The 115343-nt window shown below is 61.1% G+C and carries 101 protein-coding genes, 1 tRNA gene and 6 pseudogenes (2 of these 108 cut by a window edge); 53 read left to right on the top strand and 55 right to left on the bottom strand.

Translation table 11 applies throughout. The features are described 5' to 3' along the window. From M727_RS0102010 to M727_RS0102000, 3 genes are all read right to left on the bottom strand, one after another. Positions 1 to 819, bottom strand: partial view of a mandelate racemase/muconate lactonizing enzyme family protein gene (locus M727_RS0102010; RefSeq protein ID WP_027151246.1) — the 5' portion only. Its footprint begins 543 nt before the window's first position; 819 of the gene's 1362 nt are visible here — the first part of the coding sequence; the start codon lies at positions 817 to 819; the stop codon falls past the left edge of the window. A 66-nt stretch (positions 820 to 885) separates the two neighbouring features. Then, complete coding sequence (locus M727_RS0102005; protein ID WP_027151245.1) at positions 886 to 2052, bottom strand: mandelate racemase/muconate lactonizing enzyme family protein; 1167 nt, start codon at positions 2050 to 2052, stop codon at positions 886 to 888. Between the two features lie 57 nt (positions 2053 to 2109). After that, complete coding sequence (locus tag M727_RS0102000; RefSeq protein ID WP_027151244.1) at positions 2110 to 2817, bottom strand: GntR family transcriptional regulator; 708 nt, start codon at positions 2815 to 2817, stop codon at positions 2110 to 2112. A 212-nt stretch (positions 2818 to 3029) separates the two neighbouring features. On the opposite strand from M727_RS0102000, the gene M727_RS0101995 reads away from it, so the two are divergent. The 6 genes from M727_RS0101995 (at position 3030) to M727_RS0101970 (ending at position 9532) form a co-directional block, all read left to right on the top strand. Next, complete coding sequence (locus M727_RS0101995) at positions 3030 to 4505, top strand: sugar ABC transporter substrate-binding protein (protein WP_027151243.1); 1476 nt, start codon at positions 3030 to 3032, stop codon at positions 4503 to 4505. Positions 4506 to 4590: 85 nt separating this feature from the next. Then, positions 4591 to 5550 (top strand): sugar ABC transporter permease, encoded by a 960-nt coding sequence (locus tag M727_RS0101990; protein WP_027151242.1) that lies wholly within the window; start codon positions 4591 to 4593, stop codon positions 5548 to 5550. Beyond that, the gene (locus tag M727_RS0101985; protein ID WP_023797625.1) at positions 5547 to 6437 is read left to right on the top strand and encodes a carbohydrate ABC transporter permease; all 891 of its coding nucleotides are present in this window, start codon (positions 5547 to 5549) and stop codon (positions 6435 to 6437) included. The genes M727_RS0101990 and M727_RS0101985 overlap by 4 nt, the downstream gene beginning before the upstream one ends. Before the next feature lie 10 nt (positions 6438 to 6447). Then, positions 6448 to 7545: an ABC transporter ATP-binding protein gene (locus M727_RS0101980; protein WP_027151241.1), complete on the top strand. Its 1098-nt coding sequence runs from the start codon at positions 6448 to 6450 to the stop codon at positions 7543 to 7545. A 50-nt stretch (positions 7546 to 7595) separates the two neighbouring features. Continuing rightward, on the top strand, positions 7596 to 8759 hold the full coding sequence (locus M727_RS0101975) for a mandelate racemase/muconate lactonizing enzyme family protein (protein WP_027151240.1): 1164 nt from the start codon (positions 7596 to 7598) through the stop codon (positions 8757 to 8759). Positions 8760 to 8782: 23 nt separating this feature from the next. Further along, the gene (locus M727_RS0101970; RefSeq protein WP_027151239.1) at positions 8783 to 9532 is read left to right on the top strand and encodes a ribonuclease activity regulator RraA; all 750 of its coding nucleotides are present in this window, start codon (positions 8783 to 8785) and stop codon (positions 9530 to 9532) included. Positions 9533 to 9589: 57 nt separating this feature from the next. Here the strand turns inward: M727_RS0101970 and fdhF are convergent, their stop codons facing one another. From fdhF to glp, 4 genes are all read right to left on the bottom strand, one after another. Then, on the bottom strand, positions 9590 to 12379 hold the full coding sequence (gene fdhF, locus M727_RS0101965) for a formate dehydrogenase subunit alpha (RefSeq protein WP_027151238.1): 2790 nt from the start codon (positions 12377 to 12379) through the stop codon (positions 9590 to 9592). A gap of 1 nt (position 12380) precedes the next feature. Continuing rightward, positions 12381 to 14054 (bottom strand): NADH-ubiquinone oxidoreductase-F iron-sulfur binding region domain-containing protein, encoded by a 1674-nt coding sequence (locus M727_RS0101960; RefSeq protein WP_051505481.1) that lies wholly within the window; start codon positions 14052 to 14054, stop codon positions 12381 to 12383. Positions 14055 to 14263: 209 nt separating this feature from the next. Next, the gene (locus M727_RS0101955; RefSeq protein ID WP_348627128.1) at positions 14264 to 14461 is read right to left on the bottom strand and encodes a sulfurtransferase TusA family protein; all 198 of its coding nucleotides are present in this window, start codon (positions 14459 to 14461) and stop codon (positions 14264 to 14266) included. Positions 14462 to 14632: 171 nt separating this feature from the next. After that, complete coding sequence (gene glp / locus M727_RS0101950) at positions 14633 to 15889, bottom strand: gephyrin-like molybdotransferase Glp (RefSeq protein WP_027151235.1); 1257 nt, start codon at positions 15887 to 15889, stop codon at positions 14633 to 14635. Between the two features lie 180 nt (positions 15890 to 16069). On the opposite strand from glp, the gene fdhD reads away from it, so the two are divergent. Continuing rightward, the gene (fdhD, locus tag M727_RS0101945; protein ID WP_027151234.1) at positions 16070 to 16960 is read left to right on the top strand and encodes a formate dehydrogenase accessory sulfurtransferase FdhD; all 891 of its coding nucleotides are present in this window, start codon (positions 16070 to 16072) and stop codon (positions 16958 to 16960) included. Then, complete coding sequence (mobA, locus tag M727_RS0101940) at positions 16950 to 17597, top strand: molybdenum cofactor guanylyltransferase MobA (RefSeq protein WP_236390524.1); 648 nt, start codon at positions 16950 to 16952, stop codon at positions 17595 to 17597. Before fdhD ends, mobA begins: the two co-directional genes overlap by 11 nt. 10 nt (positions 17598 to 17607) lie before the next feature. On the opposite strand, the gene M727_RS0101935 is transcribed toward mobA, so the two are convergent. From M727_RS0101935 to M727_RS0101915, 5 genes are read right to left on the bottom strand one after another with little or no spacing between them, the layout of a single operon-like run. Continuing rightward, positions 17608 to 19554: a molybdopterin biosynthesis protein gene (locus M727_RS0101935; protein WP_027151232.1), complete on the bottom strand. Its 1947-nt coding sequence runs from the start codon at positions 19552 to 19554 to the stop codon at positions 17608 to 17610. Positions 19555 to 19561: 7 nt separating this feature from the next. After that, complete coding sequence (locus M727_RS0101930) at positions 19562 to 20683, bottom strand: molybdopterin-binding protein (protein ID WP_348627127.1); 1122 nt, start codon at positions 20681 to 20683, stop codon at positions 19562 to 19564. Between the two features lie 50 nt (positions 20684 to 20733). Next, the gene (locus M727_RS0101925) at positions 20734 to 21546 is read right to left on the bottom strand and encodes a substrate-binding domain-containing protein (RefSeq protein WP_245268417.1); all 813 of its coding nucleotides are present in this window, start codon (positions 21544 to 21546) and stop codon (positions 20734 to 20736) included. A 47-nt stretch (positions 21547 to 21593) separates the two neighbouring features. Continuing rightward, entirely contained in the window at positions 21594 to 22316 is a 723-nt protein-coding gene (locus tag M727_RS0101920; RefSeq protein WP_027151229.1) for an ATP-binding cassette domain-containing protein, read from the bottom strand. Positions 22317 to 22318: 2 nt separating this feature from the next. Next, the gene (locus tag M727_RS0101915) at positions 22319 to 23011 is read right to left on the bottom strand and encodes an ABC transporter permease (protein ID WP_027151228.1); all 693 of its coding nucleotides are present in this window, start codon (positions 23009 to 23011) and stop codon (positions 22319 to 22321) included. A 105-nt stretch (positions 23012 to 23116) separates the two neighbouring features. Between M727_RS0101915 and M727_RS0101910 the strand changes: the two genes are divergently transcribed. After that, on the top strand, positions 23117 to 23992 hold the full coding sequence (locus M727_RS0101910) for a helix-turn-helix transcriptional regulator (protein ID WP_027151227.1): 876 nt from the start codon (positions 23117 to 23119) through the stop codon (positions 23990 to 23992). A 42-nt stretch (positions 23993 to 24034) separates the two neighbouring features. Here M727_RS0101910 and M727_RS0101905 read toward each other — a convergent pair whose 3' ends face one another. Beyond that, entirely contained in the window at positions 24035 to 24241 is a 207-nt protein-coding gene (locus tag M727_RS0101905) for a DUF6494 family protein (RefSeq protein ID WP_027151226.1), read from the bottom strand. A 108-nt stretch (positions 24242 to 24349) separates the two neighbouring features. Here M727_RS0101905 and M727_RS0101900 point away from each other — a divergent pair, with 108 nt between their 5' ends. Continuing rightward, on the top strand, positions 24350 to 25630 hold the full coding sequence (locus M727_RS0101900) for a hypothetical protein (RefSeq protein WP_027151225.1): 1281 nt from the start codon (positions 24350 to 24352) through the stop codon (positions 25628 to 25630). Positions 25631 to 25756: 126 nt separating this feature from the next. Here the strand turns inward: M727_RS0101900 and M727_RS35650 are convergent, their stop codons facing one another. Together M727_RS35650 and M727_RS0101890 are read right to left on the bottom strand one after the other, a co-directional pair. Beyond that, entirely contained in the window at positions 25757 to 26992 is a 1236-nt protein-coding gene (locus tag M727_RS35650) for a diguanylate cyclase (RefSeq protein ID WP_036261059.1), read from the bottom strand. Between the two features lie 339 nt (positions 26993 to 27331). Then, on the bottom strand, positions 27332 to 29368 hold the full coding sequence (locus tag M727_RS0101890; protein WP_027151224.1) for a 4Fe-4S binding protein: 2037 nt from the start codon (positions 29366 to 29368) through the stop codon (positions 27332 to 27334). Positions 29369 to 29469: 101 nt separating this feature from the next. Here M727_RS0101890 and M727_RS0101885 point away from each other — a divergent pair, with 101 nt between their 5' ends. The 10 genes from M727_RS0101885 (at position 29470) to M727_RS0101840 (ending at position 38614) form a co-directional block, all read left to right on the top strand. Continuing rightward, complete coding sequence (locus M727_RS0101885) at positions 29470 to 30207, top strand: biotin/lipoate--protein ligase family protein (protein ID WP_156941461.1); 738 nt, start codon at positions 29470 to 29472, stop codon at positions 30205 to 30207. Next, the gene (locus M727_RS0101880; RefSeq protein WP_027151222.1) at positions 30198 to 30740 is read left to right on the top strand and encodes a DUF6505 family protein; all 543 of its coding nucleotides are present in this window, start codon (positions 30198 to 30200) and stop codon (positions 30738 to 30740) included. The genes M727_RS0101885 and M727_RS0101880 overlap by 10 nt, the downstream gene beginning before the upstream one ends. Continuing rightward, a complete protein-coding gene (locus M727_RS0101875; protein ID WP_027151221.1) occupies positions 30737 to 31753 on the top strand; it encodes a DUF6352 family protein in 1017 nt (338 codons plus the stop codon). The genes M727_RS0101880 and M727_RS0101875 overlap by 4 nt, the downstream gene beginning before the upstream one ends. 26 nt (positions 31754 to 31779) lie before the next feature. Next, on the top strand, positions 31780 to 32292 hold the full coding sequence (locus M727_RS0101870) for a DUF3305 domain-containing protein (RefSeq protein ID WP_027151220.1): 513 nt from the start codon (positions 31780 to 31782) through the stop codon (positions 32290 to 32292). Then, positions 32289 to 32984: a DUF3306 domain-containing protein gene (locus M727_RS39080; RefSeq protein ID WP_051505480.1), complete on the top strand. Its 696-nt coding sequence runs from the start codon at positions 32289 to 32291 to the stop codon at positions 32982 to 32984. The genes M727_RS0101870 and M727_RS39080 overlap by 4 nt, the downstream gene beginning before the upstream one ends. A 196-nt stretch (positions 32985 to 33180) precedes the next feature. Further along, positions 33181 to 33759: a molecular chaperone TorD family protein gene (locus M727_RS0101860; RefSeq protein ID WP_348627126.1), complete on the top strand. Its 579-nt coding sequence runs from the start codon at positions 33181 to 33183 to the stop codon at positions 33757 to 33759. A 33-nt stretch (positions 33760 to 33792) separates the two neighbouring features. Next, complete coding sequence (locus tag M727_RS0101855) at positions 33793 to 34011, top strand: formate dehydrogenase (protein ID WP_023797596.1); 219 nt, start codon at positions 33793 to 33795, stop codon at positions 34009 to 34011. A gap of 7 nt (positions 34012 to 34018) precedes the next feature. After that, positions 34019 to 36931, top strand: coding sequence for a formate dehydrogenase subunit alpha (locus M727_RS0101850; RefSeq protein WP_027151218.1), 2913 nt, complete (start codon positions 34019 to 34021; stop codon positions 36929 to 36931). Between the two features lie 15 nt (positions 36932 to 36946). Beyond that, entirely contained in the window at positions 36947 to 37543 is a 597-nt protein-coding gene (gene fdh3B / locus M727_RS0101845; RefSeq protein WP_027151217.1) for a formate dehydrogenase FDH3 subunit beta, read from the top strand. Between the two features lie 54 nt (positions 37544 to 37597). Further along, positions 37598 to 38614: a formate dehydrogenase subunit gamma gene (locus M727_RS0101840; protein ID WP_027151216.1), complete on the top strand. Its 1017-nt coding sequence runs from the start codon at positions 37598 to 37600 to the stop codon at positions 38612 to 38614. A gap of 124 nt (positions 38615 to 38738) precedes the next feature. Here M727_RS0101840 and M727_RS0101835 read toward each other — a convergent pair whose 3' ends face one another. The 3 genes from M727_RS0101835 to M727_RS0101815 form a co-directional block, all read right to left on the bottom strand. Further along, complete coding sequence (locus M727_RS0101835) at positions 38739 to 38960, bottom strand: hypothetical protein (protein ID WP_027151215.1); 222 nt, start codon at positions 38958 to 38960, stop codon at positions 38739 to 38741. 40 nt (positions 38961 to 39000) lie between these two features. Continuing rightward, positions 39001 to 39501, bottom strand: coding sequence for a hypothetical protein (locus M727_RS35640; RefSeq protein ID WP_245268329.1), 501 nt, complete (start codon positions 39499 to 39501; stop codon positions 39001 to 39003). A 1045-nt stretch (positions 39502 to 40546) separates the two neighbouring features. Next, on the bottom strand, positions 40547 to 42073 hold the full coding sequence (locus M727_RS0101815; protein WP_198032581.1) for an oligosaccharide flippase family protein: 1527 nt from the start codon (positions 42071 to 42073) through the stop codon (positions 40547 to 40549). Positions 42074 to 42394: 321 nt separating this feature from the next. Here M727_RS0101815 and M727_RS0101810 point away from each other — a divergent pair, with 321 nt between their 5' ends. Genes M727_RS0101810 through M727_RS0101800 form a run of 3 tightly spaced genes read left to right on the top strand, consistent with a single transcriptional unit; the run spans position 42395 to position 45722 of the window. Continuing rightward, entirely contained in the window at positions 42395 to 43441 is a 1047-nt protein-coding gene (locus M727_RS0101810) for a Gfo/Idh/MocA family oxidoreductase (protein ID WP_027151212.1), read from the top strand. Continuing rightward, entirely contained in the window at positions 43438 to 45492 is a 2055-nt protein-coding gene (locus M727_RS39570) for an NAD-dependent epimerase/dehydratase family protein (protein ID WP_084646590.1), read from the top strand. The genes M727_RS0101810 and M727_RS39570 overlap by 4 nt, the downstream gene beginning before the upstream one ends. After that, positions 45465 to 45722: a hypothetical protein gene (locus M727_RS0101800; protein WP_027151211.1), complete on the top strand. Its 258-nt coding sequence runs from the start codon at positions 45465 to 45467 to the stop codon at positions 45720 to 45722. Before M727_RS39570 ends, M727_RS0101800 begins: the two co-directional genes overlap by 28 nt. 88 nt (positions 45723 to 45810) lie before the next feature. Here M727_RS0101800 and M727_RS42220 read toward each other — a convergent pair whose 3' ends face one another. Together M727_RS42220 and M727_RS39075 are read right to left on the bottom strand one after the other, a co-directional pair. Next, positions 45811 to 46467: a putative sugar O-methyltransferase gene (locus M727_RS42220; protein ID WP_198032580.1), complete on the bottom strand. Its 657-nt coding sequence runs from the start codon at positions 46465 to 46467 to the stop codon at positions 45811 to 45813. A 702-nt stretch (positions 46468 to 47169) separates the two neighbouring features. Further along, entirely contained in the window at positions 47170 to 47697 is a 528-nt protein-coding gene (locus M727_RS39075) for a hypothetical protein (protein ID WP_156941460.1), read from the bottom strand. Positions 47698 to 48065: 368 nt separating this feature from the next. Here M727_RS39075 and M727_RS43735 point away from each other — a divergent pair, with 368 nt between their 5' ends. Next, a complete protein-coding gene (locus tag M727_RS43735; RefSeq protein ID WP_051505477.1) occupies positions 48066 to 49352 on the top strand; it encodes a calcium-binding protein in 1287 nt (428 codons plus the stop codon). 52 nt (positions 49353 to 49404) lie between these two features. Here M727_RS43735 and M727_RS41300 read toward each other — a convergent pair whose 3' ends face one another. Next, a complete protein-coding gene (locus M727_RS41300; RefSeq protein WP_156941459.1) occupies positions 49405 to 49926 on the bottom strand; it encodes a hypothetical protein in 522 nt (173 codons plus the stop codon). A gap of 238 nt (positions 49927 to 50164) precedes the next feature. Here M727_RS41300 and M727_RS39555 point away from each other — a divergent pair. Further along, positions 50165 to 50414, top strand: a pseudogene (locus tag M727_RS39555) (IS5/IS1182 family transposase); the annotation flags it as partial. A gap of 5 nt (positions 50415 to 50419) precedes the next feature. Here the strand turns inward: M727_RS39555 and M727_RS39065 are convergent. The 3 genes from M727_RS39065 to M727_RS39060 form a co-directional block, all read right to left on the bottom strand. Next, positions 50420 to 51343, bottom strand: a complete 924-nt coding sequence (locus tag M727_RS39065) for a glycosyltransferase family A protein (RefSeq protein ID WP_198032579.1) — start codon at positions 51341 to 51343, stop codon at positions 50420 to 50422. A 333-nt stretch (positions 51344 to 51676) separates the two neighbouring features. Next, positions 51677 to 52702: a DUF354 domain-containing protein gene (locus tag M727_RS0101765; protein WP_027151208.1), complete on the bottom strand. Its 1026-nt coding sequence runs from the start codon at positions 52700 to 52702 to the stop codon at positions 51677 to 51679. A 98-nt stretch (positions 52703 to 52800) separates the two neighbouring features. After that, a complete protein-coding gene (locus M727_RS39060) occupies positions 52801 to 53814 on the bottom strand; it encodes a glycosyltransferase (protein WP_198032578.1) in 1014 nt (337 codons plus the stop codon). 374 nt (positions 53815 to 54188) lie between these two features. Here M727_RS39060 and M727_RS39550 point away from each other — a divergent pair. The 4 genes and pseudogenes from M727_RS39550 to M727_RS35600 form a co-directional block, all read left to right on the top strand. Next, positions 54189 to 54484 (top strand): annotated as a pseudogene (locus M727_RS39550) (transposase); the annotation flags it as partial. A gap of 24 nt (positions 54485 to 54508) precedes the next feature. Beyond that, positions 54509 to 56323 carry an HAD-IIIC family phosphatase gene (locus M727_RS42865; RefSeq protein ID WP_348627140.1) on the top strand — a complete coding sequence of 605 codons (1815 nt, stop codon included), beginning with the start codon at positions 54509 to 54511 and terminating at the stop codon, positions 56321 to 56323. After that, positions 56320 to 57081 carry a polysaccharide deacetylase family protein gene (locus tag M727_RS0101745; RefSeq protein ID WP_027151205.1) on the top strand — a complete coding sequence of 254 codons (762 nt, stop codon included), beginning with the start codon at positions 56320 to 56322 and terminating at the stop codon, positions 57079 to 57081. Before M727_RS42865 ends, M727_RS0101745 begins: the two co-directional genes overlap by 4 nt. Before the next feature lie 272 nt (positions 57082 to 57353). Continuing rightward, positions 57354 to 57995 carry a TylF/MycF/NovP-related O-methyltransferase gene (locus M727_RS35600; RefSeq protein ID WP_198032577.1) on the top strand — a complete coding sequence of 214 codons (642 nt, stop codon included), beginning with the start codon at positions 57354 to 57356 and terminating at the stop codon, positions 57993 to 57995. 18 nt (positions 57996 to 58013) lie between these two features. Here the strand turns inward: M727_RS35600 and M727_RS35595 are convergent, their stop codons facing one another. From M727_RS35595 to M727_RS39050, 6 genes are all read right to left on the bottom strand, one after another. After that, positions 58014 to 58370, bottom strand: coding sequence for a transposase (locus tag M727_RS35595; RefSeq protein ID WP_245268328.1), 357 nt, complete (start codon positions 58368 to 58370; stop codon positions 58014 to 58016). 634 nt (positions 58371 to 59004) lie between these two features. Beyond that, positions 59005 to 59448, bottom strand: a complete 444-nt coding sequence (locus tag M727_RS0101730) for a hypothetical protein (protein WP_027151204.1) — start codon at positions 59446 to 59448, stop codon at positions 59005 to 59007. Beyond that, complete coding sequence (locus tag M727_RS39545; RefSeq protein WP_084646585.1) at positions 59445 to 60860, bottom strand: GMC oxidoreductase; 1416 nt, start codon at positions 60858 to 60860, stop codon at positions 59445 to 59447. The genes M727_RS0101730 and M727_RS39545 overlap by 4 nt, the downstream gene beginning before the upstream one ends. Positions 60861 to 60966: 106 nt before the next feature. Then, positions 60967 to 62379: an O-antigen ligase family protein gene (locus M727_RS35590; RefSeq protein WP_051505471.1), complete on the bottom strand. Its 1413-nt coding sequence runs from the start codon at positions 62377 to 62379 to the stop codon at positions 60967 to 60969. Further along, positions 62379 to 64151 (bottom strand): Wzz/FepE/Etk N-terminal domain-containing protein, encoded by a 1773-nt coding sequence (locus tag M727_RS0101715; RefSeq protein WP_027151202.1) that lies wholly within the window; start codon positions 64149 to 64151, stop codon positions 62379 to 62381. The genes M727_RS35590 and M727_RS0101715 overlap by 1 nt, the downstream gene beginning before the upstream one ends. A gap of 3 nt (positions 64152 to 64154) precedes the next feature. Next, positions 64155 to 65456, bottom strand: a complete 1302-nt coding sequence (locus M727_RS39050; RefSeq protein ID WP_027151201.1) for a polysaccharide biosynthesis/export family protein — start codon at positions 65454 to 65456, stop codon at positions 64155 to 64157. Positions 65457 to 66068: 612 nt separating this feature from the next. On the opposite strand from M727_RS39050, the gene M727_RS35580 reads away from it, so the two are divergent. From M727_RS35580 to M727_RS43730, 4 genes are all read left to right on the top strand, one after another. After that, entirely contained in the window at positions 66069 to 67166 is a 1098-nt protein-coding gene (locus M727_RS35580) for a Gfo/Idh/MocA family oxidoreductase (RefSeq protein ID WP_084646584.1), read from the top strand. Continuing rightward, positions 67163 to 67819 carry a sugar transferase gene (locus M727_RS0101700; protein WP_027151200.1) on the top strand — a complete coding sequence of 219 codons (657 nt, stop codon included), beginning with the start codon at positions 67163 to 67165 and terminating at the stop codon, positions 67817 to 67819. The genes M727_RS35580 and M727_RS0101700 overlap by 4 nt, the downstream gene beginning before the upstream one ends. Positions 67820 to 67902: 83 nt before the next feature. Beyond that, the gene (locus M727_RS35575) at positions 67903 to 69117 is read left to right on the top strand and encodes a DegT/DnrJ/EryC1/StrS family aminotransferase (RefSeq protein ID WP_023797568.1); all 1215 of its coding nucleotides are present in this window, start codon (positions 67903 to 67905) and stop codon (positions 69115 to 69117) included. Beyond that, positions 69080 to 69811, top strand: coding sequence for an acyltransferase (locus M727_RS43730; protein ID WP_027151199.1), 732 nt, complete (start codon positions 69080 to 69082; stop codon positions 69809 to 69811). The genes M727_RS35575 and M727_RS43730 overlap by 38 nt, the downstream gene beginning before the upstream one ends. Positions 69812 to 69919: 108 nt before the next feature. On the opposite strand, the gene M727_RS0101685 is transcribed toward M727_RS43730, so the two are convergent. Beyond that, a complete protein-coding gene (locus M727_RS0101685) occupies positions 69920 to 71095 on the bottom strand; it encodes a glycosyltransferase family 2 protein (RefSeq protein ID WP_156941457.1) in 1176 nt (391 codons plus the stop codon). A gap of 155 nt (positions 71096 to 71250) precedes the next feature. On the opposite strand from M727_RS0101685, the gene wecB reads away from it, so the two are divergent. Continuing rightward, complete coding sequence (wecB, locus tag M727_RS0101680) at positions 71251 to 72390, top strand: UDP-N-acetylglucosamine 2-epimerase (non-hydrolyzing) (RefSeq protein WP_027151197.1); 1140 nt, start codon at positions 71251 to 71253, stop codon at positions 72388 to 72390. A 52-nt stretch (positions 72391 to 72442) separates the two neighbouring features. Here wecB and M727_RS35570 read toward each other — a convergent pair whose 3' ends face one another. Continuing rightward, entirely contained in the window at positions 72443 to 72778 is a 336-nt protein-coding gene (locus tag M727_RS35570; RefSeq protein WP_051505469.1) for a hypothetical protein, read from the bottom strand. 133 nt (positions 72779 to 72911) lie between these two features. After that, positions 72912 to 73013 (bottom strand): annotated as a pseudogene (locus M727_RS41295) (IS21-like element ISFK1 family helper ATPase IstB); the annotation flags it as partial. Positions 73014 to 73020: 7 nt separating this feature from the next. Here M727_RS41295 and M727_RS39540 point away from each other — a divergent pair. After that, positions 73021 to 73288, top strand: a pseudogene (locus tag M727_RS39540) (transposase); the annotation flags it as partial. Between the two features lie 162 nt (positions 73289 to 73450). Here M727_RS39540 and M727_RS0101665 read toward each other — a convergent pair. Beyond that, positions 73451 to 74353, bottom strand: coding sequence for an FkbM family methyltransferase (locus tag M727_RS0101665; protein ID WP_084646582.1), 903 nt, complete (start codon positions 74351 to 74353; stop codon positions 73451 to 73453). Positions 74354 to 74433: 80 nt separating this feature from the next. On the opposite strand from M727_RS0101665, the pseudogene M727_RS35560 reads away from it, so the two are divergent. Continuing rightward, positions 74434 to 74718: pseudogene (locus M727_RS35560) on the top strand (transposase); the annotation flags it as partial. Here M727_RS35560 and M727_RS35555 read toward each other — a convergent pair. Further along, a pseudogene (locus tag M727_RS35555) lies at positions 74713 to 75353 on the bottom strand (transposase); the annotation flags it as partial. The pseudogenes M727_RS35560 and M727_RS35555 sit on opposite strands and share 6 nt — an antisense overlap. A gap of 401 nt (positions 75354 to 75754) precedes the next feature. Between M727_RS35555 and M727_RS0101650 the strand changes: the two are divergent. The 3 genes from M727_RS0101650 to M727_RS0101635 all read left to right on the top strand — a co-directional run bounded on the left by M727_RS0101650 (position 75755) and on the right by M727_RS0101635 (position 81621). Further along, entirely contained in the window at positions 75755 to 76432 is a 678-nt protein-coding gene (locus tag M727_RS0101650) for a class I SAM-dependent methyltransferase (RefSeq protein ID WP_198032576.1), read from the top strand. A 798-nt stretch (positions 76433 to 77230) separates the two neighbouring features. Continuing rightward, positions 77231 to 78442, top strand: a complete 1212-nt coding sequence (locus M727_RS0101640; RefSeq protein ID WP_245268326.1) for an efflux RND transporter periplasmic adaptor subunit — start codon at positions 77231 to 77233, stop codon at positions 78440 to 78442. Continuing rightward, entirely contained in the window at positions 78439 to 81621 is a 3183-nt protein-coding gene (locus M727_RS0101635) for a multidrug efflux RND transporter permease subunit (RefSeq protein ID WP_027151190.1), read from the top strand. Before M727_RS0101640 ends, M727_RS0101635 begins: the two co-directional genes overlap by 4 nt. A 914-nt stretch (positions 81622 to 82535) precedes the next feature. Here the strand turns inward: M727_RS0101635 and M727_RS0101630 are convergent. From M727_RS0101630 to M727_RS0101615, 4 genes are all read right to left on the bottom strand, one after another. Then, a complete protein-coding gene (locus M727_RS0101630; RefSeq protein ID WP_198032575.1) occupies positions 82536 to 83525 on the bottom strand; it encodes an FAD binding domain-containing protein in 990 nt (329 codons plus the stop codon). Between the two features lie 22 nt (positions 83526 to 83547). Then, complete coding sequence (locus M727_RS0101625; RefSeq protein ID WP_027151188.1) at positions 83548 to 85956, bottom strand: xanthine dehydrogenase family protein molybdopterin-binding subunit; 2409 nt, start codon at positions 85954 to 85956, stop codon at positions 83548 to 83550. Continuing rightward, positions 85956 to 86468, bottom strand: coding sequence for a (2Fe-2S)-binding protein (locus M727_RS35550; protein WP_023797555.1), 513 nt, complete (start codon positions 86466 to 86468; stop codon positions 85956 to 85958). Before M727_RS35550 ends, M727_RS0101625 begins: the two co-directional genes overlap by 1 nt. A gap of 503 nt (positions 86469 to 86971) precedes the next feature. Then, positions 86972 to 87047: transfer RNA gene (locus tag M727_RS0101615), tRNA-Ile, on the bottom strand. A gap of 237 nt (positions 87048 to 87284) precedes the next feature. Between M727_RS0101615 and M727_RS0101610 the strand changes: the two genes are divergently transcribed. Further along, positions 87285 to 87995 carry an SIMPL domain-containing protein gene (locus M727_RS0101610; protein ID WP_027151186.1) on the top strand — a complete coding sequence of 237 codons (711 nt, stop codon included), beginning with the start codon at positions 87285 to 87287 and terminating at the stop codon, positions 87993 to 87995. Positions 87996 to 88219: 224 nt separating this feature from the next. Here M727_RS0101610 and M727_RS0101605 read toward each other — a convergent pair whose 3' ends face one another. Both M727_RS0101605 and M727_RS0101600 read right to left on the bottom strand, forming a co-directional pair. Continuing rightward, complete coding sequence (locus M727_RS0101605; protein ID WP_027151185.1) at positions 88220 to 88585, bottom strand: hypothetical protein; 366 nt, start codon at positions 88583 to 88585, stop codon at positions 88220 to 88222. A gap of 253 nt (positions 88586 to 88838) precedes the next feature. Further along, complete coding sequence (locus M727_RS0101600) at positions 88839 to 89285, bottom strand: YcgN family cysteine cluster protein (RefSeq protein ID WP_027151184.1); 447 nt, start codon at positions 89283 to 89285, stop codon at positions 88839 to 88841. 211 nt (positions 89286 to 89496) lie between these two features. Between M727_RS0101600 and M727_RS0101595 the strand changes: the two genes are divergently transcribed. Next, entirely contained in the window at positions 89497 to 91572 is a 2076-nt protein-coding gene (locus M727_RS0101595) for an OmpA family protein (RefSeq protein ID WP_027151183.1), read from the top strand. 289 nt (positions 91573 to 91861) lie between these two features. Here the strand turns inward: M727_RS0101595 and M727_RS0101590 are convergent, their stop codons facing one another. After that, positions 91862 to 92728, bottom strand: coding sequence for an NAD(P)-dependent oxidoreductase (locus M727_RS0101590; RefSeq protein ID WP_027151182.1), 867 nt, complete (start codon positions 92726 to 92728; stop codon positions 91862 to 91864). Between the two features lie 204 nt (positions 92729 to 92932). Here M727_RS0101590 and M727_RS42850 point away from each other — a divergent pair, with 204 nt between their 5' ends. Next, entirely contained in the window at positions 92933 to 93061 is a 129-nt protein-coding gene (locus M727_RS42850; protein WP_245268325.1) for a type II toxin-antitoxin system VapB family antitoxin, read from the top strand. 193 nt (positions 93062 to 93254) lie between these two features. Here the strand turns inward: M727_RS42850 and M727_RS0101580 are convergent, their stop codons facing one another. Further along, complete coding sequence (locus M727_RS0101580; RefSeq protein WP_027151181.1) at positions 93255 to 93905, bottom strand: helix-turn-helix transcriptional regulator; 651 nt, start codon at positions 93903 to 93905, stop codon at positions 93255 to 93257. Between the two features lie 8 nt (positions 93906 to 93913). Continuing rightward, positions 93914 to 94786 carry a S1C family serine protease gene (locus tag M727_RS0101575; RefSeq protein ID WP_027151180.1) on the bottom strand — a complete coding sequence of 291 codons (873 nt, stop codon included), beginning with the start codon at positions 94784 to 94786 and terminating at the stop codon, positions 93914 to 93916. Between the two features lie 271 nt (positions 94787 to 95057). Here M727_RS0101575 and M727_RS0101570 point away from each other — a divergent pair, with 271 nt between their 5' ends. Beyond that, a complete protein-coding gene (locus M727_RS0101570; protein WP_027151179.1) occupies positions 95058 to 96005 on the top strand; it encodes a trypsin-like peptidase domain-containing protein in 948 nt (315 codons plus the stop codon). Positions 96006 to 96008: 3 nt separating this feature from the next. Here the strand turns inward: M727_RS0101570 and M727_RS0101565 are convergent, their stop codons facing one another. Together M727_RS0101565 and M727_RS0101560 are read right to left on the bottom strand one after the other, a co-directional pair. Next, positions 96009 to 96920, bottom strand: a complete 912-nt coding sequence (locus tag M727_RS0101565; protein WP_198032574.1) for an arginase family protein — start codon at positions 96918 to 96920, stop codon at positions 96009 to 96011. Positions 96921 to 97030: 110 nt separating this feature from the next. Next, positions 97031 to 97453 (bottom strand): VOC family protein, encoded by a 423-nt coding sequence (locus M727_RS0101560; protein WP_027151177.1) that lies wholly within the window; start codon positions 97451 to 97453, stop codon positions 97031 to 97033. Positions 97454 to 97520: 67 nt separating this feature from the next. Here M727_RS0101560 and M727_RS0101555 point away from each other — a divergent pair, with 67 nt between their 5' ends. Then, entirely contained in the window at positions 97521 to 98138 is a 618-nt protein-coding gene (locus M727_RS0101555) for a TetR/AcrR family transcriptional regulator (RefSeq protein ID WP_027151176.1), read from the top strand. Here the strand turns inward: M727_RS0101555 and M727_RS0101550 are convergent. Then, complete coding sequence (locus tag M727_RS0101550) at positions 98080 to 99027, bottom strand: LysR family transcriptional regulator (protein ID WP_027151175.1); 948 nt, start codon at positions 99025 to 99027, stop codon at positions 98080 to 98082. The two genes, M727_RS0101555 and M727_RS0101550, sit on opposite strands and share 59 nt — an antisense overlap. A gap of 109 nt (positions 99028 to 99136) precedes the next feature. Here M727_RS0101550 and M727_RS0101545 point away from each other — a divergent pair, with 109 nt between their 5' ends. Then, complete coding sequence (locus tag M727_RS0101545) at positions 99137 to 99778, top strand: FMN-dependent NADH-azoreductase (RefSeq protein ID WP_027151174.1); 642 nt, start codon at positions 99137 to 99139, stop codon at positions 99776 to 99778. 93 nt (positions 99779 to 99871) lie between these two features. On the opposite strand, the gene M727_RS0101540 is transcribed toward M727_RS0101545, so the two are convergent. The 4 genes from M727_RS0101540 to M727_RS0101525 all read right to left on the bottom strand — a co-directional run bounded on the left by M727_RS0101540 (position 99872) and on the right by M727_RS0101525 (position 101925). Then, positions 99872 to 100165, bottom strand: coding sequence for an HlyU family transcriptional regulator (locus M727_RS0101540; RefSeq protein WP_027151173.1), 294 nt, complete (start codon positions 100163 to 100165; stop codon positions 99872 to 99874). Positions 100166 to 100271: 106 nt separating this feature from the next. Then, positions 100272 to 100943, bottom strand: coding sequence for a PadR family transcriptional regulator (locus M727_RS0101535; protein ID WP_027151172.1), 672 nt, complete (start codon positions 100941 to 100943; stop codon positions 100272 to 100274). 137 nt (positions 100944 to 101080) lie between these two features. After that, positions 101081 to 101461 (bottom strand): DCC1-like thiol-disulfide oxidoreductase family protein, encoded by a 381-nt coding sequence (locus tag M727_RS0101530; RefSeq protein WP_198032573.1) that lies wholly within the window; start codon positions 101459 to 101461, stop codon positions 101081 to 101083. 170 nt (positions 101462 to 101631) lie between these two features. Next, a complete protein-coding gene (locus M727_RS0101525; protein ID WP_027151170.1) occupies positions 101632 to 101925 on the bottom strand; it encodes a GYD domain-containing protein in 294 nt (97 codons plus the stop codon). Positions 101926 to 102392: 467 nt separating this feature from the next. Between M727_RS0101525 and M727_RS0101520 the strand changes: the two genes are divergently transcribed. The 6 genes from M727_RS0101520 (at position 102393) to M727_RS0101490 (ending at position 107055) form a co-directional block, all read left to right on the top strand. Then, positions 102393 to 103145 (top strand): DUF4336 domain-containing protein, encoded by a 753-nt coding sequence (locus M727_RS0101520; protein ID WP_027151169.1) that lies wholly within the window; start codon positions 102393 to 102395, stop codon positions 103143 to 103145. Positions 103146 to 103752: 607 nt separating this feature from the next. Further along, positions 103753 to 105252: a multicopper oxidase family protein gene (locus M727_RS0101510; RefSeq protein ID WP_027151167.1), complete on the top strand. Its 1500-nt coding sequence runs from the start codon at positions 103753 to 103755 to the stop codon at positions 105250 to 105252. A 29-nt stretch (positions 105253 to 105281) separates the two neighbouring features. After that, the gene (locus M727_RS0101505) at positions 105282 to 105722 is read left to right on the top strand and encodes a DUF411 domain-containing protein (RefSeq protein WP_027151166.1); all 441 of its coding nucleotides are present in this window, start codon (positions 105282 to 105284) and stop codon (positions 105720 to 105722) included. Positions 105723 to 105731: 9 nt separating this feature from the next. Further along, a complete protein-coding gene (locus tag M727_RS43725) occupies positions 105732 to 105857 on the top strand; it encodes a hypothetical protein (RefSeq protein WP_268929523.1) in 126 nt (41 codons plus the stop codon). After that, positions 105854 to 106366: a cytochrome c gene (locus M727_RS35540; RefSeq protein ID WP_051505468.1), complete on the top strand. Its 513-nt coding sequence runs from the start codon at positions 105854 to 105856 to the stop codon at positions 106364 to 106366. Before M727_RS43725 ends, M727_RS35540 begins: the two co-directional genes overlap by 4 nt. A gap of 32 nt (positions 106367 to 106398) precedes the next feature. Then, positions 106399 to 107055 (top strand): SCO family protein, encoded by a 657-nt coding sequence (locus tag M727_RS0101490; RefSeq protein ID WP_245268324.1) that lies wholly within the window; start codon positions 106399 to 106401, stop codon positions 107053 to 107055. 288 nt (positions 107056 to 107343) lie between these two features. On the opposite strand, the gene rpoD is transcribed toward M727_RS0101490, so the two are convergent. The 4 genes from rpoD to M727_RS0101465 form a co-directional block, all read right to left on the bottom strand. Beyond that, positions 107344 to 109365 (bottom strand): RNA polymerase sigma factor RpoD, encoded by a 2022-nt coding sequence (gene rpoD / locus M727_RS0101480; RefSeq protein WP_027151164.1) that lies wholly within the window; start codon positions 109363 to 109365, stop codon positions 107344 to 107346. A gap of 386 nt (positions 109366 to 109751) precedes the next feature. Next, positions 109752 to 111728: a DNA primase gene (gene dnaG / locus M727_RS0101475; RefSeq protein ID WP_027151163.1), complete on the bottom strand. Its 1977-nt coding sequence runs from the start codon at positions 111726 to 111728 to the stop codon at positions 109752 to 109754. 154 nt (positions 111729 to 111882) lie between these two features. Then, positions 111883 to 112248, bottom strand: coding sequence for an RcnB family protein (locus tag M727_RS0101470; RefSeq protein WP_027151162.1), 366 nt, complete (start codon positions 112246 to 112248; stop codon positions 111883 to 111885). A gap of 120 nt (positions 112249 to 112368) precedes the next feature. Further along, positions 112369 to 112590 carry a hypothetical protein gene (locus M727_RS0101465; protein WP_156941456.1) on the bottom strand — a complete coding sequence of 74 codons (222 nt, stop codon included), beginning with the start codon at positions 112588 to 112590 and terminating at the stop codon, positions 112369 to 112371. 44 nt (positions 112591 to 112634) lie between these two features. Between M727_RS0101465 and M727_RS0101460 the strand changes: the two genes are divergently transcribed. Then, complete coding sequence (locus tag M727_RS0101460) at positions 112635 to 114299, top strand: Na/Pi cotransporter family protein (protein WP_027151160.1); 1665 nt, start codon at positions 112635 to 112637, stop codon at positions 114297 to 114299. A gap of 154 nt (positions 114300 to 114453) precedes the next feature. Then, positions 114454 to 115343 carry the 5' portion of an MFS transporter gene (locus tag M727_RS0101455; RefSeq protein WP_027151159.1) on the top strand. The gene runs 292 nt beyond the window's last position, so the window shows 890 of its 1182 coding nt (coding positions 1–890); it begins with the start codon at positions 114454 to 114456; its stop codon lies off the right edge, out of view.

Here is a 115343-nt window from a genome sequence, read left to right as displayed (position 1 = left end):
ATATTTTTCAATCCGCCTGGCGAGGCGAATACCGTTCTGCAGCGAGATGTGGCCGACGTGGTCGATGGCGAGCGGAATATCCATTCCGATAACCTCGCGGACCTCGGCAATGTACTGCTCAAGCAAGTCGAGGCCCTTGTCGGAAAAATGGAGGCCGGTAAACGGGTGGGGGACGTTGTGCAAATCGTAGGCGGCGTTGCGGGCGCGCCGCTCTTCAAGGGACTTGACCTGGCCGCGGCCGGGCTGGACGCGATACCCATCAAGCGAGCCGGCAGGAGACACGACCGCACCGGGGACATCGGCGATCTGCAACAATCCCAGATCCATCTTGAGGAACGTGAAGCCGAGCGCCATGCGCTGCTTGAGGCGCTTGCCGGTCTCGGTGCCGCTCGGCACGGTGGCGTCGGTATCGCAATAGAGGCGCACCTTCTCGCGAAACCGGCCGCCGAGCATCTGGTAGATGGGCACGCCATAGGCCTTGCCGGCGAGATCCCACAACGCGATTTCGACCGCCGAGACGCCACCGCCTTGCCGGCCGTGCCCGCCGAACTGCTTGATCCGGCGAAACAGGCGATCGATGTTGCAGGGGTTCTCGCCAAGCAGCCGGCTCTTCAGCATCAGCGCGTAGGTGGCGCTGGCGCCGTCGCGCACCTCGCCAAGCCCGACGATGCCCTGGTTGGTGTAAATCTTGAGCAGGGTCGAGGTGAACGGCGCGCCGACGATTTCAGCTACCCGCATGTCGGTGATGCGAAGCTCGGACGGCTTGGAGTTCGCGTTCACCCGATTGAGCGCCTCGTCGGCGCCACCCGTCTTTGCCATGACTTATCCTCGTTCTGGTGGGTGGGGCTGGTCGTCGCCCGCATGCCGGGCCGGCATGGAGCGTCGCTAGCCCAGCTCAATCTCATGGGCCTGCAGGTAGTCACGGTCCATCTCAATACCGAGACCAGGCCTAGACGTCAGCTTGAGGCTGCCGTTCGAGACGTCGAGCGGTCTGTCGATGAGGTGATCGTATTTGCCCAGGTTCCACTCCGACGTTTCGAGCCTGTAGAAGTTAGGAACGGTCATCATCACCTGCGCTCCCGCAACCACGTTGATCGGTCCCGCGGCGTCATGCGGCGAGACCGGGATGTAGTAGGCTTCGCATAGGGCAGAAATCTTCTTGAATTCGGTAATGCCGCCGGTCCAGGTGACGTCCGGCATGATGTAGTCAGCGAGCTTGTTCTCGAGTACCGGCACGAAATCCCACTTCGTGTGGCCGCGCTCGCCCCACGCGATGGCGGCACTGACCTTCTCACGCACCTGCTTGAGGGCGTTCAGGCTCTCGGGCGGGCAAGGCTCCTCGAACCAGTCGATCTGGCCGGCTTCCTCGAGGCTCCGACAGAGGCGAATGGCGGTGGGAACGTCGAAGCGGCCATGCGCGTCTATGAGAATGTCGACGTCAGGCCCCGCCGTTTCGCGGATCAGCGCCGTGAGTTCGGCGGCTTCGCGCTCGTCCTTGCGGGTCATGCTGCCATCAAGGTAGCCGTCCCGCTGTTCGCGGGACAGGCCATCGGCGCTGCGGCCCTGGTGGGGGAAAGGATCAAACTTGAGCGCAGTGTGTCCGGACTCGACGATGTCCAGAATTTCGCGGACCACAGCCTCCTTGCTGGTGAATTTGGCCTGGTTGGGATGGGTGTAGAGCGCGATTTCGTCGCGTACCGGTCCGCCCAACAGCTCGCAAATCGGCTTGCCGAGGACTTTGCCGCGGATATCCCAGAGGGCAATATCGATGGCGCTCACGCATTCGACAGCGGCGCCGCGGCTGCCCATATAGGTGAAGCTGCGAAAGATCTTGTGCCACAGATGCTCGATGCGTGCTGGATCCTCGCCTGTCACGGCGACGCCGATCTGCCGCAGGATCGTGCAGAGAGCGCGGTTGGCGAGCCTTGTCGTGGTGGTGATCTCTCCCCAGCCACTCACCCCCTCGTCGGTCGTCACTTCGACGAACAGGAACTCTCCCCAATAAGAAGCATCGGACTTGATCAGCCACGGCCGAATGCTCGTGATTTTCATCTCAATTCCTTATCTGAAATAGTCACGCTAACGGTGTTCGAGACCGGACCTTCGTTCCTATCCGGCCCGAGCGGCGTTGCGCGCACGCATCTGTTCGAGGATATGCCGGCCGGAACCCTCGACATGGCGGGAAACGAGTTCGGCCGCCTTGTCGGCTTCTCCCGCTTTTACGTGCGCGATGAGTTCGCGGTGCTCGCGAATGATCGCGGCACGCCGCGCCAGCGTGAAATTGAAACGCCGGCTCACGGCTCGCAGCACTTCGCGATGCTTCCACCAAAGTTCGGCAGCATGGCGGTTATAGTGCCGCTGGTACATCACGGTGTGGAAGGCGGTATCCAGTTCACTGTGCCTGAATGTGTCGGCAAAGTTGTTCTCTTCAATCAGCCCTTGGAGACGTTCGAGTTCGGCGATGTCCTCGCCGGTCGCCATATTCACAAACCATCGCGTCAGGGCCGGCTCGATCAGAACACCGATTTCATAGATATCCCGGACAAAATCCTGATCTATGGGTCGGACGCGCGCCCCGCGGTTGGGCAGAAAGGTGACAAAGCCCTCCCCGCGCAAGAGCTGCAGGGCCTCGCGCACGGGGTTTGTCGAGGTGCCGTGACGCCGGGCGAGATCGGTGACCACGAGCCGTTCGTTGGCGGCGAGCCGTCCCTCGATGATGTCCTCCCTGATCAGTTCATAAAGCGAGGCGCCCTCGCTGGAGGCCATGGGGTCAGTCTCCACCGGTGGCATGGCTTTAAAGTCATCTATTTCGGCCAAGGCCGGCTCCCCTGATCAACACATACCCTGCCCGATATCACACACGGATTTCACAAACAATGTACGATCCAGCGCGTTGACAGGCAATCCACGATCTGAAAACGTACAAAATGATCGAAGGGATACATAGAACAGAAAGGCGTCCCGCGGTCGAACGAGCTAGACCGCCTTGCCTCGGCGCAGGGCGGCATGGAGAACCAGGGAGGATACCTATGACGAGGATTACGCTCGGCAGTGCGGTCCTGCGCGGCACTGTCGCCACTGCTTTGATGGCATCGCTGATGTCGACATCGGCGCTGGGAGCGCCCGTCGACCTCAGCAAGTGGTCGCCGGAATATGTGCGCTCCATTGCGGGCACAGAGGATTTTGACACCGCGGCCGATTGCGCCAAGGTCACCCCGCTCGACTACAAGGGGCGACTGACTTTCTGGTATCAGGGCGTGTTCGAGGGCGACCCCGACCTTTTGCGCCAGTACTACAAGGATTTCTTCGAGACGTTCCGCAAGACCTATCCGAACATCCAGCTCGAGGAACAAGCCCTCACCTACAACGACCTTCTGGACAAGTTCCGCACGGCGCTCCTCGGCAATGCCGCGCCGATGGCGGTCCGCCTGCAAATCCTGGGTGGTACCGAGTTCGCCTCAAAAGGCTACCTGGAGCCGCTCAAACCCGAGGATGTCGGGTATTCGACCGAGGACTTCTGGCCCGGCGCCATGAAGGCCGTGACCTGGGAGGGAGTGACCTACGGCATTCCAACCAACAACGAGACGATGGCGTTCATCTGGAACGCCGACATCTTCAAGCGTGCGGGGCTCGATCCGGACAAGGCTCCGGCAACCTGGGACGACGTCGTCAAATATTCCAAGCAGATCCACGACAAGCTCGGAATTGCCGGTTACGGCCTCGTGGCTCGCAAGAATGCCGGCAATACGCCGTACCGCTTCATGCCGCAGCTGTGGGCTCATGGCGGCGGCGTCTTCGACGAAGCCACTGCGAACCCGACCTATGAGGATGTCCAGCTCGATAGCCCGCAGAGCAAGGCCGCCCTGCAAGCCTCGTACGACATGTATGTTCGCGACAAGTCGGTTCCGGTTTCGGCGCTCACCAACCAGCAGGCCGATAACCAGCCCCTGTTCCTCGCCGGCCAGCTCGGCATGATGATCTCGCATCCGTCCGACTACGACGTCATGCTCGACCTGCAGAAGAAGGCGACGGGCGCCGACAAGGATAAGGCGCAGACCGTCATCGACAACATGCGCTACGGCCTGATTCCCACTGGACCCGACGGCAAGCGCGCAGTCGTGTTCGGCGGCTCGAACATTCACATCCTGAAGCCCGAATATGTCGAGGGCGGCAAGGTCGACGAGCCGGCCGCAAAGGCTATCATCTGCATGTGGACGAGCCCTGAATGGTCGCTGAAGATGGCCTATGCCGGCTCGAACCCGGGCAACCTCAACGGCTTCAAGACCAAATGGATGAAGGAACGTCTGGACAACATCAAGTTCCTCGACGTGACGACCTCGATGCTGCCATACGGCATCCCGTTCCCAGCGCTGCCGCAGGCTCCGGAGATCATGAACATCATCGTCCCGGACATGCTGCAAAATGCCCTGACCGGAGCGATGACCGTCGACGAGGCAGCGGACGACGCGGCCAGGAAGGTAAGAGACCTGATGGGCGGACTCTAGTCCAGGCCTGACCGGCTGCGCCGTAGTGCAGCCGGTTCGTTCAGAAGAAACCCGGTTCGTTCAGAAGAAATAAGGGCGCGCCAAAGTGACGATCGTGACCGGCAAGGCCGAGGCTCGCCGAAGATTGCAATCCGGCAGGTCCGGCGTGTTACGCCAGATATGGGAGCATCGCGCCGACTACGCGTACGTGCTCCCTGCGATCGCCGTGATGCTCGTCGTCATCGCCTATCCGATCTACTACACGATCGAGCTGTCGTTCTTCAAGACGCCGCCTGGCCTGCAGCTTCGCGACAAGACCTTCATCGGCTTCGACAACTACACGACCATCCTCACCAGCGAGGTGTTCTGGAGAGTCACCTGGAACACTCTGATCTGGACGCTGGGCTCCACCTTGATTGCCTTTGTCCTGGGGTTTGCCACCGCGCTGGCGCTCCACCGCGAGTTTGTCGGCCGCGGTGTGCTGCGGGCAATCCTGATCATTCCCTGGGTTATCAGCGCGGTCGCCGCCTCCTATATCTGGAAGTGGATCTATCATTCGGACTTCGGGATCATCGGTGCGGTGCTGGTCGGCCTCGGATTGGCCGACCGACCGCCGAATTTCATCGACAGCGTCAACACGGTGCTGCCTTCCCTGATCGTCGTCAATATCTGGCGCGAGTTTCCGTTTGCCATGATCATGATGATGGCCGGCCTGCAGACCGTGCCTGAGCAGTTGCTGCGCGCCGCCCAGGTCGACGGCGCCAGCGCCTGGCAGCGCTTCTGGCACGTCACCTTCCCGCACTTGCGCAACGTCTCGACGGTGACGATCCTGCTGCTCGCGGTGGCCAACTTCAATTCCTTCATCATCCCCTGGATCATGACCGGCGGCGGGCCGTCCAACGCATCGCATATCTGGATCACCCACATTTATGAGCTCGCCTTCGGCCGGCAGCGCTGGGGCGTGGCATCTGCCTATTCGGTGCTCCTGTTCCTCACCCTGATGACGCTCGGCTACTTCTACGTCCGTGCGCTAAGCGGCAACGAGCGGCAAGAGGGGAGCGCATGAGCACGACTGCCGAAACCGCCCCACGAGCCCTGAGCCGTCGCCGGATGCGCGTCGACGGATGGCGGTGGACCGGGCGCATCTTCCTCGCGTTCATGCTGCTTTACACCGCGGTGCCGATGATCTGGATGCTGATCACCTCGATCAAGTCCGGGTTCGCGGCGTTGCAATTCCCGCCGCAATGGTGGCCGGACGAACCTACCCTCGCCAGCTACGAGAAGCTGCTCGATCCCCAGAACAGCGTCGGCCAGGACTTCCTCCGCTTCTTCTGGAACAGCCTTTTCGTGTCGACCGTCACGACAATCCTCTCGGTGATCGTCGCCGTCCCTGCGGCCTACGCGTTTTCGCGCTTCAGTTTCCCCGGCCGGAACTTCCTGTTCTTTGCCGTGCTGCTGCGCAACATGTTCCCGGCGGTGATCTTTCTCGTACCGCTGTTCATCCTGATGCGCCTGCTCGGGTTGATGAACACGCATGGCTCGCTGATTCTCACCTATCTCACCTTCGGCCTGCCGCTGGCGATCTGGTTGCTCAAGGGCTTTTACGACAACATTCCGGTGCAGCTCGAGCAGGCGGCGCGCATCGATGGGGCAACGCGGTTCCAGGCCTTCATCTTGATTGTGATGCCGCTCTCGACGCCGGGGATCATCGCCACCGCGATCTATTCGTTCATCGGCGCGTGGAACGAGTACATCTACGCCTACACCTTCCTCACCAAGAACGACCAGTTGACACTGCCCGTCGGCATCCAGCGCTTCTTCTCGGAAAATACGACGGACTTTCCGGGCCTGATGGCGGCCAGTTTCATGATGAGCGTGCCCGTCGTCGTGCTGTTCCTCGTCCTGCAACGATACTTCGTACGCGCCCTTACAGAAGGCGCGGTCAAGCACTAGGGAGTTGCCGATGGCCCACGTGGTCCTCAAAGATCTCGTCAAGTCCTATGGCAGCTTCAAAGCTGTCAACGACGTGTCGCTGACGGTCAATGACGGCGAGTTCGTTGCGCTCGTCGGCCCTTCAGGCTGCGGCAAGACAACCACGCTCAATCTCGTCGCGGGGCTGATCCCGATGACATCGGGCGACATCGTCATCGGCGACCGGGTGGTCAACGACCTCGACCCCAAGGACCGGGACATCGCCATGGTGTTCCAGAACTACGCGCTCTATCCGCAGAAATCGGTTTACAAGAACCTGGCGTTCCCGCTGCAGATGCGCAAACTGCCCAGGGACGAGATCGACAAGAAGGTCAAGGAAGCAGCGCGAGTGCTCGACATGACGCACCTGCTCGAGCGCAAGCCGCGCGAACTTTCGGGCGGGCAGCAGCAGCGGGTGGCCCTCGGCCGTGCGCTTGTCCGCGACCCCGCCGTGTTCCTGATGGACGAGCCGCTCTCTAACCTCGACGCCAAACTGCGCGTGCAGATGCGGTCTGAGATCAAGCGCTTCCACCAGGACCTCAAGGCGACGATCATCTATGTGACGCACGACCAGCTCGAAGCCGTGACCATGGCCGACAAGATGGCGGTGATGAACGGCGGCTACCTGCAGCAATACGATTCACCGGCGCAGGTCTTTGCCCATCCCGTCAACATGTTCGTCGCCAGCTTCATAGGCAGCCCGGCGATGAGCCTTATTCCGCTGCAGGCATCGACGGCAAACGGCAACGCTGTGTTGACCAGCGCGGAGGGCTGGAGCTTTGAGCTCTCGCCGCGCAACGCCCGGAAGGTCGCAAGGGCAACGACCAGGAAAGTCGTGCTCGGCGCACGTCACTCGACGATCAAGCTGCGCAACAGCGCGGTCCCCGGTGCCATTCCAGCCAAGGCCTACACGGTGGAGCCGACCGGAGACGTCACCTTCGTGCAGGCGTTCCTGTCCGGCGCCATCGTCAACGTCAGTGTGCCGCCGAACATTGCCGTCGCGCCCGATGAACAGATCTGGCTCGAGTTCGACCAGGAACGGATGCATCTGTTCGACGGCGAAACCGAAATGGCCCTCAAGGCCAACTGAGACAGGGCGCCAACTGAAACAGGGCGGATGCGTTTGGAACGTGGGCGTGGATGACTACGAAGCTTAAGATCACCGCGATCAAGCCCTATCCAGTGTGGGTAGGAACGCGCAACCAGATGCTCGTCAAGGTCGAGACCGACCAGGGCATCTTCGGCTGGGGCGAGAGCGGCTTGAGCGGTCGCGAAAAGGCGGTGGCCGGCGCGGTCGAGCACTATCGCGAGTTTCTCATCGGCCGCGACCCGATGCAGATCGGCCGGATCTGGCAGGAGGTTTATCGCAGCCAATACTTCGAAGGCGGACGTGTTCTGCAGGCGGCGATTTCCGCCATCGACATCGCCCTTCACGACATCAAGGGCAAGGCGCTGGGAGTGCCGGTCTACGAGTTGCTGGGCGGCAAGCAGCGCTACCGCATCCCCACCTTCGCCTCGACCGGAGACGAGGCCGAGGGTGACGCTGCCATCGAACGCGCCCGCGAGCTACGCGCACAGGGGTGGCAGGCGATCCGCTTCTTCCCCGCCGGGCAAAACAGCAGGGACATCTTCGAGCCGCGCGAGTCGATCGGCACTACCGCGAGCATCCTTAACCGGGCGCGCGAGGCGCTGGGCGACGACGTCGTCCTCGGCATCGACTATCATCATCGGCTGTCGGTGGCCGAGGCGGCGAGCTTCTGCAACAAGCTCGGCCGCGGCGTGCTTGATTTCCTCGAGGAGCCGATACGGGACGAGACACCGGAGGCCTACGAATCCCTGCGTACGATGACCGACATCCCCTTTGCCATCGGCGAGGAGTTTTCCAGCAAGTGGCAGTTCCTGCCCTACATCGAGCGCGGCATTCATCAGTTCAACCGGCTCGATGTTTGCAATGTCGGCGGGCTTACCGAGGCAATGAAAGTCGCTGGCTGGAGCGAGGCGCACTATGTGGACCTGATGCCGCACAATCCCCTTGGTCCGGTGTGCACGGCCGCGACCGTGCATCTCGCCGCCGCGGTACCCAACTTCGCGTGGCTCGAGACCAGGGAACCCGAAACAAAGCTGGGCTTCGACAATTCCGACTTCTTCCCCGTGCGACCACGGCTCGACGGGACCGACTATCCGGTCGGCGATTTGCCGGGGCTCGGCGTCGAGGTCAACGAGGAGGCGATCCAGGCGGCGAGCTTTCGTTTTTGGGAAGCGCCTCACCTTAAGCGCCGCGACGGTTCTGTTACGAACTGGTAGTTGCCTTTCAACCGGAGTCCACCATGACACATGCTCCCGACATCACGCGGCCGCCAAAAGACCTGATCGACGCGCTGAGGGGGATCGGCGCCGCGACGGTTGCCGGCACGCTTGGCCACATGGGTTTTCGCAATCCGCACATGGTCGGACCGGTGGCGCAGAACCACGGCAAGTCGATCGTCGGGCCGGCGCTGACGCTGCAGTTCTTGCCACAGCGGCCGGACCTGTTCACCGAGGGAGAATATGCCGATCCGGAGACGCAGCTGCATCGGCACGTGCTTTATCACGCACAGGCGGGCGATGTCGTCGTGGTCGACGCGCGCGGCGACATGAGCTCGGGCGTCTTCGGCGATATGATGTCGACCTATTTCAAAGGCAGGGGCGGCGCGGGCATCGTCATCGATGGATGCATGCGCGACCGGCCTAATGTTGAAAAGCTCGATCTGCCTCTATGGCTGCGCGGCTGGACGCCGAATTATCATGTGCAGACCAGCATCTATCCCAATGCCGTCAACGTTCCGATTGCCTGCGGCGGTGTCACGGTGATCCCCGGCGACATCATCGTCGCCGACGACGACGGGGTGGTGGTGCTTCCCGTCGCAATGGCCGCAAAGGTGATCGAAGAATCACAGAAGCATCACGATTGGGAGGAATTCTCGCGAGTGAAGCTGATGGAGGGCGGGCCGTTGCAACGCTACTATCCGCTGCATGACGATGCCCGCGGGGAGTACGAGGAGTGGCGCAAGACAAACCGCTCGGAAAACCCCGGTTAGCGCATGGATTACCCCGTGCGGCAGCGGGCAACCGTTCGCAGATGGCGCGGTACTGGTTTATTCGGCAGCTTCGGCCTTCGCCGCCGACGCTATTCGCGCGGCGCAGTATTTGAACTCCGGGATCTTGCCGTAGGGATCCAGCATCGGGTTGGTGAGCATGTTGGCCGGACTTTCGTTGAAGCAGAACGGCATGAACACCATACCGTCGGCGACCTCCCGGTCGGCGCGAAGGATGGCGTCTACCGTCCCGCGCCGGGTCTCGACCGCAATCATCTCCCCTTGGCGCAGGCCGTGCCGCTTGATCTCATAAGGGTTCATCGCAGCGATGCCTTGTGGCTCGATCGCGTCCAGCACGCCCGCCCGGCGGGTCATGGAGCCGGTGTGCCAATGCTCGAGCAGGCGGCCGGTGGTGAGCACCAGTGGAAACTCTTCATCGGGCACTTCGTCAGGCGGCAGCAAATCGGCCGGCACGATGCGGCCGCGTCCGTCCGCGGTCGGGAATCCGGACGAGAAGATGATCTCATTGCCGGGCTTGTCGGGGCCGTCGGCCGGATAGATCACCGAACCTTCGCGCTCGATGCGGTCCCAGGAGATATGTTTCAAGGACGGCATCACTGCCGCCATTTCCGCATAGACCTCGGAGACATGGTTATAGTTCCAGTCGAGGCCGATCCGACGAGCGAGATCGACAATCAGTTCCCAATCCTGGCGGGCTTCGCCCGGCATGTCGAGTGCCGGACGGCCGATCTGCACCTGCCGGTTGGTGTTGGTGTATGTGCCGAGCTTTTCGGCATGCGCCGAGGCTGGCAGCACCACATCTGCGTGCCAGGCGGTCTCGGTCAGGAAGATGTCCTGCACCACGAGATGGTCGAGCATGGCCAGTGCTTGCCGGGCATGGGTCTGGTCCGGATCGGACATGGCCGGGTTCTCGCCCAGTATGTACATGCCCTTGATTTCGCCGTCATGGATGGCGTCGATGATTTCGACGACCGTCAGGCCCCGTTTCGGGTCCAGCGTCTGGCCCCAGAAGTTCTCGTATGCGCCGCGGATGTCGATGTTCTCGACCGGTTTATAGTCGGGGAAATACATCGGGATGAGCCCGGCATCGGATGCGCCCTGCACGTTGTTCTGGCCGCGCAGCGGGTGCAGGCCCGTTCCCGGCCGGCCGACATGTCCGGTGATCAGCGCCAGGGCGATAAGGCAGCGCGCATTATCGGTTCCGTGTGTGTGCTGGGAAATGCCCATGCCCCAAAAGATGATCGACCGCTCGGCGGTCGCGTAGGTGCGGGCGACGTCGCGCAGCACGCTCGCCTCGATGCCGCAGACCTCGGCCATTGCCTCGGGCGAAAAATCCTTCACCTTGGCCTTCAGGGCCTCGAATCCGGAAGCGTTGGCCTGGATATACTGCTCGTCGTAGAGCTTTTCCTCGACGATGACGTGGATCAGCGCGTTCAGCATGGCCACGTCGCTGCCAGCCTTGAATCGCAGCGAATGCGACGCATGGCGCATCAGGTCCTGGCCGCGCGGGTCCATGACGATCAGCTTGGCGCCGCGCTTGGCCGCCTGCTTGAAATAGGTCGCGGCGACCGGATGGTTGGTGGTCGGCCGTGCGCCGATGACGATGATGCATTCGGCCTTCAGCGCGTCGTTGAAGGGCGCCGAAACCGCACCCGAACCGACGCCTTCCATCAGCGCCGCCACCGAAGATGCGTGGCAAAGCCGGGTGCAATGGTCGACATTGTTGGTGCCAAAACCCTGGCGCACCAGTTTTTGGAACAGATAGGCCTCTTCGTTCGAGCCTTTCGCCGAGCCGAAACCGGCCAGCGCCTGCCCGCCATGATCCCTGAGGATCGTCTTCAGCCCGCCGGCGGCGCGCGCAAGCGCCTCTTCCCAGCTAGCCTCGCGAAACACGGTCAGCGGATCGACGCCGCGCATATCGGCATCGCCCGACTTCGGGGTATCGTCGCGGCGGATCAGCGGCTTGGTCAGGCGTTCAGGCGACATCGCATAGTCGAAGCCGAAACGACCCTTGACGCAGAGCCGGTTCTCGTTGGCATAGCCATCGCGGCCATCGACCTGGACAATTCTGTTGTCCTTGACCGCAACGCTGGTCTGGCAACCGACGCCACAGAACGGGCACAGCGTGTCGACGACCTTGTCGAATTCCTGGATGACCCGGGTCTTGCTTGCGTTATCCATCAGCGACTTTTCGTAGAGCGCGCCGGTCGGGCAGGCCTGGACGCATTCACCGCAGGTGACGCAGGTCGACAGGCCCATCGGATCGTGCATGTCGAAGACGGGAAGCGAGTGATTGCCGCGCTCGGCCATGCCAAGCACATCGTTGACCTGGACCTCGCGGCAGGCCCGGACACAGGCGCCGCAAGTGATGCAGGCGTCGAGATTGACGGCAATGGCGGGATTCGTGATGTCGAATTCTGGCCGGACATCATCCGTGGCGAATTTCGAGCTGTAGCGACCGCCGGAAATGCCCATCGAACCAGCCCACTGCCAGAACATCGACTGCTGGTCCGGACCGTCGGCCGCCGGCCGCATGTTGCTGGCGAGCAGCTCGAACACCATCTGGCGCGATTTCTTGGCCCGTTCGGTATCCGTCTTCACCACCATTCCGGCGGAAGGCTTGCGGATGCAGGAGGCGGCAAGCACCCGTTCGCCCTCGACATCGACCATGCAGGCGCGGCAATTGCCGTCTGGCCGATAGCCGGGCATGTCGACATGGCACAGATGCGGGATCCTGGTGCCTTCGCGCTTTGCAACGTCCCAGATCGTCTCGTCGTCAGCGGCTGTGACCGTTTTGCCGTCGAGGGTGAATATGACGCCATCTGCCATTTCAAAGATCATCCCTAAAATGCGTCAAAAGGTGATTGACCGGATTGGGCGCCGCCTGGCCGAGACCGCAAATGGAGGAATCGCGCATCACTGTTTCAAGGTCGCGCATCGCCGTCTCATTCGGCACGCCCTTCTCTTTCAAGAGCGTTACCAGCTTTTCGGTTCCTTCCCGGCACGGCGTGCATTTCCCGCAACTCTCATGTTTGAAAAAATTCATGAGATTGAGGGTCACATCCCTGATGTTGTCGGCTTGCGAAAGCACGACCACCGCATGTGAGCCGACAAAGGCGCCCTGTTTGGCGAGTTCGCCGCCGAAATCGAGTTCAATGTCGCCCATCGACGCCGGAAGGATGCCCCCCGAGGCTCCACCTGGCAGATAGGCCTTGAATTCATGCCCGTCTGCCATGCCGCCGCAATAATCCTCGATCAGTTCGCGCACGGTGACGCCAGCCGGGGCCAGCTTGACACCCGGCTCCTTCACATGCCCGGAAACCGACCAGGAGCGAATTCCCTGATGGCCGGGCTTGCCCTGCGCGGCGAACCATTCGGGGCCCTTCTCGACGATGTCGCGAATCCACCACAGCGTCTCGACATTGTGGTTGAGTGTCGGGCGTCCGAAAAGTCCGACTTCGGCAATATAGGGAGGCCGGTGACGGGGCATGCCGCGCTTGCCCTCGATGCTTTCGAGCATAGCGCTTTCCTCGCCGCAAATATAGGCGCCGGCGCCACGCCGCAGGTCGATGAAACCGGGCTTGACGATGCCGGCTGCCTCGAGCGCCGCGATCTCGGCGCGCAAAATGGCGAGCACGGCCGGGTATTCGTCGCGCATGTAGAAATAGATGCGCTCGGCCTCGACCGCGTGGGCGGCGATAATCGCGCCTTCGAAGGTGCGGTGCGGATCCTTTTCAAGATAGATGCGGTCCTTGAAAGTGCCAGGTTCGCCTTCGTCGCCATTGATCGACATCAGCCGCGGCCCTGGATAGCCGCGCACGAAGCTCCATTTCTTGCCGGCCGGAAAGCCGGCGCCGCCGAGACCGCGCAGACCGGCGTGCTCCATGGTGTCGATGACAGCGTCAATGTCGATCTCGCCCGCCTTCACCTTCCGGAAAAGCTGATAGCCGCCAGCGGCCCGATAGGCATCGAGGCCAACATAATCGGGCACGACAACTTTCGTATCGCCCGAGCGAGCCAGATCGATGAGGATATGGCTGCTGGCTTGGTCGACCTCACGGTCGCCAATGCGCGCCGCGGGCGCTGTGGCGCAGCGGCCCATGCAGGGCGCACGCATGACGCGGACTGTCTTCGGGTCGGCCTTGGCGGCCAGTTCGCCAATCAGGTGCTCGGCGCCCGCCAGCATGCAGCTTATCGATTCGCACACCCGGATTGTCAGCGGCGCGGGTCTCGCCTCGCCTTCCCTGACGATATCGAAATGGTCGTAGAAGGTCGCGACCTCGTAAACCTCCACCTGGGACAGGCGCATGTCCTCGGCAAGCGCGCGCAGATGCGCGGCCGACAGACAACCGTAGCGGTCCTGGATCAGATGCAGGAATTCGATCAACAGATCCCGGCGCCGTTCGCGATGGCCAAGAAGTTCCCGGACCTCGGCCAGGGCAACATCATCCAGCGCCCGCCCTTTGGGTCCACGATCGGGAGATCGCCGTTGCTGCATTGTCATGCTCTCACTCCTCCCGGACCCTTCGTCTGAGGAAGGCGGCTCCCGCCACCAATGTGGTTGTGAGCTCCCTCAGCCCGGCGCACCTTGGATCAAGGACTTGGCACACAAATCGACTTGGCAGACAAGTTGAACCAAATGCCGGTTTGACAATTTTAGCATGGCCGGGGCGCCGCGGCAGAACTGATCTGCGTCCTGATTTGTCGCACGGCCTATACCGGGGCAGCTTGCGCCTTCTCGATCAAGAAAATGATGTGGTCTCCCTGCCGTTGCATCGCCTCCAGGCGGTCGCCCATTTCGTTGATCAGATTGGGAATGTCTATGGCTGCCAGCGGATCGGTGCAACGGACCTCAAGGCGCTCGCCTGGGCTTATGCCGCTGAGCGCCTTGCGAGTTTTCAGCGCCGGCAAGGGACATTTCAATCCCGTCAGATCGATCTGTCTCGTCGTCATGGTGGCGCACCATGGCGGACCGCTCACTGGTCGTCAACGGTCACCGCCTCAGGGGTACCGCAAGTGAGAGCGGCCAGGCGTCGCACCGCATTTTTGCCAAACTGCGTGCCGCCGGCTCGACGGCGTTCGTCAATACAGGTCCGAATAGGCAAGGAACTGAACGGTCTGGCCCGGCTCGACCTCGGCTATTTCCTCGCCGAGTTCGATAAGGCCGTCCGTTTGAACCAAAGAAGACAGCATGCCAGCGCCCTCGCGCGGGAATTTGACGGCTTCATATGTGCCGTCCTGCGTCCCACGCAGGCTTACCCGCACATATTCGCGTCGCCCCGGCTTTTTGCGGTAGGAAAAGGCGGCCCGCACCGGCCGCGAAATTGGTGGCTGCTGCCGTGCGCCGGCCAGCGCAAAGATCGCGGCGCGCGCAATATGGGCGAATGTGACGAAGCTCGCCACCGGATTGCCGGGCAGCCCAATGAAGGCTGTTCCCCGGATCACCCCCATGGCGACGGGGCGGCCGGGTTTTATGGCCACCCGCCAGAAGACCAGGGTGCCCACACTCTCGACGGCGGCCTTGACGCAGTCGGCCTCCCCGGTCGAGACCCCGCCGGACGCCAGGATCAGGTCCTGTCCTGGCGCAGCCTCGCTCAGCACATCCGCGATCAGGCTGCTGTCGTCGATCAGAATGCCCAAATCGGTGGTCTCGCAGCCCAACCTTGCCAGCATGGCCATCAGCATGAAGCGGTTCGAATCGAAAAGCTGGGCCGGTCCCCGGACCTTTCCCGGCGCGACGATCTCGTTGCCGGTCGAGAAGATCGCGACGCGAACTTTGCGCCGCACATCGATCTGCGTCATGCCGAGCGCCGCGGCGAGCGCAACATCCTGCGGGCGCATGCGCTGGCCGGCCTGCAGGACCACCTTGCCTGCTGCGACGTCCTCGCCCGCCGGCCGCACGTTGGCTCCTCTTTTCAGGCCGGTCGGAAGAATGACCCTGCCGGTATCGTCGACACGGACATCTTCCTGCATGTAGACCGTGTCTGCCCCCTCCGGCAGCGGAGCGCCGGTGAAGATGCGTATGGCTTGTCCGGGCGCGGCGTGCCGATCCGGCGCCATCCCAGCCTGGATCCTGCCGCTCACCGGCAAGGCTTTTTCAACGGTCCCCGGCAGGTCGTCGCCGCGCAGTGCATAGCCGTCGACGGCTGAGTTGGTGAAAGGCGGCAGGGGCAGCGGCGCCACCAGATCACTCGCCAGGACGCGCCCATCGGCAATCGCCAGCTTGACGATTTCGGTCTCGTCGACAACGGTCAGCCGTGAAGCAATCAGTGCGGCAGTATCATCGAGCGATCGCATCGGGCCGCCGAAAGCGAAGCAGTCATCTGAAAGTTGCGCCATCGAGCCTTCAGCCTCTATGGATCTGGCCGAACCGGCAGCTCGGCGCCATCCAGCAAGCCCAGTCTGCGCTTGCAGGCGCTTTGTCGACCTGCCTTCGTTTGAACAGGCTATATAGTGCAGGTCAAGCCGTAGGTAACGCGTCCACTCCGGCGAGCGGGATTGCAATTTCAAGAGAGCGCCATGCAACAGATGAAAACCCGACCAAACCCCGCCATCATCATGCCGAGCCCGGATGACATCCGATTGACCGAACAGGTCAGCGGCATTGATCATACGGGCGCCGCTATTCAAATCCGCGTCCCCGTTGAACGCCCACTGACGCTCTATCTGAACGCCCAGGAGATCGTCACGATGATGACGATCGGCGACTATCCCGAATATCTGGCGCTGGGTTACCTGCTCAATCAGAACATGCTCAAGTCCGACGACGTCGTAACCGAGGTCGAATATGACGACGACGTGCAGGTCGTGGTCGTCCGTACCGAGCGCAACACAAATTACGAGCAGAAGCTTAGGAAACGGACGCAGACTTCAGGCTGCGCGCAGGGGACCGCTTTCGGCGATCTTCTCGAGGCGCTCGATATCACTCTGCCGCCAGCCGCGCTGCACACCTCCTGGCTTTACCAAATGACCCGCACGATCAACACGACGCCGTCGCTCTATCTTGAAGCGGGCGCGATTCATGGCTGCGTGCTTTGCAAGGAAGGCACGCCGATCTGCTACATGGAGGACGTCGGGCGCCACAATGCCGTCGACAAGATCGCCGGCTGGATGTATCGCCAGGGCATCGATCCGGCCGACAAGATCCTTTATACGACGGGCAGGCTGACGTCGGAAATGACGATCAAGACGGTTCGAATGGGCATTCCAATCCTCGTCTCGCGCTCGGGTTTCACCGCCTGGGGGGTGGATTTGGCGCGTCAGGCCGGCCTGACGCTCGTCGGTCGGGCGCGCGGCAAGCGGTTCGCCGTGCTGTCGGGCGAGGATCGCATCGTCTTCGACCAGGACCTCGCTTCCGTCGACGAGGAAGCACCGCGTCACAGACGCAAGGGAGCTGCCGATGGCGAATGAGCCGATGGCGAATGAGAAGGTGCCGACCCTGGGCGTCGTTCTCGCCGGGGGGCTCGCCCGGCGCATGGGCGGCGGCGACAAATCCATGCGTCGGCTCGACGGAACCACCATCCTCGATCGTGTCCTCGAGCGCCTCAGCCCGCAATGCGACGGGCTCTTGCTGAACGCCAATGGCGACCCTGCCCGCTTCGACCGTTTTCGCCTTCCAGTCGTCGCCGACCCGGTCGAGAACTATCCGGGCCCGCTTGCCGGCGTGCTTGCGGGCCTCGACTGGACAGCGGCGAACAGGCCCGATGTCGAATGGATCGTCAGCGTCGCAGCCGACTGTCCTTTCATGCCGCGCGACCTCGTCGAACGGCTGCATCGGGCGCGCATAGCGAAAGCTGCGGATCTGGCGGTGGCGATGTCAGCGGGTCGGACGCATCCTGTCATCGGGCTCTGGCAAGTGGCGATGCGCGATGCGTTACGCCATGCACTCGTCGAAGAGGGCGTTCGCAAGATCGACCTGTGGACGGCTCGCTACCAGGTTGCCACCGCGTCCTGGCCGGACAAGCCGGTGGATCCCTTCTTCAATGTCAACACGGTTACAGATTTCGCCGAGGCCGAACGGCTCGTCTGGCAGCTTACCGACCCTTAGCCCGGATATCTCACCCTTGGCCAGGTCGGCTAAAACCCATGCGCTCGACCCCCTCGTTGAATTCAGGCGAAGCGAGCGCGGCAAGGAACGCCTGCACCGCGGGTCGCTCCTTGCGGGCAGAAACCAGCGCGAAATCATAATGCTCTTCCTTCAGCGCAATGAAGCCGAGCCCGGCTGAGCGCGCCACCGGCGCAATGGTGACGCCCCAGTCTGCCCGGTTCTGGGCGACGGCCGCCGCGACGGCATTGTGCGAGCGGGGCTGGTTCCAATATCCGTCGGGACGCGCCGCACCAAGCAGCTGGTCGATCAGGATGCGCGTACCCGAGCCCTGGTTGCGGTTGACCATCATGCAATTGGGATCGGCGAGCGCGGCTCGCACCGCCTCCTCCGGGTCGGTCCCCTGGAAGCGCAGGTCGCCCGGGCGGTAGACGATGCCCTGCATACGCCGCCATCCCTGCACCAGTTCGAGGCCGTCGCTCAGGAACGGCGCATTGTAGCTTTGCGTCTTGCTGTCGAAGAGGTGGATGGGCGCGATATCGCACTCGCCCCGCCTGGCCGCGGCCAGGCCGCCCAGGCTGCCGACGGCGATGGACCGCACCGTCAGGCCGGCGCGAAACAGAATGCCCACGACAAGATCCAGGCCGGTGCAGTTGCTGCCGATCACCACGAGATCGGGAACACGCACGTGCGGTGTGAACAGCGTCACCGACGCCTCGCTTCCGGCAGGCATATTGTCGGCCAAAGCTTCGATGCTGATGAAGCCATCAGCCTGGGCAAAGGAGGTTATCGCCCCCGAGCCCTTGCCGGTGGGATAGGCGATCAGCCCCTGCTCACCTTCGACCAGCGACACCATCACGAACTCCGTGCGGCCGAGTTCGGACTGTATGCGCAGCGGAACCTTGGCCGCGACCTTCGCTTCGCTCCGAGGCGGCAGGCCCGCCATGCGGCGCAGCACGGGTACGATCATGTCGTGGAAAGTGAACATGGCCGAAGTCGGGAATCCTGGCAGCACGACGACCGGCTTGCCGTCGCAAATGGCGAGGCAAAGCGGCTTTCCCGGCTTCAGCGCCACGCCATGGGCAACGATGCCGGGCGCGCCGAGACGGTTCACGATGCTGTGGCTGACATCACCGGCGCCCTTGGACGTCCCACCCGACACTATCAGCACGTCATGCGCCGCCAGCGCCTTGCGCATGGCGGCTTCCAGCGTGGCTTCGTCATCCGGATAGGCGCCGAGAAAGCTCGCCTGGCCGCCATTTTCACTTATCGCGGCGCTGACGATTGCGCCGTTGGCGTCGTAAATGCCGGCGGGTCGCAGGGTGTCGCCCGGTTGGACAAGTTCGTCACCGGTCGACAAAACCGCCACCCGCAGCTTGCGCGCCACCGTCACCAGCGCAATTCCGCAGGCGGCAAGCATGCCGATTTCACGCGAGCCGATCACCGTTCCGGCGCGCAGCAGAACCTCACCGCGGGCAATATCGGATCCGGCATGCGAGATGAACTGGCCGGGCGAGGCCCCGCGCCTGACCTCGATGGCATCGCCTTCGGCCGGTTGCGTATGCTCCACCATGACGATGGCGTCGGCGCCGCGCGGCACAGGCCCGCCCGTCGCGATCGAGGTGGCAGTGCCTGCGAGCACAGGGATTTGCGGGGCGACACCGCAGGCGATGGTTTCGCGGTTGAGCAGGAGCCTGGCAGGAAGCGCCTCCGACGCGGTGGCCATGTCGGCGGCGCGCACGGCAAAACCATCGACGTTCGAACGGTCGAAAGGCGGCACGTCGATCGGAGCCGTGACATCATCGGCAAGCGCCATCCCAAGCGTATCCGCCAGCATCAGTTCTTCGGTCGGGATCGTCCGCGGAAAGAGCGCCGCCTCGAAACGGGCGAGCGCGTCGTCGCGCGACAGGACCGTCAGGAACTGTTCCTGGCCGGTACCTTGGCGGGTGGATCTGGTCATCACTGACTCACCTGGGATCGTCGAACACAAAGGCGCCGACAGCTGTTCCCGCGGCACAGCCCTCACTGCCGCCTGGGATGGCAAGCCATGCATCCGCCAGGCGGATCGCCTCCAGCGAAAAATCGCCTATCGCAAGCGGCCGCCATCCGTCTTGTTCCTGCTTCAAGAGGACGATCTCGGCCAGTCCGACCGTGGAGGAGATTTTTCGCTCCAGCGGCAGGACCGTCTGGCGCCGGGCGTTCCTGCCCGACAGGCGATCGATGGTCGGCTGAACAAGCGCCAGAAAGGCTCCAAAGGCTTGATCGGGCGCGCCGGGCAGGGCAATGATCGGGACCGCGTCGAGCCGGCCGATCGCCGCGGTTCGGCCGGGCTGCAGCGCTATGTTGTGGGCGATGAGCGCCCCACGCGCGGCAAGCGCGTCGGCTGTAACGTCGGCGCGCCCCGCACCAGTGCCTCCAATCAGGATGATCAAATCGCCGGCTGCGTTGCCAATCGCCTGGGCGACGGATCCGGCGTCGCGCGTAACCGTTTCGATATCGAACACCTTCGCGCCAGAGGCTCTTGCAAGGTCGGCGACAAGATGGCCCGTGGAAGTATCGCTCGCCGGGGCAGCGACATCGATCAGGCGCACCTGCGGCGCCCGCACCGCAATTTCACCAATCCCTGCGCTTCGCATGGTCAGGAGGTCAGCGGCTGACAGCCTGTGCCCTGCAATGATCAGCGGTCGGCCCGCCGCCATGTCCTCGCCAGCGCGTCGCACGCCCTGGCCCGGCGCTGCTTGCTCGAGCGCCTGGGGCATCGGGCCGCTGCAATCGATGAGATCGGCATCGAGAACGCAATCGCATCCCTCCGGCATGGCGCCGCCTGCTTCTATCCAGACCGGAAATGCCATCAGCGGCAGCGGCGAATAGGCCGACGCACCGGCAAGATCGAGCGCGCGGCACGCCCAGCCATCTGTCCTTGCCGTGTCGCGGATCGGCTGCGCGTGTGCCAGGGGCGGCATGGCGGCGCCAACCTTCCCAAGCGTCTGGTCAAGCGGCAAAAGAGTGGGCGCGACCGGCGCCACCCCGTCGAGGAGTGCGGCGAGAGCCGCTTCGAGACCGGTCATGGCGCCGACGGAAGGCTGCATTCTCATCATGCCCGATGATGGGGCAGATGCGAACCGCTTTGCAACCAACTTCAGGAGCGCTTCTGCTCAGCGTTCGGGAAGAAGAGTTGCTGGCCGTCAATGTTGAATTCGCCAATTGCCTGCTGTCCTTCAGGCGAGATCAGCCAATCTATGAAGCGTTGGCCGGGTTCGGCCTTGACGCTCGGATGCCTCGCCGGATTGACGAGCACGACGCCGTACTGGTTGAACAGCCTTTTGTCGCCTTCGACCACGATCTCCAGTTCGCCGCGGTTCTTGAACGCCAGCCATGTGGCGCGATCGGAAAGCACATAGGCATCCATGGCGCTGGCTGTGTTGAGGGCAGCGCCCATGCCCTGACCTATCTCCTTGTACCACGGCCCCTTCATCACCGCGATGTCGACACCTGCCGCCTTCCAGAGCCCGAGTTCTGCAAAATGGGTTCCGGATTTGTCGCCGCGGGAAACAAAAGCGGTTTTTTTGCTCTGGATCGATGTCAAGGCGACCGCGATATCTGGCGAACCCTTGATGCCGGCCGGGTCGCTTCTGGGCCCGATCAGGACGAAATCATTGTACATCACGTCGAAGCGTTTCACGCCAAAACCTTGCTCGACGAATTTCTCCTCCTGCTCCCTGGCATGGACGAAGACCACGTCCGCGTCTCCCCGGCGGCCGGCGTCGAGCGCCTGGCCGGTTCCCTGCGCGACCACCCTCACCTCGATACCGGTCCTCGTGGTGAACAAAGGCAATATGTGGTCGAAAAGGCCGGAATCCCGCGTCGAGGTCGTCGAGGCCACGACGATCGACTGTTCCTGCGCGCCGGCCAATGCGCCGCTGGAGGCCAGGAAAGCCAAGATGACCGCAATTGCGGTAAACAGCCGACGGTTGAACACTGGACGCTCCGTTTCCACGGTCAAAGCACAAGCTCCCCTTTGAGAAAGGCGGCAGCTTCTGAGGATGAGGGGCGATCGAAAAAATCACCGACGCTGGCGTGCTCGCACAGTCGGCCGCTAACGAGGAAGACGACATCTCCCGCAAGCCGGCGCACCTGGCCGAGATCGTGCGAAGCCATGACGATCTTGGTGCCCGATTGGGACGCCATCAGAATGATCTCCTCGACATGGCGGGTTGCAGCGGGATCAAGGCTGGCGGTGGGCTCATCGAGCAGCAGGATCTCGGGTTCGCACGCCAGTGCGCGGGCAAGCGCCACGCGCTGTTGTTCACCGCCGGACAAGCGCCGCGCAGGCCGCGCCGCCAGGCTCAGAAGGCCGACACGGTCGAGAAGTTCCTCGGTGCGTGCCGCGCGTCGATGGCGCGGACAACCAGCTTGCGCCAGTGCGTAAGCCACATTGGCGGCGACGGAGCGGCGCAGCATCACCGGTTTCTGGAGCAGCATTGCCCGGCGCCCGAGCCCGCGATCGGTGCGCCCACCCCAGCTCACAATTCCTGCGGAAGGCGCGGCAAGTCCCATGCAAACCCGAAGCAGTGACGTCTTGCCCGCGCCGTTGGGACCAAGCACCAGCGTCGGCGCACCGGGAGTAATCGCCAGGTTCAGGCGGTCGAGCATAGTCGTGGCGCCGGCGCTGAGCGAGACCCGGTCCAGAATGAGAGGAAGGTCGGTCAGCACGGCACGCATCATCAAGCCGCCCGTTGCTCCGACCACAATCGCAGACCCCAGGCCGCGGCATTGACGGCAAGAATGAGGCCGATCAGGATGACGCCGAGGCCGATCGCGAGCGGCAGGTCTCCCTTTGAGGTTTCGAGCGCGATCGTGGTGGTCATGGTTCGGGTGAAGCCGTCGATGTTGCCGCCGACGATCATGACTGTGCCGACTTCGGCCGCCGCCCGCCCGAAGCCGGCGAGCAATGCGGTGATCAGGCTGAAGCGGCTGTCCCACAAGAGCGTCGCCACCCGGCCTGTCGGGCCGACGCCCATCGCTGTCAGCTCGTCGCGATATTCGCGCCACAAATCCTCGATGGTCTGGCGCGCCAGAGCCGCGATGATCGGCGCGACGAGAAGCGCCTGCGCGATGACCATGGCGGCCGGTGTGAACAGCAGGCCGAACTCGCCGAGCGGCCCTGATCGCGACAACAGCAGGTAAACGGTCAGGCCGACGACAACGGGCGGCAGGCCCATGAAGCCGTTAACGAGCACGACGAGCGCGGAACGTCCCGGAAAACGCGTCAGTGCCAGCAACGCCCCGAGCGGCAGCCCCACGACGGCCGCAACTGCGACGGCGGCCAGGGTGACGGTCAGCGAAAGGCGCACGATCGAGATCAGCGCCGCGTCGCCGCTCGCGATAAGCTGCCATGCACTTAGGCCTTGTGACATTCCCATTCGCCTGCGCGCAGCATCCTTTCCCTACTATTTCTGCTGCATTTACTCCCCATTCGTCAAACAATTGAATTTGCGCAGGAATATGCATAACATTGCAGGATGGATTTGCTGACGACCGCGGAAGCCTCGGACTATCTGCGCCTGGGTGAACGCAAGCTCTACGAGTTGGTCGCCGAAAACAGGATCCCGTGCAGCAAAGTGACGGGCAAGTGGCTGTTTCCGCGCAACGAACTCGACCGGTGGGTTCTCTCGGGATTGGCCCGTCCCGAGGGAATGATTGCGCCCGAGCCGCCGCGCATAGTCGGCGGCAGCCAGGACGATTTGCTCGAATGGAGCCTTCGCCAGGCGGGCTCCGGCCTCGCCTCGCTGACCGAGGGGACGGCAGGCGGCGTTGCGCGTCTTTTGCGTGGCGAGGTTGCCGCTGCGGCAATCCATTTCCACAATGATGCAGCCGACCCCAATGTGGAGGCCGCGCGCGCCATGCCGCGGCTACACGATGCGGTGCTGATCGGTTTCGCGCGGCGCGAACAGGGGCTGCTGCTGCCGCCGGGCAATCCCCGATCGCTCAACAGTCTGGCCGAAATCCTTGAAAGCGGCGCCAAAATAGCGGTGCGCCAGGCGGGGGCCGGAGCCCAAATGCTGCTGGATGCCCTGGTCGCCCGCGCCGGGGCCAGCCAGAGGCGGTTGAACCGGCTCGAGCCGCCATGCCTGACAGGGCCGGATCTCGCTGCCGCGATCCGGACCGGGCGGGCCGATTGCGGCATCGCCACACGCGCCGCCGCACGCGCCGCCGGCCTCGATTTCGTATCATTGGCGTGGGAGAATTTCGACCTGCTGATGCGGCAGCGAACCTATTTCCAGCCTACCATCCAGGCGCTGATCCGCCTCATGGCCCAGGACAGGTTCGCTCAGCGCGCCGCAGAACTGACGGGCTATGACACCGGCCCGGCCGGGCAGGTCCGTTTCTTCCATTGATGTGAGGTGTCGAGGGGGCGCTTGGCGCACCGCCGAACCTGTTCAGCCAAGGTCGATTTCGCCTTCGACGACGTGGTGCAGACCGGCGCGTTCAGCCGTGATCACGGCTCTCACGGTCAGGCGCCCCTGCCCTTTCAGTCCAGCATCGGCCACCGCCTTTTCGATCGCCTGCTGCGAGGTTACGCCGACCTGCTTCAGGAACTTGCGCATCGACACGTTGAAGGGATCGGTTTCCATGTTTTGAGTCATAGGATTGCCTCCAATAGCTGGGACTGTGCGGCTGGTCGGGTCGCGATCGCATGCTGCTCCCCGGCGTGGCGCTGCCCGCCAGCGGAACACGGAAACGTATGATGCGCAATGCATAAGACGCTCGCAATAGCCTTGCTCGCTGCTGCTTTCCTCACCGGCGCGACGGCACATGGTGCGGAACTGCGCGGCCATGGCGGTCCCGTGCGAGCGATTTCCGTGGCGTCGGACGGAAAGACGGTGGCAACCGGCAGTTTTGACACCAAGACGATCATCTGGTCGCTTGAGACCGGCGAAGCGCGCGACGTACTGCTCTTTCACGAAGGTGAGGTAAGTGCCGTCGCGGCACTGCCGGACGGGCGCTTTGCCAGCGCCGGTGCTGATGGTCGCATCGCGATCTGGCAAATCGGTCGAGGCGAGCCGGCCCAAATTCTGGAGGGTCACAGCGGACCTGTCGCCGACCTTGAACTGTCACCCGACGGATCGATGCTGGCTTCGGCGTCCTGGGACACCACCGTCCGGCTCTGGCCCCTTGCTGGTGGGCCAGCGCGCGTCCTGGAAGGCCATCGTGCAAACGTCAATGCGCTCGCCTTCCTGGCGGACGCAACCCTCGTCAGCGCCGGCTATGACGCGACAGTCATCTTTTGGCCGAGCCAGGCTGGGGCGCCGCCGGTTCGGGCCATCATGCCGACGCCGCTCAACGCGCTTGCAAGGGCGTCCGGCGACCGCCTGTTCGTCGCAGGTGCGGACGGGCAGCTACGGCTGCTCGACCGACGCGGCAAAGTGCAGTTGGAAGTTCCGGTCTTGCGCAAACCGGTGACTGCTCTCGCCGCCACGCCAGACGCGAACTATCTCGCCGTCGCCGGCATCGGTGATGGAATCCTGTTGCTGGACCCTGTCAGCCTCTCCACCATCCGCACTCTCGACACGTCCGGCGTGGCGGTATGGTCGCTTGCGTTCGCGGCTGGCGGCAAGACGCTTCTGGCTGGCGGCGCCGATCATCTGGTGCGGGAATGGAACATCGAGACGGGCGAGCGGCTTGGGGCGGCTGCGGCCGGCAGTACTGATCCGATGGCCAGATACGCACGCAATCCGGACGCGGAAGTATTTCGCGCCTGCGTTGCCTGCCATACGCTCGACCCGAACGACGGCAATCGAGCCGGACCCACGCTGCATGGCATTTTCGGGCGCAAGATAGCGTCCGTGCCGGGTTACCACTATTCGCCCGCTTTCCGGAAAATGGACATCGTCTGGACACCGGAAACCGTGTCGGAGCTGTTCGAGTTGGGTCCGAACGTCTACACCCCCGGCACCAAGATGCCTGAACAGACGATCAGCAACGCCGAGGATCGGGCGGCCCTGATCCGCTTTCTTCAGGCCGAGACAGACTAGTTCCTCGACCCTCCACTTCGTCATCCCAGGGTCTGCGCCACGTCGCTTCGCTCCTTGCTTGCCCTGGGATGACGAAGCAAGGTCGCCGCACATTCCAAAATGGCATGCGCCTGCCACGCGCCAGTATCACCGTATCGACCGAGCGCCCAAAAGGCGCGATGACTCCAGCCTGTGGAACACCACCCGATTGCGGCCGGTTTGCTTGGCAACATAGAGTGCTTCATCCGCCTGGCGCTGGAGCTGCTCCGGCGAAATGGCCTGGGCCGGCGCCTGGACCGCCACGCCGATGCTAAGGGTGATATAGCGGGACACGCGCGATCCTGGATTAGGAAGACAGGCAGCTTCCACACACTCGCGAATTCGCTCGGCCACAACGGCGGCCTCCTGCTCGTTCACACTTGGAAGGAGCACGAGAAATTCCTCACCGCCGTAGCGCGCCACATGATCGCGATCGCGCCTCACGTTCTCCCGGATCAAGCGGGCGACCTCGATGAGGCAACGATCGCCCTCAGCATGACCGAGACGATCATTAAGCTTCTTGAACTCGTCGATGTCGCACATCAGCATGGCGGCACCGCCGGGGCATTTCCCGCCACCGCCCCACACGTGGTCGAGCGTTTCCGTCATCCGGCGCCGATTGTCGACGCCGGTTAGCGGATCGGTTCTCGCCAGAAGCTCCAGCCGATCGTTCGCTTCGGCCAGTTCGGCAACCCTGTGCCGGTCTCGAAGCTCAAACAGAAAAGTCTTCTGAGCTAGAATTGTCATCGTACGCCGCGCGGCGACCGTAGCGAGAATGCCGCTGGCGAAAAACAACGTGGCAGCCACCGCATTGCCAATCTCAAGGCCCGGGTTCTGCACCTGGAAGACGAGATAGAGACCGAGGGCCATAGCCGCGACCGTCACGGTCCAAGCCTGAGGGATGCCGAAGATGATGATGGCGGTAATCGCTACGAACAGCATGATGTTCAAGTGCCGTTCGTAGAACTCGCCGCCGGCGCTTGCGCCAACTAATACGATCGACAACAGGATGAGGAACATGCCTGTGATCAGCGAAACGCCCTGGACCCAGGAGGGGCGCCGTTTTCGCCAGACAAAGACCACGGCTGCAGCGACGGGAGGGATGATGGCGCCAGGCAGGAGCATGGATAGCGCGATCGACCTTGGAAGCATCACCATGTTGAGCGCCAGCGTCAGCACATCCAGGAATGCCACCCATGTCATCCAGGCGCGGATGATCTTGGCCGTTTGGGACCAGACACGTGCCTGAAACAGGCGTTTGATCTCGCCTTTGAGCCGGATGTCGCGCGTACGGTGCGCCAGAAGTCGCTCAACTTCCGCCGTGACGGCAGGATCGTCCTGCATGTCGAGGTGCGTTCGATCTACCAATCGACGGGCCCTGAAGCCCCCCTTTTCCTGTACAACCATTCGAGCCATCCGGTGGTCGGCCGAAGGGCAAGCATGTCAGGCTATGCTGAAGATTTGATTGCTAAAGCCGTTTATTTGCGTGTTGCCTGTCTAACCCGCTTGGCCACCCTCGAAGCCGGCTCTCCGCTTCTATCGGTCGAAGGCGCGACGCACGGCAACCCTGCGGCGCTATCGCTGAAGCAGATCGCGGCCGCGTCAGGAAAGACGGCCGATCGCCGGCGACAGCGAGCTCGTCGCCGACGGCGCCGCGCCTTGGGTGGTGCTCAGCCCCAGGGCTCAGACCGCCTTGTCGCTCGAGGCCTTGCGCTCCCGCAGATAGTCTTCAGTGGTTCGCGGCGGCGAGCGACCAGGGCCGGCATAAGGATCGAAGCCCTCATTCATCGCCGCATCGACGCGGCAATTATCGCACATCCGTACAAGGTCGAGCCGCCGTGCGTTCTCGCCTGCAAACATCCAGTGCTTGCCTTCGAGCTTGGCGACGATCCGCTCGACCGTGCTCCTTGTGCCGAACGGCTTTGCGCAGCGGATGCAGTTGTACGGCTGCTCTTGCTTCACGACCCGGCGGGCGCCCCATGCCTGGAAATCAACCTGCGGCGTCAAGGTGATGACCTTCTCCGGGCAGGTCGCGGCGCAAAGGCCGCACTGCACGCAGGCGCTCTCGGAAAAATACAAGGCCGGCTGCTGTTCGCTGTCGGAAAGCGCCCCCGTTGGACAGGCCGATACACAAGAGAGGCAGAGCGTGCAGCCGTCGACATTGACGTCCAGGCCGCCGAACGGAGCTGCAGCAGGCAACGCCACGCGGTCGACCGGCGTCGGCGCGGCTCGATGGAGCTCGAGCATGGTGCTCGTCAGCAAACTGCGCTTCTTGCCGAGCGGCAGGAATGCCGCCGGGCGCCGCGACGCAACATCTGGAGTAGTCAGGTCGAGCGCCGAGGCGAGGATGTCGGGATCGTCCGCTTCGATCAATCCGCAGACCTCCGCGCCATAACCGAGAGACCGGCTCAAAAGATTGGCGATTGCGACGTTTGCGGCAATTCCGGTAAGCTCATGCCTTGGCTTGGCCGACGACAGCGCCCTTACGGCGCAAGCGCCCCAGGCGACCGGCGCGGTCCACGCCTCGACCCCTAACTGGGTTATCTCGTTCACCGCGACCGGCAGGACATTTGCGGGCAGACCCGCGCCGAACCGGGCAAGTGCGTCGATCAGCGGCTCGCCATGGCCGAGATCATGGAAAAGCACAATTGCATCCAGGCCGCCCGCCTCTCGATAGGTGAGAAGAAGCGTCCGCAGCCGCCGAAGCAGCGACTCGGCATCCGGCACGGCGTAGGCGGCAGCACCCGTGGGACATGCCGCCGCGCAGCTGCCGCAGCCGGCGCACACTTCCGCATCGATTGCGACGTGGTCGCCGGCAGGCGCTATCGCCCCTGTCGGGCACAGATCGAGGCACCGCGTGCAGCCGGTGATGCGCGATCTCGAATGGGCGCACAGATCGGCGGAGAAATCGATGAAGCGCGGCTTGTCGAACTCGCCAACCAAATCGGCTGCCCTTGCGATCGCAACGGCGACGGAGGCGCGATCGCCGGGATCGGCCTTCACGTAGCCGTCGCGCAATTCATGAGCAGGGAAAAGTGGGACCCCGCCGGAGAGATCAAGGATGATGTCGGCGTTCGAGACCGCTCCATCCCGCGATATCCCGAAGCCAAGCCGATCGCGCGAAGATGGGTTGGGCGCCGCGAAATCGTCGACTGTCAGTTCGAAGGCGCCAAGATGGCCGCGCGCTTGCCGGATCGTTCCCTGCATGACGGGAAAATCCCAGACCCGGTGCGGCGCGATATCGCGCGGACGGCTAAGCAACACAGTGACGTCCAGCTTTTCGGCGAGTTGCCGGCCCGCATCGATCGCTGTCGCGTCGCAGCCATAGACCAGGACGACACCATTGCTCGAAAGAGTAACCAGCGCGGGTGGCGAAGCGGGCTCGGCCGCCATGGCGAGCAGAGCCGCCGCTTTCGGGCCGGCGGCAGCAGCGCCCTGCGACCAGCCGCCCGTCTCGCGAATGTTTGCGAAAACCAGATCGCCTGCGAAACCGAGTTCCTCGGCGAGGTCGCCGAAAAGCGGCGCCTGTTGCGTGCAGCTGATGGTGACTGCTTCGCCGCCGCTCAGGGCGCTGCGCACCCGGTCGAGTTCCGCGCCGCAGAACTGGTCCCCCGCCTCGACCCGTGCGCCCTTGCATCCGCGGACGACGCTGGCGCCGAAGCGTGGCATGCTCCGCTCGCATGAGCAGACCAGGACCGTGCGTGGTTTGTCCAGGCTCATTTCGACTCCCGTGGCATCTTCCTTGTCCACGCGGTAGCGCCTCTTGCCTGGAAGTATTATAAAGACATTACAGTCGCCGTCATCAAAATATGGATCGGCCTATGCGGCCCTCTGTCAGCGACCTCCAACTGCCACCGCCTTACAGCCTCGTGCCGCTGAGAGAGGCCGGTGACGCCTTTGCGCACGCCTGCGCGATCGCGGCAGACGAAGGCGCAGGCACGCTTGCCTGGGTGCGCCGCTACGATCTGGCCGAATTCGCAGTGGTGCTTGAGCCTGAAGAGACGCTGGAGTATGCGCGTCGCGCGATCTATGCCGGCATGAACGCACTTGCCGATGCGCTTGCGGTCCATGCTCCGCCGTCGCGGCCCATCACCTTCGACTGGCCCGACACTGTTCGCGTCGACGGGGTTCTCGTCGGCGGCGCCCGCCTGGGCTGGCCGGAAGGGGCCCGGGAGAACGAAATCCCCGACTGGATCGTCTTCTCCGGCATGATCCGCACCGCCGTCATCCGCGCCGGCGAGCCCGGTCTGCGGCCGCTGCTTGGCGCGCTTGACGAACTCGGCTTCGTTGCGCTCGATGCCGGTGAGATCGTTGCGAGCTTCTCCCGCCATCTGATGGCCGCATTCCACGAATGGAGCGACAGCGGCTTCGGTTCGATCGCCAGCCGCTGGCTCGACCGGCTGCCCCGAAACGGCGATGAGCATACAGAGCTTGCCGGCAACGGCGATCTGCTGATTTCCCACGCGGCCTCTCACGGGCTTCGCGAGCGAAGAAGCCTGCCCGAGGCGCTTGCCAGGCCCTCCTGGCTCGATCCGATGACGGGCACGCCATGGCTTTGAAGCTGCCGCGAACGATCCGCCTCGATCCATCGGACACGTTTGTCTATTCGCGCGCTGCAGAACCGGGCGAATGGGCGGTGACTGGCACCTTCCTGTTCTTCGGCGCCGATGTGGCCAGGCTTTCCGGCAAGCAGCGGCAGGCGTTCCGCGCGGGGTTCCTCGGCATTGACAGCTTCGGCTGGTCCACCCTCGTCGTGGTCACGGACGCGACCGCGCATGATCGCGCGGCAGCCGTCGATCGGCTGGCCGAGCAGCTTGTGGTGCGATGCGGTGCGCCGGACATTGAAACGGCGCGCGCCGCCGCCGAAGAGGAGATAGCCTTCGCGCAATCGCTGTGCGACCACCCGCCAAACACGCTGATCGGGGTCAACCGCACCAGCGAACAGGCCGGCACCCGAGAGTGTTTCCGCACCCTGCATCGCAAGGCGAGCCGGCTGGAGCCGGCAACGGCATTCCGCTTTGTGGAGATCGAGGGCGAGGACGCGTCGGCGGAAAAGTTCGATCTCCTTGCGTTGGCCGGGAGGCAGAAGTGAAGGATTTCTGGGTCTCCTCAGGTCATCACCTTCTCGACAGGGATGAGGCCGGGCGCCTGCTCGTGACCGACTCCTTTCTGAAGGCATATTTTGCGCGGCCAGAGCTTCTCCCCCCGGCGACCGCCTGCCCGGCGGAGTTGCGCCTGCATCACGAACTTTTGATGCATCATCCGCGCCGGCCGGTCGCAAAGCAGGAGATCGCCGCCTTGGAGGACCCGGATGCGCGCGAGAACTGGGAGTTCATGATTGCCTTTCGCGACCATGTGCTGGCCGCTCCCTCACTCGAGGCCGCATATCTCGCACTGGCGCGCGGCTCGGCCGAAAATATTCCGCCTTTGTTCATGAACCAGCTTGCGCAGGTCGTCCTGCGCAATGCGCTGGATGGTCAGCATGACGCCTGCGTCGTGCGAGCCGCTGAGCTTTTTTATCGGCCACAACGGGTGACATCTCACGAGGGCGCCGTGCTTCTCGCCGATGCCGAAACCATCGAACGGCATGAACAGAACCGCCATGCCTCGCCGCTCCTCGGCATGCTTGGTGGCCCAGCTGTCACCGAACTGGAGATACTCGACGAGAACAATCCCGAGAGCTACTTCGCCAGGAGCGACGCTTTCGATATGGTGCTTAAGCTCGGCAGCGCGCGCAGTCCGGCCCGGCGCGGCCTTGCCACCGCAATGGAGATCTGGATTCGCCATCTTGTCGCGGTGGGCGTGGAGATCGAGCCGGTGGAGCGGATCGAGGACGAGGACTGGGCCTGGTTCGTCGGCCTCGACGCCGAAGCGACCCGCATCGGCAATACGCTCTGGGCCGGCGATGAACTTGACCCGGAGGCTGCAAAGCGCGTCATTGCACTGTTCCGGCTCACCTTCTCCGACACGGGCGAAGTACTGCCGCAGGTGGGCGCCAGGCCCGTCTGGCTCATAATGGCCATGACCCCCGACCGAACGATCCGCATGAAGCCGCAGAACCTTGTCGCAGGCCTGCCGTTTCGCGCCCCGGGGACGGTGAACTAGGACGGTGAACTAGGAGGATTTGTGCCATGGTGCGGGAGACGGCGGAAGTCGGGGTGATCGTCGAGCGACGGGCTCTGGACAATCCGTGGATCGACCATGTCTGGGTGCCCGTGGCCGTGCTGGCGGGCGCGCCGAGCGCGGCGCCATGGTCGGTGCTGCACGAATCCGACGGCCTGACGCGCTTCTATGCCGGAACTTTCAAGCTCGAGCTCTTCGGGTGCGACACGGGCATGTACCGGGACAACCTCCGTTCGGGGCGGCCTAGCCTCTGGATCGCGCTCCGGTCGAGCGACGCTCCACCCGGAGTTGTGCTGCACCTGGTGACCGCTGACCCTTTCGAAGGCGAGTCGCTGACCGAGGCTGGCCCCGATATCATCGAGGCCGTGCCGATGCCGATCGAGCTTCAGCAATGGCTGGCCGCCTTTGTCGAGACGCATCACGTCGAGCGTCCTTTCATCAAGCGCAAGCGCGATCGGGCGGACCCTAATGCCCTGGCGAGGCGCGGTCCTCGTTCCGGAACGATGGATGATGCCGAATGAGCGCGGGGAGCGACAATGTCTTCGCCCGGTGGTCGCGCCTGAAACAGGCGGCGCGTTACAGTTCGACTGCGGGGCCGCAGAACGATCAGCTTTCGCCTGACGAAGTTGCGGTGCCAGCCGATACTGGGAAGCAGCTTGCACCTGCAATTGTCGAGCCGGAGGCCGCCGAGCCAGCCGAGCCCCTCCCTCGCGTCGAGGATCTGACCGCTCAAAGCGATCTCTCAGCCTTCCTGCGAAAAGGCGTGCCCAAAATGTTGAAGCGCGCCGCGTTGCGCAAGATGTGGTCGCTCGATCCGGCAATTCGTGATCATGTCGGGCCTTCCGAATATGCCTGGGACTTCAACAACCCTGGATCCATGGCCGGATTCGGCCCCTTGAAAGCATCCAGCGAACCTGTCGTGGATTTCCTGTCGAGCGGCGGCAACCCGACCGATCCGGCACCCGCCGCCATCGCTTCGCAGGCGCCGGAGAACGCGCCAGCGGCCAGCGCCATCTTGGCGGACGAAGATGTAAACGCCTCAGCCGATGGGTCGGATTCTGTCACGCCGGACAGTTCGATCGAACCGGCAAACCCGCAAACCCCTTCGGCCGACGGCGCCGGGACCGCCATCGACCGCGACGAAGGCGCCGGCGCCGCGGAATCATCGCCGATCGATCGCCAGCGACGCCATGGCGGCGCCATGCCGCGCTGATCTGGATTTGTTGCCATTTTGGCACAGTCGCTGTTGCAATTGCCGGGCGGGGCACTAGTATTCACTTTACCCACTCGTTGAGGGGCACGGTCGAGGTCAGTAGATGAACCCAGACTTGCGCCTAGAGGAGGCAATCGGCACGTCGTGCGGAGCTGACGCTCTGGTTCCCGGCGTAGAAAATGCTGACGTCAACGACGTGAACAGCGCACGCGCGGATGAGTACGCGCTGCTCGCCACACTTCTTCTGGCCGCTCCGGATGCCAACCTCATGGCGCAGCTTTCCGGGTTGCGGGGCGACGCCGAGACCCCGCTCGGCAAGGCTCATGCCGCACTCGGCCAGGCCGCTTCTTCGGCCTCTCCGGTTGCCGCCAGTCGCGAGTATTTCGAGCTCTTCATCGGGGTCGGGCGCGGCGAACTCGTTCCCTACGCCTCATACTACCTGACCGGCTTCCTCAACGAACGGCCGCTTGCCCGCCTGCGCGGGGACATGCGGCGCCTCGGCCTTGAACGCGCGGACGGTCATTTTGACCCGGAAGATCATCTCGGCACGCTGTTCGAGATCATGAGCGGCTTTGCCGCCACCCATTTCGTGGTTCCCGCCGGCGAGGAGCGGGACTTCTTTGAACGTCACATCGCGCCCTGGGCGAGCCGTTTCTTCGCCGATCTGGAAAACGCGGCCTCGGCCAGGTTTTACCGGGCAGTCGGCGCGTTGGGGCGGATTTTCATCGACATCGAAGCCGAAGGCTTTGCCATGGAGGCGCGACCAAGCTCGTGACCTGATCGCGTCGACGCATAGGGAGGAAGGCAGATGCAGGAAAAGCAACAGACGGCAATGAACCGCCGCAGTTTCCTTCGCGCCTTCGGCGGCGCATCCACCACCGCCGTGGCCGCCGCCGCCGTGACGCTCACCCCAGGGGAAGCGCAAGCTTACGATCCCGGTGAGGAGGAGACGAGGGCTCGCTACCGCGAGACCGAGCACGTCAAGGCATTCTACCGTGTGAACGGTTATGAGACGTTGAAGAAATGAGGGCGCCATGCTGACCAAGCGCAAGAGCGGTCAGGCGAGCCGCACAAGATTGCACACATTGATGGGCACGGTCGCCTCCGCTCCCATCGACCGGCGAACCTTCCTTCGCCGTTCCGGTCTCGCGGCCGGCGGAATGGCTGCACTCGGGTCGTTCCAGCTCGGCACCGTTCAGAAGGCGGCGGCCATCAGTCCGCCGCAGCCGGGCGTGCCCATAGAACTGAAGAAAAGCGTCTGCACCCATTGCGCGGTCGGCTGCACCGTTACCGCCGAAGTCCAGAACGGAGTTTGGACCGGTCAGGAGCCTTCGTGGGACAGCCCGATCAACCGCGGCTCCCATTGCGCCAAGGGCGCAAGCGTACGCGAGCTCGTACACAGCGACCGCCGGCTGAAATACCCGATGAAGCTCACCGCAGGGCAGTGGGAGCGTGTCTCCTGGGATGACGCAATCAATGGCATTGGCGACAAACTGCTCGAGATCCGTGAAAAGTCCGGCCCGGAGTCCGTCTACTGGATGGGGTCGGCCAAGTTTTCCAACGAAGGAACCTATCTCTTCCGCAAGCTCGCGGCGCTGTGGGGAACAAACAATCAGGACCACCAGGCCCGCATCTGTCATTCGACGACCGTCGCCGGCGTAGCCAACACCTGGGGCTACGGCGCGATGACGAACTCCTTCAACGATATTCGCAATTCGAAAACCATGATCATCATGGGCGGCAACCCGGCTGAGGCACATCCGATAGCGATGCAGCATCTGCTGGAAGGCAAGGAACTCAACCAGGCCAATCTGATCGTCATCGATCCCCGTTTCACGCGCACCGCCGCCCATGCGACCGAGTACGTCCGGTTCCGCTCCGGCACCGACATAGCGCTGTTGTGGGGCATGCTTTGGCACATCTTCGAGAACGGCTGGGAGGACAAGGAATTCATCGCGCAGCGCGTCTACGGGATGGATGAGGTCCGCAAGGAAGTCGCGAAATACACGCCGGAGGAGGTTGAGCAGATCACCGGCGTGCCTGGCGATCAGGTGAAGCGCGTCGCCGAGCTGTTCGCCACGCAGAAGCCGTCGACGATGATCTGGTGCATGGGCCAGACACACCACACGGTCGGCACCGCCAATACACGCGCAAGTTGCATACTGTGTCTCGCCACCGGCAATGTCGGCAAGCCGGGGACCGGCGCGAACATCTTCCGCGGCCATGACAACGTCCAGGGCGCGACGGATATCGGGCTCGATGTGGTCACCCTGCCCTTCTATTACGGGTTGACGGAAAGCGCCTGGAAGCACTGGTCGCGCGTCTGGGAGATCCCCTACGAGGACCTGCTGAGCCAGTTCGACTCGAAGGACGCCATGGAAACCCCGGGCATCCCACTGACAAGATGGTTCGATTCCGTCTCGCTGCCCAAGGACAAGATAGCGCAGCGCGACAGCATGCGCGCCATGTTCATTCAGGGCCACGCCAGCAACAGTATCACCCGTATCCCGGATTCGATGAAAGGCCTGACAGGCCTGGAGCTGCTTGTTGTCGCCGACCCCCATCCCACCACCTGGGCATCACTGGCGGTGGAGGCGGGGCGAAAGGACAACACTTATCTCTTGCCGGTCTGCACGCAGTTCGAGACGTCAGGCTCGCGGGTCGCCTCGAATCGGGCCATCCAGTGGGGCGAGCAGATCGTAAAGCCGAGCTTCGAGCAGAAGGACGACTACCAGGTCATCTATCTGTTGTCGAAGAAGCTCGGGCTTGCCGACAAGATGTTCAAGAAGATAGCCGTCGAGGGCGACCGTCCGGTGCCGGAGGACGTGCTGCGCGAGATGAACCGCGGGAGCTGGTCGACGGGCTATTGCGGTCAGTCGCCGGAGCGGCTCAAGGCGCATATGAAGAACCAGCACAAGTTCGACCTGGTGACGATGCGGGCTCCGAAGGATGATCCCGAGGTCGGTGGCGACTATTACGGCCTGCCTTGGCCATGTTGGGGCAAGCCTGAGATCCGCCACCCGGGTACGGCTAATCTTTACAGCACCGGCCTGCATGTCATGGACGGCGGCAGCCCCTTCCGCGCCCGCTTCGGCGTCGAACGAAACGGCCAGACCCTATTGGCGGAAGGCTCGTACACGCAAGGCTCGGAACTCACCGACGGCTATCCAGAGTTCACCATGGCCGTGCTTAAGAAACTCGGCTGGGACAAGGATCTGACGCCGCAAGAACGCGCCGTGATCGAAAAGATCGGCGATGACATCAACAAGGTCTCGTGGTCGACAGACCTGTCAGGCGGCATCCAGCGCGTCGTACTCAGCCATGGCTGCCATCCCTACGGCAACGGCAAAGCGCGCGCAGTAGCGTGGAACCTGCCCGACCCAGTGCCCACCCATCGCGAGCCGATCTATTCGCCGAGGGTGGATCTGGTCGCAAAATATCCGACCTATCCCGACGCCACACAGTTCCGGCTGCCGAACATAGGCTTCAGCGTACAGCAGGCGGCGGTGGAAAAGGGTATCGCCAAGACGTTCCCGCTGATCCTGACCAGCGGCCGGCTCGTCGAATATGAGGGCGGCGGCGAGGAAACGCGGTCGAACAGATGGCTGGCCGAGTTGCAGCAGGAGATGTTCGTCGAGATCAACCCGGCCGACGCGTCCGAACGCGGCATCGGCGATGGGACCTGGGTTTGGGTCAATGGTGCGGAGAACAACGCGAAGGCGCGGGTGAAGGCGCTGGTCACGGAGCGCGTCGGCCGCGGCGTCGCGTTCATGCCCTTCCACTTCGGCGGCTGGTTCCAGGGCAAGGATCTGCGGGCCCACTATCCGCAGGGCTCCGATCCATATGTTCTGGGAGAGAGCGTCAACAGCATCACCACCTACGGCTACGACCCGGTGACGGGCATGCAGGAGCCGAAGTGCACGCTTTGCCAAATCGTTGCGGCGTGAACGGGAGGAACAGAAATGGCCAGGATGAAATTCCTTTGCGACGCTGATCGTTGCATCGAGTGCAATGCCTGCGTCACCGCCTGCAAGAACGAGCACGATGTGCCATGGGGCATCAACCGGCGCCGCGTCGTCACCATCAATGACGGCAAGCCCGGCGAACGCTCCGTCTCGATGGCGTGCATGCATTGCACCGACGCGCCTTGCGCGGCGGTCTGTCCGGTCGACTGCTTCTACACCACGGCCGACGCCGTGGTGCTCCACTCCAAGGACCTGTGCATCGGGTGCGGCTATTGCTTCTACGCCTGCCCGTTCGGCGCCCCGCAATATCCCCGTGTGGGCAACTTCGGTTCGCGCGGCAAGATGGACAAATGCACCTTCTGCGCCGCGGGCCCGGAAGGTGATTCCACCGAAATCGAATATGCCAAATACGGGGCCAACCGGCTGGCTGAAGGCAAGCTGCCGCTTTGCGCCGAAATGTGTTCAACCAAGTCGCTCCTGGCCGGCGACGGCGAGATCATCGCGGCGATCTACAAGGAGCGTGTGACGCAGCGCGGCTATGGTTCGGGAGCCTGGGGCTGGCAGACGGCCTATCGAGAAACCATCGACGTGTAGGAGGGAGTCGGGCTCGTCCCGCGCGCAAACGGAGCTATCACGGAGGACGCAGAAATGCCGGACACCAGGCTTGGTCGATTGATGCCGCAGGCTATCGCAGCGCTCATGACGCTCACCCTGCTGGTCGCAGCGCCCGTGTACGCGCAAACCGCATCCGGGAGCAACCCGACCGCACAGGCGGTGAGCGAACAGCAGCTTCTTGACGAACTGCAGAGGATCGAGGGTCGCGTCACCCTGCCCAATACGGCGGCCGGCTTGCTCGAGCAGCCGCAAGGCCGCGATTACCGCAGCTTCCACGAGGGCTGGCTGCCGTGGATCGGCGGCATCGCGATAACAGGAATTTTGCTGCTGCTGGCGCTGTTCTATTTCTACAGAGGCCGCATCCGCACACTGGCGCCTGAATCGAGCGTACGGATCTTGCGCTTCGGTGCTCTGGAGCGGCTGACCCACTGGATGACCGCCACGGCGTTCATCATCCTGGCCATCACCGGCCTGAACTTCATCTTCGGCAAGCGTCTGCTGATGCCGCTGATCGGGGCCGATGCATTTTCAACCTGGTCGATCTGGGCGAAATACGCCCACGACTTCGTCTCCTGGGCGTTCATGCTCGGCATATTGGTCATGCTGGTGACATGGGTCTGGGACAACCTTCCGGATCGCCATGACGCGCATTGGCTCAAGGTCGGCGGCGGCTTTTTTGACAAGACCAACAGGACGCACCCGCCGGCCGGACGGTTCAACACCGGCCAGAAGCTCATCTTCTGGGCCGTCGTGCTCGGTGGAATTGCGCTGTCGGTATCGGGCATATTCATGCTGTTCCCGTTCGCATTCACCGACATAAACGGCATGCAGACGGCCCAGTATGTTCATGCGACTGTGGGCATAATCTTGATCGCCGTTATTATCGCTCACGTCTATATCGGCACGCTCGGCATGGAAGGCGCCTATGAAGCAATGGGTTCGGGCACGGTCGATATGAACTGGGCGAAGGAGCATCATAGCGCTTGGGTCGAAAAGCAGCAGGCCAAGGGTGCGATACCGCCGCGCTCGGCGGCCGAAGCGGCCGAATAGGAGCTTCTGCGCGGAATCGAAATGCCCGGGCCATTGGTCCGGGCATTTTCTTGGCGTGCTACTAGGCCTTCATTGCGCGGCCTCGAGATCCACGTCAGCGAGCGCAGGTCTAGCTCGGATATAGCTAGGAAGGCGTCTCCTCGCCGCCCGCGGCTGCGGTGGAGTTGTCGCCCGGCTCACCCGTCCAGTTTTGACCGACCAGATTGTGTCCCGGATCGCCCACGCGAGTGCTCTCGCTGCTGTAAACCTGCCATGCCGGCTGTTGCTGCTGCGCGCTCAGAAGAAAATAGCTGGCCCCGAACGCAATTGCGATCGAAACGACAATTCCGGTCAAGATCATACCCATCCCGCCTTTTCCCTTTCACGTGCTCAAAGTCCGCAGTCACTCATTGTGGCGGCGGCGTCTGCTGCGCCGGGTCCTGCCCCGTCACAGATGGATTGCCAGATCCCTGAGGGGCCGCACCGGACTTTTGCTGATACTGCAGGTCGAGCGCCGCCAGTGCAAGCAACGGCGGCGGCATGGCGACGCCAGCCACTCGCATTTCCCGCGCGGTCTTCTGGCATTGTGCAATGTCGTTGGCGGCGGCCAGTTCCTCCGCTTTCGCGACATTGATCACGGAATCCTTGGGAGTGCTCGACGTATCGGAGGGGGGCACCGGCGCGGCCCTGCTTTCCTTCTGGGGCGCATTCGTCGCCGATCCGCTGGCCACCTTCTCCTTGCTCGGTTGTGGAGCATCGCTGGCAACCCCAGCCTGCCCGGTAATTTTCTGCGCCGAGCCCGTCCCGGTCTCGGGCTTGGCGGGCGCGGCTGCGCTGGTAGAAGATGTGCCAGCCTGCTGAGCCGGGGCCGCTGCGGTCGGGGTAGCCACTTCGGCAGGCGCCTTCATGAAGGCGAGGAGCTCCTGGCAGAGATTTGCAGGCCCGCCTGCCTGCTGGGCAGGTGTTTCAGCCGCTGGAGCCGCTGGAGCCGCTGGAGCCGCAGGCTCGGGGGCAGTGCTGGTCTGCGCCAGCGATGTTGACGCCGACAGGGCAACGATTCCTGCGAGAAGCATTTTTTTCATCGCCTTGCTCCTTCCGTGATGAAAATCACCCGCCTCGGCAACAACATAACGTCAGAGGTGCCCGAACGATCCATGGAATTGCGACGCCTGCCTCGCAATTCGGCCATCGGGCGATCCCGCGGCCTTCCCGACTCTTCAGCTCAACGAATGCGCCCGCCCTCGACGAGGCGAGCACGATGATTGCCGAAGTCGCAAGGGCTGCTCGGCGAGCGATTGGATGCGCCCGCCTTGGCTAAAGCGAAGGCCAATTGCGGACGGGGATTCGAATGTCCGCCGAGAGGGGTACGTGGTCGCTCAGCTTTGTTATGGCGATCTCGTCATAGGTGCCGAGTTCGACAAAGGAATGGGAACGTTCCGAGGCACAAATATGTAGTCGATATGGAAGGCCTGATCCTGCTTCCATCGATGGAAGTAGGTCGGTGACTTTTCCTCGCCGAACCTTTCGTCGTGGAATTCATGCCATGCGCTTACCAGACCAAGTCGAGAGATAAGCTCCAGGACGCGCGCAAAATGACCGTCCGGACTTCGATTCGCGTCGAACCTTGTAGATTGATTGAAATCGCCCGCAAGGACCGCACGGTTACTGACGATGAACTCCGAAGCGTCGACAGCGCACGCAGCGTCGGTGAGACGTAGTCGCCGTCTCTCCTGGCACAGACACCGACGAAATATAGCTCCTCCCCACCGCGAACAGCTCTCACAGGAAGGAATAACCGTTCAGCTTCGGAATTGGTTGACCCAGGCGAAGGAGCGTTCGACCCCCAGCGGTAGCGATGCGAGCGAAATCTCGGCGCGTGCCAATGCCAACCGCTTGGTGCTCAAAAGCGCAACGCTGAGGATGACATGGATGAAAGACCAAGCGGTCACTGAGTTACGCCCCACGATTCCGCGCAAGGGCAATCCGCTCCCATACGACAATGATAGCAATCATGGCTCCACTCACGCCTACGCAGGCGACGATGGCACTCACAATGTCGAGAGAAGCACTCAGGATGTTTGATCCTGCGATTGCCACTACGAAAAATATTAACAAAGTTAGTAGCGGATACCCACCCATCAGGGAAGGCTCTCTAAAGCTGAACCAGCCATACACAACGGCAAACAGGATTAGATACGCTGCCGCCATTGCGCCGAGATATCCAACACCGTGATACAATGGGATGCTCAAAGCGGCAATTCCAAGGAAAAGAAGCGCCCACCCGAGGTTTATAGCGAATCCAGTCCACATTCGTCCCGTGGCCACAAGAACATTACCGAGCCCCGCTCCGGTAGCTTGAATTCCGGCAATCAGCATGGCCCACGCAATTGCATTGCTGTCTCCAGCGAATTCAGGTCCGTAGAGGACAGGCAGAAGCCATCGAGCGAGCAGAGTAGTTGAGATGCCAATTGGGAAAACCGTGAGGGCGGAAAGGGATAAGCAATAGCGTACAGTTGCCCCAAAACGCTTTGGATCCGCTGCAGAGTTTGCCATTATTGCCAGCGTCGGCGCGAGCAACACCATGGGAAAGTAAGTGACCAATGAGCGCAGCTGGTCCGCAATGCGAACCAATGCGAGATCTGAATAGCCTATAGGTGATCGAATAAGCATTAGGTTCGCAAGCCACATCACCGGCACTACAAGTAGATTTGCAGCCAACATCGGCAACCCGACATTGACGATAACTCGCCATTCTCGTCCGGCAAGTCGAATTCGTGACCAGTGTATACCGTAGCGAGAACATTCGGCACCAGCAGCCAAATACGTCAACACCATAGAAATAGCTGTACAAAGTACTTGTGAGGTCACAGCGCCAGTTAGTCCGTAATAATAAACTAGTGGGGGAGAAGTGAAGAGTGAAACAACAGCAACCGAAAGAGAGATCCTCGTGATACGCGAAAATGCCTCTAGACCCGTCAAGATTGCAAGGAATAGACCGTCAAAGATCGAGAAGAATACCAATGCCGCCAAAATCTGAATAGGTAGTGTCAAGTCGCTTCGGCCGAGAGCTTGAGATGCGAGCGTGCCAGCAAAACCAAAGCATGCTGCTGCTGCCGACAGGCTAGTGACGAGCGCAACTATGCTTATCAAACTTAATATTCGTCCGGCCCGCTCGGGATCATTCTCCCGAAGCTCTGCGACGTATTTCGTTGCTACGGTCCCCAGTCCCATGCCGGCGACCATTCCCACCACCCCGATTGTGCTTTGGACCATGGCGAGCTGCCCAAACTGCTCGCGGCCAATCATTCGAACAATGATGATCGAAAGGAGCATGGCGGCAGCGCGCGACCCGGCGGCGCCGATCAGCGACCAGAAGGCTCCACGTATGAGGCGCTGACGTACCGGCGAACCCCAATAGACTCGCTGCCACCAAGCAGCGAAGCGGACGCGGGTACCGAGTTTCGTGTCGTTACGGCGCAAGGTACTTTCCAAAGTGCAGCAGCAGCAGCAATAGCGACTGTCGCACGGCCGCAGCAAAGTGTCAGGCGACAAAATGAGGCTTGCCGAGGGAGCTTGATCCCTCAGGGGGGATGTACGAATGGCGAAAGGGCGAGAGATCCTGCCATGGCTGGCAATCCAGTTAGCTCCTATCTCGCAGCGAGCAGGTGGAAACTTTCTTGACGCCGACAGGCTGGCGCGGGAGAGTGCGGTAGACAAGGCGCGTCCAGTGCCCCGATCGGCTCCATCGCCGCGAATGCCGCAGAACGCGCTGGGGATCGGCTCATCGCGAAGCGAGGCCTCTTGAGAGCTGCGCTAATAGGCACTGGGCAGATTGCCCGCCAGCATCTGGCATGCCTTCGCGAGCTGCCGGACGTCGAGGTTGTCGCTGTCTGTGACCTGTCCCGTGCCAGGGCCGAGTGCATGGCTGAGCGCTTCGACGTTGCCGCCTTTTTCACTGACAGCGCCGCCTTGCTTTCGGAGATGCGGCCAGATGTTGTTCACATCACGACACCTCCAGCTTCGCATTTCCCGTTAGCAATGGCCGCTCTTGAATTCGGGGCGAACGTCATTGTCGAAAAACCGGCTGCATTAGCTTATGCGGACGTTGAGGCGCTGACGAAAAAGGCATTGGAACGCGGCGTGGCCTTCATCGAGGATCACAACTACGTTTTTAATCGAGCAACTCGACAGATTCGGGAGCTTATTGCGTCGGGTGAGTTTGGCGAGGTGACCCACGTCGAGGCGTTCCTCTGCTTGAATATTCTCAGAGCGGGAAGCCCGTTCTCCGACCCTAATTTACCTCATCCATCGTTGAGTATGCCGGGGGCCGCGATTTCTGACTTCCTGACCCATCTGGCGTCGCTCGCTTTTGTCTTTATTGGTGACCACCGCTGGGTCCACACGAACTGGTCAAACCGGTTTTCCTCGCCGTTGCCGTTCAGCGAATTCAGAGCCCTTGTCGGCGGGGAGCACGCAACCGCTATGCTGAGCTTCAGTGCCAATACTCGTCCGGACGCTTTCTGGTTACGCGCTTACGGAACGAAGATGCAAGCCGTAGCCAATCTTTTTGGGACCCGCCTCACTCTGTCTCGGCTTCACCGCGGCCCTAAGTCCCTCAACCCACTTATCAACGAGTTGCAGGAGGCCAGAGATTTGTCAAAGGCGGCATTTCAGACGCTTTTGTGGAAACTGAACGGCAGCCCCGGCAGTTACGAAGGCTTGTGGGATTTGCTTGCCAGGGCTTACCGAGCCTTGAACTACGGAGCCGAAATGCCGGTTTCCATAGACCAGGTCATCGCCGTAAACCGACTGGTATCTGACCTCGTCGCAGAAGTGAGGCCCCCGTGAAAATCCTGGTTACGGGGGGAGCTGGATACCTTGGGAAGCGAGTTGTTGCGCAGTTCTTGCTGCGCGGGCATTCGGTTCGAGTCATCGCCCGCGCCACCAGCCGGCTCGACAATTTGCCCTGGGCGGGCGATGTGGAGGTACATCGCGCGGACTTACGAACGTCGGCTAATCTCGTCGAGGCATTCGACGGCGTAGACGCGCTCGTACACCTGGCCGCCTCCTTGACCGGTGATGAGGACGCTCAGTTCGTTAGCACCGTGGTCGGCACGGAGCGGCTGCTTGAGGCAATGGCGAGTTCCGCCACTCGCCATTTGGTGCTGGCGAGTAGCTTTTCCGTCTACGCCTGGACCAAGGTTACGGGTACGCTAGACGAAGCATCGCCGGTTGAGCAGGCCCCCGATCTTTATTCCAGGGACAGTTACACCATTGCTAAGGTTTGGCAGGAGCGGGTGGCGCGACGGCTGAGCGCTGAACACGGCTGGGATCTCACTGTTCTTCGGCCCGGCTTTATCTGGGGCCAAGGAGGTGAGTACTTTGCTGCGCTCGGATACAAACTGGGGCCAGTATATCTCGCCGTTGGGCCGAGAAAGCGACTGCCACTCACGCATGTCGACAACTGCGCTGATTTCTTCGCGAATGCAACAGAGAACCCAAGCGCAGCAGGAGAGACGTTCAACGTCGTGGACGGCGATGATGTCCGAGTATGGGAACATCTTCGCGAGCACCTTACACGCTCGCACGCCGGCGGCCTGCCTATCCCGATGCCCTACAGAGCAGCGAGGCTCATTCCTGCCCTTGCCGCTTGGATCAATCGACGCTTGTTCCGAAACAAAGGCCGATTGCCGAACATTGCTGTGCCGAGCCGCTTTGAGGCGCGCTTTAAGCCGGCGCGGTTCAGCAATCGGAAGGCTCAGGGGGTCCTCGGTTGGGCACCGCCACTCAGCCGGGAGGAGTGCTTGCGCCGCACCTACAATCCGCCGGCAGTCTCGATGTCTGAGGCGCCCGCTGCTGTCGCGGCTCAGTTGCCGCGGGTCCCTCGATCCGAGGGCAGTGGAAGCGAGAAGTCGACCGCGCCTCGTGCCACCATCATCATACCAACCTTCAAACGGCCGCTTCGTCTCCGAGAATGCATTGCAAGTTGTTTCGCGCAGGAAGGTCCGATCCCGGGAAGCTTTGAAATACTCGTGGTTGATAACTGCCCGGACGGCTCCGCTGCTGCGGTCGTCCATGAGCTTTCGCGATCAGCTGCAGTTCCGGTTCACTATCTGCATGAGCCGCGACCCGGAATCTCAATGGCGCGAAACGCCGGGCTTTGCCATGCCAGAGGAGAGTTCGCTGTCTTCATAGACGATGATGAGGTCGCAACGAAAGGTTGGTTGGCTCATCTGCTTGAAGCGCAATTCCGGTCTGGTGCCGATGTGGTATTTGGGCCCGTTCTTCCGACGATGCCCGAGATAACGGACCCGGCCAAGCGTGCGTTTTTCCGCACGGCTTTCTCGCATTGGACAGATCATCCGTCCGGTACCTCCGTCGGGAGCACACTTCTGACGCCATTTTGGGCACGTGGCACGGACGCTTACCCATCCCTGGCCACGGGCAACTGCCTGATAAGGTACCGATCGAGCGAGATCGCGGCTGTGCGTTTCGATGATCGCCTCGGTCTGTTCGGCGGAGAGGATGCTCTGTATTTCAACCAGCTGGCCGCAAGTGGCGCTCACTTTATCTGGTGCGCGGAAGCCGTGGCGTGGGAGCATGTGCCGCAGGAGCGTCTTCGCCTCGGCTACGTACTTCTGCGCGCGCTTCGGGGCGGGCAGGTTGCATCGTGGGCGCCCATGCTGCTGTCGCCGGCGCGACCGGCACTAACGGCGCTTTCCATGGCCATAGCCCTTGTGCAAGCTCCCGTGTTCGCGTCTCTGGCGTGTGGCTACGCTGCATTCACCTCGCCTAAGCGTTACTATTATCTCACGCGGCTAGCGGGCGCCATTGGGAAGCTATTTTGGGCCGCACCGTTCAGGAGGAGATCATGGCCGTCGTGGCCAAGCAAGCGGTAATTCTGCGGGCGGATATCTCGACGGGTGGCTGCATGGCCTCACCAGTCGCAGGCAATTTCGTGATTTCGCTCGAGCAGTCTGCGACGATGGTGATCTGCGCGCTCCGTCCCCATAAATCGCTCGGCGTCAAGCGCCATCCGCGATGGCGCGCAGGCGCTCGATCGGCCGGCGATGCTTCGGTGTCGCGGGATGCAACAAACCGCCGCCAGCGGGGCCTGTCAACCACTTAATCATTGGTGTGATGTCAGCTTGAATGCCCGCTTCCGACCCGTTCCGGTCTTTGATCCGCACGAATGCCGTTTGGGGGCTTTTGGAAGGCTATGTTCGGCGAAACAAATAAAATTCCGACGGATAGAGGCCGTGATCGCGCAAAATCTGTGATTGCGCAAATTTCGGCTGCTGCACAATCAGCCGATACCCAGACTCCTCAATTTTTTCCCGAAAATCATTGCGAACGCCGTACCCATCGCGAGACGTCAAGCCGAAGTCTGTCTCAATGAACAACCAAGGGATTTTTATGGCACTAAGTTCCTCGAGCCACCACGCCACGACGCGACCGCGGCACTCGGTAAAGCTATGCACGTTAATCGCCAGCTCGATCGGGATGGACCGTAACTCGGTCACCTTGTCAAGGGGCACCACGGCGCACCGGTCGAGCACATTCCGAAACGCCAAATAGTACTGCGATAGAAAGGTCGACTCCGGTACCGCATCAGTACAAAAATACTCCCCAACATTAGGGCATGCCGCCGTCATTCTGTGTGCAAGCCTGCCATAACCGGCCCCGATATCGAGCACATTGATAGATCGGGACTCAGAAAACAATGGAACGTACGCGGCCAAAAAGTTAAGTTCGATGATGGAGTCGAGAAGGTCCCGACTCACGAGTTTTCCATGGAAGTCGAAAGTTTCGGCGCCGAAGTAGTTGTCCTCCTCCAACACCTGAAACAGGTCTGCCTTGTCGGTTTTCTCCACATACGCAGCCGTCGCGTAGAATACCAGAGGGGAATACGCTCGCGACTGAAAGACGTAAGGATTGTCAGCCCGAAAATACGACAGGTCTAACCGGGTCTCGACATCTTGGCGCGACCATTGGATGTGCTCCGTTGCCGGGTGATTGGCGTACCGTCGTCGCAGGTCCTGGAGGTCAGGGTGGTCCGCGCGAAGCACGGTGTGACACCCGTCAGGCAGTTTGCCTATAGGGTGTTTCGGTCGCTCGGCTAGCAAGAAGTACCGGCGAAGGTTGGGCGCGTCGGCAAGGAGGCGATCGCGGGTTCGTGTGCTTATTGCGGTGAAGCCAAGACAATTTTGGGAGAGCGCAAGTATATCTTTTGTAATCTTACGGACCCGAGCAGACATGCCACCTGATGTCCCTGCGAATAGAACGTATTGGGCGCGCAGCATCAGTGCAGCCGCTCGTGAGGCTCGATGCTACTGCTTCCGGGCGCTGGAATCCAGACGTCTGAGAAACTTTGCCAAGGCGACAGAGCAGCTTGATCAAACACGCCGTGATCTCTTAAAGCCGGACAGGCGGCAGTAGGCGCGAGCGTGGCCAGTGGCCGCTCTCCGGCTCCGCCTATATCCATCTGTAGCCGGGCACAGTTCTCCCAAACGTGTCCGTGTTTTGGAGCCTGCGAGGAATGCCGAAGTGCCTCGCCGGCTCGTCTTTCTTATCGCTCATCCTCTCGGCTCCGGCGACGAGCCCGCCCCCGCCGAAACGCAGCCTTGCGCGAGCGCCGACTCACACAAACGAAAGCCGCCCCGGTTTCCCGAAGGCGGTCTTTGGCGCGGAACCCGGCTGGCTCTGCCGGATGCCAAAGACAGGTCATCAAGTGTCGCGGTCCACACTTGCTGCACAATCGCTGATGAATGCGGGAGGTTCCCGGCCACACCGCCGTCGGTTTCCTCCACCCGCCAGGCCAGCGGCAGGGCCCGCTCGCCGAAGCCGACGCTCAGCATCAGGATTTGATGGCGGTCCGAGGCCTTGGTCTGGTCCATGATCAGCGTGATCTTGCGCCCGTCCCTGGCCAAATTGGCCAAGATTTCGATCGCAAACGGCTGCATGACCGCGTCACAATCGACCCGATCATTGGCCAGGAACCGCGCAATCCACTGATAGCGCATGTCCGTGCGTTCGGCCGCCAGCGGCAGGCCCGAGGCCAGTTCGACCAGATTGGCGCTCCGCACGTTCAGCATCGTCGCCACCAGCAAAGCCAGCTTGCCGCGCTGGGTCTTTCGTTGGCCGGGAAGCTTGCGCTGCAGTTCGGCCGCGATCCCTTCCGCCCAGTCCGTCGTCGTGCTCGCTATCCCAGCCATCCAGACCCCGCAAAAAGTGCGGAATCCTTGAATCACACGCAGATTCTGGCCGTCAAGCGGCTATCCGACAAACTGATGGATGTTTAAGTTGTGGACAGAATGTCACTCCAACATATTTACGCCGGAACCAGTCACATTGTCGTCATATTCCCTACTTACGTTCGGACTGGTAAGCTCAACTAATATCCGCAATAGGATATCACCTCAACAAAACATCTAAACCCTCCCGAAACACTTAGATTTGGACAATCAAGATTATGGCTGGATCATACAATGACTTCCTTCATGCCCTTGCATTCAGCGAATCGAGCAATCGATACGATTACGTGAACCCGCAGGGTTATGCAGGCGCTTACCAGGCCGGCGAATCGGCATTGCGGATGATCGGCTACTACAAGCTCGATGGCACCGCAGCAGTGGACTGGAACAACGGCTGGACCGGCAAGGACGGCATCAACAGTCTGGCAGACTGGCTGAGCAATCCGGCCATCCAGGACAAAGCAGTTGGAGAGTACTACACGTACCTATGGAATACCGAGTTCAAGGATCTTGGACTTCAGAAGTACATCGGACAAACAATCAACGGTGTTGAAATCACAGCATCAGGCCTTCTCGCCGGGGCGCATTTGGTTGGCGCTGATTCTGTGGCAGTGTATCTTAATTCAGGAGGCACTCAAGGCGCGACCGATCCGTGGGGAACGCCTGTCGCGGAGTACATCGCGAAATTCGGCGGCTACGATGTCAGTCCAGTAATTGGAACGGCCACACCAACCGGCACGGGTGCCGATCAAACGGCCGCACCAACCACCGGCACGGGCGCCGATCAAACGGCCACACCAACCGACACGGGCGCCGATCAAACGGCCACACCAACCGGCACGGGCGCCGATCACATGCGCGGTAGCGACCGCAACGATAGCTATACGGTCGACAATATCGGAGACGTCGTGGACGAAACCGGCACGACCGGCGTCGACACAGTCAATTCCTCGATCAGCTACAGTTTGTCGGACACGGCGCATGCCCTCGGCGCCATCGAGGGGCTGACCTTGACCGGCACGGCCAATATCGACGGCACCGGCAACGCCCTGGCCAACACCCTCACGGGCAATGCCGGCAACAACCATCTGTCGGGGCTTGGCGGCAAAGACACCATCGGCGGCGGCAATGGCAACGACACCATCGCCGGCGGGCTCGGCCGTGACCTTTTGACCGGCGGCACCGGCGCCGACACCTTTGTGTTCAACTCGATGACCGACAGCAAGCTGGCTGCGAAGAGCCGGGATGTGATCCAGGACTTCAGCACTGCGCAGGGCGACAAAGTCGACGTCTCGGCAATCGACGCCAATAGCGTGACGGCCGGCTCGCAGGAATTCAGCTTCATCGGCACGTCCGGCTTTACGCATCATGCTGGCGAGTTGCGCTATGCCACGGTGAAAGGCAACGCATTGGTCTATGGCGATGTCGACGGCAATGGCACCGCCGACTTCTCGATGCAACTGCTGCACGTCGCTTCGCTCCACGCGAGCGATTTCATCCTGTAGGGGCTCAGATCAGCACGCTTTGCGCCCTGGTCGGTCGACCAGGGCAGAAGCTTCAGCGCATCATCGGGGGTACCGGCTTCTGAAGCGCGAGCGCTTCCTCGTCGTCTGTGGAGAACTCGCAAGCTGCTGATTTGTGTGAATTTTGGATTTGAACAAGTATTCGCGTTTGCCGGATTTCGTGGCTATGGACGACGATTTCCGGCAAATTGATCCTGCCTTCGCGTGCGATTCCATTGTCCTGACGAGCGGGGCGTGCGCGGGCAATGTGACCGAGGGAGCGGCGAGAGAGCGGCCAGACCGATCTGTTCCGGTCCCGACTCAACCAGATGCTCGACATGGATCGGGCGCTGGTGAAGCTGGCGCGCACGATCGACTGGCGCTTTACTAAGAAGACCGGCTCGGCGCGGTCCGAGACGACGATCCCGGCCGGCCCCTCTTGGCGATGCGGCTGATGGCAGGGTTGGCCATCCTCAAGGCAATGCACAACTTCTCCGATGAGGGCAATGGGTGCTGCAGCCCTATTTCCAATTTTCCAACTCTTCAATTCTTCTGCGGGGAGGAGTTTTTCCAGCACCGTTTGCCTTTCGGTCGCTCGCCGCTGACGCGCCGGCTCGCCTCCAGCCGGTTGGGAACCGCCTCAAGAACATGGAAACTTCTATCATCAGACATAGGCGCAGACCTGGAAATTGACACTGCAAGCTCCTCGGCTCCTTCAGTGTCATCATCTCTCGCCCATCATCTCATGCCACCCAGATGGGGTGCGCTTCGCGCGTACGGCGTACGACGCGCTGACGCCAGTGCATGGAGGAAGGCAGGAGAGCCTTGCGGCGGCCACAAGGGTAGGAGTGGCCGAGCCGCCGACTTCCGCCAAGTGATCGTCGACACCACGGTGGAGGAGAAGGCCGTCACCTTCCCGACCGACGCCAAGCTGATGCATCGCGCCGGCGAGCGGCTGGTGAAGCCCAGAAATATGGCCTGGCCCTGCGCCAGTCCTGTGCCGGGGTGGGCAAGTTCGCCCTGATCAACCATCAGCGCTATGCCCACGCCAAACAGTTCGGGAGGAAGGTTCATCCCCCCTGAATTGATGGGCGAGCGCGACGAGAACCCATCCAATGTATTGAGTTGCGCGAGGTGACAAAGTGTTCATGGACAATTTTCTCGTTTAGCCCCCGCCACTTCGCCTTATGCTGACTAGTAAGAGAATCATGGTGCAGTCGGTAAAAATAACAGGGCTCATAATAATGCAATGCGGGATACCGGATGCATATTCTTACCCAGTAGTCGAAGTCCTCCGCGTGACGGTATTTGGCTCGGTACTCGCCTATTTCGTCTCGCACTTCGCGCCTATACATGAAGCAAGCGCCAACCACTGCCGACGCCAGGTCGGGACTGCGAAGGCCCGTTGGGGGCATACTCATGGAGATACCAAGGCGGTCGCCAAGTTCATCAATGCGAATAAAACTCGTGTAAACCAATCCCGCGCTCGGATACGTCGTCAGCTGTTGAGCCATGTACTCAATCGCACCGGGAGCGTACAAGTTGTCATCGCTGGTCCAGGTGAAGTAAGTGCCTGTAGCCGCTCGGAAACCGATATTCAACGAATCGGGAAGCCCGTGGTTTGAGGTGTTCCTGATCACCTTGATACGGCCGTCGACCGCCGCATATTCACTGATAATTCGAGGCGTCGCGTCGGTCGAGCAATCGTCAACAATTATCAGCTCCAAATTTCGGTGGGTTTGGCAAAGGCAACTTTCGAGCGACGCGCGAAGGAATCGTTCGCCGTTGTAAACCGGAAGAACGATAGTGATCTTCGTATCGGGATCATATTTACGCCATCTGGCAGTCTCTTGAAGCGCTGAACTCTGGCCTGAATCCACCAAAATCTTTAGCGCGGGGAACTGTTCGCTCAGGAATTCGAAAAGCCACTCCTTCGACCGACAAAGCCCCCGCAGATCTATTACATCCGGGTCACATGCGGCAACATTTGACACTATATCGTCCTGCCAGTGGAGACGCCTGGCGGCATCGAATCCCAATATTTCCGAAATCGCCCGTCTGAATCTGTGTCGGCTTCTCCAGGTGCGCTCCCCGAGGCGGAGCTGTGCCCAACCCATAGGTAGTACCAGCCTGCGATTAGAATAGCTCACGGGTTGCCCGAATGAGGTGAGCACTGCTACCCGACTAAAGCCCGAGTTTGCGTCTCCGGCCGCCGAAGCCATCGACTTGTTAGAATCCGCCATAACGAGCAAACGCATCGGTGATGTGCCCCAACACTCTGAAAGTTTGAACACGCGTCTTTTCGATCCATTCCTCTGCTGCGACCTTTAGGTTACGCCTAAAATTGCGTCGAGGACCTGCTCCGTCGCGCGACTGTCGACGGTGGGCACCGCACGTCTGGGTTTCTTGGCGGGCGCAAGCCGCTCAATATCTCTCATCGTATCTATTCTCCCCAGTGCTCCTTCTGCGATGAGCTTCAGGTCGACCCCAGCCATTCGACCTCTGAACACTGTGCAGGCAGGCGTTCCCAAAACAACAGCTTCCCGATTCATCGACCCTCCTGCACTGATGGTAAGGTCGGCGTAATAGATCAAGTTGAGACCGTCCAATACTTCCGTTGGAATTATTAAGTTTCGCCCACCAGCAGCACGAAAGCTTTCGGACTGGGAACTGTAGCGCGGGAGAAGGATGACCTTCGTCTTTGCCATTCTCGAAAAATGGTGCACGAGATGGGCGAATAGATCGTTCTCGAAGCGGTGGTAGGCACTCTGTGTCGCCGGGGGACGGATTAACACCAGAACGTCCTCGTCAGTGATATTGTACGCGCGCAGCGACTTTGGAAAATCCGGATTTGGCGTGAAATCCACGAGCGTGACATGCTCCTTCAGGCCATCGTGAAATCTTACCTTTGAGAGCTTTCCGCCTTGCCGGCGCAGCGCTTCGAGATTGAATCCGGAGGGAACAACTATGCACCGAGCTAGGCGAAAAGCAACGTGGTTCGCCGGCTGATGCTCATAGTCCATGCACGTTACAAGAGGTATCGACACAAGTCGCGCTGCCAATGCCTGTGCGTACGAGTTGAACCCGACCGCGACATCAAAGCGTTCGTTGTAGACGCGGTGAGCCAGCATAGCAGCGCGCTTGAATATGGCCGCACCTTTGCCCATCATGGTCGAGCCGCCATGCCGCCCGATCACCTCCACGGGGAGGCCACACATTTTCGCTATTGCGGTTGTCTCGCTGAAGTCACGAGCTGTCAGCCAGGTCGTATGGCCTCGCTCGTTCAGGCGCTTTATCAAGGGACGAAAAAACAGTGGATCTGGCGCCGTCGAGAGGTCAATCCATATTTTCATCGTCTCCTCCCGTTGCGGCGCAATCGCCCCAGGCTGGCGGTAGAGAGGCTCCGCAACGAGCTTCTCTACCCGGGGAGATCATCGAACTCCGATCGGATTTATGGTGAATTCGCCCTGTGCAGCCGGCCCAATTTTGTATATTGTCGCCGTCCGCTAGTCATTAGTCCTAACTGAGCAAGTGCACGCGCAGTTCGCTCTTTCCGCTCCATGCCGATTAACCTCACGAGGACTCGCCCAAGCCGGGTTGGCGATACGGCCCGTTTTCCTGCTAACCGCACACCCCGTTCCAGGGCTTCACGCGCCAGATCGGTCCGCGCGGAAAACGCGCGGTGAGCCAGTATCTGATATGCAATTCCCAATGGAATTTTGTAACTGTCCCACAAGTCGCGCTGGTGCAACTCTGTTTCCAGTTTTTCGAACGCCCGCATGCTTGACCGGATGCGATGTTCCGAGAAGATGTCGCGGCTCATCGAAAGAGCATTCGTGCCATGCCGGCGGTAGTACGACTCGCCTCCACGCGCGACCGCCAAACGGGTTCCGCGCAGGAGAGCTCGATACATCAGATCTCCATCTTCGTTTGTCGTTAGCTCTCCGTCGAAGCCGCCAAGCCTGTTGAATAACTCTCGCGGCCAAAGGAAGGAACAGCACGGTATCCACTGTCCCAGGAGCCATCCCGCAAGGGGGTCAGGATGTGGGAGCGGGAACGGCACTTCGCTGGCCTCGGCAATCCATGCGCCGTTTTTCTGAACGAGTGTTCTCCACTTGCAACAGGCGACGGTGTCGGGTTCCTCCTTCACGGCGGCAAGCAGCGCCGCCACTGTGTCGGGAGCGATCAGGTCGTCGCAATCCAGGAACAGCAGGTATTCGCCCCTCGATCGCGCAACCCCTGCATTACGGGATCGCGGAAGTCCCTGGTTGGAGTGGCGGATCCCGATTAGTCTATCGGCATAGGAATGTATGATGCTTCCGCTCTGATCCGTTGACCCGTCATCCACCACAACAATCTCAACGTGCGGGTATGACTGCGTCAGAGCTGAATCAATTGCGTCTCGAAGGTACGCCTCTCCATTGTAGCAGGGGATGATGATAGAGACGAGCGGGTCAATGGGCATCGGATCCTCCAAAGTGGGATCGCTGGATGCGATAAGCATACAGCCGCTTCGCGACAAAATCCAGTTAACCTTATCAGGGCGTCCGGGTCGCCTTGCGACGTGTTGTCGGTGCAGCGGTCGATTCTACCATTGGGATGGCCCCTCGCAATCCCAACGATCTGGTCGCCGCCGCGCCGCTGCCAGGCCCGTTGCTGGCCCGGCTCGCCCCTTGCCACCCGTTCACCCGTCCGACCTGGGCGAACGTGCTCTTGCTCGTCACCGGCACCCTGCTGGCGCCGGGCGGGCGCACCGTCACGGCGGCATTGCGCATTCTCGGGCGGCGAGCAGCACCCCGATTTCCCTATCTACCACCGGGTTCTGGGCCGGGCGCAGTGAAGCTGGCTACGATCATGGACCACGCCGAGCCAGACGTGCTCGCCTACATGACTTTCCCCAAGGAGCACCGCGCCAAGCTCCACTCGACGAATCCAATCGAGCGTCTCAACGGCGAGATAAAGCGACGCACAGAGGTAGTCGGATTCTTCCCGAACGACGAAGCCATCGTGCGCCTTGTAGGCGCATCCTGCTCGAACGAAACGATGAATGGGCAGTGCAGCGGGCCAGATACATGACGCTGGAAACTATCAGCCAGATGAGCGATGATCCCCTCATCAGCCTGCCCCCCGTGGCGACACGATCTAACGTGAGGCTTACCATGCATGAAACGCTCTCGCCAAACGCACGTGTAAGGCCTCGTATCTCTCATGCCGTGATCAAACATTTCCGTGAGCTTGAGGATTCGGTGATCGCTCGAAGTCAGATCGTCTGGGAGGAGCATTGCACGGAATGCGCTTTTCCGACGTGTTATGCGAGTTGCTCGTTCTACACACCGCGGCAGGATTTGCATTGTCGTCGGTTCGCGAAGGGCATAGTGCCGAGCGTTATTGATGGCTTGCAGCTGATGTCGGTGGAATTCCGAAAATGGGGAAAGCTGGAAGGCGTGGGACCAAACGGCATGATCAAGGCCCGGAGCGCGCGCCGGCGCGCACGCGTGGATCACCTCGTGTCGGAAGTGATCACACGGTACACCCCATCATATCGGCTGTCTAGAATAGCCAAAAACAGGTGGAACGCTCTGAAAACCATGGCTCAGTTGAACTCGTACGAAGCCGAGCCCGACGCTTTTTTGATTGAGGCTTACCGCGACGATGCTGGACCAACGCTTCCATGCACATTGACCATTGTTTCGAAGGAACTGAACAGCGGACTGTACCAGACCCGTTTTGAGCTGGTGCAGGGGTATAATCGCGTGGTTGCATCGCGCATCGAAATCGAGGCGCGGGTTGACCTCTCTAAACCTTACTTGATCCAGATTGAGCCCGTCGGCAACACGATAAACCAGGAGATTCTCTTCGGGATCTTGGATTTTGTGCGTCTGCGATCGAGCGCTACAAAGATCGATGAACCATGGAAATCGACCAAGCATCTGAGCAAAGATGCGAAGGAAAAGACGGCCAAATGCGTCGTCTGGGATCTCGACAACACATTGTGGCGCGGTACTCTCGCGGAAGACGGCATGGAAGTACTGGTTGTTGACCAGGTCACCCGCGACGCCGTTCTCGAACTCGATCGCCGTGGGATCCTCCAATCAGTGGTCTCGAAAAATGATCCTGAACCCGCCTTTGCAGCGCTAGAGGCGTTCGGCCTTCGCGAATATTTCCTGTTCCCACAGATCGGCTGGGAACCGAAGAGCCAGGCACTGAGGAGGCTGGCCGAACTTCTCGATATTAGTATTGACAGTGTTGTGTTTATTGACGACCAAGCATTCGAGCGAGGCGAAGTGAAAGATGCTTTGCCGACGGTAACCGTACTCGCAGACAGCGACAATCTGCTTGACCGACCGCTTTTCGATGTGCCCGCTACGGCGGAGAGCACCAAACGTCGGTCAATGTATCAGGTCGAAGAGCGGCGTCAGGCCGCGTTGTCGAACTCTGAACTTGACTACATCTCCTTCCTGCGCGGCTGCGCGATCACGATCGACATCGCCGCGCTCTCGACAGGGCATATTGACCGTGCATACGAGTTGTCGCAGCGGACAAACCAGTTGAACGTTTCGGGAAGGCGATATTCGCGTGACGAGATCGAATCCATGCTTAAAAAGGACGGTCGGAGCTGCGGATTTATCTTGCGCTGTGAGGACCGATTCGGAGATTACGGCATAATAGGATTGTGCGTGATCGATCGCCACGCGCCCATTGTCGAATCTTTTATGATGAGTTGCCGCGTTCAGAGGAAGCGGGTGGAGCATGCTTTTTTTGCGTGGTTGTGTTGTTATTTCCACCACCGTGGAGCAAAATCCATATCGATCCAATATCAACGAACGCAACGCAACGCGGCTTCGATAAAAATGCTTGGAGAACTCGGCTTCGATTACCGGGAGCAAGGACCTGAACGGGGCCTATTTGTCCGTGACACGGCCACGCGCTTCCCGGATCACGACGTCGTCATTATCAATGACATGACCCGATGAACGGTGCAGGTCCACCAACTTCGCTCTTAAACAGGGCAGTTAACCGCCTGACGCGAGCTTGGGCAAGCAGAGCGGTGCGAAGCCGGTTGGCGGCGCCGGTTGCGACTATCACATTCGACGACTTCCCGCGAAGCGCCTGGACTAGAGCCGGGCCCCTCCTCGAGGAGGCCGGCATCCGCGCAAGCTATTTCGTATCGGGTTGCTTCTGCGAACGAGCGGTGGATGGGGTTGAGTACTTTTGTCGAGAAGATCTCTTAGCGGTTCACGAAGCAGGCCATGAGATCGGCTGCCATACATTTGGGCATCAACGAGTAAGCAAGCAATCCAGAGAAGCGCTGGGCGCGAGCCTCGACCGCAATGCCGCTTTCGTGCGCGATGTGCTAGGCGACGTTATTATGACCTCTTTCGCGTTCCCGCATGGTGACGCGAGCATTCCCGCTAAGCGCCTGGTGAGCAGTCGATTTGCAGCCTGCCGTGGGGTCTGGGCCGGTGTTAACGCGGGGTTGATCGATCTTTCCCAATTGAAAGCATTTGGGCTCGAGGCTCACGTGCTTGCGAGGTATCCTCTCAAAAAGGTCGTTGCTGAGGCGAAGGCAACGAATGGATGGTTGATTTTCTTTACCCACGATGTGGCTGACGTCCCGAGTCCTTGGGGCTGCACGCCAGACCAGCTAAAGGAGCTCATAGCCCTCTTGACAGATGCAGGTATCGAAATCCTGCCCATGAAGAATGCAATCGGCCGAGTCGCTTTCACGTGAATACCCCTGACACAGACAACGGCCCTTCTCCTGTGTAGCTTGGGGCACTGTGTGCCTAACGCAGGATGAGCGATGTGATGAGATTTCTCGCGGTATTTCTAGTGTCGGCGAACTCGGTACTTCAGCAATGCCCGACGCTCCATACCTGGCTGCTCTCCAGGCGAAAACTGAGCCGGTCCGGCACAGGGCTGCTCACATAGGCCTGCTGGCGCTTGATAGGGTTATGCCAAAGTGGATCGGAGTCTCTGGTGCAAAATGTTCTACGAAGAAGTGTGGCCCGAATTCTCCTCGGAGGTTGCGAGGACAGATTGATTCGGGTCGCGCTAGCATCTAAATTTGCGAGGTACTACGCCGCCGAAAACAGGACCAAACTCGAACATAGATTTGATCTCTACAGGGTTATCCAGGAGCGAATAGGCTCCCAACCAATCGATTATCTCGAATTCGGCGTGTTTGAGGGTGAGTCAATAAAAGTAGTCTCTGAGATAAATCATCATTCTCAGTCTCGTTTCATCGGGTTCGATTCATTCGAAGGTCTCCCTAGAGACTGGAACGAGCAGAAACCACGAGGAACGTTTTCCACGGACGGCAACCCTCCGAACATTAACGACACGCGAGTTCAATTTGTGAAAGGATGGTTCAACAGTACTCTCCCAGAGTTCACTAAAACATTTCAGTCAACTGGAATGACATGGATTCATATAGATTGCGATCTGTACAGCTCAGCGATGTACGTACTTATCTACCTTGACTATCTTATAAAGCCGGGCAGCTTTATTGTTTTTGATGAATTCGAGGATCTTACTAATGAATTCCGGGCCTTCTTGGACTTTGAAGAGATCTCAGGAAAACGGTTCGACGTGATTGGCGCTACGGAACACTTCAGTCAAGTAGCGGTCCAGTGTGTGGAGTAGCCGATCCGGCTCGCTCTCCTATACCGCCTCCTCAGGATGCACGTCGGAAGGGCCACCATGAGTGCCGGGGCGGCTCAGAATGGCCGGCGCAACGTCGCCGCCGGCACGGATCGTCGCGTCGCCGATGACGGTTTCCACACTGCCGCAGCCATCCCCGTTCCCAGGCGCCACTTCAAGCCGCGCGACGCCCTGCGGCCGTGCCGCTCCGTCAGCCAGGATCGCGAGGGCGCCCGACCGGATCGCCTTGCGCCGCCAGGCAAACAGCTGCTGCGGGTTCAGTCCGTGCGCGCGTGCCACCGCCGAGACATCGGCGCCCGGCTGCACCGTCTCCTCCAGGATCCGCGCCTTCGCCTCGGCCGACCAACGGCGCAGCACGCCCGGGCTCGCTTCGAGGCGGGCAGGCACCGCTGTGGAAGGACCCGGAGGCGACCCTCACATCGGCCAAAGCCTCCCTCTGCCGCCTCTGTCATGCTCCTCGCCGGGCCGCTTGGCACGACAATCGTGAATTTCGGGCCGGACTCTGGCGCCGGGCCGGCGCACCGTCACGACGGCATTGCGCATTCTCGGGCGGCGAGTTGCACCCCGATTTCCCCATCTACCACCGGGTTCTGGGCGGGCGAAGTGGTCGTCCCGCGCCGTGGCCGGACGCCTGCTCCGTCTGCTCGTCGCCGCCTTCGTCCCCGCCCAAACGGACATCGTCATCGGCCTCGACGTACCATCGGGCGAAGATGGGGGCCGAAGATCAACGCCCGCGGCATCTATCGCGATCCTGTCCGATCCTACAACGGCCGTTCGTAGGAAACTCCGCCGCCGTCCGACGCCAAATCTGGCAGCATCAATATCTTATGCATCTCCCCGACACGCCGAGACAGCATAAAAAATTCCCCCTCCTATCTGGCACAGAATGACCACAGCTCTCAGCCACGCCAGATAATGTGCCATCAAGGCCGCCTCACCGCGATCCCAGCCTCCCTCTCTTTCTCTTTGGGGGATAAAGTCCAATGGCCTTCTAAAAGCCCTCATTCGGGGTTAGCCCTGCGCTTCCAACACTCGTAGCCAGCAATACATCGTGAATTACAAGCTGCAAAGCTGCCTCTGTATTGGTCAGCACATAGCGGCCGTTTGATATGAAACGCGAGTTCTTATAATCATCGAAGATCATAGTTCTTATTAGGCTCACAAATTCCCTTTCTCGTCCGGAAAAGCTCAAAAGACTTTCTGCTGACCTCATTACATCCTTCGACACATTGATGACCGACTGAACGTCAAAGTTAGGAAGGGGTTGATTAAGTTTTTTTGCGTACCTTGCCCCTATATTAGGGATGTCGTGATCGTCGGCATAGTTATATATGCCAAACGAAATCGATCCCGCTGCTAACAATGAGGCCGTGGTAACCAAAGCGCACTTCTTCAGGACTTGGCGGCGAGTTCTCCTCTCCTTCATAAGTTTCATAGCTTCATCTCCTTGAGGATGATATCTGCGGTTCTAATTGCTAAAGCACAAATTGTGAAGGTTGGATTGGCAAACCCGTTTGTCGGCATGACTGACGACCCGGCTACATAAAGATTTTTCACGCCAAATACCTTCGTAGAGCTATCTACAACTCCAAATTCTGGGGAGGCCGCCATTCTGGTTGTCCCATGTAGATGGCCAACAGCGACTGTATCAACCGGAACCGCTGGCTTGGAGATTGAATGGGCGATGTTCCGGGTGAACCAAGTGACAGCATGCCCCACAAGTTCATCTTGATCCTCGCCGAATGCTAAATTCAAGTCTCCGTCGAGACCTTCGGCAAGTGCCTTTGAACTGATTGCGGAGTTCTCCACTCGCGGAAGCTGCTCCATCCCAAGTGTTGCCTCAAATACTACCGGTGTTACGGAAAACAAAGACCGGTAGTTTTGTGCCATGATCAACATTTCTTGTGATATTTCGTGTTCCTTCTCGCCTATCTGAAAGTTGAAATCGGCCCATTTATTTTTCCTTACTAGATCTTCATGTGGCGCAAGGGATACGAATTTCTCTTGGTTTATAAGGCCTTGGCTAAATATTTCCCTTGATACATCTGGGCGAAGAAGGCACTCAAACATTCTGTATTTGTGTGGATGTTCTTGGAGCCATTTCCCAATGTTTCTTTGGGCATCAAGGGCAATTCCAGAGGCGCGTGTAAGTCTTCCCAGAAGCCTGGCATTTCCAACGGCCCCACCACATAATACAATCACATGACCTTTGATAACTGACTTGCTTCCATTATCGCTTTCTATAACGCACCCGCCAACAGATCCATCAGCTTCAAGCAAGTTAACGACAGTCGCATTCTGAATTACTGTAATCAGTTTGGACTGAGCAAGGCCTTCTCCAAACTCGTCTAAAACCCTCACAGGAGGCGAAAAAAAGAACTTTCCAATTTTTGTATTACCCGTGCTCGATAAAGACCTTTCCTCGGCGAAGAAGTCGCTCCCTGTATCTAACTCAAGGTAATGAGCGGCCTTTTCATAATAAGGACGCAGCGCATCTCGGCCTATTGGCCATCCGTAGCTAGGACCCAAGCCCCTGCTTTCGAAAGTTACAGCGCGGGGGATGGCGCACCAGCCACCCCAAACAGCAGAGGTACCGCCAAACTGACGCCGAATATGCAGCTGTGTGAAATCTTGCTGGATCCAATAATCAGCCACAGCGAATGGTGATTTCCTGACATTCCAGCGAGCGTCCGGGTTGTCCTGATTTCCGCTTTCCAGAACGACGACGCGCTGGCCCGCCTTCTCCAGACCCTGTGCTATCGCAATCCCGGCTAAGCCGCTGCCAACTACGATTATGTTTCCGGGGGGCTCTGCGCCCTTGAGGTCTTGAAGGTCAAGAATTGTCATGGTCTTACCAGCGGTGTTTCTGTTTCGCAGGGCCGGACTCTGAGCGTTCGGCAGCTCTGCATCGAGATTATTCGGGCCAAACGACCAGACATGCCAGACATCCTGGTCACCGGTTGTTACGGGCTGCGCTACGGAAATTGCCGCGGCGCCTCTTTTCCAGGGCGCCGCCCCCTAAATTCTGTCGGCCATCAGGTCCTCTGGAACGGCCAGCAGCCTCGGCACCTTGCTCCCGCAACAGCAAGCTGGCGGCTCCAATGTCGGCACATACTATAAGCAAAGCCAGCCACAATGGGTCGAATGCTCTAAAAAAGGAGCTTTCCATGCCATTATGCAGCATCGCGAACAAAAAAACCGACAGGCAGAGCCACGCGCGCGAGGGTTCCGCACGCGCCACCCTTCCGACGGCGGTCAAGCTGAAGAAGATCGCTATCGCGAATACGGCGAAGCCAATACTCCCTGTCTGCAATATGGTATCAAGGTATCCGTTATGCGCATGCGGCATCTCGGCAACAAAGCCAGGCGCCTCACGCACGCTGGGCGCGTCAGGCCCAACGAGCCAAAACGATTGGAATCCCCAGCCGAACATTGGCCTGCGTTCGATCATTTCGAGCGCAAAGGACCAGATTTCCGTTCGGCCCGTGAACCCAACATCTCCGAAGAAAAAGAGGAATGCATCCTCCTTGCTGAAGTCCAGAACGTTTGAAGCGATGAATACACCGACTATAAACAACGACGACAGATAACCCACGAGCGCTGCGGGCGAGAATGGCGTTACGATGGAAGCCGCAATAACAAGGCCCGCAACCGTGGGGCTGAGCAATGCCAAGCCAAGCGACGTCTTCGACTCGCTCGCAATAAGCAATGTGAGCGCGACCACGACCCCGATGCCTCCCCGCAGGCGGTAAACGACGCCGGTCCTACTCACCTGGTGCAACGCAAATATGAATGCGAGTGCCGACACCTGCCCTAACAGGTTCTTTCCAGTGAAAAAGCCCGCATGACCAAATTCGCCTGCTTGCGTCAGGAAAAGGAACGGAAGGTTAAGCAAAGCGGTCAGGCCAAAGCAGACAAAAAGATGATCTGTTGCGATTGGCGTCCGTCGCAATGAGACGATGGGAAGCACGGCGCATACGAATACCATGACTTGCAGGACGTATCTCCTCACGGAGATTTCCGGCGCAATCGACCATGCGACGCTCAGTCCAGCAACCAACAGGTAGCCAATGAACCACATAATGTTTGCGGGCAGCGCAAAATCCAGTAGGCGGCGCAAGCCTGCAGCCAAGCCGATGCAAAGGATGAAAAGAGCAGCCCAGAAAAACTGGTTCTCCGGTCGAGAAATGGCTTCGACGCCTTGAACGGGAAACCAGAACAGCAGTAGGGGAGAAACGATCAGGGAGAAGCTACACGCCAGCGCCGGTATCAGGACGTAGATTGAAGCCGCGAAGTCAGCGGCGCGGCCGTGCGCCGGCTCTCTCACCAAGTCATTATTGCTCGAGTCGGATCTCGCATCCGCCATTATGGCCTTCGTTCAGTATTTGCCAATGTCCCAGTGTAATGAACATCCCCACGCGCAAGTGAACGTTCGATTCTCCACGGCACGATACTTGGGAAGCTTTGAGCGGCGGGCCATTCCGCATACTCCTGAAAGCGATACTTCGAGAGATGACTCTCGATAGGGTAAGAGAAAGGATCGATTGCAATGCGATTCACCTTATTCAAGACAAAGCCGAGAAAATCATTCTGGTTCATCCCTGCCGCCAATACGGCTGAAGTAAGGAGTGAACTGGGTATTCGAGCCCATTCGACCACAAGCACGAAAGCGTCAACGAACGTGCGAGCGCACAATAACTCCGGCACAGGCGCGAAGGGTGGCAGGTCTACAACGACGATGTCGTAGCTGTCGCGGCATTCGCGCACGAACGATTGGACCCGTACCGCATCTACGACGGGCGTGCCGTCCCCGCCCGCGTAAGGAAGAAAATGGACACCCGATTTCATGTTGATTGCGACAGCCTCTGCTATCGTGCACCGTCCCGCAAGCACATCCAGCAGCCCTGTCGTGGCGCCAGGCTCGAACAGGCGAGTTAGCGAGGGCTTGTATGGATTGCCATCTATCAGTAAGACGCGACATCCTGCAACCACCGCAGAGCAGGCGAGATTCGACGCTAACGTGGTCGCCCCTTCTCCTGAGATTATCGAGGTCAGGCCGATGATCTGCCCTCTCCCTCGCCGAAGCGCTGCGGTTCTAATGCGCTTGGCCACGAAGGCAAGGTCTGACGAGGGCGACAGAGGCGCTCGCATCAGCCGCCGATTTGTGCGGCGTTCTGGCCAAGCTTTATACGGCGTCCGCCTCATGACGGCACCCAGATAGGGTACATTCAACAATCTTTCGATCTGCCGCGGGTTTCGAATGGTCTGATCGAGCGCAAAGCGTAGAGCTGCAGCGCCGATGCCAAGGAGCAAACCGAGTGCAACGAAACCTGCCAACAGCAACGTTCGCGTAGGCCCCTCGCGTCGAATCGGCGGTCCCGCAAGGCTGATGACCCTTGCCTTGGTTCCTAAGTCCTTGACGCGGTCGCGGAGCCAAGCGCTTGCATTGGCCGTTGCAGCGGCAGCGGCATCCAGCTGTTGCGCGAGATAGGCATTCAAAATTTCGTTGACAATCCGAGCGGATTTGTCCGCATCCTGAGACCTGAAGCTCACCTCAATAACTGAACTCATCCCGACGCGCTTCACAGAGAGCATGTTTTGGAAAGCTTGAAGCGCGACCCGTTCCGACCGCTGCTGTCCTTGCAGCGACCCGCTTCCCAGCCACTCTGCGATGTCACGGAGGGCCGGAACTTGTGCCACGTATTCGCTAAACGTGTCCAATGTCCGCCGTGCCAGGCTTTTCGCCCCGCTTCCAACAAAATCCAAGTCACGCACCAAGTCGAGGCTGGCAATGACGTGCAAGGCAATCGCATCTGACCGAATGATCTCCACCTGCGTGTCTACAGCCGACACATCAACGTTCGAGACAATTGGAAGCAGCTCCTCGCGGCCAGTTTCAAGACGTGTATTCTCGATCAGGAGGAGGCCGCGTGCGGTGTAAATTGGCGTCTGTTGAAGGACATAGAATACGCCGCAGACCGAGATAATGAGCAAGATGGCCAACACAAGCCACTTCTGAGCGTACAGGATACGCAAAGGACGCAGGAGATCGACAGGAGGCACGTGGGCCAAAGCAACCTCGCGTTCTTCCTCCCGTGTCGATTGTGCCACAATACTGGATTTGTCGATCCGATCCATGTTTCACCTACTTGGAACGACCGGCGGCGCTCTCCAATGCGCCATGCCCGATCCACTGCCGCCCAAGCGCGATCCACCAGCAGAACCGGATTCAGGAGCAACTCGCTCGACACTGATGACATCGCCGGGTTCGACCCGCGCGTCATCGTCGACTTGGAACTTGTGCACGCCCGTCGAATCCTCTCGAACAATCTGATACCGGAATCGCATACTCCGCTGGTCGGCAACGACGCCACGAACCGCCGCCCCGGAAAGCTCCGCCTCCCGGATCAGTTCCTCATGCGTCGCTATCTCGCTTTGCACTTCCACGAGTTCGGCGAGAACCTGCTGGATCTCGGTCGCGATATCCTTTTTTCGATCGTCGGTAGCCTTGGCCAGAGCCAACTCAGTCTGGATAATGGACTGCCGCGCGCGCGTGATTAGAACCTCTACGTCCCTTTGGTCACCTTCTATTTGCGCGCTCAATCGCTCGAGAGTTGCTTGGCGAGGCATCAGTGCGAGCCCTTTCTCTTCCAGAATTCGGCCAGCCTCTAATTCCCGTTGCACTGACTTCTGCTGCTTCTGCAAGCTTTCAATCCGGGCTTCGAGCCCTCCGATCTCCTGCGCATATGTTTCAACCTGTGCGTGCAGGTTGGCTTTCTGGTTATCGAATGCGGTCTTCCTGGCGGTGAGGATCGAGGTCTCTCGCGCGAGTTCTGCCGAGGTCACGCCTGCAAGTTCGCCCGGTTCCTCGAGATTCACCTCGATTATGGCTAGTTCGCGCGTCTCGCTCTTAAGTCGCGCGAGTCGAAGCAGGAGCGCTCGACGTTTGCCCTCATAAATGTTCAGGCTGCCTCTGCTGAGAATGGCGTCCCGTTCCGCTCTTAGCGCCTGAAAATCCGACACGCGATAAGGTCCGCCAGCGATACTAAGGGCCGTCAGGATTCTCGTCCCGGGTCGGTAGGCATACTCCCCTGGGTGCTGCACATCCCCTAAAACGTAGAACGGGCGGTACTGTAGTATGTCGATTGAGACATAGGGCGGTTCACGCAGGTTCTCCTTTTTCTGGAGCCGGCTCGAGATTTCCTTTGCGAGATCGGCGGCGCTGATGCCATCCGCCTTCAGTGTCCCGACCAGCGGCAGCGCTAGAGTTCCGTCGTCTCCTACCGCAAGGTCGTCGGACAGAGCGGGCCATTCATAAACCTTGATGCGAACCTTATCTTGCGGGCCTAGCTTGTAGTCGGCTGCGGCGGCTTGGAATGAAATCGGTACAGCAGCACAAAGCAGCACGCCAAACAAAAAACGACGAACATCTTGGATAGCCATGGATGCAACCTCACTATGCGGCAATCCTGAACCAATCCGGCTCACTGTGCAAATTACATCGAATGCGGCCTAGCCTAAAAAATTCATGGGGGTTGGCGGATGTGGTGCAAGCCGTTGAAATAACGTGGGATTTTGTTGCTTACGCCGATCCGCGCCATCTCTCGAAGGGACTTGACGAGTAAGGGCCCATTACAGAAGCACTACTTTGGCAGGTTTAAGTGTGGGTGGAGCAAATGGGGCGCTGTCGGAAGGGACATCTTCCGCACGGGCGCGTCAACGAGTGCGGGGATGGCCGTCCGGATTGCCGGCAGGCTCGGTCGGGGCAGCGGTCCGATCGTCTTTCTTCCCCACCTGGCCCCCTGGCGCCGGCGGTCCTGGAGAGAAGGCAATCATGTGATGAGCATGCCGCTGCAGGCTGTTAGCCTGTCCTGCTCTGCAAGGGCCTGATGTCCCGCACCAGCCTCTGGCGCGGCCGTCCATGGGGTGCCCCGGGCCAGGTGAGCCCGACATTGGGGCGAGTAGACCTGAAATGAATAGACCGTATGGTTTATTGCGCATGTCCGAAAAATGGAATTGGATGATGTTTAACGCCGAGTAAACAGGGGACAAGCTGTGACCAGCCGTATCCCAATTGCCGTCATCGGGTGTGGATACTGGGGTTCGAAGCACGTTCGCATCGCCTTGGGAATTCCATCGGTACGACTGGTATGGGCGGTAGACGTTCGTCAGGATCGTCTGAATTATATTCGATCAGAGTACAATCGCGTGGCTGTGTCGCGGAGTTTCGACTCGATCCTCGCAAGTGATGTTGCTGGAGTGGTTATCGCAACGCCTATTTCGACCCACTTCGAATTGGCGAAGGCGGCGCTGGAGGCCGGCAAGAGCGTTCTGATCGAAAAGCCCATGGCTATGACGAGCGCGGAATGCCGCACCTTAATTGCGATTTCTGAAAGGAAATCGCTTATTCTGATGGTTGGACATACCTTTGAATATCATCCGGCAGTGCGTTTTATGGAAGATGTGATCAAGAGGGGAGGTCTCGGCGATCTTCATTATATAAGCTCCCGCCGTCTTAATTTAGGGTTGTACCAATCAGACACCAACGTCCTCTGGGACTTGGCGCCGCATGACTTCTCCATAATTTTTTCGCTACTGGGCAATAGGGTCGAGAAAATCGACGCTTGGGGCTGCGCTCATGTACTTCCCGACGTTGAAGACGTTGCGTATGCAATGGTTAAATTCAGCGGTGGAGTTAAGGCACATCTGCATGTGTCCTGGCTTGACCCTGTGAAGGTGCGGCAAGTCACGGTGGTGGGCAGTGAGGGCATGCTGGTTTTTGACGATGTTCTACCTGCCGAAAAAGTGCGTGTTTATGACAAATGTTTCAAGCCGACCACCACGATTGGCGATTCCTACGCGGACTTCGTTTCGGCGTATCATCATGGAGACGTCCATATCCCCTCGATTGCAGTTGCTGAGCCATTGAAGCTCGAGTTTTTGGACTTCGTCACCGCCATGAGTACCGGCAAGCAGCCGCGCGCGGATGGGCGCTCAGGGCTACGCGTTGTTCAGGCACTCGAAGCGGCCTCCAAGCGAATCCACCATCAGACAATCATTCGAAGCGCCGCTAAGACGCCGCCCAGGACAGTCCTGCCGCCGATCCGGAAAGTTGCGGCAGCCCACAACCCGAACGTCTTCAACAACCAATGACTCGGCCAATAGAACGCCCCGCTCTGGCACGCGGCGCGATCGGAAAGCGCGTTCTTGACGTAGTGCTGGTAGGGATCGCTTTTATAGTGCTCGCACCAGTGTTTCTCGTGCTTGCCCTCGCCATTCGGATTGACAGTCCGGGGCCGGCGATTTTCAAGCAACAGCGCGTCGGGAGGAATGGCAAGATATTCGTCTGCCTCAAGTTTCGCACAATGGTGCAGGGCAGCAGTGACCAAACACATCGGCGTGCCATACAGCGCCTGTGGGCTGGGGAGCGAATATCAGACGACCCTAAGGCTGAGTTCAAGCTGACGAACGATGCTCGTGTCACCTCGGTTGGCCGTTGGCTAAGGCGCACGAGCCTCGACGAGTTGCCGCAGTTGATCAATGTGCTCAGAGGCGAAATGAGTATTGTCGGGCCGCGCCCGGCCATCCCCTACGAAATCGACTATTTTCAGGAATGGCACCACGAGCGCCACTCGGTCAAGCCCGGCATCACGGGCTTGTGGCAGGTCCGAGGACGTGGCCGCGTTGGTCCAATGGAAATGCTCCGGCTGGATGTTGAGTATGTGCGAACGTGGACGCTCTGGACCGATCTCAAGCTCATTGTACTCACTATCCCAGCGATGCTGCGCGCACTGGGGGCACGCTGAAGCAGGAGTCGCCGGCGCGAGCGGCTGCGACTGAGGTAGAACGGCCGATCCATGGCGTCGATTCGAGAAGTTGGGAGAAAGTGATGGCAATCCCGCTTGTAGATCTCACCGCGCAATATGAGTCTATCAAGCAAGAGGTCGATGAGGCCGTGGCCGACGTTATGAGATGCGCGTGCTTTGTTGGTGGCGAACAGGTCGAGGCCTTCGAGGCTGCTTTCGCATCCTATTGCGGCACACGCTACTCAGTGGGGGTGTCCAGCGGAACTGACGCCCTCCGCATAGCGTTGCAGTCACTTGGCATTGGCCAGGGCGACGAAGTCATAACGGCTCCGAACACCTTCATGGCAACAGCGAGTGCGATCGTGGCGGTGGGAGCAACGCCCGTATTCGTCGACATAGACCCGGCAAGTTACACGATCGATCCGGAGTTGATCGAGCGAGCCCTGACACCCATGACAAAGGCGATAATTCCTGTCCACCTCTACGGCCAGGCAGCCGACATGGGCCCCATCATGGACATCGCGCGCAGATACAATCTTCACGTGATCGAGGACGCCGCCCAGGCGCACGGCGCGGAATATAACGGTCGCCGGGTTGGGTCAATCGGTCACCTTGCCTGCTTCTCCTTCTACCCCGCCAAAAATCTCGGCGCCTATGGGGACGGCGGCGCGATAACGACCAGCAACGAAACTTTGGCAAAGCGAATCCAGCGGCTACGCGACCATGGCCGAGTAAGCAAGTACGTCCACGCGGAGATCGGATCGAACAGTCGTTTGGATACGCTGCAAGCCGCAGTGCTAACGATCAAGCTTGGCTATCTCGACCGCTGGAATGGGCGCCGGCAATTGGCTGCTCAGTGGTATGCCTCGGAATTGTCAGATGCAAACGTCGCTCTCCCCGAGTTGATGCGTGGCCGAACGCACGTTTACCACCTATACGTCGTACAAACCGATACTCGCGACCGCTGCTGTACGCATTTCGAGGCCATGAACATCGCGACCGGCGTGCACTATCCTCTGCCCCTCCACCTCCAACCTGCATTGGCGTACTTGCAATATCACGAAGGCGATTTGCCACGGGCTGAGCGCGCCGCCGGTCGGATTCTCTCGCTTCCTATGTTTCCCGAACTCACTCGCGGACAGGTCGCCAGCGTCGCCGCGGCTTTGAGGCTGGCAACAGGCGTCGCCCCGGGCCATGGGGACGATCCCGCGCAGACGGCTGTTCTCGACAGTTGGACGGGCACTCCTGGGAGGACAGTTGATGAACAGGACAAGCGAGTGGGCGGTCGTCCAAACTGATCTGGTCGGCTCCAATGTGACGATCGCCGAGTTTGCGGTCGTGAGGGGCGGAGTAGTGATCGGAAACGACGTCGTTATTCACCCCCACGTCGTTCTCGAACCCGGGGTGATAATAGGAGATGCCGTCGAGATTTTTCCCGGGGCCTACATCGGAAAAGTTCCCAAAGGTCCAGGAGCCCTCACCCGAATTCCGCATTTCGTCCCCAAAGTCAAAATCGGCAGTGGCTGCTCGATCGGGCCGCACGCTGTGATATTCTACGATGTCGAAATCGGCCAATCGACGCTGCTGGGAGATGGTGCGTCTGTTCGAGAGCAGACTCGGATAGGTTCCGACACAATCATAGGACGTTACGTCACCATAAACTACAACACACTTGTTGGTAATGGAGTGAAAATCCAGGACCACACGTGGCTTGCGGGCAATATGACGATCGAAGATGGGGTATTTATCTCGGGCGGAGTAGGAACCTCGAATGACAACGCAATCGGGCGGAAAGGATATGACGAGGCGCGCAGCCGAGGTCCATACATCGAACGCGGGGCTGCAATTGGCGTGGGAGCGAATCTATTGCCCGGAACGAGGATCGGAGCGTATGCGATCGTTGGCGCAGGCGCCGTAGTTACAAGAGATGTCCCTGAACGTGCCGTCGTCATGGGCGTGCCCGCACGAGTCGTTTTGAAGGATGGCTACTGACCGAAGGGGATGAGTTGGTCTTTGCCGCTGCATTTCGGCGGGCGACACACGGCACGAGCGCATGATCGGCCTGCTCGTCGTCCTCGCTGGAACGTGGCACGACACCGTTTAGTCTCGTTCAGAGCGTGTCCACGCTGACACATTTCCGAGGAGATAGTTGAAGACGATCAAACCTACGGTGCCGCTATGCCTCGGTAGCGCCATGACCTCGCGCCAACCGACGAGGTCTCTTGCCACGAAATACCAGCAGATTGCTATAGCGACAGCCAGAAAGAGCATGCCAATCAAGCTGACGCTGAGCGCGACAATTGAAGCCGCGGCAATTGCAAAAAAAAGTCCGAGCGTTTGCAGTGCAAGCAAGACTGAAAGAGGTGGCACCATTAAATCCACAGCCAGCGCAGACATCTGTAATGAACGATGCCTGAGCGCGTCGCCCATCAGGCCTGGAACGGCGCCTTTCAACAAGGCAAAGAAGCCATGAATCCATCTCCGACGCTGCGAGTTGCGCCCTTTCTGCCTCCGGGGAAACTTGCTGGTTATTCGGGCGTCGGCGCAAAACCATGCCGGGACTCCGCTACGGGCCAGCTGAATGCCGAGCAGAACGTCCTCTGCGAGATGTGCAGTACCAAGATCGGCCATACGAGTGACGCTCCACGGGAGCGCCATACCCGAGCCCATCAGGTGACAGGGGAAACCAAGATTGGCGAGTCCGGAGGGTCTGACGAGTGTCCGGATTCGCCAGGCGAATTCCGCGACACGCGCACTGCTGTCACTGTCTGGTGGATTGCTCATGACATAGCAGGCTTGAATTGCACTCGATCTTCCAACACAGGCGCGCGCCATGCAGGACAGCGCTCCGGGATCCAAAATGCAGTCGGCGTCAAGGAAAACGATGACGTCGCGCGGACCGGTCCGGGCGATGTGTCGGACGCCGGCCTCAAGAGCATACCCCTTCCCTATATGGCTTTCGTCACGCCGGACCACGACCTCAACTCCTGCGGCCTTTGCGACCGCTTCGGTTTCATCGCTGCAGTTGTCAGCCACCACGACCAGCCGGTCGGCAAAAGTCATCTGTTCCCGGGTGCACGAAAGCATTTCCCCAATCACGGCAGCCTCGTCGTGAGCGGGCACAAGGACAACGACGGGCGGACGGTCATCCGCGAGGTGCATCTTTCGTGGCCGCAGGAAGAAACACGCAAATGTCTGCAACAGCAACACCGAAGCAGGAATCAAGAGAACGGTATTGACGAAGATTACGAAGGACACGGCCAATTGCCCGACCACGATCACCCTCCGATGCAGACGCCGTCGCAATGCCGATGGCACAATCCAGCGTCGCCCCGCAATTCCGACGGAAAAGAACCCATGCCCAACGGCTAGTGTAGGCTTCCACCCGAGTGCGCGCTAGCGCAAAATTCCTATGATAGTGGAGAAGCTGTATGATGTGGAAAGCAGCAGTTATTTTCGGCACTCGACCTGAGGCAATCAAGCTTGCGCCCGTCATTCTGGCATTCGAAAAACATCCTTCAATCGAGACGATTACATGCAGCACGGGCCAGCATCGTGAAATGGTTAGTCAAGTTTTGCAAAGCTTCTGCATCAACCCAGCGGTACAAATGAACATAATGCGGAGCAATCAGACGCTATCTCAGCTTAGCAGCCGACTGCTGGAGGCTATAGACGATTTTCTTCTCGCAAAACGTCCTGACCTCGTCATTGTACAGGGCGACACCACGACAGCTTTTTGTGCCTCCCTCGCTGCATTCTACCACGCGATCCCGGTCGTTCATGTAGAAGCCGGCCTAAGAACAGGCAATATTCAGGCCCCATGGCCAGAAGAAGCAAACAGGGTCATGATAAGTCGGCTGGCGTCCCTCCACTTTGCACCGACCGAGGGCGCTGCATTGAATCTGTTGAACGAGGGAATACCAGAAGAGTCGATATTGTTAACTGGAAATACCGTTGTAGATGCGCTTCTGTTCGCGTCTGAAATGGTTAAACAAGTGATTCCACCGGTTCCCGGAATTCCAGAAGATTTGCTCGATGGAAGGACACCCGTCGTACTGATCACCGGCCACCGCCGGGAAAACTTTGGCCCACCCTTTCGGCGAATTTGCCAAGCGATTCTTTCTCTCTCCGCCCGTTTCCCGAACTGTCACTTCGTCTACCCCGTTCATTTGAATCCGAACGTAAGGGCGCCCGTTACGGAGATCCTTGGCGAAAGGGGAGAGCGTTCGAACATTCACCTTATCGAGCCGCTTGCGTATCTTCCCTTTGTTCGGCTTTTGAAAGCGTCGGCTTTGGTTCTGACAGATTCGGGAGGAATCCAGGAGGAGGCTCCCAGTCTGGGTAAGCCTGTGCTCGTGATGAGGGATACCACAGAACGGCCTGAGGCTATTGCATCCGGAGCAGCGGAATTGGTTGGAACGGACACGTCACGGATCGTTCAGGCTGTAAGTTCCTATCTGGAAGATGCGGAGCGGTGCAGACCGAAGCCGTGGGTTCGCAGCCCTTTCGGCGACGGAAAGGCTGCAGATCGCATCCTAACCAGGTGTGTCGAGTTCCTCGATCGGCGTTAACCTGACAGGTGCCGGTGCACATCCGGGTTAGCAGGACGATACCGAGCACACTTCAGCTCAGTGATCGGCCCTGCAGCGTAAGCGGTGTTTTGATCGTAAGCGTCCGGTGGACCTTACCTATAAGTCCGGCTCTGATGGTTGCGCCGAGCTTGGTGTCCGTGAGGCGCGTAAGGCCGCGCCACATGACGGTGTTGCCCGGCGGCGGGTCGCTGGCACGCGCGAGATAGCCACCCAATCGCGCGATCTTGACCAGATAACTCGATAAGGTTCCGGCATGGGAGGTGGTCGGATCCTTGTCGGGAAGAAGATGATCGAGGAGCTTCATTTCGACGTCGGTTATTGCGAGATCCGGTTTAGCGTGCGGCTGTGAGCGGTTGATCATGGTCATACAAAACATCCGCCAAGCCAGGATGCAGAAGACAGCAATGAGCTCACGAGGCGCTCGGCAGTTCGCAGCCGTGCCGCTTCGGCTTTGCAACCGGATTTCATGAGCGGCCGCTTCGCCCGACCTGTTCATTGATTCAGGTGTTTGCGGCTGCGTCAAGAGCATGGGCGCGAGCATTGTGTTTTCGCATGCTTTCTCCGGTGAGTTGAAGGCGGTGAGCGTTGTGAACGAGGCGATCCGGCGCTTACCTCGCTACCGGACGCGCCAAGCACCCTGCCGAAGGCAGACCCAAACTTACCGGACCGCTCGTCCAGGCGATGCGGGACAAGCTGAAGCGAGCGGGACGCGAACCCGATACAGGCTCAGAAAGCAAGTCGTCGAGCCGGTGTTCGGACAGATCAAACAGGCAAGAGGGTTCAGGCAGTTCCTGCTGCGCGGCATCGAGAAAGTGAAAGCCGAATGGGCGCTGATTGCATCGCCCAAAACCTCACCAAGCTCGCCCGAGCGGCCTGAACCGGCTATCGTTCAGCCAACAGCCCTATGCCGGAGCTATCTGGACAGGCTCCTAGCACAAGACATCACCGTGGAGGGCGCTGGTCGGCGCAATGAGGCGCGCGCAGAAAAAAGCCGCCCCGAAGCGGCCTGTTTGAAGTTTCTTTCATGTCCGTATTTGTATTAAGCGAAGAAAGACTCGATGCGAAGCCGTGAATTGTCATCACGTGTCAACAAGGTGTCAATCAGCAAGCCGCGCTCTTGTGTGATGTCAATAGGCCTAAGCTTTGTGAAGCCGACACCCGGGACGACTTCCTTGTAGACAAGCTCGAAATGGTTCGAGTAACCCGCGTTGATGAGCTGATGTTTTATAGCACCAAGATCAAAACCACCTGCCTTGAGCGATTCGAAATTGATCTCCATTGCAATCAACGGAGAATGTTGTGTTAGTGCATCCTGCATTCCGTCGAAGATAAGCGGCTCCGCGCCCTCTGCATCGATCTTTATAAAAGTTATTTGCTTTCCGTACGATAAGTTTTCATTCAATATTGAATCTAAGGTTTTGGACTCGACCTTGATTACCCCTATGACTTCTGCCGCCGCGAGGTAATTCGGGAAACTGCTGGTGTTTCCGAGCATTTGAGTTAGCGAGAGATCGATGTGTCCCGTCTTGTCACCGAGGGCGACAGGGAAAACCTCGATTTGCTCGAAACCATTCCTGTCGCGATTGACCGCCAAAGCTTCGAATGCCCTCGGATCTGGTTCGAAAGCAAGCACCCTTCCGGTCGCCCCTACCGCTTGCGCAAGGAGGCAGCTCACATATCCCTTATGAGCGCCAACATCAATGCAGACTTCGCCCGGCTTCACGGCCGCCTTGATGATGCTGCGCAATGCTGGTTCCCACGTGCCGCCCGCCGCAACAATTTCGCGATCAATGAACTGGTTCGGGTCCAGCATCATCCAAAAACCATCGCTGGTCTTAACCCATTTCGTGCTTGTGAATCCAACCAACCGGTAGCTTCGAATTGCGTGACACACCGCAGCTTTGAGCGGTCGCACCGCTCGGTTAAGTGCACGGGCCGCCATTGGCCCTCCAGACGACGGATTGCCCAATCGGACCTCCTTAGCCGTTCGTTGTCAGACTAGCATCAAAACGAGGGACAACCATGGACTATTATGCAGGAATTGATGTGTCGCTGGAACTGAGCAGCGTTTGCGTGGTGGATTCATCGGGCAGGATCGTGCGAGAGACGAAGGTGGCGAGCGAGCCAGAGGCACTGTTGCAACATTTTGCCGACCTGGGATTGCCGGTCATCCGCGTCGGCCTTGTGGCGGGCCCACTGTCGCAGTGGTTGCGCGAGGGTCTGGTCGACGCCGGCTTTGAGGTGGTGTTGCTGGAGACACGGCATGTAAAGGCGGCACTGTCGGCGATGATCGTGAAGACGGACCAGTTCCTTCCGGCCCTCCGGCGTCACGCCAATGACGACCAGCATGCAGGCCGCATCGTCCTCTATGCGCGCCTGCAGATAGACCCCGTCGGCCCAGATATAGAGTAGCGGCGGGCCGAGAGGTCACGGCGCTGCCAGCGATCATAGTCCGCCGTCCACTCCTCTTTCAGCCGGCCGATCACCGAAGGCGACAGGTTCGGCGCGTCCTTGCCGAGCAGCGCCGAAAGCGCCTCCCGGAAATCGCCGGTCGAGATGCCGCGCAGGTAGAGAACCGGCAGCAGGGCATCGAGGCTCTTCGTCCGCCGCGCCCATTTCGGCAGGATCGCCTAGGTGAAGGTGATGCGATCGCCGCCCATCTCGCTTGCTGCATCGCCACCACGGTCGCGCAGCTTGGCGCGCCGCACCGGAACTGGGCCGATCCCCGTCTGGATCGTACGCTCCGGACCATGGCCGTGCCGCACCACACGGGCGCGGTCATTGGCAAGCCGTTTGTCCTGCATCGCAGCCAGGAACGCATCCGCTTCCGCCTCAACCGCCTGGGCCAGAAGCCGGCGTGCGCCATCGCGCAGAACCGACGTCAGGGGATCGTCGAAGTCGTCTGGATGTTGAAAAGTAAGAACGGTGCTATCGGTCTTCATGGCGTATCGCCCCTTCGGGAGGTTCTGGCAGGCTTTGTCACCCGCCTGGATACGCCGCCTTTCTCAAACCGTCTTCACCCAGCTTCCGCCATAGCTCCCGACAGGTTTGGCAATGCATTCGCGGAAGCCGGGCAGCCAGTATGGGCTGTAGGCGAAACCCGTACTGCGTAGCGAGTTCGCCCCAAAACCACACGCCTCGGCTCAGGCTCGACATAAGCTCAACTGCGTGTCAAAATCATTGTGCGGTCGGGCATTTTCAATCAGAGAGCGCCCAAATGGCATTGCATGCAAAGCCTTTGATACGCGCGCTTCTCCCTACTTCGGTCCGGCGGAGAGCACGTTCTGCGCTCAATCGGCTGATCTGGGCTCGCTCGGGGCTTAGCGTCAAGAGTGGAAGCGAGTTGGCCTTCTGGCAGGGCTGGTTTTCTACGCACGGAATAGAGCCGGAAACCGATTATTACCGTGCATTCATGCTGGCAATGGGGGGACTTGCCGATGCGGAGTTTTTCCGGGAAAAGTCGTGCATCGACATCGGGTGCGGTCCTAAAGGCTCGCTTACTTGGCTGGACGGAATAGCAAAGCATGCGATCGGGATTGATCCGCTGGCGTCGAGATACGAACTATTTAATATTTCTAGTCACAATATGCTCTATATCGCAGCACGTGCCGAGGAGTTGCCACTTCGTAGTTCCTCTGCTGATGTCGTCTTCAGCATGAACAGCTTAGACCATGTCGACGATTTGGAACGGGCATGCGGTGAAATTCGACGTGTGCTTAAACCGGGCGGGCATTTCATCGGCAGCTTGAACCTTGATGAGCCTGCAACGCCGACCGAGCCCTGGACGCTGACAGAAGACTATCTAGAGCGCCATCTCTTCCGGGGCTGGACACCGGAATTTAGGCGCGTCTGCCCTCGTTTAGACTCGGAGGAGCATTGGGGCCCATACCGCTACATGTTTGAACGACCTCCTTTGACCATGAGCAATGACGGTCCCCGAGCCTTGTGGTGTCGCTATCGGAGCGATGGCTCCGAGGGGGTTGAAAGAGGTGGGACAAAAATGGGCAAAAAATCCAAGTAAATCAACGGCCACAAAAGCCGATGGTGGGCCCGGAGGAGGTTTGGGAACCATGAAAAATCAAGTACTTGGAAATCAGTGGGACTGCCGAGTGTTCAAATCTGCTCCAATGTTTTTCAATGTTTCTGTCCCACTATAACGATCAACGCCTCGCTCAGATTCACGCGTGAGCGAGAAATCCTGCCGGAATTTCAGTCTCACATGAGGGGTCGCGGTAGCGTCACTTCTCTAATTGCAGAGTGCATCCTTCACGATTGTCACACCACAGCAGCACGCTTCCGATAAGGTGCTTGACCGGTTCGACCTCACCCTCGTTCGCGCCATACATGCGCCGCTTATCGACGATCTTTTTTCCAAACTGCAGGAGACGAGCGGACGTGCGGTTGTCACGTCCCAATGCTATGCGGGTGGTGCAAATAGCGTTTTCGGAGTGTAGCAAATGTCCAATCTGCCGATTTCATCGAAGCCTATATCGCCGCCTATAACCGCACAATGAGAAGCAGGTCGGACCTCTATGCGAGAGCGGCCCTGTTCCTCCCGACAGAACCGCCGCACGTCGGGATGCGCAATGGCTTGTCAGATCCGCTTTAGCTCGAGCGCATGGCGATGCCTACGCAGCGGATAAACGCGAGATGTGCGTTCGCGCTCCGCGGTTAGCCGCTTCCTTGTCAAGGTCGATGATGTCCTGTTCTATAGCAAGCTGTCGGTTGTGGTGGTCAGTTCAAAAAATTGATTTGTGCGGCACACCCGCTGCCTAGATGTTACGGATTTCGCATGAAGGACCGATTACGAGGGGTAACCATGGTTCACACTGCACGCCTCCGCCACGATTCTCTGGCCGCCCCCTCCAGCAGAAACGTCCCTGCAAAATGGCTCGCCGCCGCAGCCTTCGCGGCGATCGGCTGGCTCGCGGCCCCGGCCGCACAGGCGCAGGAAGCGCCTCCCGCGCCCGTCGTCACGGTCGCCAAGCCGCTGGTGCGCGATATCGTCGAGGACGATGAGTTCGTCGGCCGTTTCGAAGCCGTCGACCAGGTTTCGCTGCGCTCCCGCGTCGGCGGCTATCTCGACCGGGTCCATTTCCAGGACGGTACGCTGGTCAAGCAGGGCGACCTCCTGTTCACCATCGACCAGCGTCCGTTCAAGGCGGCGCTGAACCAGGCGCAGGCGCAGGTCGACTCGGCCAAGACCCTGGTCGAATTCAGCAAGATGCAGTTCGAGCGCGCCGAGACCCTATCGCGCGAAGGCAACATACCGGTTTCGACACTGGACGACCGCCGCCGCGAATATCTCGCCGCCCAAGCGCAACTGGACGGCGCGGAGGCGGCACTTGAAAACGCAAGTCTCGATCTCGAATTCACCGAGATCAAGGCGCCGTTTTCCGGCCGGGTCGACCGCCGGCTCATCTCGCCGGGCAATCTGGTGCAGGCCGACCAGACCGTGCTGACCACCATCGTCTCGATCGACCCGATCGACTTCTATTTCGACATCGATGAGCGGAGCTACTTCGCTTATGCGCGCGACGCCCGCGAGCGCGGCGGCGTCATGCAGGAGGGCGCCGGCGGCGTCGATGTTGTCGTCCGTGTCGCCGACCGTGATGAAGTGACGTTCAAGGGCAAGCTCGACTTCGCCGAGAACCGTCTGGACGAAGCTACCGGCACGATGCGGGCCAGGGCGCGCTTCGACAACAAGGACGGCGTGCTGCAGCCGGGCATGTTCGGCCGCATCAACGTGCCCGGCTCGCTGCCGCATCCGGGCGTGCTTCTGCCTGACGATGCGATCGGGGCCGACCAGAACCGCCGCATCGTCTTCGTTGTCGACGAGGCAGGCCTGATCTCGGCCAAGCCGGTCCGCACCGGCCCGCGCATCGACGGCTATCGCGTTATCCGCGAGGGCCTCACCGGCGAAGAGACCGTGGTAATCAACGGGCTGGTGCGAGTGCGGCCGGGCGTCACCGTCAAGCCCGAGATGACCACGTTGCCGCCCAAGGTTGAAGCCGAAGGGCAGACGCAATGAACTTCGCCCATTTCTTCGTCAACCGCCCGATCTTCGCGGTGGTGCTGTCGATCGTGCTCGTGCTCGTCGGCGGCATCGCCTATACGCAGCTTCCGGTGGCGCAATATCCCGAAATCGCGCCACCGACCATCGTGGTGCGCGCCTCCTATCCGGGCGCCGACGCCGAGACGGTCGCTGCGACCGTGGCGACGCCGATCGAACAGGAAATCAACGGCGTCGAGCACATGCTCTACATGTCGTCCTATTCCTCCGGCGAAGGCTCGATGTCGCTCACCATCACCTTCCGCCCCGGCACCGATCTCGACGCGGCGCAGGTGCTGGTCCAGAACCGCGTCTCGATCGCCGAAGCGCGCCTGCCGGAAGAGGTGCGCCGGCTCGGCATCACCACGGCGAAAAGTTCGCCCGACCTGATGATGGTCATCCATATGCTGTCGCCCGACGACACATATGATCAGCTCTACGTCTCGAATTATGCGCGTTCGCGCGTGCGCGACGTCCTGCTGAGACTGGACGGCGTCGGCGACGTGCAGATCTTCGGCGAGCGCGAATATTCGCTGCGCGTCTGGCTCGACCCGGAAAAGCTGTCCGCCTACGGTATGACCGCAGGCGACGTAGTCCAGGCGCTGCGCGACCAGAATGTCCAGGTGTCGGGCGGCTCGATCGGCGCGCCGCCGATTGGCGACGGCTCGGCCTTCCAGTATACGGTCACCACGCAAGGGCGCTTCGAAGACGCGCGCGACTTCCGCTACGTCATAGTCAAGTCGACCGAGGACGGCCGCTTGATCTCCCTGCAGGACGTGGCGCGCATAGAGCTCGGCGCCAGGGACTACGTCACCAATTCCTATCTCAACAACAAGGCGGCGGTGGCCCTCGGCATCTTCCAGCGGCCGGGCACCAATGCCTTGGCCTCGGCGGAAGAAATCCAGGAGACCATCGCGGAGCTTTCGGAGGATTTCCCGGAGGGGCTGGGCTACGAGATCATCTACAATCCGACCGAGTTCATCGCCGAATCTATCAACGAGGTCTATGTCACCATCGCCGAGGCGATCCTGCTGGTGGTGATCGTCATCATCGTGTTCCTGCAGTCGTGGCGCATGGCGATCGTGCCGATCGTGGCGATACCAGTCTCGCTGATCGGCACGCTTGCCGTGCTGCTCGCCTTCGGCTTCTCGCTTAACATGCTCACTCTGTTCGGGCTGGTGCTGGCGGTCGGCATCGTTGTCGACGACGCCATCGTGGTTGTGGAAAATATCGAGCGGAACATCCGGCTGGGGCTCGCTCCGCGCGCCGCTGCGCACAAAACCATGGATGAAGTGGGAAACGCGGTCCTCGCGATCTCGCTGGTGCTGATCTCCGTCTTCGTTCCGGCGGCTTTCATTCCCGGGATTTCCGGCCAGTTCTACCTGCAGTTCGCCATCACCATCGCGGTCTCCACCGCGATCTCCGCATTCAACTCGCTGACGCTTTCGCCGGCTCTCGCTGGCGTGCTTTTCAAGCCGCACAGCGAGGAACATTCGAACTTCTTCCTGGCAAGGTTCGGCCGCGCTCTGGCGAACGGGTTCAACAACGGGTTCGACAGGATGGCGGACGGCTATGCGTGGCTGGTGCACAGACTGGTCGGAACGACTCTGGCGCTTGCCGCCATGCTGCTCGTCTTCGCAGGCCTGCTCTACGCGACCTATCACATGCTGCAGACGGTGCCGCGCGGCTTCATCCCCAACATGGACCAGGGTTATGCGATCGTCGTCGTGCAATTGCCGGAGGGCTCTTCGCTCGCCCGAACGGACGCAATCATCCAGAAGGCGTCGGATATCATCCGCGAAACGCCGGGTGTCGCCAACGCCGTCGCCTTCGCAGGATTCAACGGCGCGACATTCACCAACGCCAGCAATTCCGGCGTGATCTTCGCGCCATTCAAGAGCTTCGAGGAACGGCTCGAGAGCGGCGATACTTCCGACAAGATCATCGGCACGCTGTTTGGCAGCCTGCAAAGCATCCAGGAGGCCTTCATCATCGCGCTGCCGCCGCCGCCAGTGCGGGGCATCGGCAACTCCGGCGGCTTCAAGATGATGCTCCAGGAGCGCAACAGCGCCGACATGCGGCCGATTCTGGCGCTGGCCAACGAAATCGCCGGCAAGGCCAACCAGACGCCCGGGTTGATGGGCGTCTTCACCACCTTCTCGGCCTCCAGCCCGCAATTCTTCCTGGCGATCGACCGCGACAAGGCGCGCATGCTGAACGTGCCGATCCCCAACATCTTCGAGACGCTGTCGATCAATCTAGGCACCGCCTACGTCAACGATTTCAATGCCTTCGGTCGCGTCTACCAGGTGCGGGCGCAAGCCGACCAGGCTTTCCGCATCGATCGCGACGACATATTGAAGCTGAAGGTGCGCTCGGCGGCCGGCGACCTGGTGCCGCTCGGCACACTGGTCGAGATCCGCGACGTCACCGGTCCCTCACTCGTGCAACGCTACAACATGTATGTCTCCGTACCGCTTCAGGGCAATGCAGCGCCGGGTGTCGCCACGGGTACGGCGCTCGACCTGATGGAGGGGATCGCAGCCGAATCGCTGCCGCAGGGCACTTCCTTCGAATGGACTGAACTCGCCTTCCAGGAGCGGCAGACCGGCAACACGGCGGTCTTCATCTTCGGCCTGTCGGTTCTGTTCGTCTTTCTGGTGCTCGCCGCGCTATACGAAAGCTGGATTACGCCCTTCGCCATCGTGCTTATCGTCCCGCTCAGCGTGCTGGCCGCCCTCTTGGGCGTCGCCTTCCGCGGTCTCGACAACAACATCCTCGTGCAGATCGGGCTGATCGTGCTCATCGGCCTGGCGGCGAAGAACGCGATCCTGATCGTCGAGTTCGCGCGCCAAGGTGAGGAGCGCGGCCTTGACGCCGTCGAGGCGGCTGTCGAGGCCTGCCGGCTGCGGCTGCGGCCGATCCTGATGACGGCATTCGCCTTCATCCTGGGTGTGGTGCCGCTAGTGATCGCCAGCGGGCCTGGCGCGGAAATGCGCCAATCGCTCGGCACGGCCGTGTTCTCCGGCATGCTGGGCGTGACGTTGTTCGGCCTCTTCCTGACGCCGGTCTTCTACGTTGCTCTGCGCAGGACATTCCGGCGCAGGCGGCCTGAAGCCGGCCCGACCCTGGCTTCCGAGAGCAGCGCAGCCGAGTAGACGCCGAGCCGATGAGGCGCCGGGTTCAGGCTGAAGCCGGACCGGCGGGTCCTGGATCTCGCGGAGGGATGGATCGGCGATCCATCCTCAAGCGGATCGAGATGTTCCGGCGCGCCGTATCGCTCGCTTCGCATCGTCCACGCCCAGGCCGTCTGGATTCGCGCAGAAAAGCGCATCGAGCCGATCGCCGCTGGGGTCGTCGGCCGACCGACGAACAGGAGCCAAAATAGAGGATAGAAACAGGCACAAGATCGCTTCTCCTGCCCTTGGATCGTGGTCAGGCGACAACATTCAATCTGAATACGGCGGGTATAGCGGAGCTCAAGCTCAAGTGGCCCACTTTAGATAGACGTCCGCCATAAATTATTGATATCGAGCGACAATGGTGGCCCGGACGATGTGTGAAACCTATTTATTTTATTGGTTTTTTCATGGGCTGGTTTCGAAAAACCCTCTCGCATCGTTCCGTATTGCTCCGCGATTGATGGCAACGTCGAGCTATTCACTTCTGGTGGCACCGTGCACGCTCAATGCCGCTTGCCGTGAGCCGCGTGCCAACCGTCGTCACGGCGCTCACAGAGAGACGACTTGCTACCCCAGAGTTAATCGTACCCACAACAGTTGGTTGTCGCCTTCTCCGCCAATGTCACGAAGCTCGATCCTGCTCTGAAGGACTCAGGAAGCATATCCGATCGCTTATGCATACGTGCGGATGGACGTAGGAGTCATCAGGCCCGACGACGCCGGCCGTGGCGGTACACCAGAATGTTGCGGTCGAACTGTAGCCTGCGTTGAAGTCGACGCCGCTCCCGTAACCTGTCCCGGGTGCGCCCTTGGAGCGCAACCGTCGGCAGACTGCCGGCGCCGCGTGTGGCTGCGAAGTTGCCGAACCCATTTTGGACGGCCCCAGGACGCTAGCCCGCGGCAGCGGCCAGGATCGTGCGGCGAACGACCGTCTCCAGCACTGGCACCTTGTAGCCGTTCTTCGCCAGCGGCGTAGCGCCGGCCACCGCGGCACGGGCCGCCTGTCGCGCCAAGTCGTCGGTAAGCCTGTTGCCGATGAGGAGACGTTCGCTCTCGACGGCGCGGCGAAGCGTTGGTGCGACCCATCCCATGACGATCGAAGCATTTTGCACTGTCTGGCCCTCCATCGTCAGCACCACCGCCACATCGCAGATCGGCCAGTCGTAGCTGTCGCGCTCGGTCTGCTTGCGGTAGGCGGCCTTCGCCCCGGCGTTCAGCGGCGGAACGATCACGCGCGTCATAACCTCGCCAGTCTCGATCCTGGCATCGTGAGCGCGCTGCATTTCGGGTGGCAAGAAGAAATCCGAGAGCTTCACGACGCGTGAGCCGTTGGCGCCGCCGGCAAGTTCGGCGCTTGCATCATAGGCGACCAGTGCCGTCGCCGGCGTCGAGGCGTGGACCATCGCGTTTTTGTCGTTGTCGAAGATCGCGTGATGCTGGTTCTCGTCAGCGCCCCTGCTCCCCATCTCATCTGCACCTTCGCCATGGAAATGATCGTGCCGAAAATACCAGCAGCGCGGCCGCTGCAGCAGATTGCCCCCGATCGTTGCGGCGTTGCGGACCTGCGGCGTCGCCGCATGCCCGGCAGCATCCGACAGTGCCAAGTAGCGCGCGCGGATCTGTGGATCGTTGTCGATGCGGTCCAGCGTCACAAGCGCGCCGAGCGACAGCCCGTTTTCCGTGTCGACTTCGTCGAGACCGCGGATGGTCTTCAGATTTACAAGTCGCATCGGCGCTAGAATCCCTTCCTTCATCAAGTCCAGAAGGTCGATCCCGCCCGCCTTGGCGATGACGGGGCGTTGCTCGGTGCTTTCGGCAAGCAGACCTGCTGCCTGCTCGACCGTCGTGGCATCCACCCATTCGAAGCTGTTCATGGCCATGATGGACTCCTTCTGGCCGATCTCAGGCGCTGAGCGTCGCCAGCACATTTGCCGGGTTCATCGGCAAAGTGCGGATCCGCTTTCCGGTGGCGTTGTAGAATGCATTGGCGATCGCGGCGCTGGTCGCCACATTGCTTGCCTCGGCGATGCCTCGCGCGTCGGTCGACGACTGCGCCCCGATCTGCTCCATGAGCAGCACCTCGATCGCCGGAGTCTCGCGTGATCCGACCATCTTATATTGATCGACATTGGCGTTGAGTTGATGGCCGCTCGCCGCGTCCATGATGCGGTCCTCGTAGATCGCGTAGCTGACACCCTGGATGATGCCGCCGATCACCTGGCTCTCGACCAGTTTGGGGTTGATCGGCCTGCCGCAATCGCTGGCAGCGACGATGCGCTCGACCTTGACCACGCCGGTCTCGACATCGACCGCCACCTCGGCGAATTGGACACCGCCCAGCCCATGCCGGCTGATGGAGAGCTCTCCCGGCACCGCAAATCCCTCATAGTCGTCGTGCCGCTTGGCGAGTTTCGAGATTTCGCCGAATTTGGCTTCCTTGGCTGCATCCTTGAGCGGCCTTGCGGCCCCTTCCTTGCCGCGGACGCCCACCTTGCCGTCGGCGAAAAAAATGTCATCGGGATCGGCGTCGTCGAAAAGCGGTGCGAGGCGCGCCGCCAGGTCGCGTGCCGCCGCATAGGCCGCATTGCGGGCAGGCGCGGTCACCGACGCAGTCACCCGGCTGCCGCCGGACGGCGGTCCCCACGGGAACCGCGTGTCGCCGATAAAGACGCCGATGTCCTCGGCATTGAGGCCGAACTCCTCTGCAACCACCTGGGCAAGCACAGTCCGCGTGCCGGTGCCGACATCCTGCGTGCTGTTGTAGACGGAGACCGACCCGTCATCGGCGACCCGCACCTCCACCGTCGTCGGAGGGCTGACGACATACACCCACTGCGCCTGCGCCATGCCAATCCCCCGCTTGATCGGCCCGGCGTCGGCGTTCGGCGGACGCCGGCGGCTCCAGCCGAACCGCTCGGCCGCGACCTTGCGTTCATGTGCCCGTGCAAGCATGTCGTCGGTGGGCTTTGTGTCGATGCGATCGCGCAGGATCAGCGGGTCGAGTTGCAGCCGATCCGCGAGTTCGTCCATCGCCTGCTCGAGCGAGAAGATGCCCTGCACCTGTCCAGGTGCGCGGAAAGCCGCGCACGGGCCGGCATTCGTGAACACGTCATACTGCTCGGTGCGCATGTTCGGGCACGGATATAGCGCATTGTAGCAGAAGCCTATGCCGGCGCCCCCAGCGATGCCGCCGGTGCCCCAGCTTATGACGTCGATGGCGGTAAGGGTGCCATCTTGTTTGGCGCCGATCCGTACGCGCTGCAAGCTGTTGGGGCGATTGCCCGCCGAAACATGCTCTTCACGGCGGTCCAGCATCATGCGCACGGGCGCGCCGGCCTTTTGCGACAAATGAATGGCGAGGAGGCCGAAATTGTTGATCCCATATTTGGCGCCGAAACCGCCGCCGGTGAAGTCGCTGATTACCCGGATCTTGCTCTTCGGCAGATCGAAATATTCGGCGGCCTCATCGCGCACGCTGTGCGTGTGCTGCGTGGAGGCATAAATCGTCAACCCGTCATCCTGCCAATCCGCGACGATGCCATGTGTTTCCATCGGCACATGAGTCTGAACCTGCGTGCGATATTCGGCCTCGACGATCACGTCCGCCTCCGCCAGGCCCTGGTCGATATCGCCCGTGGGCGTCATACCCGGCATGCCGAAGTTGGGACCGCGCACATTGCCCTTCTGCGGCAAGCCTTCCGGTGCGCCGCCGCCGCCGGCCGTTGATGGCTGCTCGACCGGTCCTGGAAAGACGATCGGTGCCTCGTCGTCCATTGCCGCATCGAGGTCAGTGACATGCGGCAAGCGCTCGTATTCGACCTTGACGAGCTTCGCCGCCTGGTCGGCGATCCGCTGCGTCTCGGCGGCGACCGCGGCAACGGTCTGGCCGGCGAAGCGGACCGTCGGGTATTTGTTGCGGGCCTCGGCGTCCGGATCGCGAAGCCTGGCGGATTGCAGCAGTGTCTCGAGCACATGTACAGCACGGACGCCGGGGTAACGCTCAGCCGCCGAGGTGTCGATCGAGATCACCCTGGCATGCGGCCATGGGCAGACGATCTGCCGTGCGTAGAGCATTCCCGGCAGTTGCACGTCGAATGTGTATTTCGCCGCGCCCGTCACCTTCTGCACGGCATCGAGCCGCGGGATTGACTTGCCGATGGAGCGCAGTTCGGCGTTCACTGGCAACTGCGGCGGCTCATCGTCCGGCACCTGCCGAGTCACCTGCCTCGTCTCCTGCCCGACGATACCGTAGAGCAAGGACCGGGGCCGTAACGAAGGCCGGTCGGCCCGTGCCTGATTTTCGGTAGCCATCAGGTGCCCCTCCTCCGATTCTCGCCGGCGACGGCGAGCACTGCCGCAAAGATGTTCGGATAGGTGCCGCAGCGGCACAGGTGACCGCTTATCGCGGCCTTCACCTCGTCGATGCCGGCGTCGGGTTTACGATCTATGAGTGCTGCGCAACTCATTACCATTCCGGGCGTGCAGAATCCGCATTGAAGGGCGTCATGCTCGACGAACGCCTGCTGCACCGGATGAAGCTTGCCGCCCTCGGCCAGCCCCTCGATCGTGGTGATGTTCCTGCCCCGGGCGTCGAGCGCCAGCGTCATGCAACTGCTGGCAGGCTGACCGTCGAGCCAGACCGTGCAGGCAGAACAGGCTCCGCGATCGCAGCCGATTTTGGTGCCGGTCAGGCCGAGGTGATTGCGAAGGACGTCGACCAGCGTGGTGGCGGGTTCCGCCTGCACCGGGACCCGTCGTCCATTTATCGTGAGATCGATCGGGATCAGACCAGGGCCAAGCACTTCGTTGGCATCGTCCTGCATAGAACTATCAACGGCTGCCTGCGCTGCCCCTGCTTCCAGCAACGCCGCCCCTACGGCCGAGGTGCCACCGTGCTTCAGGAACGTCCGACGAGAGATGCCCGATCTCGTGGATCCCGGAACTTGACTGCGGCTCAATTCTGCCATGCTGTACCTCCGGATTTGTTACAGCGGTTACCAAAACTAGGGTGATCGGATCAGCACCAAGCTAGGGGACCGATCGATTCGTGCCAGACGCCATCACAACGAAGTGACCGTCGAGGCGATCGCGACGCTGGGCATGCCGGTCCGGCGGCCCGTGCTGCTACCGAGCCTGCTGCGAGAAGAAGTATCGGCTTGAATCCGAACTCACCAAACCCGCCATCGAGAAGCCGGAATAGCGAATCGCGTGGTAACCTGGGGTGAGTGAGCAGATTGGTCGTCCGGGGTCAGTTCTCGGGGTTCGAGTCCAAATCGCGGCGCCAAATCGAGCTGGAAAATGCAATAAAATCAAAAGCTTAAATTATTGGTGGGCCCGGAGGGACTCGAACCCCCAACCAAGCGGTTATGAGCCGCCGGCTCTAACCATTGAGCTACAGGCCCCACACGCGGCTGGATTAATGTTTTTCCCCGAACCGCACAAGGCTTTCCGGATGGGCTGGCCGAAATCGTCCAAATCCGCCCATATTCCGACATTAGAGCGACGTGCGTCCACTTAGACGCGCAAAAACGCTCTAACGCTTTGAATCTACGCAATCGCGCTTCCCGAAATCGATTCCGATTCTTGGGCCGATGCGGTAGTCGACAAGCGCGACTGGATCGCAGACCGAGGAGATTTTTATGACCAGACATCTTTTGCCCTTGGCGCTCGCCGCCGCAATCGCTTTTCCGGCGATGGCCGGCGCGGCCGATTCGCCGCCGCCGCCCCGCATCGTCGTCACTGGCGAAGGCGAAGCGACCGCGGCCCCCGATCTGGCGCTGCTGACGCTCAGCGTCATGCGCGAGGCCAAGACCGCGCGTGCCGCGCTCGATGCCAACAACGACGCCATGGCATCGGTGATCGCCGCAATGAAGTCGGCCGGCATCAAGGAGCGCGACCTGCAGACAGCCGGCATCCAGATCAGCCCGCGCTACAATTATACCAACAAACCGGACGGCAGCCAGGAGGCCGAACTCATCGCCTACCAGGTGACCAACACGCTTTCGGTGCGCATCCGCGATATCGACAAGACAGGCGAGATTCTCGACAAGGCGGTATCGCTCGGCGTCAACCAGGGCGGCGGCATCTCGTTCTCCAACGAGGATCCAACGGCAACTGTCACCGAAGCCCGCAAGAAGGCGGTCGCCGACGCCATGGCCAAGGCCAGGACGCTGGCCGAAGCTGCCGGGGTCAGCATCGGGCGGGTGCTGGAAATCACCGACCAGAACGTCGCGCCGCCGCCGATACCGATGACCGCCAAGGCCTTTGATGCGGCCCGCGAATCCGTTCCGGTGCAGGCTGGCGAGAATTCCTACACGGTGCAGGTCACAGTCACTTTTGAATTGAAGTGACCGCCACCTGAAGGCGGCTGTTGCGGCAACGTGGACTTTGCTGCATTAAAAAAACCCCCGAGGACTGGTCCTCCGGGGTTTTTTCGAGCCGCACCCTTCTATCTCAGGGGGCTCGCTCTACTCCAGACCGACCTTCGCAGAAGGTCATGTCCCTAAAACTGACCTTCGCAGAAGGTCATCATGCTACCAAGCAGGCCGTTGCCGGTAGGCAACGTGCCGAACGCTTACCGGTAGAGGACCGGGCAGCCGCGCTCATTGGCGAACACGACCACGACGCGGTCGCCATACTGGCGGCCCGCAACTTTCACCGTGCGGCGGCCGACGTCGATGATACGGGCACGGCGCAGACCCATGCGCTCTGCCTTGCCGAGAGCACGGTTTGGCGAGCAGGACCGGCGCCAGTCGCGTTCGCGGCGGCGTTCGCGGTAGTAACCATCGTCACCCTCGCCGGAATAGACGCCAACGCGCGGTTCGTCATTGTTGCCGAAGCCGAGGTAGATGCTGTCTGCATGGGCTGTGGCGGGAATGGCGGCAAGCGTGCCGAGGCCGATAAGCGCCGAAAGGGCCGCCGTCTTGATCGTGTTGAACATGTCTTCTCTCCTTGTTCAGGGCTTCCGCCCGCCTTTGATCGAACCAAAGTGTCTTGGTCGAACCGATGGCGAGGAGAATGCGCTTGCGTACCTGAACTTTTTACGAACCGGCCGTTCATTTCTGGTTCATGTAGAAACAAGCAATTGCGCAGTCTTCTCGGCTTTCCGGTTCTGAACACTCCGGTGGGTTCTGAACCATTTGGGTGGAAAACGCGCTGTCGGGCAGCCGGTTCCGGTTCCTGAAGGCCTGTCGCTAGGGCTCGTCGTCCAGCATGTGCTCGAAATAGTCGTCGGGCTCGGCAAGATCGGTCTCGCTGGCGCTGACCCGGCCCCGCATCGAGATGCCGGCCTCATGCACCGTCTCGGCGCTGCCTGACACCAGCCTGTGCCACCAGTAGAGATCGTGGCCCTCGGCGACCAGCCGGTAGGCGCAGGTCTTGGGCAGCCAACTGATGGTGCGCACATTCTGCGGCGTCAGACCGACGCAGTCCGGGACACGCGCCAGCCGGTTGACATAATCGGAGCAGCGGCAAGTTTCGGCGTCGAACAGCCGGCAGCCGACGCTCGTCCAGTAAATCGCGCCGGTGTCTTCGTCCTCGAGTTTCGACAGGCAGCATTTGCCGCAGCCGTCGCAAAGCGATTCCCACTCGGCCGGGGTCATCGCCTCGAGTGTCTTGATTTTCCAGAACGGCGTTTCCATCGACGGGATGTGGCCCCTGGCCGGGTGAAGGTCAAGCACCGCAACAGACGCAGACCCGGCCAGCACCATAGGCCGGCACCATAGGAATAACACGAAGTCGCCTTCAAAACGCCGGCCAATTGCCCTTCGTAGCCGTTAATGCCCGCTAACCGGAACCAATCCGGTTGATGAACAGTTTGGGCCGGGATGGGACGCCAAAGGAGGATTTTTAATGAAACGCCAACCACGGATTCTGGCAGGCACGGCACTTGGCCTGCTGATGGCGTCCGCGCCGTTGGGCGCATTCCCGTTGCAGGGCAGCGCCGCGTTCGACCCACCGCAGAGTACCGCCACGCCGTTGATCCCCGTGCAATCGAATTGCCCCGAAGGCGAGTCGGCGGAAGGCTGCGCACAGCAGGCGGAACCGGAGCAGAAGCCTCGCAAGAAGCGCGAGGAACAGGCCGCGCCTTCCGGCGAGGAGCAGCAGGGCGGTCAGCGCAGGAAGAAGCGCGAGCAGCAACAGCAGGAGGAAGCCGCACCCGCCGAACGGGCCGCACCTGCGAGCGACGAACAGCCCGAGCCGCGCAGAAAGAAGCGTGACCGGCAACAGCAGGAGGAAGCCGCACCGGCCGAACGGCCCGCCGAGCAGGCCGCACCTGCCAGCGACGAACAGCCCGAGCCGCGCAGGAAGAAGCGTGACCGGCAACAGCAGGAGGAAGCAGCACCTGCCGAAAAGCCCGCCGAGCAGGCCGCACCTGCCAGCGACGAACAGCCAGAACCGCGCAGAAAGAAGCGCGACCGGCAACAGCAGCAGGAAGCCGAGCAGGCTGCGCCTCGCGAAAACGCCGCGCCTGCAAATGACAACGAGCAGGTCACGCCGCGCAGGAAGAAGCGGGAGCAGGATCAGCAGATCGAAGCCGCACCATCCGAACAGCCAGCCAGGAAGGAAGCCGGCGAGCAGGACGAGCCGCTTCCGACCGACCAGCAAACGGCTCCCGCCGAGGGCGACAAGCCCCGGGATCAGGCTAAGGACCGTGGCAAGAAGCCTATCGGCGAACAGCCGGTGACAGGCGAGCAGCCCTCAACCGGCGAGCAGCCCGCCGAGCGCGAACAGGCCGCGCCCGCCGAAGGCGAAGGTCCGGCCCAGGGCGAGGCTCCCGTGTTCGACAGCCAGAAGGATGCCGTGCGCAAGCGCAGGGGCGGCAGGGACAACGCGCAAGAAACCGGCGGCCAGGACGCCGCTGGTCAGCCCACCCAGCAGAACGGCGAGCAGGCGGAAGCCCCGAGGCCGGCTCCGGTCGACCAGGGACCGCCGCCCACCGACGACAGGGCGGCCCAGCAGGCGATCAAGCTTGAGAGGATGGTTCGGGCGACGGAGGAAAAGGGCAGACGCGTTGAGCGTGCGCCCGACGAGGAAAACATTCGCCGCCGCCGTGAACGCCCGCGCGGGGTCGACGTCGTCAGGGAACTGGGCGACCGCGTCATCCTCCAGTTCAACAACCAGACGATCGTGGAAAGCGACGATGCGCCGCGCATGCGGCGTGGCGCGCGGAACGTCTACTATGAGGAGTTGTCGAGCAATCGCACCCGGGAAATCGTCGAGCGTGACAATGGTATCCAGATCGTCACCATCCGCAACCGCTACGGCGACGTCGTCCAGCGTTCACGCATCGCGCCCGACGGACGCGAATATGTGCTGAGCTATGTCGACGAGCGACACTATGAGGACGATGGCGACTGGCGCGATCCAGGCGACGATCTGCCGCCGATTCGGATCGACATTCCGCGCGAGGAGTACATTCTGGATTCCGAGGAGGTCGAGGATCCGGACGACTACTATACCTTCCTTGAACAGCCGCCGGTGGAGAGGGTGCAGCGCCTCTACTCGATCGACGAGGTCAAGCGCTCGGCCCGCGTGCGCGACATCGCCCGCCGCATCGACCTCGACACGCTGAACTTCGAATTCGGTTCAGCCTCGATCCCCGAAACCGAGGTGCAGAAACTGGAAGGCGTCGCCAGCGCCATGGAGAAGCTGCTCGAGAAGAACCCGGCGGAAACCTTCCTGATCGAAGGCCATACCGATGCCGTCGGCAAGCCGGAGGCGAACCTCGCTCTGTCCGACCGTCGCGCAGAGGCAGTCGCCGAAGCCCTGAGCAATGCCTTCAGCATCCCGCCGGAAAACCTGACGACACAGGGCTATGGCGAGGAGTATCTCAAGGTCGATACGTCGGAGCCGGAGCGCGAGAACCGTCGCGTCGCCATTCGCCGCATCACCTCGCTGGTGGCGCCGGTCGCCAGCGCGAATTAACTCGCAGTTTCAGAAACCTGAACTGGTTTCTGGAATCTATGCGGGAAGACATAGCCCACCCCGGTTTCTCCGGGTTGGGCAATTTCCGGCAATGAGCCGAGGTTGAAGGAGAATGTAGGTCGCGATTTAACCAGGCATTGAATCGCGAGGTCGTCCACCCCAGATTCTGGCTAGGGCTTCCCTGCCCTGTCCCGACTCCAGCGGGACACATGAGCCCCGCCGGTATCCCCTCGCCGGCGGGGTTTTGTTTTCGGCTTCGGTTGGGAAACGAGGGCTATGCCGGTGCCAGTCAGTAGATATTTTTCACGTTGGTTTTCGAATTCGCAAACACCTCGTCGGGCACGAAGAAGTCACCGGCGAGCGGGCCTGTCGCATCAGGCGCATAGATTGAAAAATCGCTGACGCTCTCGGCGCGCAGCACCTCCTCGTCGATGTAGAAATTGCCGGTCGCTTCGCGCGACGGCCTGAGCAGGATCGCATGCGCGGCATCGGCCATGATATCGGGCGAACGGCTCATCGCCGCCACTGTCGCCCCGCCCAGAATATTGCGTACCGCTGCCGTATCGATCGTCGAGATCGGCCACAGTGAATTGACGGCGATGCCGTCCCTGGCGAACTCCGCGCTCATGCCCAGCGTGCACATCGACATGCCGAATTTGGCCATCGTATAGGCGACATGGTTCTTGAACCATTTGGCCTTCATGTCGAGCGGCGGCGCCAGATTCAAGATGTGAGGATTGTCGGCCAACTTCAGGTGCGGAATGCACATTTTGGAAACCAGGAACGTGCCGCGTGTGTTGATCTGGTGCATCAGGTCATAGCGCTTCATGTCGGTTTCCAGCGTGCCGGTGAGTTGGATGGCGCTGGCATTGTTGATGCAGATGTCGATGCCGCCGAATTTTTCGACGGTTCTGGCGACCGCCTCGGCCACCTGCCCCTCCTCGCGTATGTCGCACAGCATCGGCAATGCCTTGCCGCCGGCCTGCTCGATCTCCTCAGTCGCCGTATAGATCGTGCCCGGCAGCTTCGGGTGGGGCTCGGCGGTCTTGGCCGCGATGGTCACATTGGCGCCGTCGCGCGCGGCGCGCAGCGCGATCGCCAGCCCGATGCCGCGCGACCCGCCGGAGATGAACAGCGTCTTTCCCTTGAGCGACATGTCTTGCGCCTCCGTTGCAAATCGGTTGGTCGCGATCCTTGCCCCGTGCCGTCGCCGGATACAAGAGCGGGGCGCATCGAGAGATGGTGACGCTGCGGAGCCGCCACGAAATCCAATGGTCTCAACGGCCGAGTAATACATATTCTGTAAAAAGAGGTTGAATATAGAATGGCCCTGTCGATCAAGAACACGGAAGTCGAGTAATTGGCGCGGGAACTTGCCCGCCGCCGTCGCGTGTCGGTGACGGAAGCGATCCGTCAAAGCCTCGAGCGCGAGGTTGCGCGCGAGCGGCTTGTGCCGCGCGACGAGCCCGACGACCTTTTCAGCGCCTGATGGCGATCGCCGAAAGAGCCGCGCAGGTACCGAAACGCCAAGATGCGATGACCGACGTCGAAATCCTCGGCTACGACGAACTCGGAATCCCGACGCGATGATCATCGACTCCTCTGCCTCGTCGTTATTTCACGTGCGGAACCAGGCGACGATTTCCGGCTGACGGATATCGAACCGGCTGTGTAGTCCACCGTCAGACCAGCACCAGGCCTTGCCGCATGGCGATGGCGATGGCGTCGGTGCGGTTGGCCGCACCTAGCTTGATCAGGATCGCCGCGACGTGGAACTTCGCCGTATGCACGGAAATGTTCAGGCGCCGCGCAATCACCTTGTTGGGCGCGCCCTCGGCCAAAAGCGCCAGCACTTCGCTCTCGCGCGGCGACAGCACCGGCCGGCCGGCGCTGTCGCCGACCGGCTCCTCGTCGGAGAGATCGTCGTCATGGAAGGCGAAATCGTCATGTCGATCGGACAAGGGGCGGCCCTCGCCCGAGATCCGATAGCCAGCCGCCGCCAGTCGCGCGGCGGCAGCGATCAGCAGATCGTCAGCTGCCGCCGGCAGTACGGCAAACACGGTATCGGCCGGCCGCTGCCGGCTCGCTCGTTGCGACAGGAGCACCCGAGGTATCGCGGGATCGTTGGGCCCGCCTTCCAGGTCCCCTCTTTCCAGGTAAACGCCATCGACGATCGCGACATCCGCTCTGTCGGCTCTATTTCTGCTACCGGCCACAATCGGCAGCAGATCGCCGGTCGCGGCAAGCGCGGTGGACAGGTGCTCGGCGCGCACGACGTCGTCGAGCGCGATCAGCACCGTCAGCCGCCGCCCCGTGATCCCGTGGCTTGCCATCGATCTTCTCAGTTCAGCGGCTTTTCGCCGATGGTCAGCACGACGTCGCGCCGTTCGCCGCCGCGCACCACGCCGAGCGTCACCGACGCGCCGGCGCTGTCCGGCCCGAGCCTGCGGATCAGCTCGCGCGGGCCATGCACGGCTTCGCCGTTCCACGACACGATGATGTCGCCAAGATGCAGGCCGGCCGCCTTCGCCGGGCCATTGTCGTCGAGGCTCATCACCATCGCGCCATGGGTGTCGCCGTTGCGGATTGGATGCAGGCCGGCGCCGAGATAGCCGCGCGCGACATGGCCCTTCTCGCGCAGCGTCGCCACCGCCCGTTCGATCGTCTCGTAAGGCATCACCAGCGCCCGCCGGCGCGGCCCGAACAAAAGCATGCCGATCAGTGCGCCCTTGGCGTCGAGCACCGGGCCGCCCTCGAAACGGCCGCCGGCATTGACGGCCAGATTGATGCGCCGGTCGATCGTGCCGCCGCGCATCGAGCGCCAGGCCGGACCGACCTCACCAACCGTGCCGAATGCGGCGAGCGACGCACCGTCGCTATTGCCGACGGCAATGGCCAGATGGCCCGGCCGCGCCGTGCCTGCCTTGGTCAGCGGCGGCACGTCCGGCGCGCCGGCCGGCTTCAGAAGGGCGGTCCCGGTGGATGGATCGCGGCCGACCAGCTCGGCCTTCACCTTGTCGCCCGAAGAAAGCGTCAGCTCAATCTCCTCGCCGGCCTCCACCGCCTCCTCGGCAGCGACAAAATAGCCGTCGCGCCAATGAAAGGCGGTCGCGGTGCGATGCTGATGCGTGGCGAAGCTCGCCGTGGCCGGCGCCGCTGCGGCGGCGATATCGGCGATGGCGTCGGAAAATGCGCTCAGATTGAAGTCGCTCATGTCGGTCTCCTGGGTCTTTTTCGCATCGGCCCGAAAATCGGCATCGATTTTCGGAAAGCACGATGCGAGAACTCAAAGTCTTAGAGCGTACTTTGAGCCTCCAATGGACGCTCGTCGCTCTACCCCAGATATCGCTCGGCAGCGCGTTGGCGGGTACTCGCCTGACGGCTAGTTGGGCGCTGGACTGGCCATCTGGTCAGGTCGCGGCCGATCCGGCCGCTTCGCACATATAGGCATCCTTCATCTTGCTCTAAAGACACGGAGCCCTGCCATGTCCCTCCCCGCCCAGCAATTGCAGTTCGATGATGCGCTGCTCGACGATTATTCGGCAACTGTCGCTGATGCCGTGGACCGCATCGGTCCCGCCGTCTGTCGCATCGAGCGCGTCGGTGGCGCCGGCGGCCAGGGCTCCGGCTTCGTCATCACACCGGATGGGCTGGTCGTCACCAATTTCCACGTCGTCGGCGATGCCCGCAGCGTCCGTGTTACGATGCCGGACGACGTCTCCAGAGAAGGCCGTGTTCTCGGCCGCGACCCCGACACCGACATCGCGCTGGTGCGTGCCGACGGCAGCTTTGCCGATATTGCGCCGCTCGGCGATTCCAAGCGCCTGCGGCGCGGCCAGATCGCCATTGCCATCGGCAACCCGCTCGGCTTCGAATGGACCGTCACATCAGGTGTCGTCTCGGCGCTCGGCCGCTCGATGCGTGCCTCCACCGGCCGGCTGATCGACGATGTCATCCAGACCGACGCAGCGCTCAACCCCGGCAATTCCGGCGGACCGCTGGTGTCGTCGGCGGGCGAGGTTATCGGCGTCAACACCGCCATGATCCATGGCGCGCAAGGCATCGCCTTCGCGGTTGCCTCCAACACCGCCAATTTCGTCATTTCCGAGATCATCCGCTTCGGCCGCGTCCGCCGCGCCTTCATCGGTGTCTCCGCCGATACGACAAATCTGCCGCGCCGTGCCGCCCTTCTGTCGCAAGTGTCGAGCAGCACGGCTGTGCGCCTGCGCAGTGTCGAGGCGAACAGCCCGGCGGCCAAGGCCGGGCTCAGGGAAGGCGACGTCATCGCCGCCATCGACGGCCGCCCGGTCACCGGCGTCGACGATCTGGTGCGCTTGCTCGATGCCGAGCGCATCGGTCGCGAAACACTGTGCACGGTAGTGCGCCGCTCCGGCATTGCTCAGGTCACGGTGATGCCGGAGGCGCGGGCCTGACAACTATCGCGGCGCAAACATCTGGCCAAGCAGCGAAACCAGCAGCACTGCCAGTTCGCCGGTCGGATCGAGGTCCGGATCGAAAATGGTCATGTCCATTCCGATGCAGCGCGGATCCGCCACCAGCGCCGCGAGGATGGCGACGAGATCGTCGGGATCGATGCCGGGACTGCCTGGTGAATCCACCGCCGGCATCACGGTCTGATCGAGCGCATCGACGTCGAAATGCACCCAATAGGGCCAGCCGGTTCGCGCCAGCGTGGTCCAGGTCTTTTCCAGGACCTTTGCCGCGCCGAGCGCCCGCACGGCAAAGACATCGATCAGCGTCATCGCGGTCGAATTGATGTCGGGCCAGGCGAAGTCGGGGTCGCGGTTCTCGCGTTCGCCGATCTGAATCACCTGTTCGTCCGCAACAAGCGGGCTCGCGATCTCAGGCCAGTCGGTCAGCAACCGCTCACCACGTCCGGTGGCGAGCGCAAGGTCCATGCCGGCGGCCGAGCCGAGTGAAGCATCGACGTCGTAATTGCCCGGATGGCGGAAATCGCTGTGGCCATCGACATGGACCAGTGCCAGCGGACCAGATCGCCGTGCGCCAGCCAGCGCGCCAAGCAGGACCGCGCAGTCGCCGCCGACGACCAGCGGGAACTCGCCTCGTCTCAGCGCGCCGGCAACAACTTCGGCAAGTCCGAGATTGAAGCTGCGTAACGCATTGCCGTTGCGCAGCCGGGTGCCCGGCTGCGGCTCCGTGCTATAGGCGGGCCGATCAAGATCAACCACTTTGAGGGCCGCAAGCGTCTCGATCAGGCCGGCTTCGGTCAACGCCTGCGGCGCACGCCACGTCCCCGGTATATGAGCCGGCCTCAGCGGACGGAGGCCAAGGTTTGAGGGCGCGCGGACAAGGCAGATTTCACGCATGGAATGGGCCCAGGCTGATGAGTTCAGCTTATACCGCAAAGACGTGGTGGCCACGCGGCTGGAGGCTTCAGGTGATATCTACAGACAATTCCTGCCAGCCGCTATCACGCTCAGGCCGCGGCGCCTTCAACAAACTGCTCCAGAAACTCGGCGCTCGGCGGGATCGGCTTGATCACGTCGATCAGCACGCCATTGGGGTCTTTTGTGATGAAATGGCGCTGGCCGAAGGCTTCGTCGCGGAGCGTTCGCAGGATCGGCAGGCCGGCGGCGATGACGCGCTCATAGATGGCATCCGGGTTCTTGACCTCGAAATTGATCAGCAGGCCGGAGGCACGGCCGCGCCCTTCCTCGGGGATCGTTTCATGATCGCCCTGGACGATGCCGAGATTGACGCGGCGATCCTCGGTTGATTGCAGATGCACATACCAGTCGCTCTCGAACAGCGGCTTGAAGCCGAAGTGCGTGACATAGAAGGCCTTGGTGCCGGCAACGTCGCCGGTCATCAGCACCGGGTAATAGCTTGTCGTCTTCATCTTTCCTTCTCCCGTCAGATAACATACAGTCTGCATGTAAATGCGCAGTAACATACAGGCTGCATGTATGCAACAGGAATCCACGCGCCGCTCCAACCGCGATCGCACCGAAGCGACGCGCGCCGACCTGATCGCCGCGGCGCGAAGTCTGTTCACCGAGAAGTCCTATGCGGAGACCGGCACGCCCGAGATCGTGGCTGCGGCCGGCGTCACCCGCGGCGCGCTCTATCATCACTTTGCCGACAAGCAGGCGCTGTTCGCCGCAGTGGTCGAGCAGGAGGCGGCGGCTGTGGCGGAAGAGATCGAGCGCGCTTCGCCGCCCTCGCTGTTTGCCCGCGATGCGCTGATCGCCGGCTCGGATGCCTATCTTACCGCCATGCGCGCACCCGGCCGCACCCGGCTGCTGCTGCTCGACGGGCCGGCCGTGCTCGGCCGCGCCGCCATGGACGAGATCGACAACCGCCACGGCAACCGCTCGTTGCGCGAGGGCCTGGTTGCAGCGATGCGCTCGCAGTCCATGATGAGATTGCCGGTGGAAGCGCTGACCGCGCTGCTTGCCGCCGCCTTCGACCGCGCGGCGCTCGCCATCGAAGCAGGCGCTTCGACCGAGGACTACCGCGCCGTTCTCATGGCGCTGATTGATGGGCTGTCGCCCCAGGCGCCTGGTTCGGCTCGAACTCGTTGAAACAGCCAAGCTGGCGCTTGAACTGGTCGATCAGCCAGGCCGCAGCCGGCTTCGGGCTGCGGTCGGCGCGGTGCATGGCATAAAGCGGCGAGCGGACTTCGCGATACGGCTCCAGATCGAGTTCCACCAGCCGGCCGTTGGCCACATCGTCAGCAATCAACCATCGCGGCAGTCCGCCCCAGCCCAACCCTTCGCGCATCAGCGCATGCTTGGTTCGCATGTCCGTAAGTCGCCAGGTGCGGTAGGCGTAGACGCCGTAGTCGCGCCCTTTGGTGCGCTCGGACTGGTCGCTGACGACAAGTTGGATGTGTTCGCGCACCTCCTCCAGCGGCACCGGCTTGGGAAGCAGCGCCAGCGGATGGCTTGGCGCGGCCGCCGGCACCATCGACATGAAGCCAATGCGCACAAGATGCGCGTCGACCTCGCCCAGCAGTCCGCCAATACCGAGATCGGCATGTCCATTGACGACATGATCGGGGATCAGCCCGAGCGTGCCGGCATGCAGGCGCAGCATCACGGTTGGAAATTGCGCCTCGAACGCCTTCAACACGCGCACCAGCACGGTGGAAGGCAGCGCCACATCGACCGACAGCGCGACTTCAGCCTCCAGGCCCTGTTTGTGGCTGTCGACGCGAGAGCGGATGCGCTGCAATACGCCGACCATGCGCCGCGCATCTTCCAGCGTCGCCCGGCCGACATCGGTCAGATGCGGCTCGCGCGTGCCCTCGCGCTCGAACAGTTTCAGCCCAAGCTGTGCCTCGAGATTGGCGATAGCGTAGCTGATGACCGACTGCGCTCGGTTGAGCTTGCGGCCGGCGGCGGAGAAACTGCCGGTGTCGGCGACGGTGACAAGGATATGAAGCTGATCGAGTGTCGGGTTTGGCTGCATCGTCATATCCACTATTTAGATGGAACATACATAAAATTTGCCGGTTTTTCAAATGGGTCAGCTCGCCCATATAGGTCGGGACAGTTCAGCCAACCCTGGAGACCCCGCCATGTCCATCCTTCTCGTCACATCCAGTCCGCGCGGCAATGCCTCGCATTCGACCCGCATCGCCACTGAACTTGCAGAAAAGCTGCTCGCCGCCGATCCTTCGGCCAAGCTGGTCGCACGCGATCTCGTCGCAAACCCGCTGCCGCACATCGATCCGGACTATTCGACCGGCATCTATACGCCCGCCGACGCCCGCACACAGCGCCAGGCCGAGGTCGTCGGCGTTTCCGACGGCGTGCTCGATGAACTGTTTGCGGCCGACACCATCATCCTGGCCACCGGATTCATCAATTTCGGCATCTCGTCGACGCTGAAATCCTGGGTCGACCACGTCTCCCGCACCGGCAAGACTTTCTCTTATGGCGAGAATGGCCCGAAGGGCCTCGTCACCGGCAAGAAGGTCTACATCGTCCTGGCCTCGGGCGGCATCTATTCGGAAGGCGCGGCCGTGCAGATGGATCACGCCATCCCTTATCTGCGCAGCGTGCTTGGCTTCATCGGCATGACCGACGTCGAAGTCATCCGCATCGAAGGCGTCGGCATGGGGCCGGACGCGGTCACTGCCGCTCTGGCCAAGGCATCAGCCAAGGTGGATGCTTTGGTGACATCGACCGTAAGCAAACAGGCTGCGGCGGCGGCGTAGGCCACCAGCCGTCGGTAACTCTAGAATAAAGGCAGGCGCCTGACAGGGCGCTTGCCTTGTTCGTTTTAAGATGCGCCGGAGACCGAACGGGTCTCACCCGAACATCTTCTCGCCCTGCTCGTCGACCAGCTGAATGCCCTTTTTGATCGAGATGTCGACAGCGTCGTCGAGCCCGGCAAAACGATCGGCGCGGATGAATTTGTGTTCCTTCACCACGCCGTCGATTTCCTTCGAAACCACGCCGCAGGTCTGGTATTGGCCTTCCGCCTTGTAGGGCGTGGCGCTGATCAAAAATCCCTTGTGCTCGATCTGCTTTGCCGGTGCAGCACTCTTTGGTTCGCCCGCATCACCGCCGCCACCGCCGAAAAGACGTTTCAGAAAAGACATGGGAGCGCCCTCCAACGGCAATCATCCTGCATCACATAGCGTGTTGCAGGATGATTTCACTAGCGGTCCTTAGGCAAACGGGCAAGGGCCGCATCCGGCCCGGAAGTCAGTCGCGCGACAGCGCTTCGAGGGCTTCGGCCGCCCCTTTCAATATCGCGATCGCTTCGGCCTGTTTTTCAGCGGGCGCGTCGACGATGTCGCCGAGGGCTGCACGCAGCCGGTAGCGCACGGCGCGGAATTCGTCGCGCTTTTCCGAACCGCCGCGGCCGCGACGTCCGCCATCCTCGCCATCGTCGTTCCAGCCGAACCAGTCGCGCGCCTTTGCCATCTTGCGGCCGAAACGTTCGAGATGATCGAGCACGTGGTCGATCATCTCGCGATTGTCATTGAGATGCGCCTGCCCTGCCTCGGTAATCGAAAACACCTTCTTGTTGCCTTCCGCCGACGAGATGGCATAGCCGGCCTCTTCCAGGAAGGTCAGCGTCGGATAGACCACGCCGGGGCTCGGGCTGTAGACGCCGCTGGTGCGTTCCTCCAGCGCCTTGATGATGTCATAGCCGTGGCGCGGCGCCTCGGCCAGCAGCGACAGCGTGATCAGCTTGAGATCGCCGTCGGCCAGCATGCGCCCGGCGCGGAACATGTCGCCCGGCCCGCCGCGCCCGCCGCCCCTCATGCCTTGGCCGAATGGGCCGAAGCCGCCGCCACGACCGCCGAACTTGCCGGCCATATGCATGAAAACGCGCTCGGCATGCTCGCCGAAATGATGATGTCCGTGCATTGTCTGCTCCTTGAGTTATGTCTTACGATATATCTCAATTATGCGGGTGAGGCCGTTGAGTCAAGATATATCTTACGATGTATCTGAGCACGGTGCCCAACCAGATCGATTTCGTCACCGAGCTTGGCCAATACCGGTTACCAGCGGCCCTTGCGCCGGTTCCAGGCATAGAGAAGATCGGCGAAGCGATCATAGGCATAGCGCGTCAACGGCAGCGCGGCGGGGTTGCCGAACAGCGTTGCAAGCCAGCCCTCGCCCGGCGTTCTCAGCCAGACGGCAATTGCGACATCGGCGCCAACCAGCAGTTTGCCGTCCGCCTCGGTTGCGTGCAGCCGGCGGCGGATGTCCTCCAGCGACACGCCGTATCCGGCCAGCGCCGCCGGCTCGGCATTGATGTCGCGAAACGTGATCCGCCCGGCCTTGATCGCCTCGACCAGCCGCCGCTTCTGCCTGACGATGCCGGCATCGCAAACCGGACAACGGGTATTGTACCAGATGGTCAGCAGAGGCTTGGGCATGTGTCTCGAGACGCGAGTTGAAGTGCTGCGCTGACTATCCGGGAAATCCCTTCGGCCCGCAATATTTCGGGCAAGCCACTTCGGGCCAGACTGGCCGGCCGGGCGCCGTCGAGCGGCGCCCGACCGTCCGATGTCCGGCAGCTTGCGCGGGTCTATAGCCGCGCAACGCCTCACCCGAGCGAGGCGATGATCTCGCGATAGGCCAATTCCGGGAAGGCCTTGAGCGTCCGCGTCCTCACATTGCCGCCTGTCGCCAGCATCAGCGAGAAACGAGCGAGCACCGCATCGTCGGGCGCTTCAAGGACCGCCACCATATCGCATTCGCCCATGGTGAGATAAAAAGCCTTGAACGAGCCGCCCATGTCTCCCAGCAGCTTCTTGGCGGCATCGAGCCGCTTCGGCGACTCGCGCACATTTTTGGCGCCCTGCTCAGTCCAGTTGATCAGCACGATGTAGGTTGTCATGCACACCTCCCTCCGGGGCCTCGGAGCGCGGCGTCACCGCCGGGGCGGGCATCCGGGTTTGTCGCCCAGAAAATGCATCCGAGACGAGATTATCCTCCCACAGCAGGTGTGCTGCAAGGACAACCGCACCGTCTGGCGAGACAATCCCTGTGCGACGAACGAAAAAGGGCGCCGCACAGGCTGTGACAAAATGATGAGGGCCCTGCAAAAGCGCTGGGCATTCGCTCGATTCTTGACGTCGTGAACAAGCAGGAAATGTCTGAATCGGGTGGAATGTCGTCCTTCTTGTCGCCGAACGGAAGGACCAGGGAGCACCCTTTTTTACAGACGTTTCTGGCGCTTCTCCGAAACGGACCTTCGCGTTTCTGCCGTGGTCGGACCGGGAGCGGACATAACGCGATCGGGCCTAGCTTCGCGCGATAGCGTCATCTTAGACTGTCGCTTGGATCAATCTTCGGCGATCGCCTATGGGCGCCTCTCTCTACGAACCTATCAAGGTATACAAACCCGTCGCGACGAACATCGGTGTCGTCGACGGGCCGTTCGAGTATCTGACCGTGGCTGGCGTAAAATTGCCGCTCCCGTTCACGACGCGAATGACGGTCGTGCGTCTTTCGAATGGCGATCTGTTTCTCCACTCGCCGATCAAGTTCGACCAGAGGCTGGCGAACGAGCTACAGGCGCTAGGGACGCCCCGTCACCTCGTGTCGCCCAACCAATTTCACTACGCTCATATCGGAGAGTGGGCGAAGGCCTTTCCCGAAGCGATAACCTGGGCCTCGCCGCGCGTCCGCCAAAGAGCCCGCGCCCGCCGTACAGCGATCGAGTTTGCCAGAGACCTCGGCCCTACTCCGCCTGAAGAGTGGGGTCGGGAAATCGACCAGACGCTTTTCCCTGGTGGGTATTTCAAGGAGTACATTTTCTTCCACAGGGACTCGAAGGCGCTGATCCTCACCGACACGATCATTAACCTCGAGTTGGACAAGATTGCCGAGCCTTGGCGAACGGCCACAAAACTGACCGGTATGTATCATCCTCACGGTCAGATCTTCTTCGGTATGCGCCTGCCGCTCCTTCTTCAGCAGTGGAAGGCGAAGGTAGCGCTGCGAAAAATCCACTCATGGCAGCCAGACCGTATTTTGCTCAGCCATGGCCGATGTTTCGACACCCGCGCCGACGAAGTCATCAGGAGGATTTTTGGAGAGCCCCATAGCTGGTAGCTCGCTCCCAAGCGATGATTTGCCACGCCAGGCTGGGAAGGTCTGCTCCCTGACTCGGGACAATTCACGACGTCGAGGCTGCGACAGCCTGTAACTGGACATGACGCAGAAACAGGCTAGCATGCAGCGTCATGCGCAGACTTGCCCACATCTTCGCAATTGTACTGCTCGTAGTGTCCGCAGCAGGCACGGTTGCGCATGCAACTAACGCAACGAGCATGGCATTGGCGATGTCTTCCGCCGCGATGGCTGACGGAGACATGGGCGATTGTAGTGCCTGCCCTCCCGACGACAGCGGCAAGCCTCAGCTATGCGGTGCGGCCTGCCTTGTGCCATTCGCAGCAATTCCTGCGTGGATCAGTCTCGTGCTATCCTTTGTGGCAGCCGAAATCGCGACTTCACCGCTTGTGGAATTGGTCGGCCACACCGGCCCACCCGATCCCTCTCCTCCCCGAACCATCATCCTGTAGCTGACGCCGGCAGGGCTTGCCCGGTTGCCGGTGTAACGACCATGGGCGCGTCGTACCGCCCGTGATCGCAGTTCGCGTGAGGTGTCTTTCCGCGCCGCCATGTGCGCGAACGACCGACTTTTCAGGATGATTGAACCATGTCCAGATTTCCCATGCCGGCGCTGACGCGTCGAGCCTTTCTTGCATCGGCGGCCGCGAGTACCGCGGATGCGATGCTTCCCGTGTTGTGGCGGTCGCCCGTCCACGCCGCGGCTCCGCAAGAGGTGCAATTGCGGGCGGCGCCGGATCGTACGCGGCTTATGCCCGGACCATCCGGCGAGATTGCCGCCTGGTGCTACGGCGGGACTGTTCCCGGTCCCGAGATACGGGTCCGGCAGGGCGAGCGGCTGCGGGTCGTGGTCGAGAACGGCCTCGCCGAGGAAACGACAGTGCACTGGCACGGCGTGCGCGTGCCGCACGCCATGGACGGCGTCCCGCACCTTTCCCAGAAGCCGATCGGAGCGGGAGAGCGCTTCGTCTACGAATTCGATGCGGTCGACGCCGGCACCTTCTGGTATCACCCGCACCAACGGAGCTTCGAGCAGGTCGAGCGCGGGCTTTACGGACCGCTGATTATCGAGGAACGCGAACCGGCGCGCGTCGACCGCGACGTGACCTGGGTGCTCGACGACTGGCGGCTGACCAAATCGGGCGCAATCAGCGAGGATTTCGGCAACCGGCACGACATCCACCACAACGGCCGCGTCGGCAACACGGTTACCATCAACGGTCGCGTGCCGACTACCTTCGCCGTCAGGGCGGGTGAGCGCATCCGCCTGCGGCTGATCAACGCCGCCAATGCGCGCATCTTCAGCCCCGACTTCACAGGTCTTCAGCCCATCGTCATCGCGCTCGACGGTCAGCCGGTCGCGCCACACGCGCCGGATGGCGGGCTGGTGGTGCTTGGCCCGGCCATGCGCGCCGACCTGATCCTCGACATGACGGGCAAGCCCGGTAGACGGGTTTCGATCTTCGACCGGTTCTACGAAGGGCTGGAATACAAGCTCGTCGATATCGCTTATTCCGACACTCCGCTCCGCGAGCGCGCGCCCGACTGGCCGCTCGCCTTGCCGGCCAACCCGCTACCGGAGCCGGACCTCGAAACCGCATCCCGCAACGAAGTTGTTTTCACCGGCGGCATGATGGGCCAGATGGTGGCCCAGGACATGGGTGAAAGCATGGGCCCGGGTGCGCCGGGCGGCACGGCGCGCGACATGAATTCGATGATGGGCGGAGAGAGGATGACGCAGACCATGAACTCCAGCACCGCTTGGTTCATCAATGGAATCGCCGCCGACCAGGCTCGCCACGACATGAAACCGGCGCTGACGCTTGCGCGGAACAAGAACCATGTCATCGCAATGACCAATGCGACAGCCTGGCATCATCCGATCCATCTGCACGGCCATTCGTTCCGGGTGATTTCCCGCAATGGCCAGCCCACCCGTCATCGCGAATGGCAGGACACGGTGCTGGTTTCGCCGCGCGAAAAGGTCGAGATCGCCTTCGTCGCCGACAACCCCGGTGACTGGATGTTCCACTGCCACATTCTTGAACACCAGGCCGGTGGCATGATGGCGGTCTTCCGCGTCGCCTAATCTTCCGAAAACCCGAAAGGAGAAAAAACATGTCCAATATTCTGAAAGCTCTCGCCCTTGCGTCCTTGCTCTCCAGTGCCGCTCCGGCGCTTGCCGGCGAAAAGGACGTCACGCTTTACAAAAACCCGCAATGCGGCTGCTGCGAAGGCTATGCCGATTATCTTAGGGAGAACGGCTTCGCGGTCACCGTCAAGCCGACGCACGACCTTTCCGCCATGAGCCGGGAAGCGGGCATTCCGGCGGAAGCCGAGGGCTGCCATCTCTCCTTCATCGACGGCTATGTGGTGAGCGGCCATGTGCCGGTCGGCACGGTCAAAAAGCTCTTGACCGAGCGGCCCGATATCAAGGGCGTGACGCTGCCCGGCATGCCGATGGGTTCCCCCGGCATGACCGGCACGAAGGAGGGTCCGTTCGAGATTCTCGAAATCCAGAAGTCTGGTGGGACCGGCGGCGTCTACGCCAAGGAATAGGAGGCTGCGATGATGGAAGGCACGAGCGGAATGATGATGTGGGGCATGAGCTTCGCGTGGCTGCTCGCCGTGCTTGTGCTCGTCCTTGGGGCGGCCGCACTGGTCAAGTACCTGTTCTTCGGCGGCGGCAAATGAAAAGGACGTCGGTCCTCTTCTCGATGCTCGGCGTGGCTGCGGTAGTCCTTGGATTTTCCTGGCCCTGGCTCGCGAACCGGATGGCCGGCGGCGTCTCGGCTGCCACCGTCGCGTTCGGAAAGACGATCTATGCCGAGCGTTGCGCCACCTGCCATGGCGCCAACCTCGAAGGACAACGCGACTGGAAAAGCCCGCTGCTTTCGGGACGCATGCCGGCACCACCGCACGATGCCTCCGGTCACTCCTGGCATCATCCGGACGGCGTGCTCTTCCGTGTCACCAAGGAAGGACCGGCCGCGGTCGTCGGCGGCGGCTACGAGAGCGACATGCCGGCATTTGCGGGTGTGATGACCGACGAGGAAATCTGGGCCGTGCTCACCTTCATCAAGAGCACCTGGCCTGAACGGGAGCGACAATATCAGGCGGAGATGAGCCGCCGGGAGCAGGAGCAGGCGCGGTTGGACCGCGCCCCGCCAAATCCCTCCTCAACTGGAAAGCATGGGTTATGAAAGTAACAATCCTGATCGCAATGCTTTCTCTGTTGCTGGCCGCCGCGCCGCCCGCGCTGGCGCATCATCCGGGCGCCGATCTCGACAAGATGATGGGCAGTGAGGAGAAGTTCTTTCAGATCATCGACGAACCGGCTGCACCGCCGTTCGAACTGGCCGACGCGGACGGAAAGGCCGTCCGCCTTTCTGATTTCTCAGACAAGATCGTGGTGCTCTACTTCATCTTCGCGAGTTGTACCGATCTGTGTCCAGTCCATTCCGAGGTGATCGCGGACATTCAGCGCAAGGTCAACGCTACGCCGATGAAAGACAGGGTGCAGTTCCTGGCAGTGACGACCGACCCGTTAAGGGACACGTCCGAAGTCCTCGATGCCTATGGTCCAGCGCACGGATTGGATGCCGGCAACTGGATGTTTTTGACGACACGGCCGGGCCAGCCGGACGGCACGACCCGGAAATTGTCAGAGGCTTACAATGTGCGCTTCGAGCCGCTGGAGGACGGCCAGCAGATGCATGGGGCCGTCACCCACGTCATCGATCGCGGCGGACGCTTCGCTGCCAAGTTCCACGGCCTCAGGTTCGACCCGCTGAATATGGTTCTTTATATCAACGGCCTCACCAACAACGTCCGGAAACCGGCAAAACCCGAGCCCGGCTGGTGGGACAGGCTCAAGGTAATGTTCCTATGAACATTGACCCACTAAAAAGGCACATTCGGCGATGCCGCGGTTCACGACAACATATCCATGGGGAAGCGCTGCAACGCATGAATGATCGCGGTTCCTCATCAGAAGCCTCTAGAGGATCAGAACCGAAATGGTCGGTCCTAGCCTACAACATCATCCGCAGCATCAACCTCAGATCAGCCCAACCCGCATAGGGCTGCATCATCGAAACGACACCGCCAATCAGCGGGATCGTTTCGATTCTCACACAGCCTGCGCAGCGCCCTTCAAATTGCTATCCGTTGCCCGGCATCAGCTGTCGAGGAAGCTCCGCAGCTTGCGCGAGCGGCTGGGGTGCTTGAGCTTGCGCAGCGCCTTGGCTTCGATCTGGCGGATGCGCTCGCGGGTGACCGAGAACTGCTGGCCGACTTCCTCCAGCGTGTGGTCGGTGTTCATGCCGATGCCGAAGCGCATTCTGAGCACGCGCTCTTCACGCGGGGTGAGTGAAGCAAGCACCCGCGTCGTCGTCTCGCGCAGATTGGCCTGGATCGCCGCGTCGATCGGCAGGATCGCCATCTTGTCCTCGATGAAATCGCCGAGATGCGAATCCTCCTCGTCGCCGACCGGCGTTTCGAGCGAAATCGGCTCCTTGGCGATCTTCAGCACCTTGCGCACTTTTTCCAGCGGCATGGCGAGCTTTTCCGCCAGTTCCTCCGGCGTCGGCTCGCGGCCGATCTCGTGCAGCATCTGGCGCGAGGTGCGCACGATCTTGTTGATCGTCTCGATCATGTGCACCGGAATGCGGATGGTGCGCGCCTGGTCGGCGATCGAGCGGGTAATCGCTTGCCGGATCCACCACGTCGCATAGGTCGAGAACTTGTAGCCGCGGCGGTATTCGAATTTGTCGACCGCCTTCATCAGGCCGATATTGCCTTCCTGGATCAGATCGAGGAACTGCAGGCCGCGATTGGTGTACTTCTTGGCGATGGAAATGACGAGGCGCAGATTGGCCTCGACCATTTCCTTCTTGGCGATCGCGGCTTCGCGCTCGCCCTTCTGCACCTGGTTGACGATCTTGCGGAATTCCAGGATCGAGATCGCCGTTTCGGTGGCGAGGTTCTGGATCTCGGCGCGCAGGTCGCGGATCGCGTCCTTTTCGTTCTTGGTGAATTCCTTCCAGCCGCGCGAGGTCAGATTGCCGATCGAGCGCGTCCAGTTGGGATCGAGCTCCGAGCCCTGATACTCCTTCAGGAATTCCTCGCGGCGCACGCCATAGCTTTCGGCCAGCCGCAACAGCTTGCCTTCGTTCTGCACCAGGCGCTTGTTGATGTCGTAGAGCTGCTCGACCAATGCCTCGATGCGCGCCGTGTTCAAGGATAGCGACTTCACCGCCTTGATCAGCTGATCCTTCAGCTCCTTCAGCCGGCGGTCCTGGCTGGGCGACAGCGTGCCGGCGGCAGCCAGCCGGTTCTCGACCTGCTGGTCCTGCAGCTTGCGCAACTTCTTGTAGGTGTCGGCGATGACGTCGAGCGTCTCCATCACCTGCGGACGCAGCTCCGCTTCCATCGCCGCCAGCGACAGGCTGGCTTCGTCCTCGTCTTCCTCGTCGTCATCAGTCAGACCGCGCGTGTCGCCGCCGACATTGGTGATGTCGTCCTCGTCCTCGCGCGAACGGCGCGGCTTGTCGTCGGTCTTGGCTTCCTCGATCCGCTCGACCACCGGCGCCTGCTTGGCCTCCGGTCCGGCATAGGTCGCTTCGAGGTCGATGATCTCGCGCAAGAGGATCTTCGATTCGTTGAGCTCGTCACGCCAGATGATGATGGCCTGGAAGGTCAGCGGGCTTTCGCACAGGCCCGCGATCATCGTCTCGCGGCCGGCCTCGATGCGCTTGGCAATCGCGATTTCGCCCTCGCGCGACAGAAGCTCGACCGAGCCCATCTCGCGCAGATACATGCGAACCGGATCGTCGGTACGATCGGTCGGCTCTTTCTTGGTGGTCGTCGCGGCAACGGCGGTGCCGGTCTGCTCGGCCAGTTCGTTGGCGTCTTCCTCGGCGTCGGCAGCCGCATCGGCGGCTTCGGGCTCCTCGCCCTGCTCGTCGTCCTCGACCACGTTGATGCCCATGTCGGAGAGCATGGCCATCGTATCCTCGATCTGCTCGGAGGTCACTTCCTCCGAGGGCAGCACCGAATTCAGTTCGTCCATGGTGACATAGCCACGCTTCTTGGCGGCCTTGATCATCTTCTTGACAGCATCGTCGGAAAGGTCGAGCAGAGGGCCATCGGTGGCGCCTTCACGTTCGGTCTCGACCTCTTCCTTTTCTTTTGTCGCCATTCTTTATTTTCTCCAAGCGGCCAGGTATCTAGCCGCATAAGTATCAAGCCGCGTAAGGTGCCGTACCGGTTAAATCAGATGCGCTCGCTCTAGAACGCGTTTCCCCGGGCCAGTAACTGCATCTCTCGTTAAGTCCAGATTAACCCTGGTAACTGTGGCAGGCTGACCGCCTGTCCAGTGACCGGTACCTCACATCGCTGCATTTCCGTCGACGCCGGCGCGGGTTAACGTTTCGAATCGTCCTGATTCCGTCATTCTGCCAGAAGGTCAAGCGCCTCTCGCATGATTCGCATGAAAAAAGCGAATCAATTACCCGACTTAAAGCGCCGCGGCTGATTCGACGCGCAAGCACGGTTCTGCACTTTCACCCTTTCGTAAGCTTCGACCTACACCCGCCCGGCCCTGCCCGAAGACACGCCGAACCCTTCAATCAGCGCTTCCGTTGCCTGCACAACACGAAATTGCGCCTGGATCTCGACGAGATGCCGGTAGTTTTCGTCCGTGGGATCGCTGGCGAGCGCTGCTTCTGCCTGTTTCAGCTCCTTATGTAAGGTGCGCGCGCTGCGCTGCAAGTGGAGCGCCTGGCTGAAGGCGTCGCGGGCATCGTCAAGTCCGGCTGTTTCCAGCGCCGGCCATTGCCGCGCCCGTTTGATCAGCGCCACCACGCGCGCCCAGATCTCGCCGCAGCCGGCACGTTCGATCGTCGCGATCACCGCGTTGCGGTCGTTGGCCATGTCATGCGCCATCGCATCGAGGATCGCCGCGTGCAATCGCTTCAGATCGGTGTTGGCGAGGTCGAGGAACTCGACATGCGCGAAATTCTCGTCGATCAGCGCCGGATGATTGACAAGAGCTGCGATGATCGTCGCCTCGCGCACCGACAACCCCTCGCTGCCGCGCTTGACCAGCGCCGAGCGGCCAAGGCTTTCGGTGATCGCGGTGCGTCCACCGGCATTGCCGCCGCGTGCGAACTGCCCGCCAGCAGCTGAGCCCTTGCCCTGAAAGCGCCCGCCGGACCGCCCATCTTGGCGCCCTCCTTGATAAGCTTGGCGCGCGCCGCGCTGGGCGCCGAAAAAGCTTAGCACTCGCTCGCGCATTTCCTGTTGGTAGTGATAGCGCAAGCTCTCGTCGCGGATGCGGCTGGTCAGTTCGCGCAGCGTTTTTTCCAGTTCCGCCCGTCGTTCCGGCGTGTCAAAGATGCCGCCGGCCGTTTCGCGCATCCACAAAAGGTCGGCGAGCGGCCGCGCCTCGGAAAGCACGGCGCCAAACGCGTCCGGCCCTTCGGCCTTGACCAGATCGTCGGGGTCCTTGCCTTCGGGCAGAAGCGCAAAACGCACCGAGCGGCCTGCCTGGACCGCCGGCAGCGCCATGTCGGCGGCGCGCCATGCCGCCTTCAGTCCGGCCTGGTCGCCATCGAAGCACAGCACCGGCTCGCCGGCCATCCGCCACAGCAGTTCGAGCTGGTTTTCGGTCAGCGCGGTGCCGAGCGGCGCCACGACATTTTCGAAACCGGCCTGCGCCAGCGCGATCACGTCCATATAGCCCTCGACGGCAATCACCGTGCCGCCCTTGGCCAGCGCCCCCTTTCCCAGCGCTTGGCGCGCTCGGGCGAAATTATAGAGCACGTTGCCCTTGTGGAAGAGCTCGGTGTCGGGCGAATTCATGTATTTGGCGAGCGCATCGGCTGCCAGCGCCCGCCCGCCAAAGGCGATTATCTTGCCTCTGGAGTCCGGGATCGGGAACATGATGCGGTCGCGGAACCAATCGTAGGAAACCGGAACGTCGTCGCCATGGCGCACCAGCCCGCATGCCTCGATATCGGCTTTGGGCACGCCCTTGGCGGCAAGATGCTCCTTCAGCGCATTGCGGCTGTCAGGCGCATAGCCGAGCCGGAACGACTGCTGCGTCGCCGGCGTCAGCCCGCGGTCGCGCAGATAGGCGCGGGCTTTTGCGCCTTCCGGTCCCTGCAGCCGCTCCTGGAAGAAGGCGGTCGCCATTTCCATGACTTCGGTCAGGCTGGCGCGTTCCTTTTCGCGCCGTTCCTCCTGGGCATCGCGCAACGGCATCGGCACCCCGGCCATGTCGGCGATCTTCTCGACCGCTTCGGGAAAGCTCATTCCGTCGAGTTCGGTGAGGAATTTGAAGTGGTCGCCCGAAACCGAGCAGCCGAAGCAATGATAGCGTCCCTTCTTGTCCTCGCAGTGAAAGGACGGGCTCTTCTCGCCATGGAAGGGACAGCACGCCCAATAATCGCCGCGCGGCGCGTTGGTCTTCTTCCTGTCCCACGCCACGCGCTGGCCGATCACCGAGGAAATCGGCACGCGGTCGCGTATCTCGTCGAGGAAGGCAGGTGGAAAGCGCATCGGGAACGGCTCGTTTGCCTCCATATAATCACGCCGGCGAAACCCGACGACTCCTAATGCGAACCATACCCGGTTTTCACAGGGCGAAAAGAAGGCGGCCGTTGCAGGCCGCCCTCCTTCCTGTCCGGCATTGCGCCGGTCGACGTTTTGACGGTCAGTGCGCGGCAATCGCGCCGAAGATGATGCCGGAGACGACGCTGACCAAGAGATAGTCGTTGCCGACGCGGATCCATTCCTGGCCACGGCCCGGACGACGCAGGCCATAATGGCGATAGTCGCGGACCGGCTGGTGGCGCCTCCAGCTCGAATATCTCTGGCCGTTGCGCCAATGGTTCCTCTTCACGACGACTTTCTTCTTCACCACGACGCGCTTCTTCACGTGCCTGTCCGGCTTCTTCCAGTCGACCTGGTTGTAGGTCGACTGCGGTGCATTCGGCGCGTTCAGCGGCGCTGCCTGGCCCTGCAGAGACGTCGCAGCCAGCATGGAGACGGCGATTGCGGAAAGGATGATGCGTTTCATGACGGGGTACTCCTTGGTTGTCGATGCCCAAGCAATAGAGCCCGAAAAATGAACCGAAACTGAACACATGGATTACGTTTGTGTAATGATTTCAAATATTTATAATAGCTAATTCAACACTCAGCTCAAACCTGATCTGAAGCGGTTGTCGGCACTTGAGCGCGCGACCATCAAGAAGCCGGCCGGCGATGCAACCATTTTGCGATCCATCCATTTCCGACACGCCCTGTCGCGCAACAGCCGGCCGAATTGGGTAAAATTTATTATCCGGCTAAAAGTAATCGGAGTAGTATCGACCTTTGCAATGTCCTTGATTCGCCCCCTCTTTTGCGCCTTTGCCATCACGGCTCTCATATTGCTGGTGGCTGTCGGAATGCGAGTTTGACATGAGCGGTTCGGTCGTTTTGCTGCATCTTGCCGGCGCGGTGGCGCTGATGCTGTTTGCCACCCGCCTGGTGAAGACAGGTGTCGAGCGCGCCTATGGCGATGTGCTGCGCCACAAGCTGCGCGCCACCATGCGCAATCCTTTCATGGCGGTTCTGGCCGGCTGCGGCCTGGCGATCGCCCTGCAAAGCTCCACCGCCGTCACCTTGCTGGTCGGGTCCTTCGCCGGCGCCGGCATCGTCAGCGGCATATCGGGCCAGCTTGCCGTGCGCGGCGCCGAGATCGGCTCGGCGCTGGTGGTCAAGCTGCTCACCTTCGACCTGTCGCTGCTGGTGCCGGTCTGTCTTGTCGCCGGCACCGTCATGTTCATGGCCACCGAGCGGCGCGACTGGCGCCAGTTCGGCCGCATCCTGGTCGGCATCGGCCTCCTGGTGTTGTCGCTGGAAATGATCGGCCAGGCCTCGGAGCCGCTGCGCCAGAGCACGCTGATGCCGGTCGTCGTCGATTACTTCTCCAGCGATCCGGTCACCGCCTATCTGCTGGCGGCGCTGGTCACCTGGCTGTTCCATTCCTCGATCGCCGCGGTCCTTTTGATGGTGACGCTCGCCGGCCGCGGCTTCATCCCGCCCGAACTCGGCATCGTGCTGGTGCTCGGCGTCAATCTGGGTTCGTCGATCATCGCGCCGCTGCTCACCCGCAATGCGGAGCCAGGCGTGCGTGTCGTACCGATCGGCAATCTCCTGATGCGCGGCATGGGCTCGCTGGCCATGCTGATCCTGTTCCTGTGGTTGAAGCCGTCGGTCGCCTTTCTCGGCGCCACCGTGCCCGACCAGATCGTCAACGCCCATATCCTCTTCAACATCCTGATCCTGGTTGCCGGCCTGCCATTGGCCGGCCTCGTCTACCGCGTTTCGGAAAAGATCGTGGCGCTCGGCACCAAACCGGCGCCGGCAGAAGCGCTCGACGTCGTCGAACTGTCCGCGCTCAACGACAGCGCCCTCGATGTGCCGAGCCAGGCGCTGGCCAACGCCACCCGTGAGGTGGTGCGGGTCTGCGAGACGGTCGAGATCATGCTGAAGCGCATCATCGAGCTCTATGAAAGCGCCGACGCCGACAAGATCAAGGCGCTGGCCGCGCTCGACGACCGCGTCGACAAGAAACATGCGTCGATAAAGCTCTATCTGGCCAAGGTCACCAGGAACCCGCTGAGCGAGGACGAGGCGCTGCGTTGCCAGGAGTTGATCGGCGCCTGCGTCAAGCTCGAACAGGTCGGCGACATCATCGTGCGCAACATGCTGGTGCATGTCAGGAAGAAGCTCGAGCGCGGGCTGGAGTTCACGCCCGAGGGTTGGCGCGAGCTTAGCGGCTTCCACGCTTCGGTGCTCGCCAACGCGCGGCTTGCCTTCAACGTGCTGGTCTCGCGCGATCCGGAGACCGCCCGCCAGCTGGTGCTGGAAAAGGATCGGCTGCGCGACCGCGAGAAGGAGACCAGCGCCAGCCATTTCGTGCGGCTGCGCGACGGCACCGCCAAGAGCGTCGAGACCAGTTCCATCCATCTCGACACTATCCGCGACCTGAAGCAGATCAATTCGCTGCTTGCCTCGATAGCCTACCCCGTGCTCGAGGAACGCGGCCTGCTCACCGGCTCGCGGCTGAAGGCCGGGTGATCCAGGAGCCTTGTCCTTCTCCCCTGGGGGAGAAGGACAAACCGCCGCGCCAGTCCGATCAAGAAAACCTAAAGCGGCGTCGAGAATTTCTGGATTGCCCGCCGCTCTCGTTCGTGGTTTGAGCCATCTCATTCAAGGATCGCCTTCCCGCGCCATGCTCCCCCTCATCGCCCTGTTCATCGCTGCGTTCGCATTCGGCACCACCGAGTTCGTCATCGCCGGCGTGCTGCCGCAGGTGGCGGACGGCCTTGGCGTCTCCATCCCGACGGCCGGCTATCTCGTCTCCGGCTACGCCGGCGGCATCGCGATCGGCGGACCGCTGTTGACGCTCGCTACCAAGACAATCTCCCGCAAGGCGTTGCTGCTTGGCCTTGCCGCAGCCTTCGCCATCGGCCAGGCCGCCTGCGCCCTTGCGCCCGACTTCGCCTCCATGTTGCTGTTGCGGATTGCAGTGGCCGTGGCGCACGGCGCCTATTTCGGCGTAGCGATGGTGGTTGCGGTCGGCCTGGTCCGCCAGGATCAGCGTGGAATGGCCGTGGCGCTCATCCTGTCGGGCCTCACGGTCTCCAATGTCATCGGCGTGCCGGCCGGCACGGCGATCGGCAATATTTGGGGGTGGCGCGCGACGTTCTGGGTGATGTGCGCGCTTGGTGTGGTTTCCATCGCCGCCATGGCCGCCCTCCTGCCGCGCCGGACGGGATCGTCGCGCCGGCCCGTCAGTTTCGGCAGCGAGGTCCGCGTGCTCGCACGCCAGCAGGTTTGGACGTCGCTAATCCTCATGCTGATGCTGATGATCGGCCAGTTCGGCCTGTTCACCTACATCACGCCGACGCTGCTTGAAGTCACCGGCCTCGGCGAGGGCCTGGTGCCCTGGGTGCTGCTACTCAACGGTGTCGGCGCGACGATCGGCGTCTTTCTTGGCGGGCGGCTCGCCGACTGGAAACTGATGCCGTCGCTCATCACCATGCTTTTCATGCAGGCGGTGACACTTGCCGTCATTTACGCCGCCAGCCCGTACCCGGTGCCGATGGTCGTTGCGATCAC

Origin of the sequence: Mesorhizobium sp. WSM2561 (genome assembly GCF_000513915.1) — a bacterium.
Taxonomy (GTDB): domain Bacteria; phylum Pseudomonadota; class Alphaproteobacteria; order Rhizobiales; family Rhizobiaceae; genus Mesorhizobium; species Mesorhizobium muleiense.
The sequence above is the reverse complement of the archived record's forward strand: the minus strand, read 5'-3'. Positions and strand labels throughout refer to the sequence as shown.

Excerpts from the sequence above, each read along its gene's own strand:
- rpoD (WP_027151164.1), bottom strand. The coding sequence starts at position 109,365 with ATGGCGACAAAAGAAAAGGAAGAGGTCGAGACCGAACGTGAAGGCGCC.
- M727_RS0101745 (WP_027151205.1), top strand. The coding sequence starts at position 56,320 with ATGAACGGTGCAGGTCCACCAACTTCGCTCTTAAACAGGGCAGTTAAC.
- M727_RS39545 (WP_084646585.1), bottom strand. The coding sequence starts at position 60,860 with ATGACAATTCTTGACCTTCAAGACCTCAAGGGCGCAGAGCCCCCCGGA.
- M727_RS0101590 (WP_027151182.1), bottom strand. The coding sequence starts at position 92,728 with ATGTCGCTCAAGGGAAAGACGCTGTTCATCTCCGGCGGGTCGCGCGGC.
- M727_RS0101540 (WP_027151173.1), bottom strand. The coding sequence starts at position 100,165 with ATGTCTTTTCTGAAACGTCTTTTCGGCGGTGGCGGCGGTGATGCGGGC.
- M727_RS39060 (WP_198032578.1), bottom strand. The coding sequence starts at position 53,814 with ATGCCCATTGACCCGCTCGTCTCTATCATCATCCCCTGCTACAATGGA.
- M727_RS0101885 (WP_156941461.1), top strand. The coding sequence starts at position 29,470 with ATGCGGCCCTCTGTCAGCGACCTCCAACTGCCACCGCCTTACAGCCTC.
- M727_RS43725 (WP_268929523.1), top strand. The coding sequence starts at position 105,732 with ATGATGGAAGGCACGAGCGGAATGATGATGTGGGGCATGAGCTTCGCG.
- M727_RS0101605 (WP_027151185.1), bottom strand. The coding sequence starts at position 88,585 with ATGTTCAACACGATCAAGACGGCGGCCCTTTCGGCGCTTATCGGCCTC.
- M727_RS0101595 (WP_027151183.1), top strand. The coding sequence starts at position 89,497 with ATGAAACGCCAACCACGGATTCTGGCAGGCACGGCACTTGGCCTGCTG.
- M727_RS0101975 (WP_027151240.1), top strand. The coding sequence starts at position 7,596 with ATGACTACGAAGCTTAAGATCACCGCGATCAAGCCCTATCCAGTGTGG.
- M727_RS0101900 (WP_027151225.1), top strand. The coding sequence starts at position 24,350 with ATGCATAAGACGCTCGCAATAGCCTTGCTCGCTGCTGCTTTCCTCACC.
- M727_RS0101800 (WP_027151211.1), top strand. The coding sequence starts at position 45,465 with ATGGCCGTCGTGGCCAAGCAAGCGGTAATTCTGCGGGCGGATATCTCG.
- glp (WP_027151235.1), bottom strand. The coding sequence starts at position 15,889 with ATGGCGCAACTTTCAGATGACTGCTTCGCTTTCGGCGGCCCGATGCGA.
- M727_RS0101765 (WP_027151208.1), bottom strand. The coding sequence starts at position 52,702 with ATGAAAATATGGATTGACCTCTCGACGGCGCCAGATCCACTGTTTTTT.
- M727_RS0101915 (WP_027151228.1), bottom strand. The coding sequence starts at position 23,011 with ATGTCACAAGGCCTAAGTGCATGGCAGCTTATCGCGAGCGGCGACGCG.
- fdhF (WP_027151238.1), bottom strand. The coding sequence starts at position 12,379 with ATGGCAGATGGCGTCATATTCACCCTCGACGGCAAAACGGTCACAGCC.
- M727_RS35550 (WP_023797555.1), bottom strand. The coding sequence starts at position 86,468 with ATGCAGGACGATGCCAACGAAGTGCTTGGCCCTGGTCTGATCCCGATC.
- M727_RS0101525 (WP_027151170.1), bottom strand. The coding sequence starts at position 101,925 with ATGACAACCTACATCGTGCTGATCAACTGGACTGAGCAGGGCGCCAAA.
- M727_RS0101535 (WP_027151172.1), bottom strand. The coding sequence starts at position 100,943 with ATGCACGGACATCATCATTTCGGCGAGCATGCCGAGCGCGTTTTCATG.
- M727_RS0101570 (WP_027151179.1), top strand. The coding sequence starts at position 95,058 with ATGTCCCTCCCCGCCCAGCAATTGCAGTTCGATGATGCGCTGCTCGAC.
- M727_RS0101665 (WP_084646582.1), bottom strand. The coding sequence starts at position 74,353 with ATGGCGGCCCGTGCACTTAACCGAGCGGTGCGACCGCTCAAAGCTGCG.
- M727_RS0101510 (WP_027151167.1), top strand. The coding sequence starts at position 103,753 with ATGTCCAGATTTCCCATGCCGGCGCTGACGCGTCGAGCCTTTCTTGCA.
- M727_RS0101560 (WP_027151177.1), bottom strand. The coding sequence starts at position 97,453 with ATGAAGACGACAAGCTATTACCCGGTGCTGATGACCGGCGACGTTGCC.
- dnaG (WP_027151163.1), bottom strand. The coding sequence starts at position 111,728 with ATGCGCTTTCCACCTGCCTTCCTCGACGAGATACGCGACCGCGTGCCG.
- M727_RS0101985 (WP_023797625.1), top strand. The coding sequence starts at position 5,547 with ATGAGCACGACTGCCGAAACCGCCCCACGAGCCCTGAGCCGTCGCCGG.
- M727_RS0102005 (WP_027151245.1), bottom strand. The coding sequence starts at position 2,052 with ATGAAAATCACGAGCATTCGGCCGTGGCTGATCAAGTCCGATGCTTCT.
- M727_RS0101610 (WP_027151186.1), top strand. The coding sequence starts at position 87,285 with ATGACCAGACATCTTTTGCCCTTGGCGCTCGCCGCCGCAATCGCTTTT.
- M727_RS0101465 (WP_156941456.1), bottom strand. The coding sequence starts at position 112,590 with ATGGCAAAGGCGCAAAAGAGGGGGCGAATCAAGGACATTGCAAAGGTC.
- M727_RS35640 (WP_245268329.1), bottom strand. The coding sequence starts at position 39,501 with ATGAAGGCGCCTGCCGAAGTGGCTACCCCGACCGCAGCGGCCCCGGCT.
- M727_RS0101565 (WP_198032574.1), bottom strand. The coding sequence starts at position 96,920 with ATGCGTGAAATCTGCCTTGTCCGCGCGCCCTCAAACCTTGGCCTCCGT.
- M727_RS0101530 (WP_198032573.1), bottom strand. The coding sequence starts at position 101,461 with ATGCCCAAGCCTCTGCTGACCATCTGGTACAATACCCGTTGTCCGGTT.
- M727_RS0101635 (WP_027151190.1), top strand. The coding sequence starts at position 78,439 with ATGAACTTCGCCCATTTCTTCGTCAACCGCCCGATCTTCGCGGTGGTG.
- M727_RS35575 (WP_023797568.1), top strand. The coding sequence starts at position 67,903 with ATGGCAATCCCGCTTGTAGATCTCACCGCGCAATATGAGTCTATCAAG.
- M727_RS43735 (WP_051505477.1), top strand. The coding sequence starts at position 48,066 with ATGGCTGGATCATACAATGACTTCCTTCATGCCCTTGCATTCAGCGAA.
- M727_RS0101920 (WP_027151229.1), bottom strand. The coding sequence starts at position 22,316 with ATGCGTGCCGTGCTGACCGACCTTCCTCTCATTCTGGACCGGGTCTCG.
- M727_RS0101905 (WP_027151226.1), bottom strand. The coding sequence starts at position 24,241 with ATGACTCAAAACATGGAAACCGATCCCTTCAACGTGTCGATGCGCAAG.
- M727_RS0101970 (WP_027151239.1), top strand. The coding sequence starts at position 8,783 with ATGACACATGCTCCCGACATCACGCGGCCGCCAAAAGACCTGATCGAC.
- M727_RS0101935 (WP_027151232.1), bottom strand. The coding sequence starts at position 19,554 with ATGACCAGATCCACCCGCCAAGGTACCGGCCAGGAACAGTTCCTGACG.
- fdh3B (WP_027151217.1), top strand. The coding sequence starts at position 36,947 with ATGGCCAGGATGAAATTCCTTTGCGACGCTGATCGTTGCATCGAGTGC.
- mobA (WP_236390524.1), top strand. The coding sequence starts at position 16,950 with ATGGCGAATGAGCCGATGGCGAATGAGAAGGTGCCGACCCTGGGCGTC.
- fdhD (WP_027151234.1), top strand. The coding sequence starts at position 16,070 with ATGCAACAGATGAAAACCCGACCAAACCCCGCCATCATCATGCCGAGC.
- M727_RS0101890 (WP_027151224.1), bottom strand. The coding sequence starts at position 29,368 with ATGAGCCTGGACAAACCACGCACGGTCCTGGTCTGCTCATGCGAGCGG.
- M727_RS35590 (WP_051505471.1), bottom strand. The coding sequence starts at position 62,379 with ATGGCGGATGCGAGATCCGACTCGAGCAATAATGACTTGGTGAGAGAG.
- M727_RS0101460 (WP_027151160.1), top strand. The coding sequence starts at position 112,635 with ATGAGCGGTTCGGTCGTTTTGCTGCATCTTGCCGGCGCGGTGGCGCTG.
- M727_RS0101550 (WP_027151175.1), bottom strand. The coding sequence starts at position 99,027 with ATGCAGCCAAACCCGACACTCGATCAGCTTCATATCCTTGTCACCGTC.
- M727_RS43730 (WP_027151199.1), top strand. The coding sequence starts at position 69,080 with ATGAACAGGACAAGCGAGTGGGCGGTCGTCCAAACTGATCTGGTCGGC.
- M727_RS0101850 (WP_027151218.1), top strand. The coding sequence starts at position 34,019 with ATGCTGACCAAGCGCAAGAGCGGTCAGGCGAGCCGCACAAGATTGCAC.
- M727_RS0101630 (WP_198032575.1), bottom strand. The coding sequence starts at position 83,525 with ATGGCCATGAACAGCTTCGAATGGGTGGATGCCACGACGGTCGAGCAG.
- M727_RS0101545 (WP_027151174.1), top strand. The coding sequence starts at position 99,137 with ATGTCCATCCTTCTCGTCACATCCAGTCCGCGCGGCAATGCCTCGCAT.
- M727_RS42865 (WP_348627140.1), top strand. The coding sequence starts at position 54,509 with ATGCATGAAACGCTCTCGCCAAACGCACGTGTAAGGCCTCGTATCTCT.
- M727_RS0101880 (WP_027151222.1), top strand. The coding sequence starts at position 30,198 with ATGGCTTTGAAGCTGCCGCGAACGATCCGCCTCGATCCATCGGACACG.
- M727_RS0101930 (WP_348627127.1), bottom strand. The coding sequence starts at position 20,683 with ATGCAGCCTTCCGTCGGCGCCATGACCGGTCTCGAAGCGGCTCTCGCC.
- M727_RS0101855 (WP_023797596.1), top strand. The coding sequence starts at position 33,793 with ATGCAGGAAAAGCAACAGACGGCAATGAACCGCCGCAGTTTCCTTCGC.
- M727_RS35650 (WP_036261059.1), bottom strand. The coding sequence starts at position 26,992 with ATGCAGGACGATCCTGCCGTCACGGCGGAAGTTGAGCGACTTCTGGCG.
- M727_RS0101960 (WP_051505481.1), bottom strand. The coding sequence starts at position 14,054 with ATGACAATGCAGCAACGGCGATCTCCCGATCGTGGACCCAAAGGGCGG.
- M727_RS0101575 (WP_027151180.1), bottom strand. The coding sequence starts at position 94,786 with ATGAGCGACTTCAATCTGAGCGCATTTTCCGACGCCATCGCCGATATC.
- M727_RS35540 (WP_051505468.1), top strand. The coding sequence starts at position 105,854 with ATGAAAAGGACGTCGGTCCTCTTCTCGATGCTCGGCGTGGCTGCGGTA.
- M727_RS0101910 (WP_027151227.1), top strand. The coding sequence starts at position 23,117 with ATGGATTTGCTGACGACCGCGGAAGCCTCGGACTATCTGCGCCTGGGT.
- M727_RS0101625 (WP_027151188.1), bottom strand. The coding sequence starts at position 85,956 with ATGGCTACCGAAAATCAGGCACGGGCCGACCGGCCTTCGTTACGGCCC.
- M727_RS0101640 (WP_245268326.1), top strand. The coding sequence starts at position 77,231 with ATGGTTCACACTGCACGCCTCCGCCACGATTCTCTGGCCGCCCCCTCC.
- M727_RS0101980 (WP_027151241.1), top strand. The coding sequence starts at position 6,448 with ATGGCCCACGTGGTCCTCAAAGATCTCGTCAAGTCCTATGGCAGCTTC.
- M727_RS0101730 (WP_027151204.1), bottom strand. The coding sequence starts at position 59,448 with ATGAAACTTATGAAGGAGAGGAGAACTCGCCGCCAAGTCCTGAAGAAG.
- M727_RS0101600 (WP_027151184.1), bottom strand. The coding sequence starts at position 89,285 with ATGGAAACGCCGTTCTGGAAAATCAAGACACTCGAGGCGATGACCCCG.
- M727_RS0101520 (WP_027151169.1), top strand. The coding sequence starts at position 102,393 with ATGGGCGCCTCTCTCTACGAACCTATCAAGGTATACAAACCCGTCGCG.
- M727_RS0101840 (WP_027151216.1), top strand. The coding sequence starts at position 37,598 with ATGCCGGACACCAGGCTTGGTCGATTGATGCCGCAGGCTATCGCAGCG.
- M727_RS35570 (WP_051505469.1), bottom strand. The coding sequence starts at position 72,778 with ATGACCATGATCAACCGCTCACAGCCGCACGCTAAACCGGATCTCGCA.
- M727_RS0101715 (WP_027151202.1), bottom strand. The coding sequence starts at position 64,151 with ATGGATCGGATCGACAAATCCAGTATTGTGGCACAATCGACACGGGAG.
- M727_RS0101505 (WP_027151166.1), top strand. The coding sequence starts at position 105,282 with ATGTCCAATATTCTGAAAGCTCTCGCCCTTGCGTCCTTGCTCTCCAGT.
- M727_RS0101700 (WP_027151200.1), top strand. The coding sequence starts at position 67,163 with ATGACTCGGCCAATAGAACGCCCCGCTCTGGCACGCGGCGCGATCGGA.
- M727_RS39050 (WP_027151201.1), bottom strand. The coding sequence starts at position 65,456 with ATGGCTATCCAAGATGTTCGTCGTTTTTTGTTTGGCGTGCTGCTTTGT.
- M727_RS0101870 (WP_027151220.1), top strand. The coding sequence starts at position 31,780 with ATGGTGCGGGAGACGGCGGAAGTCGGGGTGATCGTCGAGCGACGGGCT.
- M727_RS0101470 (WP_027151162.1), bottom strand. The coding sequence starts at position 112,248 with ATGAAACGCATCATCCTTTCCGCAATCGCCGTCTCCATGCTGGCTGCG.
- M727_RS0101995 (WP_027151243.1), top strand. The coding sequence starts at position 3,030 with ATGACGAGGATTACGCTCGGCAGTGCGGTCCTGCGCGGCACTGTCGCC.
- M727_RS0101580 (WP_027151181.1), bottom strand. The coding sequence starts at position 93,905 with ATGGCAAGCCACGGGATCACGGGGCGGCGGCTGACGGTGCTGATCGCG.
- M727_RS39080 (WP_051505480.1), top strand. The coding sequence starts at position 32,289 with ATGAGCGCGGGGAGCGACAATGTCTTCGCCCGGTGGTCGCGCCTGAAA.
- wecB (WP_027151197.1), top strand. The coding sequence starts at position 71,251 with ATGATGTGGAAAGCAGCAGTTATTTTCGGCACTCGACCTGAGGCAATC.
- M727_RS0101835 (WP_027151215.1), bottom strand. The coding sequence starts at position 38,960 with ATGGGTATGATCTTGACCGGAATTGTCGTTTCGATCGCAATTGCGTTC.
- M727_RS0101555 (WP_027151176.1), top strand. The coding sequence starts at position 97,521 with ATGCAACAGGAATCCACGCGCCGCTCCAACCGCGATCGCACCGAAGCG.